This is a genomic window from Klebsiella sp. K5-306, assembly GCF_051835185.1.
Classification (GTDB): domain Bacteria; phylum Pseudomonadota; class Gammaproteobacteria; order Enterobacterales; family Enterobacteriaceae; genus Klebsiella; species Klebsiella oxytoca.
In genome coordinates, this window is the sequence record NZ_JAIFJY010000015.1 from 1 (window position 1) to 113176 (window position 113176).

Genomic DNA, 113176 nt, shown 5'->3' on the forward strand with positions numbered 1-113176 from the left:
GAAGTAATCCTCAGGGCCCCAGCCGGGGCCCTTTTTACTGGCGAAGTACCTTTCCTGGATATTGCCCGGTGGCGTAAACGCCTTACTGTGCCTACCAGCGGTGGTTATCCACGGTGTTGCAGGTCGGAGGCCGTTCATATGCGGATAAACCACCGCAATGGTCGCGGCGGCGGCGACCATGGCTTCGATGGCGCTTCCGCCTTCGCGCAGTACCGCCAGCGCGCTTTGGCTGGCCAGATGATGGGGGGCGACCGCCATCCCGTGGGCAGCAACATGACTTTGCATGAATTTTCCTCAATTAAGCGACTCGTCCGCTGAGGGTTGCAAAAGCTGTTCCATATCTGAACGTAAAGTTTCACCTGTTGCCGACAACGCGCTTTTTTTGGCGGGACTGGCATACATTATGAATGCGGATACGGTTATGATGCGGTGAAACGAAAGTTACAGAGGTCTTATGCAACAGCTTGATGAACGACTGAAAGAGCAGTACCCGTCATTATCGCCGCAGGAGCAGCGGGTGGCGGATTTTATTTTCGATCATTTTGATGACCTGATTAGCTACAACAGCGCAGAGCTGGCGCAGCTTAGCGGCGTGTCAAAAGCCACGGTCAGCCGGCTGTTCAAGCGCCTGGGCTATGAGAAGTATAAGGATATGCGCGATGAGCTGCGTACCCTGCGCCAGAGCGGTATGCCGCTGACCGACAATCGCGATGCGGTACAGGGCAATACTCTGCTGGCGCGCCACTATAAACAAGAGATGGCCAACCTGACACAATGGGTTAACGCGCTGGATGTTCAGCAGTTCGCCGAGGCGATTCAGGCGCTGGTCGCCGCCCGGCGTATTGTGATTGTCGGCATGCGTAATGCTTATCCTGCGGCGCTGCATCTGCGTCAGCAGCTACTGCAGGCGCGCGGGCAGGTACTGGTGCTGCCGCAGCCCGGACAAAGCCTGAGCGAGGAACTGGTGGATCTCAGCGCCGACGACCTGGTGGTGGTGATGGCATTCCGCCGCCGCCCGCGAATCATTCGCCCTCTGCTGCAGCAGCTACAGAGCTGCGATATTCCGGTGCTGCTGATGTGCGAGCCGCAGGCCCACGGTCTGTTTCCGCTGGCGCGCTGGCGGCTTTGCGCGCCGCTGGATAGCGTGTCGGCCTACGACAGCTACGCGTCGGTCAACAGCCTGATTAATCTGCTGTCGAACGCCTTTTTGCACGAAATTCTCGATAAAGGTCGCCCGCGCATTCACGATATTGCCACGCTCTACCAGCAGCTGGATGAGCTGGAACAGCGATGATGGGGCGCCAGCGTGGTGCTTTGCATGGTTTTGGTGCGATGAAATATGCAGAAATCAGCGCCGCTGGTTCCTCTTTACTCTTCTCTTTCTCTTGTTTTACTGGCCCTTAAGCGAAGCGTTGCCGATGGCGCAGTGCATAAATTTATCTGGCACATTAGTTGCAAAAGTGACTTTAAAGAATCTTTTGTTTCATGCTAACGTAACGGGTAAATATCATGAAGAAACTGTTGATCGCGCTGGCCGGGGCCGCTTGTCTGTTAACCCACCTCTCGGCGGCGAAAGCTGACCAGCTGCAGGATATCGAAAAACGCGGCGTGATCCGCATTGCGGTGCCGCAGGATTTCCCGCCGTTTGGCTCGGTGGGCACCGACCTTCAGCCGCAGGGCTACGACATCGATATGGCGCGCTATCTTGCCAAAGAGATGAAGCTCAAGCTGCAGCTGGTACCGGTGACCAGCGCCAATCGCGTGCCTTATCTGCAAACTGATAAGGTAGATCTGGTGATTTCCAGCCTGGGTAAAAACGCCGAGCGCGAGAAGGTGATCGATTTTAGCCGGGCCTACGCGCCGTTCTTTCTCGGCGTATTTGGCGCGAAAGGCGCTGAGCTGAAAGACCCGGCGGCGCTGAGCGGTAAAAGCGTTGGCGTAACCCGCGGCGCGGTGGAAGACATGGTGCTGACCAGCGTGGCGCCGAAAGAGGCGCAGATTAAGCGCTACGAAGACAACAACACCACGCTGTCGGCGTACCTTTCCGGTCAGGTGCAGTATGTGGCTACCGGTAACCTGGTGGTGGCGGCCATCGCCCGGCAGAACGCCGATAAAGCGCCGGTGCCGAGCTTTATGCTGAAAGATTCGCCGTGCTTTATTGGTCTGAAAAAGAACCAACCGGCCCTGAAGGCGAAAGTGGATGCGCTGATTGAGCAGGGGGTAAAAGACGGCACTCTCAACGGTCTTTCCGAGAAATGGCTGAAAGCGCCGCTGCCTGCCAGCCTCGGCGCATAAGGTCCGGGCATGACGGAGCAACTTCATTTCTCTGCGCTCTGGCCGCACTGGCCGGAGCTGCTGGCGGGGCTGTGGGTGACCATCCAGCTAACGGTACTGGCGACGCTCGGTGGCCTGACGATTGGCATCTTCGGCGCCGCCATCCGCAGCGGGCGGCCCACGTGGTTCAGCCGGGTTTGGGGCGGGTATGTCGAATTGATTCGCAACACGCCATTTGTGGTACAGCTGTTTTTTATCGTCTTCGGCTTACCGAACCTGGGGCTAAAGATGACGGCGGGCGAGGCCGCGCTGCTGGCGATGGTGGTCAATCTTGGGGCCTACAGTACCGAGATCGTGCGCGCCGGTATTCAGGTCACGCCGAAGGGGCAGTGGGAAGCAGGGCGCGTGCTGGGGCTGACCCGGACGCAGACCTTTATTCAGGTGATTCTGCCGCCCGCGCTGCAGCGCATTTATCCGGCGCTGGTGAGCCAGTGCATCATCGTCATGCTCGGTTCGTCGGTAGTGTCGCAGGTCTCTTATGAAGAGCTGACCTTTGCCGCTAACCTGATCCAGTCGCGCACCTTCCTCAGCTTTGAGGTCTACCTGGTGACGACAGGAATTTATTTGGTGCTGTCGATAACGATGCGCCAGCTGCTGATGGCGGCAGGACGAAAATGGCTGGGGGTGCAGGCATGATAACCACCTTTACCGATTGGGACATTGTTCGCAATCTGCTGCTGGCCGGGCGCTGGACGGTGCTGCTGTCGCTGGTGGCGTTTCTCGGCGGCGCGCTGGTCACGCTGCCGCTGCTGCTGCTGCGCATGACCGGCGGGCGCCAGATAAAGCGCCTGATCCGCGGCTATGTTGAGCTGTTTCAGGGAACGCCGCTGCTGATGCAGCTGTTTCTTGCCTTTTTCGGCGTGGCGCTGTTCGGCATCGACGTTTCGGCGTGGACCGCGGCATCGCTGGCGCTGACGCTGTATACCAGCGCGTTTTTGCTCGATATCTGGTTTGGCAGCATCCGCGCGCTGCCAAAAGGGCAGTGGGAAGCATCGCGCTGTCTGGGGCTGAGCTTTGGCCAGACGCTCTATCGGGTCGTTGCGCCGCAGGCGCTGCGGATCGCCATCGCCCCGACGGTGGGGTTTGCCGTGCAGGTGATTAAGGGCACGGCGCTGGCGTCGATTATCGGCTTCGTTGAGCTGACCAAAGCGGGCACCATGCTGACCAACGTGACGTATCAGCCGTTTAAAGTCTTCGCGCTGGTGGCGCTGGGCTATTTCATTCTGTGTTATCCGCTGTCCCGCTACAGCCGTTATCTGGAGAACAAATTCAATGCCTCTCATCACCATTAATCAGATGCAGAAGTATTACGGCGATAATCACGTGCTCAAGGGCGTCGATCTGGATATCGATATGGGCGAAGTGATCTCGATTATCGGCCGCAGCGGGTCCGGCAAAAGTACGCTGCTGCGCTGCATCAACGGCCTGGAAGGCTATCAGGATGGCAGCATTAAGCTCGGCGGGATGACTATTACCGACCGCGACTCGCAGGCGCGGGAGATCAGCCGCTCTATCGGCATGGTGTTCCAGAACTTTAACCTGTTCCCGCATATGACGGCGCTGGAAAACGTGATGCTGGCGCCGCGTCGGGTGCTGAAGAAGAGCGCCGCCGAGTGTCGGGAGCTGGCCCAGCGGATGCTGGAAAAGGTCGGGCTTGGCGACCGGCTGGATTACTACCCGTCCAGTCTTTCCGGCGGTCAGCAGCAGCGCGTGGCGATTGCCCGCGCGCTGGCGATGTCGCCAAAAGTTTTACTCTGTGACGAGATCACCTCGGCGCTGGATCCCGAGCTGGTTGGCGAAGTGCTTAAAGTGCTGGAGCAGCTGGCGGCGGAGGGCATGACGCTGATTCTCGTGACCCATGAAATGAATTTTGCCCGCGAAGTGGGCGACCGCGTGGTGTTTATGCATCAGGGGCGCGTCTGGGAGCAGGGGGACAGCAAAACGCTGTTCGCTAACCCCCAGACCAGCGAACTGAAGCAGTTTATTTCATCCGTGCGCGGCTTAAATCAATAAGGAATCAAAAATGGACATGACACAGTTTCCGCAACTCAATCCGCCGGCGCGTCTGCTGATGGGGCCAGGCCCGATTAACGCCGACCCGCGCGTGCTGCGCGCCATGTCGAGCCAGCTGATCGGCCAGTACGACCCGGCGATGACCCATTATATGAACGAAGTGATGGCGCTCTACCGCGGCGTATTTCGTACCGAAAACCGCTGGACGATGCTGGTGGACGGAACCTCAAGGGCCGGGATTGAGGCGATCCTGGTTTCGGCTATTCGGCCGGGGGACAAGGTGCTGGTGCCGGTATTTGGCCGCTTCGGCCATCTGCTGTGCGAAATCGCCCGCCGCTGTCGGGCGGAAGTGCACACCATTGAAGTGCCGTGGGGTGAGGTGTTTACTCCGGACCAGGTGGAGGATGCCATCAAACGTATTCGTCCGCGCCTGCTGCTGACGGTGCAGGGCGACACGTCGACCACTATGCTGCAGCCGCTGGCGGAGCTGGGGGAGATCTGCCGCCGCTACGACGTGCTGTTTTACACCGACGCCACCGCTTCGCTGGGCGGCAACCCGCTGGAAACCGATGCCTGGCAGCTGGACGCGGTCTCGGCGGGGATGCAAAAATGCCTCGGCGGCCCGTCCGGCACCTCGCCGATTACCCTCAGCGCGCGCATGGAGGAGGCGATTCGCCGCCGCAAATGCGTCGAAGAAGGGATTCGCACCGATGCCCACCGCGACGGCGACGAGGAGATGATCTACTCCAACTATTTCGATCTCGGCATGGTGATGGACTACTGGGGACCGGAGCGCCTTAACCACCATACCGAGGCCACTACCGCGCTGTTCGGCGCCCGCGAATGCGCGCGTCTGATCCTCCAGGAGGGGCTGGATAACGGCATTGCCCGCCATAAGCTGCACGGCGATGCGCTGCTAAAAGGCATTCAGGCGATGGGGCTGGAGACCTTCGGTGACCTGAAACACAAGATGAACAACGTGCTTGGCGTCGTCATCCCACAGGGGATAAACGGCGACCAGGCACGCAAGTTGATGCTGGAAGATTTCGGCATTGAAATCGGCACTTCGTTCGGCCCGCTGCACGGCAAAGTGTGGCGTATCGGCACCATGGGCTACAACGCGCGTAAGGATTGCGTGATGACCACGCTCAGCGCGCTGGAGTCGGTACTTAACTATCTCAAATTCCCGACCACTCAGGGCGCCGCGATGCAGGCCGCGTGGGATCACTATCGCAGCGAGAGCGCGCAATGAGTCAAGCACAACGCCAGCAGGCGGATATGCAGCAGGCCGCGGCCAGGGTGTTGGCCCGCGCCGATGAGCTGGCGGCGATCAGCGAAACGCCGGACGCCCTGACCCGGGTTTATCTCTCTCCACAGCATCTTGCGGCTAACCAGCGGGCGGCGCTGTGGATGACCCAGGCCGGGATGACCGTCTGGCAGGACAGCGTCGGCAATATTTGCGGTCGCTATGAGGGTGAGCAGGAGGGCGCGCCGGCCATCCTGCTGGGGTCGCATCTTGATACGGTGCGCAACGCCGGGCGCTATGACGGTATGCTCGGCGTCCTGGCGGCGATTGAGGTAGTGCATCGCCTGCATCAACAGGGGCGACGGCTGAAAAAAGCCATTGAGATTGTCGGCTTTTGCGATGAAGAGGGGACGCGTTTCGGCATTACGCTGCTTGGTAGCCGCGGGCTGACCGGTACCTGGCCTGAGAGCTGGCTGGCGCAGACCGATGCCGATGGCGTCAGCGTGGCGCAGGCGATGGTGCTGGCCGGGCTGGATCCGGCGCGCATTCACCTGGCCGCCCGCAGCCAGGAGGAGATCGCCGCGTATCTGGAACTGCATATCGAGCAGGGGCCGTGCCTGGAGCAGGAAGGACTGGCCTTAGGCGTAGTGGAAGCGATTAACGGCGCGCGTCGGCTGAACTGCCGCTTTACCGGCGAGGCGGGACACGCCGGGACCGTACCGATGAGCCATCGGAAAGATGCGCTGGCCGCCGCCGCCGAGTGGATGGTGCAGATAGAGTCTCTGACCCGCGAACAGGGCGGAAACCTGGTCGCCACGGTGGGCACGCTGCGCTGCGCGCCCGGCGCGGTTAACGTTATCCCCGGCGACGTTACGCTGACTCTGGATATTCGCGGGCCGCACGACCAGCCGCTCGAGGCGCTGCTCGAGACGCTGCTGACGGGGGCACAGGCTATTGCCGCCCAACGCCAGCTGCAGTTTAGCGCGGAAGAGTTTTACCGCATTGCCGCCACCGCCTGCGATAGCGGATTGCAGCAGGTACTGAGCGAGGCGGCGCAGGCGGTGCAGGGGCGTTCGCTGACCCTGCCGAGCGGCGCCGGACATGATGCTATCGCCATGGCTGAACGTTGGCCGTCCGCGATGCTTTTTGTCCGCTGTAAAGGCGGCATCAGTCATCATCCTGCCGAGTCGGTCACCGCCGACGATGTGGCGCTGGCGATTGAGGCCTATTATCGCGCGGTGACGGCGCTGGATGCCGGGAAGTAAGCGCCGGGCTGTCCCGTCGCGGTACGGTCCCCCACCGGTGGCGATGGGGGCCAGTTTTATTTTTTGCCGTTCGGTTTCAGCTGCTCACCGGGTCTGAGCCTGAACAGCTCGTCATCTCGGGTGGAGTAGCGCACGGTTCCGTCAGCCATCCGATAAGCGCCTTCCGTGAATCCAGCGCCGTTCAGGAACGGAGCGACCGCGTCCGGCGTGTTGCGGAAGGCGGCTTCCAGGGCGAGAAGCGCATAGGGGGCGATACTATCGATACTGGCATATTCGGCCTCAGGATCATCGACAAAAAAGCCGTTGAGGCGCTGCTTGTTGATGATGTTCGCGCCGATGCGATCCGCCAGCGTCAAATAATCCCGCTGCCCGGTGGCCTGCCACAGGTCGATAAGCGCGAAAATCGCATACGGCTGATGATTCTCCGTTTGGCTATTCAGCCTGCGGTTTGTGCCGCCGGGTTCACCGATATCGCCTAACCCCTGGCCTTTCGCGATGCCGCGGGCGACCTTCCAGATGGCATGATCCGGTTCAAGCGTCCAGGCGCGGGCATAGGAGAGAAGAAATTCATTTCCCGCCGGATAGGCTTTGAGCACCGTCCCTTTTTTTCCATAATAGCCATCGCGTTTTAACGCGTAGTCGGAGAGATCCGTGCCGTTGGCCAGCATCGGGCGGAAGGTATTATTCTGCTCATCGTAAGCGTAGGTCGCGAAGGCCTTGAGGCCATCAAGAGTCCATTTTTTGAGATCGTCACCGTCTTTGCCGAGCGATTTTGCCAGGGCAAGCTGCATCAGCGCATTTTCTGAATAGAGCGTACTGGTTCGGCCCTTAAGCAGCATATTGCCTTCCAGCGCGTCCGGGCCCAGTTCCGGGCCAAACTGACGCTGCGCGCGGTCGCCGTATTTCGAATGCGTGTCGCTGTCATCGCTGGTATCGGCGCGTTTTAACGGTTGGGTAAACTGGTATACGCCCAGCCCGGTCTTCTTATCTCGCGGCAAAACGTACTGTTCGGCCAGCCGTTTTGCCCACGTCAGTGCGCCAGCGTCACCATCGTATTGATACAGCAGCGATGCGGAGTAGATCAGGTCGTTGCCGGCATTGAGAAAGCTCAGACCTTTGGTGGCGAAAAAGGGCGGCTGTTGGACAAAATCACTTTGCCAGAGCGCGCCCATCGGTTTGCCGTACTCCCCGTGGCGGCTGGTTTCCAGCGTTTTCCAGTCGTAAACATGGGCATTCCAGAAAGCCTTGATAAAGCGCGCGGTCGCCTGGTCATCGACGGCAAACATCATGTCGTAATAGGGATAGGCATTCTTAAGTTCATGAACCCGCTCTTTTTCACTTGGGCCTTGAGGCTGCAGCGTTTTTAAATCAACAAAACGATGCCCTCCCCATAGCAGCAGCCCGCTTGCATCCTGATAGTGGTCAAAGTAGTAGCGTATATTCTCCGCGACCCGCTGTTTATATTTTGTTTCGCCAGTCAGGTTGCTTAACCCTACCAGCACCCGCATCAAGTTTTGCTGGGCAGAGAAGTTCGACAGCACGGTCACTTTACCGTCCGGAAATACCCATTCCATTTGTTTGCCGGTGCGTGGGTCCACGCCATTAGCCAGCAGGGGAGAGTGATGCCCGTACCGATCGCTTGCTTTGTCCAGCACGACGTCGGCGAACTGCTTTACGCTGCTCAGGCGCTCGTTCTCCTGGGCACCCGCATTCAGTGAGAAGAGACTCAGAACGCCCAATGCCAGGGTGATTTTTGCAATCTTCATTATTTTCCTCTTAATGAAAATAAGGGTTTAATTAAACCCTTATTTATTTTTTATCTGACTGACAGGACGTTATCAGAAGGAATATTTCACGCCAACGCGATAACGCGTTTGGCGTTCATCGGTGGATTTACTACCGGAAACGTTGCCGATGGCCATATAAGGAGACCAGTTTTTATCAAATTTATAGGTCAGCTTAAAATCATGGGTCCAGTCATAGCTTTCGTTATCCGCTAAAATAACCCCGGCGGAGTTGGCTTTTTTATAGTCCAGCTCATAATCCAGTTGATAATCTTTGAGGAATTTCCAGGAAATAACGCTGGTCAGATTATAGCCGTTCTCCGAGGTGTCTTTAGACGTGCCAATATTGCCTGAATTGCGCTTGTAGTAAGGGCGATAGCGCAATGAGGCGCTGAGATCGTCGGTCAGATTCGCTTTACCGCGCAGATAGGGCCGATAGTTATTTGAGGACGAACTGGTATCCAGAGAGAAGCCGGGCTCAATCTGGAAGGTCTTATTTATTTTATGCACGTAGCTCGCCACCACTTCGGTGCCGTTACTCACGGTTTCATCATAGGCTTTATTTTTATCTTGCGATCCTTTCCATTTTCCTTCCAGCGATAAGCCAAAGCCATTGGCAAAACGGTGAGACATCAACAGACGATCTTTATGATTGTTCCCGGCTTTGTCATTCGTTTCATGACGATAATCAAAGGTCACCGCGTGAGCAGCAATACTGATGAAAGGAATTGTGACTAATAATAATGAGCGAAACATAGGGTGCCTCTACTTTTTTTATTTTCCAAAGGTACAAGAAATGACCTGCCGTAAAGCAGGCAGAACGATACAAATGAAATTTTTAAATGGTTGTGTGGTGCCGGGTGCCTCCCGGTGAATCAGGCGCTGACTTCCTGATCCGTCTATAAAAACGAAACGTCGATGAGGGTATTCCTCTATTCAGCATGACCCCGCCGCTTAGGGGGATTCACCACACATTATTCTTTATTCCCCGGTGATGACGAGTTTGTACTGCTTGTGATTTTATTGAAAATAACTTTTACACAAAATGAAATGATGTTTTGAGATCAAGATCTGAATATTTAAAAGAGTGATTAAATAATTTTTATGACATTTATAAAGATAATCCTAAAGAAAATTAACATTTATAATCATGTGGTTGCGGTGTTTTTGGTGTTTTATTTCTGGTCTATGCACGGCTTTAATTGAATTAACGGTAATCTTATTCCTATATTTTTAAGGGTTTATTTTGTTAAAAATTAAAAAATATTCCGGCGGTATCAATGGTTAAATCGGGGCTAATGCTTGCGATGTGCTTTAGTTAAACAAAAGCTAAACGGATAGGCTCGCGGTATTGATCTGCCTGACTGACGACATAACACTCACAAAAACGCGTCCATGTGGAAGGATAATAAAAGACGGTGACCTCGGGGCTACAAGATGACCATTTATGGAAAGGATCGTGTATTTATTTATGGAGTAGAAAAGATACTGCAGGCGCTTAGCGATGAGGCGGGAACGGAGGCAGAGAGCGATGCGGCCTGCATGTACGTCACCCATGGGATGGATATTCAGGAGATCTATGCTCTTTTCTTCCGCCACCCGCCGGAGCACTACGCCATCTTCATCACCTCCGAACGCCATTTTGAGGCGATCAACCGCCTGTTTCCGGGCCTGTTAAAGCTCTGTTTAGCTGAGCGGTTGACGGTAGACGAGCTGCATCAGGCGTTAAGGGTGATGCGCCTGTTCTCGGCGCAGAACCAAAGCGTGGCCTATCTGCCCGCCAGGTTGAATTTTACCCATGCCGAGCGACAGATTATGCGGCTCAGTTTGCGCGGCCATTCTCTGGATGATATTGCCCGTATCCGTGGGGTTAGCCCCTCTACGGTCAGCGTCCAGCGTACCCGGCTGATGAAGCGTATGGGAACCAAAAGCCTGCAGGAGCTATGCTCCCTCTATGCGGCAATGCGCGCCAGCGATCGCTCACGCACTCCGGCTAAGCTGAATGAGGATCGCGGTTATTGATTAATGCAGCCCGTTGGGTAAGCGCGAAAGGCGAACGCGAGATAATATTGTTTGCCCGTCAGGCGCCAACGTACCGCCCGCAGGTTGTTGCGGGCATACCGTCAGTAAACAGGAGAAAGAATGGCCGTCGATCGCAATGGCGACATTGCCCTGCCAATAGTGAACGCAATGCAGCCCGAATTCGCCCGCCTAGTGGACGGGGTCGTGGCAACGCTAACCCGGTGCTTCCCTGAACTGATGCATAGCCTTTATGTTTACGGTAGCGTGGCGCAAGGACGAGCAACGCCCGACAAGTCCGATCTCGACATGAGCGTGATATTCCACGATCGCCCCGATCGGGCCACAGCGGCGCGGCTCGCTGAGATTAAGCGTGAACTGGAAAAGAGCTATCCGGTTGTCAGTAAAATCGATTTTGATTGCGGTGTGCTGCCGCAAGTCCTGCACCCGGATCATACGCTGAGCTGGGGATACTGGCTTAAACATCATTGCATCTGCGTGTACGGCGAAGATCTGAGCCGCCGGTTTGCTCCCTTTAAACCGGCAAAAGCTATCGCCGTTGCCGTAAATGGGGATTTCCTGCCGGTACTGGAAAAATTCATGGCACAAATACGCTCATCCGCGGATAAGAATGAAGGGTTACAGCTGCAGCGCGCTGCCGCACGCAAAATCATCCGCGCAACCAGTATCCTGCGTAGTGAGTACGACAAAGACTGGCCGGACACCCTTGCTGAGCACCATGGTAAGCTCATTGCCCGCTATCCTGAAAAAGCTGATGACATGGATTACCTGCTGGCAGTGAGTCATGAACCTCAGGGAGACCTGGCCGACTTTGAAAAAAGGATTCTGGCTTTTGCCCGCTGGCTTAACGTCGAGTTTCATCGTCGTCAAAGCTGAGCTGAAAAGCGCCCTGGCCTCATGCTCTGCTAACCATAGCCGTGATATAAAGTCCGCATCCCCAGGCCAGGTGCGTAAGCACGCTCAGCAAGCGAGCCAGCCACGGGCGAGGTGTTTGTGACGCCGCAATGCCGAAGCCCAATGCGGGTTGAAGAATCAAGAACGGCGCAAATAAAGTTAGCACGCCTGCCAGCAGGCCTGCCGTCAGCGTCGGCTCGTTTAACCAGACGGTTCCGTTCAATGCCAGCGGGACAAAAGCAAAAATGGCCCCGGTCAGGTAGTGAAACACCCAGCCGATAACGCTCTCTCCACGCAATGCCGGCGTGGAAGAGATGGTATTATGGCAAAGCTTTCCTCTGAAAAGCCATGCAACCCAGCGACCCACCAGCGCATAGTTTAGCGGCGGCAGCTTGAGCAGGTATTTTTGGCCGAATGACCAGAGATCCATTATCAGCGTCGCGCCAATACCCGTTATGACCGTTTTTACTACCATCATCGTCTCCAGGGTGTACTCCTTTTCCAATGCATGTCAGGCTGGTAGCCAGTGTGCAACTTGAAGCGAGGTTTAAGTCAACCATGAAAGCCCTCGATATCCGGGAAATTGCCGATCTTTCTGGCATAAATCCCTCCGCGCTGCGTTATTACGAAAAAAAAGGATTAATTCAGCCTGTTGGCCGTAACGGTTTACGACGGCAATATCACAAAAATGTGCTCAATAAACTGCAGCTCATTACGTTGGGGCAGGCGGCAGGGTTTACGCTGGATGAACTTGCCGCGATGTTTGGTTCGCAAGCCGGGGTCACGATTGACCGGGGGCTGCTCCTCCAGCGGGCGAAAGAGATTGATGCCACCGTGCGCAAGCTGCAGCAGTTAAGCCGCGGGCTGAAGCACGCAGCGCGCTGCACGCAGCCGGAGCCTGTTCATTGTGAAGAGTTCAAAAGAGTGGTGGCGAAAGGGTTGAGGCTGGTTGGCTGATTAATTACTTCAGACTGTGATGAGAGCATAATAATGGACAAAAATTTTACACCTGAGCAAATCGAAATCATTAATCGCGTGGTTTTTGCGCGCGTCGAACAAATGAAAGAGCAAGTGACTGACCTTATTGCGCAGACAGAGCGCGATGCGCACCAGCAGCTGGCGGATTGCGGGATTGATATGACCGATTTCTGTCCGGCTAATCAGCACTTTCTTATGATGACAATCGTCCAGGCGCTGATAGATCGGGTGCACGGCGGCGACAGGGCCCTTGCCCGGAAGATAATAACCATGGAGGCGAAGAGACTGAACGTCAGCGTTAACGTTGAAGCTGATAGTTCGAGATAGCCTTGAGGCTGAGTCTGCGGCGGACCAGAGCGTTATAAACTGCGTCAGCACTGCCTTGTTTGCATAGCAGAGTCAGCCCCTTCAGCATCGGCCATCGGGCTAAAAATGGAAGACCGCTCCCGGAGTCCAGAAAAGGCCTTTCCCCCAGCACCGATTGCCACATCCTCGTAGCGTTAACTCTTTATTATTCGCGCCACTGACTTCGTCGCCATGGATTGGTAGTAGGTTGGAACATTCCGCGGGGTCAGTCCACTCTCTTCTGCTCGCTGCTGCGCATCGTCAGGCTGCGCGCCTTTAAAGTTCGCTCAATCGCTCTGCGCTGTTATGCTAAAAGTCTGGCAAGCCGCGCTGTTAAGAGACCTGACCATGCCCGAACGCGAGAAAAACATCCATATTCAACCCTCATCTTCAATCTCCCGCACCCATATTCTACCGGCGCTGCTGGCGATCGTCGCCGTGACCGGACTGTGCGCGTATATCTCGTCGCCGCTGGGGCCGTGGCGCGAAATTTTGATTAATCCCGGAATGTATATCGATCTGCTGGCGCTGCTATTTCTGCTGTTTATGCTCTGGAGCTCCACCAAAGTGCGCATGAATCACGTGGCGGTTAACTGGGTACGCTACGGACTGCTGCTGTGGATTGCCGGCGGTACGTTCGATCTGATGGATGAAATCTTTCACCAGCCGCGCTGGATGGGGTACTACTGCGAAGATCTGCTGCGCCTGTCCGGCATGCTGCTGAGCGCAGTCGGGGTCTACAAAATTATTGAGCGCATCAATCTGCTGTACGTTGATGCGCGTTCCCAATCATTAAAGGATGAGCTGACCCAACTGCCTAACCGTCGCTTCTTTATCGACACCATCCGCGAGAAGGAGGGACGCAGGCTGGGGCTAATGATTGTCGATATCGATTACTTCAAGAAAATTAATGACACCTGGGGCCATCTGGTGGGGGACGAAGTCCTCTTTGCTCTCGGTAAGCAGCTGGCTAAGCTCACCAGCGATAAGGTGCTGCCTTCGAGGATTGGCGGCGAAGAGTTTGCCATTATTGTCGACGGAATGACGGCGCAGGAAGTGGATGAACTGGCGCAGGCTATTCTGCAAAACGCCCGGGCGATCCTGATCAACCACGACTATCCGCTGTCGATCAGTATCGGCGTTGGTCTGCGTAACAAAGGGGAACCGCAAAACCTGTTCATTAAAAAGGTCGATGACGCCCTCTATAAGGCCAAAAATAACGGTCGCGGGCGGGTCGAGTGGGCCGTCTGAGTCAGCCCTGCTGCGCGCTGCGGCAGTGGCGACGATATTCTGATGGCGAACGCTCGGTGTAGCGTTTAAACACCCGGCAAAAATAGTTGCTGTCGACGAACCCGCAGTTGTGGGCGATCTCTTTTACCTTGAGATCGTAGCCGCGCAGCAGCTTTTTGGCCTTTTCCAGGCGTACGCTGGTGAGAAACTCATTAAAACCGACGGAGCCGGATTTCTGAAAAATATGCGACAGGTAATTGGGCGTAATATGAAAGCGTTTCGCCACCGACTCGCGGGTCAGGGGCTGGCTGAGATGCTCTTCGAGATAGTCCTGCACCGCCAGAAACAGATCGCGACTGCGGCTGACGCGCATCTCCAGCCCCACCAGTTGCTCAAGGCAGTGGCTTAACAGGGCCGCGACCACCAGCCTGGCGGTCACCGGATCCGGCTGCAGGCAGATTTCATTAAGCGATAGCAGCAGATAGGAGCCGACGCGCGGCCCGAGGCGGGCAACGTTCTGCTTTTCCGTGCGCAGCTGCTTGCCGTCCCAGTACTGAACGCAGAATCCGAGCTTCTGGCGGCCAAAGAGGATGCTTAACGTCGATGCTGGCCCGGTCCACTCCGGCAGCGTCCACTTGCCCGCCTGAACGTAGAGCACCTGCGAGGCGGAGAGCATCGTCTCCGATAGCGGCAGCCCGCTCTCCTTAAGCTCACCCTCAAGCACAATTTCCAGCCGCGGAAAGGGCACTTTAAACGCCAGCGCAGGCTCGGAGATATCCGGGTCGGGGAATCTGACGTGCAGATTATCTTTCTGATTTACTAAACGATTTAAAATATCCGCCAGATCGTCAATCATTCCGTACGCCTTAGAAGAGAACAATTATCTTGTTGATTATAATCTATTTTATCAGTGGTGATTTGTTCTGTGTCAGGCTGGGTCGCGAATGTTTGCCCTACAGAAAGAGGAAAAAAGCTGGATTTTGATAGCCATCACACTTTTCTTCCTCGCGTACGCTTGTCCAGTTTTTCGTAGTTTTGGCCTCATGTATTCCCGGTCGGTGCAGATTAGAGTTTGTTTTGTGTTATCGATAAGTTAAGGAATAGAAATATGGAACAACAATCTGCGGTTTATCTGGATGCGCTGGGGGCGAATGTTGCGCTGAGCCCGACAATGAAACAGGAACTGGATACCCTGGGCTACACCGTCGTGCATAACGTGGTGGACGCGGAGTGGCTGGCGGCGATGCGCGAGCTTATCGACGCCATCGTCGAGAGAGAGGGCGACAGTCTGGCCATTGAACACCACCAGGAAGCGACCGCCACGCGCATTGCCAACCTGATTAATAAAGGGGTGATTTGGGAAAAGGTCTGGTCGCATCCGCTGATACTTTCCGCCTGCCGGTATATTTTTCAGGGCGATTTTAAAGTCTCCAGCCTGAACGCGCGGGAAGCGTTGTTTAACGGCGGCCATCAGCCGCTGCATGCGGACTGGAAAAAACCGCGTCCTGACTTTCCGAAAGTACATCTGGTGAATACGATATGGGCTATCGATGACCTGAGCGCTGAAAACGGCGCACCGCGCATTATCCCCGGCACCCATTTGCGTCCGGAGCTGCCGGAAGAGGTGCTGGACGACCCGGAGCTGGCGCATCCTGATGAAGTGGTGTTCGCCGCGCCGGCGGGCAGCGTGATGATTTATAACGCCCACGCCTGGCACGGCGGGACGCGCAACCGCGTCGGCAGCAGAAGGCGGGTGCTGCACGGCTTATATATCGACAGAGCGGATACCGCGCAGCAGGATCAGCAGCGCTGGCTGACGCCGGAAACCGCCAGCCGTTTGACCCCCGCGCAGAAATGGCTGCTGGGGGTGGCGTAAATTAAATTGCCGAAACACGGTGTTCCCGGAGGCGGTGCTGCGCACCTGTCCGGGCTACAAAATCGCTGAGCACCGGTAGCCCGGACAGGCGCATCGCGCCGCCTCCGGGATTTCCCGCTCTCAAGGGATCTCAATATAAACCACCGGCTTTTTCATAATGCATTTCACCGCGTCGACGATCTGCTGCGGCTGCAGCAGAAAAGTTTTGATGCTGGTCTTAATGGTGCGGATGCCGTTGAAGCGTCTGGCATCGTCAATTTCAATATCCGTCACCAGCAGTACGACATCGGCATGGGCAATATCGTCAGCGGTAATTTTGTTCTCAACCCCCAGCGCGCCCTGGGTTTCTATTTTGATATTCCATTTCTCATGGTGGCCGACCTTTTCCAGGCGTTCGGCCGCCATATAAGTGTGAGCGACGCCGCTGACGCATGCCGTGACGGCAACGATATTGAAATCCATAGCATCCTCCAGGCGTTATCCGCCAATGGTCACGCTAAAACCGGCCCGTTCGGCCAGCGTCCTGAATGGCTGAATCTCAGATTCTGCAGGGGCCTTAATCATCGACATCGACCATTTTTTTCCCAGTAAATGATATTTTGGTTCGCCGAACTGATGGAACGGCAGAAGATGAATTTCGCGCAGCTTAAAGGGGGCCAAAAACGCCAGGATCTGGCGGAAATTCTCTTCGTTAAGCGTAAATCCCGGAATCAGCGGCACCCGGGGAATTAGCGGGATTTGGGCTTCGACCAGACGGGTGAAGTTATCCAGCACCCGCGGCATATTCATCCGCAGCTGCTCCCGGGCCAGCGTTTCATCCATGATTTTCAGGTCGAACAGCACTTCGTCGCACGCCTGAGCCAGCGGAAAAAAGCGGCTGAACGCGGTATCGCCCGCTGTTTCAATCGCCGTTCTGATCCCCCATTCGCGCAAGCGGCGCAGAAAACGCGCGGCAAATTCGGCCTGCATCAGGACTTCGCCGCCCGACAGGGTCACGCCGCCGCCCGAGGCGCGGAAGAAGATCTCATCCTTCAGCACCTCTTTAAGCAGATGATCGAGGGTAACGTCGCGGCCAATCTGCTCCCACGCGCCGGAGGGGCACTCGACCACGTCCTGCTGGCAGCGCGAGCAGCGCAGGCACTTGCTCTCCCGGCGTACGGTCTGAATTTTCGGCGAGATCGACTCCGGATTAGCGCACCACGGACAGGTATGCGGGCAGCCCTTAAAAAACACCACGGTGCGGATCCCCTGACCGTCATTCAAAGAGTAGCGCTGGATGTTAAAAATGCGCGCCTTATCGGCGCGCGTTTCCATGACCTCACAGCTGATGCGCGGTGCGGCGGATAATGTCATCCTGAATCTCCTGCGACAGCTCAACGAAAAAGGCGCTGTAACCCGCAACGCGCACCACCAGACCGGCAAAATCCTGCGGCCGCTGCTGGGCTTCGCGCAGCGTATCGGCGTTGACCACGTTGAACTGAATATGCTGTAGCCTCAGCCTGGTGAATGCCTGCAGGAAGTCGGCCAGCTTATTCAGGCCGCTGTCGCCGGCAAGCGTTGCCGGGGTGAATTTGACGTTCAGCAGCGTACCGTTGGAGAGCAGAAAGTTATCCAGCTTGCTGACCGACTTGAGCACCGCGGTCGGTCCCTGAACGTCCTGGCCGAGCATCGGCGACAGCCCGCCGTCCGCCAGCTGTTCTCCCGCCAGGCGTCCGTCCGGGGTGGCGCCGACGACCGAACCGAGCGGCACGTGGGCAGAGACGGTATAGGAACCCGGCGTAAACTGACCGCCGCGCGGGTTCTGGTATTGTTCTACCTCTTTGCAGTAAAAGCGCAGTAGATCGGCGCTGATGTTGTCCACTTCGTCAATATCGTTGCCGTATTTCTCGAAGCGGTTGATCAGGCGAGCGCGAATTTTTTCCCCTTCCGGCGTCTGGAAATTGGCTTTCAGCACTGCGATAAGTTCAGCGAAGCTGAGCCGTTTTTGCTCAAAAACCATCCCTTTTAGCGCGTGCAGCGAGTCGCTGAGGTTAGCAATGCCGATGCCCTGGACCCCGGAGAAGTTATAGCGCGCGCCGCCTGCGGTAATATCCTGACCGTGCTGCACGCAATCCTCAATAAAAGAAGAGAGCAGGGGAACCGGCGCCCAGTCGCGGTGGCCGATATCGCAAATGTTGCTGCCTTCCACCATCAGCTTAATGTAATAGCGAATCTTGTCGCGGATCTGGTTAATCAGCCCATCCCAGGTGATATCAGGATTGCTTTCGTTTTCCAGCATCACGATTTCCATCACCTTCAGCAGGTTAAACATGGCGATATCGTGCAGGCCGTAGGTGCGTCCCGGGATCGACAGCTCAACGCAGCCAACCACCGAATAATCCCGCGCGTCCTCCAGCGATACGCCGCGGTTGAGAAATGCCGGGATCACCACTTCATCATTAAAGATTTGCGGAATGCCGGTACCGAGGCGAATGGTCTCGGCGGTTTTGCGCAGGAAAGGACGATCGATGAGCTCGTTGACGCGTACGCCAAGGTTCGGCTGCGGCAGTCGAACGTTCTGGTAGGCGTCGAGGGACAGAAACGACAAAATATTGACCGCGCTGCGTCCGGTCTCGGTCAGGCCGCCGAGCAGCGCGGTATAGCCGGTCGGGAAGCCTGCAAAGTAGCGCGCGCTGCTGGTGGAGCGCAGCAGAACGATATCGTTGCACTTCACCCACAGCGACTCCAGCAGCTCCTGAAGAAACTGCGGATCCTGGCCGCGATTCAGCGAAGCCTGATAGTACGGCAGCATGTACTGGTCAAAGCGTCCCAGCGAGATAGAGCTGGCGTTGGATTCATACTGCAAAATGATGTTCATATACCAGAAGAGCTGGCAGGCCTGCCAGAAATCTTCCGGGCGGTGTACCGCATTATGGCGGGAGATGTTGGCGATGGTCTCCAGCTCTTTGCGCCGCTGTTCATCAGCACAATCGGCGGCCATTTCATCGGCAAGGGCCGCATAGCGCAGAATATGGCGCTGGGAGGCTTCCAGCAGGATCAGCACCGCCTGATAAAAACTGTTCTGCGGGTGCTGCTGACGCACCGCCTTAATCTCCGTCACCAGCGCGGCGAGGCCGTTTTCCAGCAGGCGAGGGTAGTCGATAATGATATGTCCCTGGCCCTTATCGGTCTGGTTGACGCTAAAAATCTGCGTGCTGACGGCGTTTTTGACTTCATCGGTCATCTGGGCGTTGATGAAGTCCTTCATCGAGCGATTTTCCCAGTAGGGGAACAGCTCTTCGCGATAGATGCGCTTGTCTTCTTCGCTGATATTGAAACGGTCCTGCGGGCGGGTCGGGAACTGGTCCAGCTCCTTGAGCAGCCAGTAGGGGTCCATCTCCGGGGACATAATTCCGGCGCGCGGCTTGATAGTCCGGTTGCCGGCAATCAGTTCATCATCACGAATCGAAATCTGCACATGATCGAGGATCCATGCGGTCGCTTTCGCCCGGCGGATCATTACCGGCTCACCCTCCGTCTGTTTATGGCTGGCGGTGTAGAGCAGCGCCCGCTCGAGTGAGATTTCGCGCGGGTTGGCGAACAGACGATCTTTTAAGCGTTGAGTGCGATTGGTCATGACAAACTCCATGTTATTTTGCGGGGCGCAGGGCGCGCCCCGGGCATTCAGTCAGGCATTCTGTGAAAGGTGGCTGTCGATTTTGTTCATAATGGCTTCGGCGCGCTTCACGGCATCACTGATGTTGACGCGCACGATGGTTTTACCGGCAAAGCGTTCTTCAAACTTAATGCCGATATCTTTGGTCAGTATCACCATATCGGCGCTGGCGACGTCTTCTGCGGTCAGCTCGTTCTCAATGCCGATGGAGCCCTGAGTCTCGACTTTGACCTGCCAGCCTTTGGCTTTAGCGGCGCTCTCCAGCGATTCGGCGGCCATATAGGTATGGGCAACGCCAGAGGGGCAAGCGGTAACGGCGATAATTTTGGTCATACGATATTCCTTCCACTGTTTCAGTTAATTTCGAAATCAAGATCCATCTCGTCATCGGCTTTGGCGTCTGACGTTTTCTTTTTCGCCAGGGCTTTGAGCAGAATGACGCAGGCGGCGCTGACGATGGCGCCGACCGCCAGACCGGCAACAAACCCGCCTTTACCTTCGACGACCGGCAGAACGATGAGCCCGCCCCAGCCGGCGTAGCACTGGGCGCCGAGCAGCGCGGCGGTGACGCAGCCGGCGGCGGCGCCGATCATATTGGCCGGGATAACGCGCAGCGGGTCGGCGGCGGCGAAGGGGATCGCGCCTTCGGTCACGCCAACGCAGCCCATCACCAGCGCGGCTTTCCCGGTTTCGCGCTCTTCCGCGGAGAAATATTTACGCCCAATCAGCGTTGCCAGGCCCATGCCCAGCGGCGGCACGGCGATACCGACGGCGGCGATGGCCACTACGCTGTAAACGCCCTGAGAAACGCAAATCAGCATGAAGGCGTAGGCGACTTTATTCACCGGACCGCCCATGTCGAAGGCCAGCATCAGGCCCATAATGATGGCGAGAATAACGATGCTGCCTTCGCGCATGCCCTGCAGCCAGCCGGTCAGACTGGCGGTCAGCGCGCCAATCGGCTCGCCGAGACCCCACATCATGATCCCGGCGGTTATAAAGGTGCCGATAATCGGGATAACGAAGATGGGCATCACCGAGCGCAGCACCTTGTGCACCGGGATTTTCTTCAGGTAGTAAACCACCAGCCCGCCAATGATCCCGGCAATCAGCGCCCCGAAGAAACCGGCGCCGAAGCTGTTGCCGACCCAGGCGCCGATGGCGCAGGGGGCCAGCGCCGCGCGGTCGGAGATGGAGTAGCCGATATAGGCCGCCAGAAATGGCACCATTAGCGTCAGACCGGCGACGCCGATATCAAACAGTTTTTTCAGGTTAGGGTCGGTGGCGGCATCGGGCACCGCGCCCTTGCCGTACAACATGACGGAGACTGCCAGCAAGATCCCACCGGACACGACAAACGGGATCATATGTGAAACCCCGGTCATGAGGTGCTGGCGGGTATTTTTTAATATTTGCACCAGTTCGTTCATTATTTTTCTCCTGAGCGCTGCGTGGCCCGTGACTGAGTTGATGTCTCAACATTAGAAAAAGGGCGGCGCATAAAATAGTAGAGAAAAAGTGCATTTACTGGATATTTGTAAGGCGAGGAGAAAATTGCGATCCACCTCAAATCTTAGTTCTGGTGGGTTTTTGACGCCCTTCACGAGGCGATTTGTGACCACGAGCATAAAAAAGATTCAGCCATACAATTATCCAGTAATTACCACTTTTATCGTGTAGTGGCGGGCGGCTTCTTTCTTTACCTTTTGGCTAATACGCATTATTCAGGAGGAAGGCGATGGCTCTGGTAATTGAATTCATATGTGATTTGCCCAACGGCGTACATGCGCGTCCGGCAAGCCTGGTAGAAACGCTGTGCAATACTTTTTCATCTTCGGTCGAATGGGTAAACACCCGCACAGAAGGACGCGGAAACGCCAAAAGCGCGCTGGGGATTATTGGCACCAATACCTTAAAGGGCGACCGCTGCCAGCTTGTTGTCAGCGGTGAAGATGAACAGCAGGCGTTTAATACACTGACGGCGTTCATCACCGACGAGTTCCCGCACTGCGATGCGCCGCTGCCGGCGGCGGAGCAAATGGCCGTTCAGCCGGTTCCTGAATCCCTCTCGCGTCTTAATCCTACCCTGTTTCACGCGCTGCCGGTCTGCGCCGGCAGCGCGGGCGGCAGGCTCACCCATCTTAAGTCCCTCGACCTGCGCGATTCAGGCGCGCTGCCTGCAGCGGGCGCAATCGAACAGGAACAGGCGGCGCTGGACAGGGGCCTGACCCTGCTGGTGAAAAATATTGAGTTCCGCCTGCTGGATAACGACGGTACCGCCAGCGCGATCCTTGAGGCGCATCGCTCTCTGGCCACCGACGCCTCGCTGCGCCAGCATCTGCTGGACGGGCTGTTGAACGGTCTGAGCTGCGCTGAAGCGGTGGTCGCGACCGGCGAACATTTTTGCGCCCAGTTCAGCGCTTCCGGCAATAGCTATTTGCAGGAGCGGGTGCTGGACGTGCGCGATGTGTGCTTCCAGCTTCTGCAGCATATCTACGGTGAGGATCGTTTTCCGGCACCGGGTAAGCTGACCGAAGAGGCCATCTGCCTCGCCGATGAACTCACCCCCAGCCAGTTTCTTGAACTGGATAAAACGCTGCTTAAAGGCCTGCTGCTGCGCAGCGGCGGCACCACTTCACATACGGTGATCCTCGCGCGTTCGTTCAATATTCCTACCCTGGTGGGCGTCGATATGGAGGCGCTGCTGCCGTGGGTCGATCGCCGGGTACAGATTGACGGTAACGCCGGGCTGGTGGTGGTGAATCCCGATGAAGCGGTGGCGCGCTACTATCAGCAGGAAGCCTGGGTACAGGCGCAAATCCGCCGCCAGCAGCAGGCCTGGCTGGATAAAGAGGGCCGAACGGAAGACGGTATTCGTCTGGAGGTGGCGGCCAACATCGCCCATTCGGTAGAGGCGGCGGCGGCCTTCAACAACGGCGCGCAGTCGGTAGGACTGTTCCGCACCGAGATGCTCTATATGGACAGGCCCAGCGCGCCGTCGGAAAACGAGCTGTATAACATCTTTTGCCAGGCGCTGGAGCCGGCCAACGGGCGCAGCATTATCATCCGCACCATGGATATCGGCGGCGACAAGCCGGTGGCCTACCTCAACATCCCGGCGGAGAATAACCCGTTCCTCGGCTACCGGGCGGTGCGTATTTATGAGGAGTATCAGGCGCTGTTCCGCACTCAGCTGCGGGCAATTCTGCGCGCTTCCGCGCACGGCGCGCTGAAAATCATGATCCCGATGATCTCCTCGATGGAAGAGATATTATGGGTCAAAGAGCAGTTGGCGGATGCTAAACAGTCGCTGCGCAGCGAACATATCCCGTTTGATGAAAAGATCCCGCTGGGCATTATGCTTGAGGTGCCGTCGGTGATGTTTATCATCGATCAGTGCTGCGAAGAGATTGATTTCTTTAGTATCGGCAGCAACGACCTGACCCAGTACCTGCTGGCGGTGGATCGCGATAACGCCAGGGTGACGCGCCACTACAACAGCCTCAATCCGGCTTTTCTGCGCGCGCTGGATTACGCGGTTCAGGCGGTGCATCGTCAGGGGAAATGGATTGGCCTGTGCGGCGAGCTGGGGGCTAAAGGTTCGGTGCTGCCGCTGCTGGTGGGGCTGGGGCTGGATGAGCTGAGCATGAGCGCGCCGTCGATTCCGGCAACCAAGGCACGTCTGGCGCAGCTTGACAGCCGCGCCTGCCGTCAGCTGCTTAACCAGGCGATGCAGTGCCGTACTTCATTAGAGGTAGAACATCTGCTTGCCCAGTTCCGCATGACCCAGCAGGACGCGCCGCTGATTACTCCGCAGTGCATTACGCTGAACAGCGACTGGCGTAGCAAAGAGGAGGTCATTAAGGGCATGACTGATAATCTGCTGCTGGCCGGGCGCTGCCGTTATCCGCGTAAGCTGGAAGCCGATCTGTGGGCTCGCGAAGCGGTGTTCTCTACCGGTTTAGGCTTTAGCTTCGCCATTCCACACAGTAAATCTGAGCATATCGAGCAGTCGACCATCAGCGTCGCCCGTCTGGCGCAGCCGGTAGCGTGGGGCGACGACGAGGCGCAGTTTGTGATTATGCTGACGCTTAATAAGCATTCGGCGGGGGATCAGCATATGCGTATTTTCTCGCGGCTGGCGCGGCGCATTATGCATGAAGAGTTCCGGCAATCGCTGGTGACGGCGCAGAGCTGCGAGGCGATCGCGGCGCTGCTGCAGCGCGAGCTGGAGCTGTAATTCGGTCCGGAGAATCTCCCCGGTGGCGCTTGCGCTTACCGGGGCTACGGGTTTCCAGCGATCTGCGGGGCGGTAGCCCGGGTAAGGCGTTTACGCCGCGACCCGGGATATCCGGGCCCGGTGCCTCCGGGAATGTATACGTATTCCGTTCACCGCTATTCGGCAGAAAATGTATTTCCGTCGAACGTGAACGGGTAAAGGGGGAGAAAACCGTCTCCCCCTTTACAATCCCCGCGGTCCCGCAAAGAAATCGGTGCTGCGCACTGCGCTCACCTCCCGGCCCTCAGCCTGCGGTCGGCTCAACTCGACATCAATGTCTCGATTCGCCTCTGTCCGCCATCCCTGGCGGCCAGCCCTTGTCTTCGGTCCTCCGGTTCGCCGATTTCAGCGGGGGCCAGGGCATCGCTGCATAACACGATGTTTCAGAGACATATCCGTAGCTGCATGAAACTCTCCCGGAGGCGGCGCTACTTTTGTTCAACAATAGCCTGACAAATGGCCTCGCCCACCTGCTGGGTGGAGGCAGTGCCTTTCATATCCGGCGTCTTTGGTCCGCTGGCAATGGTCTGCTCAATCGCTGCGAGAATGCCGTCATGGGCGGCCTGGTAGCGAGCGTCACCGTTGCCGAGGAAGTCGAGCATCATCGCGCCAGCCCAGATGGTGGCAATCGGATTGGCGATATTTTTGCCGTAGATATCCGGCGCCGAACCGTGTACCGCCTCAAACAGCGACGGAAAGGTGCGATCCGGGTTGAGGTTTGCCGATGGGGCAATGCCGATGGTGCCCGTACAGGCCGGGCCGAGATCGGAAAGGATATCGCCGAACAGATTAGAGCCGACCACTACGTCAAAACGCTCCGGCTGCAGCACGAAACGGGCGCACAGAATATCAATATGCTGCTTATCCCATTTCACCTCCGGGTATTGCTGCGCCATCGCTTCGACGCGCTGGTCCCAGAAGGGCATGCTGATGGCGAGGCCGTTAGATTTGGTCGCCGAAGTCAGGGTTCTGCGCGGGCGGCTTTGCGCCAGCTCAAAAGCGTAGCGCAGGATGCGGTCAACGCCGCGGCGGGTAAACACCGACTCCTGAATCACCACTTCATGTTCGGTTCCCGGATTCACATGGCCGCCAAGAGCGGAATATTCGCCTTCGGTGTTTTCACGAACCACGTAGAAATCGATATCGCCGGGCTGTTTACCCGCCAGCGGGCAGGGGACGCCGGGGAACAGGCGCACCGGACGCAGGTTGACGTACTGGTCGAATTCGCGGCGGAACTTCAGCAACGAGCCCCAGAGGGAGATATGATCCGGGACGATATCCGGCCAGCCGACCGCACCGAAATAGATCGCATCAAAGGTTTTCAGCTGCGCGTGCCAGTCCTCGGGCATCATAGTGCCGTGTTGGGCGTAATAATCGCAGCTGGCCCACTCGAAGTGCTCGAAGCTTAACGCCAGCCCCCAGCGTTCGGCGGCGGCCTGCAGTACGCGCACCCCTTCCGGCAGCACTTCTTTACCGATGCCATCGCCGGGGATGGCGGCAATACGTAAGGTTTTATTCATCGTTATTCTCAGTTTGAGGTAAGGAAAATTGACTTCATCTCTATCCTATAATTGACTAATTCATAATTAATCCCTTCAACTGGTGAAACATAAAACACGAAACATGAATAATCTTCCGCTGCTGAACGACTTACGCGTCTTTATGCTGGTAGCCCGCCGCGCCGGTTTTGCCGCCGCTGCGGAAGAGCTCGGCGTCTCTCCGGCATTTGTCAGCAAACGCGTATCGCTGCTGGAGCAAACCCTTAACGTCCAGCTGCTGCACCGCACTACCCGGCGAGTGGCTATCACCGAAGAGGGCGAGCGCATCTACGAATGGGGGCAGCGCATTCTGCAGGATGTCGACCAGATGATGGATGAGCTCTCCGATGTGCGGCAGGTGCCGCAGGGAACGCTGCGGATCATCAGCAGCTTTGGCTTTGGTCGGCGGGTGGTCGCGCCGGCGCTCTCCGAGCTGGCCCGCCGCTACCCGCAGCTGGAGATCCGTTTCGACGTCGCCGACCGGCTGGTAGATTTGGCTAATGAAGGGGTCGATCTGGATATTCGCGTCGGCGACGATATTGCGCCCAACCTGATAGCCCGCCAGCTTGCCAGCAATCATCGTATCCTCTGCGCCTCGCCGGCGTTTGTCGCCCGCCATCCCTCGCCGAAACAGCTGAGCGACCTTGCCGCGCTGCCGTGTCTGGTGATCAAAGAGCGCGACCGGCCTTTTGGCGTCTGGCAGCTGCGCGATGATAAAGAAGGTGAGCACGCCATCAAAGTGACCGGGCCGCTGTCGTCAAACCACGGTGAAATCGTCCACCAGTGGTGCCTCGACGGGCAGGGGATTGCGCTGCGCTCATGGTGGGACGTAAAGGAGAATATCGCCAGCGGCAATCTGGTACAGCTGCTGCCGGAGTACTATCAGCCCGCCAATATCTGGGCGGTATACGTGTCTCGGCTGGCGACTTCGGCCAAAATTCGCACCACCGTGGAGTTTTTACGCCACTACTTTCAGCAGCGCTTTCCGCAGCAGTGCGGGGCGGCGATATTGCCGACGGCGGGCGCCGTCGGCCGGGGGGATTAAACGCCGAGCCGATCGCGCAGGCTATAGTAAGCCGCGCCCATGGCGGTAAACGGAATGCGCAGGCTGCGTCCGCCGGGGAACGGGTAGTGCGGCAGCTTCGCGAAGGCGTCAAAACGTTCGGCGTCCCCGCGCAGCAGCTCCGAAATTAGCCGTCCGGCGAGGTGGGTACAGGTGACCCCGTGGCCGCTGTAACCCTGCATATAATAGATATTGTTATCGAGGCGGCCAAACTGCGGCATCCGTGAGAGGGTCAGCAGGAAGTTGCCGGTCCAGCGGTAGTCGATTTTCACCCCCTTCAGCTGCGGGAAGGTTTTCAGCAGCTTCGGCATAATCAATCGCTCAACGTCGTCCGGATCTCGCGCGCCGTAGACCACGCCGCCGCCGTACAGTAGACGGTTATCGGCGGTCAGACGGTAGTAATCCAGCAGATAGTTACAATCCTCCACGCAGTAATTTTTCGGGATCAGCGAGCGCGCCAGTTCCTCGGACAGCGGTGCGGTGGTGACCACCTGGGTGCCGCACGGCATGCTGCGTTTCGCCAGCTCCGGCTCGATCTTATCGCCGAGATAGGCGTTACCGGCGACGATCACGTAGCGGGCGGTCACTTGTCCGCGCGCGGTGGTCACCACCGCCGGGCTGGTGTGCTGAATGCGGGTAACCGGTGATTGCTCGTACACCCGGCCGCCGTTTAGCCGAATGGCGTCAGCTTCGCCAATCGCCAGGTTGAGCGGATGGATATGGCCGCCGCTGCGATCCAGCAGGGCGCCGGTGTAGCGGTCGCTGTCGACTTCGCGGCGAATAGCGCTGGCATCCAGCAGCTCCAGCTGGGTATTGCCGTAGCGCTCCCAGTTGGCTTTCTGCTCTTCCAGAGTTTCCAGCTGTTTATGATTCATCGCGACAAACAGCCCGCCGGGGCGATAGTCGCAGGCAATCTGATAGCGCTGGATGCGCTCGCGAATAATATCGCCGCCTTCAAACATCATGCTGCCGAGCATTTTCGCCGCGTCCGGGCCGTAGGTTTTCTCGATGACGTCGATATCGCGGCTATAGGAGTTAACTAACTGGCCGCCGTTGCGTCCGCTGGCGCCGAAGCCGATGCGCGCGCCTTCCAGCAGCACCACATCGTAGCCCATTTCGGCCAGATGCAGCGCCGAAGAGAGGCCGGTATAGCCGCCGCCGACGACGCAGACGTCGCAGCCGATCGTTTCTTCCAGCGCCGGGAACGGTTCATAGCGGTTGGCGCTGGCGGCGTAATAGCTGGTGGTATGTTCGGTCATGATTAAGACTCCAGGGCAATCCAGATAGTTTTCAGTTCAGTGAATTTTTCCAGCGCATGCAGCGACTTATCGCGTCCGTTGCCGCTCTGCTTATAGCCGCCGAACGGCACGGTCATATCGCCATCGTTGTAGTTGTTTACAAAGACGGAGCCGGCTTTCAGACGGCGGCTGATGCGGTGCGCGCGGGAGAGATCGCGGGTCCAGACCGCCGCGCCGAGGCCATAGCGGCTGTCGTTGGCCAGCGCCAGCGCCTGCTCTTCGGTTTTAAAACGGGTGACCACCAGCACCGGGCCGAAGATCTCCTCCTGGCTGAGCGCGGAGGCGGGATCGACGTCAACGAAAATGGTCGGGCCAACCGCCGCGGGCCACGGATTTTTGCGTCCATCCAGCAGCAGCGTGCTATGCGCTTCGCCGGCGCGAATAAAGCTGTGGACGCTATCGGCGTGGCTGTTGTCGATCAGCATGCCCATGGCGGTATTCGGGTCGAGCGGATTGCCCGGCTGCCAGCCTTTGGCCTGCTCTTTAAGGAGATCGAGAAACCTGTCGGCAATGCTCTCCTCAAGCAGCAGGCGGGTTCCGGCGATACAGACCTGCCCCTGGTTGTAAAAAATACCGCCGGCGGTAGCGTTAACCGCTTTTTGCAGATCCGGACAGTCGGCAAAAACGATATTGGCGCTTTTACCGCCCGCCTCCAGCCAGACGCGTTTCATATTGCTGTCGCCTGCGTCCTTCAGCAGCTGTTTACCCGTGCGGGTAGAACCGGTAAAGGTAATCACTTCGACGTCAGGATGCCGCGCCAGCGCCTGACCGGCTTCATGGCCGAAACCGCTCACTACGTTGAACACGCCGTCCGGCAGTCCGGCCTCTTTCGCTAAGCCCGCGAGTCGCAGGGCGCTGAGTGGGGATTTTTCCGACGGTTTGAGCACTACGCTATTGCCTGACGCCAGCGCCGGGCCAAGTTTCCAGCAGGCCAGCAGCAGCGGAAAATTCCACGGCACCACCGCCGCAATCACGCCAATCGGTTCGCGGACGATCATAGCCAGTTCGTTGCCGCCGGTAGGGGCAACTTCGCCGTAGACTTTATCGATAGCTTCGGCATACCAGCGAATCGCGCGGGCGGCGCCGGGGATATCGTCGCGCAGGCTGTGACGGATCGGTTTGCCGGTGTCCAGGGTTTCCAGCAGCGCCAGCTCTTCGCAATGGGCCTCCATCAGGTCGGCAAACTTATTCAGGACCGCTTTACGCTGGGCAGGAGAGGCCTGCGACCAGTCGCCGCGCTCGAATGCGCTGCGGGCGGCCTGGACCGCGCGATCGACGTCGGCCTTTTTGCCGCGCGCGACTTCGGCGAGCGTTTGCTGGGCGGCAGGGTCGATGGTGGCAAACACGCTGTTATCGGCGGCGGCGCTGTATTCGCCATTAATAAATAACCGCGTTTCAATCGCGATGTTCTTTGCTTTTTCTTGCCAGTAAGCCAGGTTGTGAAAATCCATCATGACTCCTTAATGACATAATCGGAAAAAAAGTGGTGATTTCAGACCTTCAGGGCGCAGGGCGTCCCCGGGGTTGAGTACCGTTTAAATTGCCCATTAACAGGCGTGAATTATCCGGGGCCAGCGGAAAACGTTTTTCCGCATTGCGCAAGGTGAACTGCGTTATCTTCGCGCCGCCGGAATTCACCCCGGGCGGCGCAGGCCTGAAGAAAACCTGAGAAAGGCTCAGGCTAATAAATCAGAAGGTGGTGGGAGTATGGGCGCTGATAATTCGGCAGATACCTGCCGAAGTGTTGCTGAAGCTATGCGGTATGCCGGTGTTAATGGCATAACTTTGCCCAGCCACCAGGTGATACGCCTGACCGTTAATGGTCAATACGACTTCACCCTCCAGTATGGTGCCTATCTCTTCACCCTGATGCTTGATCCTCTCCCCGGTTGTGGTTCCAGGCTGGTACGTTTCAAATATCATCGCCAGCGTGCGGTTCGGATTGCCATTGTGAACCAGCTTCATCGATACCCCCTGGCTGCCGATTTCAATCAGATCGTCCTGATTGATAACCACCTGCGGTTCAGCCGGTTTTTCTGGTTCAGAGAAGAATTCCGAGAGCGACAGCCCATAGACTTTCAGCAGCTTTTGCAGCGTGCTGATGGCAGGACTGACTTTGTCCTGTTCTATGGTGCTGATGGCACTATGTGTTAACCCAGACAGTTCGGCGGCACGACGCTGTGAGAGACCCAGCTGTTGGCGGATCGCTGACAAACGTTTCCCTGGCGCCAGTCCGTCATCGCTCATATTTGCATTTCCTTAACGGTAGTGGTCAGAGTCGCTGTTTTTCAGCGATATAATTCTGACAGGCGGTGATAAAACCTTCAAACAACATTCGCGACAGGGCGTATTCGCTACTGTTCCATTCAGGATGCCACTGCACGCCGAGGGCGAAAGGATGGTCGTTAACGCTGACCGCTTCCGCTAGCCCGTCCGGAGAACGCGCTTCCACGCGCAGCCGTGGACCCGTCATTTTTGCTCCCTGCCCGTGTAACGAGTTTACCCAAAACGTGTTGCAGCCCGGTATTAACTGAGAAAGTAATCCTCCCTCCTGAACCTGAACTTCATGCGAGGGCGCGTATTGCTGCTCGACGGGAAGTTCGGGGTCTTCGCGGTGCTCAAGAAGCTCAGGCTGCTCGAACAGACGACGATACAGAGTCCCGCCGGTGGCGACAACCAGTTCCTGTAGTCCACGGCAGATGGCGAAAATGGGGATGCGCCTTTCGAGCGCGGCGTTAATCAGCGCCATGCTCAGAAGATCACGCCCGGGATCGGCGTCAGGCTCATCGCCGTTTTCACCATAAAGGTGCGGCTGTACGTTGCTCGGGCTACCGGGCAGATAAATGCCGTCCAGTTTCGGCAGTAGCGTAGCAAGCAGTTCCGGCTCGGCCAGCGCGTGCGGCAGGGCAATCGGTACGCCGCCGGCGTGAACAATCGCGTTCAGGTACTTCTCTTGCAGAGTCTGGGTCTGGTGACCCTTAAGCCTGTTTCGGCACATCACTACGCCAATAACTGGCTTGTACATTATATTTTCCATGATCGCCCTCACAAAGTGGACTAAATTATGACCGGGTTAGCGGGTAAAACGGCCATTTCGTTCAATATTTTCTCAATCTAGCAGTGGATATTGCCCTTTGCAAACTTAATTTAACATTTGACAAACAATTTGTTTGCATACACATTCGGAGGGTGGACATTATATTTAACAGTGCAATTCAGGGTCCGAAACTACAACAACGGCGGTGAATCATGGAAACCAATATCGTAGAAGTTGAGAATTTTGTTCAGCAGTCGGAAGAGAGACGGGTCAGCGCATTCACCTGGGAAGTGAAGCGCTACCTTGAGCGTTACCCCAATACGCAATACGTTGATGTGCTGTTAACCGATCTGAACGGCTGCTTCCGCGGTAAGCGGATCCCGGTCTCCAGCCTGAACAAGCTGGAGAAGGGCTGCTATTTCCCGGCTTCGGTATTTGCCATGGATATTCTCGGCAACGTGGTGGAAGAGGCGGGGCTCGGCCAGGAGATGGGCGAACCTGATCGCACCTGCGTGCCGGTGCTGGGAACCTTAACCCCGTCCGCGGCGGACCCGGAATACATTGGTCAGGTTCTGCTGACCATGGTTGATGAAGATGGCGCTCCCTTTGACGTTGAGCCGCGGAACGTTCTGAACCGCCTCTGGCAGCAGCTGCGCCAGCGCGGGCTGTTCCCCGTGGTAGCGGTAGAGCTGGAGTTCTATTTACTTGACCGCAAGCGCGACGCGGAAGGCTACCTGCAGCCGCCTTGCGCGCCGGGAACCGGCGATCGCAATACCCAAAGCCAGGTTTACTCCGTCGATAACCTCAACCATTTTGCCGACGTGCTTAACGATATTGATGAGATCGCTCAGCTCCAGCTGATCCCCGCCGACGGCGCGGTGGCGGAAGCGTCTCCCGGCCAGTTTGAAATCAACCTCCACCATACCGATAACGTGCTCGATGCCTGCGATGATGCGCTGGCGTTAAAACGTCTCGTGCGTTTAATGGCGGAGAAGCATAAGATGCACGCCACTTTTATGGCGAAACCCTATGAAGAGCACGCCGGTAGCGGGATGCATATCCACATCAGCATGCAGAACAACAAAGGCGAGAACGTGCTGGCTGACGCCGACGGTGAAGATTCCGCGATGTTAAAACGCGCGCTCGCCGGGATGATCGATCTGATGCCGGCATCGATGGCGCTGCTGGCGCCGAACGTGAACTCGTATCGCCGTTTCCAGCCGGGAATGTATGTGCCGACCCAGGCGTCGTGGGGGCATAACAACCGGACGGTGGCGCTGCGCATTCCATGCGGCGATCGGCACAACCATCGCGTCGAGTATCGGGTGGCCGGGGCTGATGCCAACCCGTACCTGGTGATGGCGGCGATTTTTGCCGGCATCCTCCACGGGCTGGATAACCCGCTGCCGTTACAGGAAGAAGTGGAAGGCAATGGCCTTGAGCAGGAGGGGCTGCCGTTCCCGATTCGCCAGAGCGATGCGCTGTGGGAGTTTATGCAAAACGACCACCTGCGCGAGCGGCTTGGCGAACGTTTCTGTCACGTTTATCACGCCTGTAAAAATGACGAATTACTGCAATTTGAGCGTCTGATCACAGAGACTGAAATTGAGTGGATGTTGAAAAACGCCTGATTTTCGCCCCGCAAGGGGCGCTTTAGCATTATCACGAGTAGCATCATACGGCCTGAGCGGAGCCTGGTCGGACGTTTTTGCTGGGAGCCCAGCCATTCCCGGATGCCGCGTTAAGGAGCGCAGGCGGCAACGGGGCTTCAGTTAACGACACAGTGTGTAACGAGGTAGGAAATGATGCAGATGTTTAAATATCCGCAGGGAGAAGGGGGCCGTCATGGCCGCATGGAATGCGCCGCTACCGCCGCTCGTCGGTTCTTTTTACCTTTTGATTTGCCATTAACCCCGTTGCGAAGCAGGTTGGTTTCCCGGTCTCTACGACCGCAAGCCCAGGCGTGCAGCGGGGGAAATGGCCATGGCTATTAATCCCTCTCTCGACAACGCCTCCGGGGCGGGGAAACCGCGCCTGCGCAAATCCCTCAAGCTGTGGCAGGTGGTGATGATGGGCCTCGCCTATCTGACGCCGATGACGGTTTTTGATACTTTCGGCATTGTATCCGGCATCAGCAACGGCCACGTTCCGGCATCCTATCTGCTGGCGCTGGCCGGCGTGCTGTTTACCGCCATCAGCTACGGCAAGCTGGTGCGCCAGTTTCCCCAGGCGGGCTCAGCCTACACCTATGCGCAGAAATCGATCAGCCCGCACGTCGGCTTTATGGTGGGCTGGTCGTCGCTGCTGGATTATCTGTTCCTGCCGATGATCAACGTGCTGCTGGCGAAGATTTATCTTTCCGCGCTGTTTCCGGACGTGCCGCCCTGGGTATGGGTGGTGACCTTTGTCGCGATTCTGACGGCGGCGAATCTGAAAAGCGTCAATCTGGTAGCGAACTTCAACACCCTGTTCGTGCTGGTGCAGATCTCGATTATGGTGGTCTTCATCGTGCTGGTGGTGCAGGGGCTGCATAAAGGGGAAGGGGTGGGCACCGTCTGGTCGCTGCAGCCTTTTATCAGCCAGAATGCGCACCTGATCCCGATTATTACCGGGGCGACGATCGTCTGCTTTTCATTCCTCGGCTTCGATGCGGTGACTACGCTTTCCGAAGAGACGCCGGACGCCGCGCGGGTGATCCCGAAGGCGATCTTTCTGACCGCGGTCTATGGCGGAGTGATTTTCATTGCCGCTTCGTTCTTTATGCAGCTCTTTTTCCCCGATATCAGCCGTTTTAAAGATCCGGATGCGGCGCTGCCGGAGATTGCTCTCTACGTCGGCGGCAAGCTGTTCCAGTCGATCTTCCTGTGCACGACGTTTGTGAATACGCTGGCCTCCGGCCTGGCGTCGCACGCCAGCGTTTCACGACTGCTGTACGTCATGGGCCGCGATAACGTTTTCCCGGAGCGTATTTTTGGCTACGTCCATCCGAAGTGGCGTACCCCAGCGCTCAACGTGATCATGGTGGGGATTGTCGCGCTGTCGGCGCTGTTCTTTGACCTGGTCACCGCCACGGCGCTGATTAATTTTGGTGCGCTGGTAGCATTCACCTTCGTTAATCTATCGGTGTTCAACCACTTCTGGCGGCGTAAAGGCTTTAACAAAACGTGGAAGGATCGCTTTCACTATCTGCTGCTCCCGATGGTCGGCGCGCTGACGGTGGGGGTGCTGTGGATTAATCTGGAAGCGACATCCCTGACGCTCGGTCTGATATGGGCGGGGCTGGGGTTACTCTATCTGACTTACCTGACCCGCCGTTTCCGTAAGCCGCCGCCGCAGTTTGACGGCGCTAAAGCGGAGCAGGCCTGGGAATCGTAACCATTTTTTACGCCGACACAAAGGCAGGCGAAAGCGCCTGCCTTCTTTTTTGTCATTCTCGTTTGAAATCAGGCGGTCGGTAAGAAATAGCAGGGGCAAAAGGTAAGAATAGTAAGGATGAATTATTTCTTTTTCTTATGAGTTGGCAGTTGCGCGGAGCGCCGATCTTTGACGTAGGAGACCAGGCTGTAGACCGCGACTCCCAGCAAAACCACCGCGACGATAAAGAGCAGGATACCTGACATAGATTAACCTAATGTTATGTTTAACATGGAGAAAAAATACCGTGATATCGGGATAATAGCATCGGGATATTTCTTAAAGATGACCCGATGAGTCGGACGAGAATAGACAGCCAGCCGAGCAATGAAATTATTATTTACATGAATAAATGTGAAGAGTAAAGCTCGACGGTGATGAAAAAATGAACGGAGTAACACTCGTTTAAGCGAATTTACAGACCACGGCCCGGCAGGCTGCTACCCTTGGCCCGCTTAAATAGGGGGCGAGAGTAATCAATGGTGAATAAGCATATCGTCGGGCTGGCTGGACTGCTGCTGATGGCGACGTCAGCAAGCAGCCTGGCCGATTCCGGCCATCAATCTATCCATGAACGCGTTGTCGAACGGATTTTAAAACCCTGCGAAGGAAAAAAAGCCGGAGATAAAGTGGTCATCGTTGACCATCACGGCGGCGAGCATGAGGCTATCTGCACTCTGGCGGCAGTACCGCTGCCGCAGTAATCCTGTTCCCTGATTTTGCGACCCTCGGTCATCGCGGAAAGCGTATTTCTTTCCGTACTTTGCGAGCCATTGCCCGGAAAAATGTCATAAATTTGTCACAATCATGGCGATGATAATCACTGACTGAGGATGAAGGGATGAGAAAAAGTCTACTCGCCGCCGCTGTGGCCGGCGCTGTTTTACTGTCCGCTGGCGTTCAGGCGCAGGAACCGGCCGCACCGGAAGGGTACCAGCTTCAGCAGGTGCTGATCATGAGCCGCCATAACCTGCGCGCGCCGCTGGCGAACAACGGCAGCGTGCTGGAGCAATCCACGCCAAAGTCCTGGCCAGAGTGGGATGTCCCCGGTGGACAGCTGACCACCAAGGGCGGAGTGCTGGAAGTCTACATGGGGCACTATATGCGCGAATGGCTGGCGCAGCAGGGAGTGGTGACCAGCGGCGAATGCCCGCCGGAGAACGAGGTCTACGCCTATGCCAATAGCCTGCAGCGTACCGTCGCCACCGCGCAGTTCTTTATCACCGGCGCGTTCCCCGGCTGCGGCGTGACCGTACATCATCAGGAAAAAATGGGCACCATGGACCCGACGTTTAATCCGGTGATCACCGATGATTCCGCCGCCTTCAGCGAAAAGGCCGTACAGGCGATGGAGAAAGAGCGGCAGGGGATGCAGCTGAGCGAAAGCTATAAGCTGCTGGAGGAGATGACCGACTACCGTAACTCCCCGTCCTGTAAAGAGAAGCAGCAGTGCTCGCTGAGCGACGCGAAAGATACCTTTAGCGCTAAATATCAGCAGGAGCCGGGCGTTTCCGGGCCGCTTAAAGTCGGCAACTCGCTGGTTGACGCCTTTACACTGCAATATTATGAAGGTTTCCCGAAAGACCAGGTGGCGTGGGGTGAAATTAACAGCGATAAGCAGTGGCAGGTGCTGTCGAAGCTGAAAAACGGCTATCAGGACAGTCTGTTTACTTCGCCGGAAGTGGCGCGCAATGTGGCCAAACCGCTGGTGAAATATATTGATAACGTTCTGGTAGGGGACGCGGCGAAGTCGGCGAAAGTGACGCTGCTGGTGGGGCACGACTCTAATATCGCCTCGCTGCTGACGGCGCTGGATTTTAAACCTTATCAGCTGCACAACCAGTACGAACGCACGCCCATCGGCGGCAAGCTGGTGTTCCAGCGCTGGCATGATAAGAGCGGCAATCGTGATTTGATGAAGATCGAGTATCTGTACCAAAGCACCGAGCAGTTGCGTAATGCCGATGCGCTGACCCTGCAATCGCCGCCGCAGCGGGTAACGCTGGCGCTGAACGGTTGTCCTGTGGATGACAACGGCTTCTGCCCAATGGATACCTTTAAAAAGGCGATGGCCGAGGCGACAAAGTAGCAGAGCATAAAAAACCCGGAGCAATCCGGGTCTTGCTGCCGATGTTTAGCCGGGTGTTGTCGCCTGGACTGGCGCAACGCGCCGCCTCCGGGAAGCTCATGCAATAAATCCAGGAGGCGGTACTGCGTACCTGTCCGGGCTACACGTTCTTGCGTTCGATGGTTTGTTCGCCCCAGAACAGCGAGTCTTTGTCGGTTTTGGCGAAGGCGCGGGGCAGGACTTCATCGCTGCCTTCTTCCCAAATTTTCTCCGCCAGCTTTTCATCATAATTGGCGAGTTCAAAAATTGCCTCGGCAATTTCAGGAGATGTATTGCGCAGACTTGCCCATTCACCCACGCGGTGGGCCTTTGCTTCTTGATTCGGCATGCTTTTCCTCCTGCTGAAGATTAACCGTGTAATTTAACTGCCAGACCTGCAACGTGTTGACCCTGATAGCGGGCAATGGCCAATTCTTCTTCACTTGGCTGACGCGATCCGTCTCCGCCGGCAATGGTGGTGGCGCCGTAAGGCGTGCCGCCGCGAACCTGCGAGACATCAAACAGCTCCTGAGCGCCGTAGCCAATCGGCACAATGATCATCCCGTGGTGGGCAAGGGTGGTCCAGGTGGAGGTGATGGTCTGTTCCTGACCGCCGCCGGTACCGGTTGAGCTGAATACGCTGGCCAGTTTGCCGTACAGCGCGCCGGATGCCCACAGACCGCCAGTTTGATCGAGGAAGGTGCGCATCTGCCCGGACATGTTGCCGAAGCGGGTAGGGGTACCAAAGATGATGGCATCGTACTCAGCCAGCTCCTGCGGTGTGGCAACGGGGGCGTTTTGTGTTTTCCCGCCTGCTTTGGCAAAAACCTCTGCCTGCATGGTTTCCGGCACGCGCTTCACGACCACTTCCACGCCATCGACTTTGTTAGCCCCTTCGGCGACGGCATGCGCCATGGTCTCGATGTGTCCGTACATTGAATAATAAAGCACCAGAATCTTAGCCATTTGCATCACTCCTCGGTTGCGTTATGCGCCAGCCAGACGACTGGCTACCTTTAAAGATAAGATCTCTGGCGAAGAGTGCAAATGTAACAATCATTTGTTTGATTTATAACAAAAATGCAAAAAATAGCGGCTGTTGCAAAAAGATACATCTTTGGCGGCGCTATTTTAGGCTGTCATAAGAGTTGCTTAGCGCAGAATGTGCGCCATAGCGGCGGTTGTTATCAGAAATCTATTTCAGGATATGACTATCTCCCTACAGCCGCTTCTGCATTCGCTAACCTTAACAGTACGCGATCGGAAAATGGGAGCGCGGAGGCTAAGGCCTTTTGTTTCACCTAATGCAGCATGATGTCTAACCTAAATGGAGGTCAGTAATGGCAAACCATCGTGGCGGTACCGGCAACTTTGCTGAAGACCGTGAAAGAGCATCAGAAGCAGGTCGTAAAGGTGGCCAGCATAGCGGGGGGAACTTTAAAAACGATCCTCAGCGCGCTTCCGAAGCTGGTAAAAAAGGGGGAAAAAACAGTCACGGCAGCCGCGATAGCTAGCGCCGTCCTGATTGTCTGCCGATAGGGGTTAATCTCCAGAGCAAACCCCATCGCCCTCGCCGCCGACGTGTAGTCGGCGGTTTTTTTTATCCCGATGCATGCAGATGCCGCTAAGCGGAAGTAGCCCCCGGCCTGCGGCTAATGCCTTAGCCGGGCTACGGGTTGGCGCTGTTTTGTCGCCCCGGTAAGCGTAGCGCGACCGGGGATTTCCCGGTACGGGTCTGCTGGCGTTGCACGCTTTCATACCGGGGTGACGTTGGTTTGCCCGGCCTCACGCGGACGGCGGTTAAGCAGAGCGTGGAGCAGAATCGCGCCGAAGGTGGCCGTGCCGATCCCGCCGAGGGTAAAGCCACCGAGCGAAAGCGCAAAATCGCCCGCCCCCAGCACCAGCGTCACTGCCACCATAATCAGATTCGCATTCTGGCTCAGATCCACCCGATTCTGTACCCAAATTCGCGCGCCCGCGACGGCAATCAGGCCAAACACCACGATCGATGCGCCGCCGATCACCGGCCCCGGAATGGTATGGATCAGCGCGCCGAATTTCGGTGAAAACCCAAGCAGCATCGCAATCAGCGCCGCCGCGACGAACACCAGCGTCGAGTACACTTTGGTGACCGCCATCACGCCGATATTCTCCGCATAGGTAGTCACGCCGCTGCCGCCAACCGAGCCGGAGAGCATCGTTGCCAGCCCGTCGCCGACGAACGCGCGGCCCATATACGGGTCCATATTGCGCCCGGTCATCCCGGCAACCGCCTTCAGGTGGCCGAGATTTTCCGCCACCAGAATTACCGCCACGGGAGCGATCAGTATCATTGCCTGGCCGTTAAAGGTCGGGGCGGTCAGCTGCGGCAAACCGAACCACGCCGCCTGCGCAAGCAGGCTAAAATCCAGCGGCTTGCCCAGCCCGAGGCCGTTGGCCAGCAGCGCGTAGAGGGCGCAGGCGATAATCAGCCCGACGAGGATCAGCAGCCGCTGCAGCATCCCGCGGGTAAACACTGCCACCAGGCCGATGCAGAGCACGGTCAGCACCGCCATCCAGCCGTCGAACGGCGTCGCTGATACGCTGCGAACCGCAATGGGGGCCAGATTAAGACCAATCGCCATCACCACCGCGCCGGTGACCACTGGCGGCATCAGCCGCTCAATCCAGCGGGTACCGAGTTTCATCACTACCAGACCAATCAGGGTATACACCAATCCGCAGAGGATAATTCCGCCCAACGCGACGCTAAGGTGCGGGTTAAGCCCCTGGCCGTTGAAGCCGGTGACGGCGATGACCACGCCGACAAAGGCGGCGCTGGAACCAAGGTAGCTCGGCACACGCCCGCCGGTGACCAAAAAGAACAGCAGGGTGCCGACGCCGGACATCAGGATCGACAGGTTAGGATCTAACCCCATCAGGATTGGCATCAGGACGGTTGCGCCAAACATCGCCACCGCGTGCTGAACGCCCATCACCACGGTTTGCCCGACCGACAGCCGTTCATCGGGGGCCACGACGCCGGACGCGGCGGAGGGGGAGGTTAACTGCCAGCGAGGAAAATCGAAGAGAGCCATGATGAGATCCTGGGTTTAGGGTTAACAGGCTGGACGCATCAGCGTGTGGTAGCCGCGATCGAACCACATCAGTCCACGCGGTTCCGGATGGCGAACAATCGCCGCCACTTCGCAAAACAGAATGTCGTGCGTCCCGACGCTGACGATCTGGCTGATGCGGCAGTCGAAGCTGACCAGCGCTGCCTCCAGACGCGGGCAGCCGGTCGCGCCGATTTGCCAGTCGGCGGCGGCGAAGCGCTCCGCCATCGGCGTTTTACCGCCGAAAAGGTTCGAGAGTCCTTCCTGACCGGCCGCCAGGGTATTAACGCACAGCGCCTGATGCTGGCTGAAGATCGGCCATACCGAGGCTGAACGATTCAGGCAGACCAGCAGCGTGGGCGGCGCGTCGGTGACGCTGCAAACCGCGCTGGCGGTAAATCCTGCGCGGCCTGCGGGACCATCGGTGGTGATAATGTTCACCGCCGCCCCGACGTGGGCCATGGCGTCGCGAAAGCTTTGTTTATCGGCAAGAGACATGCGGGCTCCTTATACCAGCTGGCAGGCATCATCAAAGGACAGACGCGGCAGGCGCGCGTACAGTTTACCGGGATCGCCGTAGCCGATATTAATCAGCAGGTTGCTTTTCCAGGCGCCGTCGGCAAAAAACGCCGCATCGACTTTTTCGCGGTCAAAACCCGACATCGGACCGGTATCCAGGCCCAGCGCGCGGCAGGCGAAAATCAGGTATGCCGCCTGCAATGAGCTGTTGCGAAAGGCGGTCTCCTCCGCCATTTGCGAACTGGAGGTAAACCAGTTGCGGGCGTCGCCGTGGGGGAACAGCTCCGGCAGCCGGTCATAGAACGCGCGGTCCCAGGCGACAATAGCGGTGACCGGCGCCTGCAGGGTCTTCGCGATGTTGCCGCTCGACAGGGCCGGGCGCAGCTTCTCTTTACCTTCCGGGGTGCGGACGAAAACGAAGCGCGCCGGGGAGCAGTTGGCGGAGGTCGGCCCCATTTTCAGCAAGTCGTAGAGTTCGCGCAGTTGCGCGTCGCTGACCGGCTTATCCAGCCAGCCGTTGTGGGTTCGGGCCTCGGTGAACAGCGCGGCGCAGGCGGCCGGACTAATGGCTTCGCTCATAGGTTCTCCTGGGGTACGGGCAGCATCGCGGCCAGCCCGTCGCATAAAATAGGGTTAAAGGTGGCGCTATCGGTGACGTTGCAGGCGTGGCCGCCCCAGGCCATTTCCACCAGTTGGCTGTCGGGGATTGCCGCCTGCAGCAGGCGGGAGCAGGAGGCCGGGACCAGCAGATCGTCAGCGGCGCTGATAACCAGCGTCGGGCAGACGATGGCTGCCGCCCGGCGCGAAAAGTCGGCCTGCTTGAGAGCATTCAGCCTTTTCAGCAGATTCTCTTTGCCCTGGAAATGGCTGATGGCGAGCGCGTCTTCGGCCTCCAGACGCGGCAGGCGAGAAGCCATCCACTCCGCCGGATAGAGGAACAGCGGCTGCGCTTCTACCCACGCCTGCGCGCCACCCGCGTGCAGCAGGCGCTCGCGCACCAGGAAGCAGCGGCGGGTATGCGGGGAGAGCGTCAGCCAGCCGTTCACCAGTACCAGGGCGCTTATCGCTTCGGGATGGTCCAGCGCGAGTTGCATGCCAATCAGCGCCCCCAGGGCGTGGCCAATCAGCGCAAAGCGCCCAATACCCGCCTCCAGCAGCGCCGCGTAGAGTTCCTGCGCCATCTGCGCCATGCTATAGCTGGCGGGCAACGGGCCGCCGTTTTCGCCGGTGCCGTTGTGGTCATAGCTCACCAGCTGGTAGTGCGCTTCCAGCGCCGAACGCTGCGGCAGCCAGTAGCCGCCCGCGCCGCCGAGCCCGGCGCTCAGAACCACCACCGGCGCGCCGGGATAAGGCGCCGGGGAGATATTCAGCTTCATCATGCCGGTTTCCCGATATGGGCGACGGTGGCGATCTCCACCAGCGCTTCGGGCTTCACCAGCCCGCACTGAATGCAGAAACGCGCCGGTTTGTCGCCGGGGAAGAACTCCGCGTAGACTTCGTTAATCGCGGCGTAGTTTTTCCAGTCGGTGATAAAGATGCTGTTGAAGGTCACATCCGCCATACTGCCCCCCGCCGTCTCGATAACGCTCCTGATGGTTTCCAGCACGTGGCGGGTTTGCGCCTTTGGGTCGCCGATGTAAACCACGTTATTTTGCTTATCGAACGGCAGGGTGCCGGAGACGTAAACCACGCCGTCGGCCAGCGTGCCGGGAACAAACGGTGCGATAGGCGCGGTGGTGCCTGGCGGAATAATCACCTGTTTAGGCATAACGTTTCTCCTCGTTAAATGCGTGCGGCGCGGCGGGCTCAAGGGCATTACAGAAGCTGGCGACATCGCTGACCCAGCCAAAGAAGGTTTCGATATTAAACAGCGCCGCCTGCTGGGCAAACGCCGGACCGGCCTGGTGCGTAGCGTCCTCCAGCACGATGCCGAAATATTCGAGGAAAAAGCCGTCGCGCAGGGTTGATTCCACGCAGACGTTGGTGGCGATGCCGGTAAACACCAGATGGCGGATGCCGCGGCTGCGCAGGATGCTGTCGAGCGCGGTATTAAAGAAGCCGCTGTAGCGCGGTTTCGGCAGCACGATATCGCCGGGCTGCGGCTTAAGCTGATCGACCAGCTGATAGTCCCAGCCGCCTTTCGCCAGCAGCTTGCCCTGCAGCTCCGGGTTCTGGCGCATGGTTTTCAGCGCGTTGGATTTATGAAAATTGGGCGAACCGGGGCCGCCGGCCTCCACGTACTGGTCATCCCAGCCGTTCTGAAACCAGATAACCAGCATCCCGGCGGCGCGCGCGGCGGCCACGGCGAGGTTGATATTGTCGATAACCGGTCGGGTGGTGGAAACATCAAAGCCGGCGAGGTCGAGATAGCCGCCCTGGCTGGCGTAGGCGTTCTGCATATCGACGACGATCAGCGCGCTTTGTAGCGGCGCGAAGGTCAGGGATTCCGGGCGAGCGGGCAGGGTAATCATCAGGCAACCTCTTGAGTCATGGTGGCAATATGGTCGCGGCAGCGCATCAGCGGCTGAATGCGCTGTCCAAAGGCTTCGATACCGATAAGGAAATCATCAAACGTCAGCAGCACGCCGTCGGTGCCGGGAACCGCCGCCACCTCGTCGAGCATACGGGCGACATTGGCGTAGGAGCCCACAAGAGTGCCCATGTTGATATTGACCGCCGAGGTGGGATCGGCCATCTGGCGCACGTTGGTGTCGCTGCCGGAACGGGTGTCTTTCTGGCTCTGTTCCGTCAGCCACGCCAGCGCCTCGTCATCCGCGCCGGCTTTGTAATGCTCCCATTTGGCCCGGGCTGCCTCGTCGGTTTCGTCGGCAATCACCATAAACAGGACGTAGGAGCCGACGTCGCGGCCGGTTTTTTCCGCCGCCTGCATCATCCGGGCTGCGGTGGGGGCAAAGGCGGCAGGGGTGTTCACGCCTTTACCGAAGCAGAAGTTATAGTCAGCGTGTTGGGCGGAGAACGCCATACCGGCATCGCTTTGCCCGGCGCAGATGACCTTCATCGGCTGCGACGGCTGCGGGCTGACCCGGCAGTCATTCATGGTGAAGTAGTCGCCTTTGAAGTCGCTGCGCCCGGTTCCCCACAGGTCGCGCAGGACCTGGACATATTCGGTGAGGTAGTCATAGCGGCTGGCAAAATAGTCATCGCCCGGCCAGATGCCCATCTGCTCGTACTCCGGCTTTTGCCAGCCGGTGACCAGATTGACGCCAAAGCGGCCGCCGGAGATAGAGTCAATGGTTGAGGCCATGCGGGCGACGATCGCCGGGGGCAAGGTCAGGGTGGCGGCGGTGGCGTAGATCTGGATGCGTGAAGTCACGGCGGCCAGTCCGGCCATCAGGGTGAAGGACTCCAGATTATGATCCCAGAATTCGGTTTTGCCGCCGAAGCCGCGCAGTTTAATCATCGATAGCGCGAAATCGAAGCCGTAGTGTTCGGCTTTTTGCACGATAGCCTTATTGAGCTCAAACGTCGGCATGTACTGGGGAGCATGGGTGGAAATCAGCCAGCCGTTATTACCAATCGGAACGAAGACACCAATTTTCATACCTACCTCTCTGCATGTCGTTGAACAAGAAGGCGCGGCGCTGCATCCTGCATCTCCCTCAATCACCTCGCCTGAAAGATAAAGCAAAGGCGATGCCAGTTTTACAAAGGCTAATGTTATTAATGTGTTGCGTTATGGTTGCTGAAAATGGCAGCAATAAAAGTGGACTGAATGGTCAAAATCGGTGCACGAAAAAGCCGCAGTCGTGCGCAATCGGGGTGCACAGAGTCGTGCCGGCGCTGGGCTTTTGCTATGCTGATGGCGGGAAATGAAGGAGATAATGCATGGCACAGGGCGGCGTGAAAAAGATCGGCAAACGTTCACAGGCGGTGAGCGCAAAAAAAGAGGCTATTCTGGCCGCCGCGCTGGACGCGTTCTCGCAGTATGGCATTCACGGCACGCGGCTTGAGCAGGTTGCCGAGCTGGCCGGGGTGTCGAAAACCAATTTGCTCTATTACTACCCCTCGAAAGAAGCGCTGTATATCGCGGTGCTGCAGCAGATCCTGGCTATCTGGCTGGCGCCGCTCAAGGCGTTTCGTGAAGACATCAGTCCGCTGGTGGCCATCGGCGAATATATTCGCCTTAAGCTGGAGGTTTCCCGCGATCACCCGCAGGCGTCAAAGCTGTTTTGTCTGGAGATGCTGCAAGGTGCGCCGCTGCTGATGGGCGAGCTGACCGGCGATCTGAAAGCGTTGGTAGATGAGAAGTCGGCGATTATTTCCGGCTGGGTTGAGAGCGGCAGGCTGGCGCCCGTCGACCCGCAGCATCTGATCTTTATGATCTGGGCGACTACGCAGCATTACGCCGATTTCGCCACTCAGGTTGAGGCGGTAACCGGCGCGACGCTGCGCGATGAGGCGTTTTTTCAGCAAACCGTCGATAACGTCCAGCGGATGATTATCGAAGGGATTCGGGTGCGTTAATTGGCGGGCGGCAGCGGGCAGCTCTGATCGCCATCCTCGCACTGCAGCAGCGAAGCGAGATACGACTCGCGCTCGACGGTTTTATCGGACATGCACTGGTTGATCAGCATTGGCTGTACGCTGCCGCCTTCTGCGCCGGAGGCGAGGAATTGACAGTCGGCGTCGCGCAGGGCAATCCACGTCAGCTGCGCTTTTTTCAGCAGTTCCTGCTGTTTTTCAGAGGCGCGCTTCAGCGCTTCCTGATACGTTTCATTTAATTTTTTGTCGTCAGCCTGGTACTGCTCGGCGGTGCACTGGTTCATTTCCGTTTGATTGCTGGCGTTGCTACATTCGTCCGCCAGCGCATGGGTGCTTGCCAGCAGCGCGGCAAAAGCGAGTAAAGTGCGTTTCATTGGTCAACTCCCATAAAAAAAGCTCCCGTCCGGGAGCCTTAATTAACCACAGCCTGCGTCTGGTGTCATTAGCTGACGTTGTGCCGTCTGCTTTCCCGGGGGCGGCGCGGAGCGCCTTGCCCGGGCGACCGGTCTACAGCCGTCTGCGATCCGGTAGGCCGGACAGAAACGCAGTATCGCCTCCGGGAAAAGGCTTAGCCAATCGTCATCAGGCTGGCGTTGCCGCCGGCTGCGGCGGTATTGACGCTGAGCGAACGTTCAATATAGAGCCGCTCCAGCAGCAGATTGCTCTCGCCGCGGGCGAAGCCCTGCACCGAAACAATCGCGCCATCGCGCGCCGCTACCTGTTCACACAGCTCACGCAGCTGATCGGAATCGCCGTGGTAGATAACCGCATCGAAAGGCTCGCTCGCCAGGGTTTCCGCTTTGGCAAAGTGGATCCGTTCGCTGACTTCGCGCGGCAGTTTTTTCGCCAGCTCGCGCTGCAGAGGCGCGTCAGGCCACAGCACTTCGCACCCGACGGCGATCACGCCCGCCAGCTGGGTGAGCGCGTCCTGTTCGTTATCGGCGACGCACAGCACGCGGTCGCGCGGCATAAAGGTCAGGGTGTTGCGCTCACCGGTTGGGCCCGGAAGCAGACGCTGGGTACCGGCCTGCGCCTGTTCGCTGAACTGTTGGCACAGGGCCTGCAGTTCCGGGCGGTCTTTAGCCCACTGCTGTAACGCGAGCAGCGGTTTCTCCAACAGCGTTTTCAACTGCGCGTCCAGCGGGTACTCCGCATCCTGGCGGGCGAGGGTGATCCCGACGGCGTTCTGCGGCCGGCTGGAGAGCAGTCGGTACAGATACAGCGGGCCGCCGGCTTTTGGACCCGTACCCGACAGGCCCTCGCCGCCGAACGGCTGCACGCCGACCACGGCGCCAACCATATTACGGTTGACGTACAGGTTGCCGACGTTGGCGTTGCCGGTGACCTGGGCGATGGTTTCGTCGATACGGGTATGCACGCCCAGGGTCAGGCCATAACCCGAGGCGTTGATCTGCTCAACCAGCCCGTCCAGCTCGTTGCGGTTATAGCGCACCACGTGGAGTACCGGGCCGAAGACCTCTTTTTTCAGCTCGTCGAAGCTGTCGAGTTCGATCAGCGTCGGTGGAACGAAAGTACCGCTGGTCCACTCGCGCGAATCTTCACTGGTTTCGCGCACCGCCTGGAAGACTTTGCGCCCTTTGGCGCGCAGCGTCTGAATATGGCGCTCAATGTTCTCTTTGGCTTCGGCGTCAATAACCGGCCCGATATCGGTGGTCAGGCGGCCCGGATTGCCCATCCGGCACTCGGCCATCGCGCCGCGCAGCATCGTCAGCGTATGGTCGGCGATATCATCCTGCAGGCAGAGCACGCGCAGCGCAGAGCAGCGCTGTCCCGCGCTGTCGAACGCCGAGGCGAGAACGTCGATCACCACCTGTTCGGTCAGGGCGGAAGAGTCAACGATCATCGCGTTCATGCCGCCGGTTTCGGCGATGAGCGGCGTCGGGCGACCCTGAGCATCCAGGCGGCTGGCGATATTGCGCTGCAGTAGCGTGGCGACTTCGGTTGAGCCGGTGAACATCACGCCGCGAACGCGCTCGTCGGAAGTCAGCGCCGCACCGACGGTTTCTCCGCGGCCCGGCAGCAGTTGAATAACCCCCGGCGGTACGCCCGCTTCCAGCAGGATAGCGACGCCCTGAGCGGCGATCAGCGGCGTCTGTTCCGCGGGTTTCGCCAGAACGGTGTTGCCGGCCGCCAGCGCGGCGGCAATTTGGCCGGTAAAGATTGCCAGCGGGAAGTTCCACGGGCTGATACACACTACCGGGCCGAGCGGACGATGGGTTTCGTTATCAAAATCCGCGCGCACCTGGCCTGCGTAATAGTGCAGGAAATCCACCGCTTCACGCACTTCGGCAATGGCATTGCTGAAGGTTTTTCCCGCCTCGCGCACCAGGATACCCATCAGCGTTGGCATCTGACCTTCCATCAGTACCGCAGCGCGTTCGAGGATCGCCGCGCGCTCCTGCGGCGGGGTGGCGAACCAGATCGGCGCGTTGTTGACCGCGCTGGTCAGCGCCAGCTGAACTTCAGCCTCGCTGGCTTCGCGCACGTGGCCGACGATATCTTTTGGCTCCGCCGGGTTGATGACTGGCTGCATTTCGCCTTCGGCAACCGGCTGTTCCAGCATCGGCAGCGCCTGCCATTTATGCAGCGCGCTGTTTAAGAGCGAGGAAGAGAGGGAGGCCAGGCGATGCTCGTTGGCCAGATCCAGACCGGCTGAGTTACTGCGCCCCTTGCCGTAGAGATCGCGCGGCAGCGGGATTTTCGGATGCGGCAGGCCAACCTGACCTTCCTGCTGGGCCAGTTTTTCCACGGCGGCGACCGGGTCAGCAACCAGCTCATCCAGCGGCAGGGTGCTGTCGGCGATGCGGTTCACGAACGAGGTGTTAGCGCCGTTTTCCAGCAGGCGACGCACAAGGTAGGCCAGCAGCGTTTCGTGGGTGCCCACCGGCGCATAAATACGGCAGGGACGGTTGAGTTTGCCATCGGCGACTTTGCCGGTCACCTGCTCATACAGCGGTTCGCCCATGCCGTGCAGGCACTGGAACTCATACTGACCGGGGTAGTAGTTTTGTCCGGCGAGCTGATAAATCGCCGCCAGGGTATGCGCGTTATGCGTTGCGAACTGCGGATAGATCAGGTTCGGCACCGCCAGCAGCTTTTTCGCGCAGGCCAGATAGGAGACATCGGTATAAACCTTGCGGGTATAGACCGGATAGCCTTCGAGCCCGTCCATCTGCGCGCGTTTGATTTCGCTATCCCAGTAGGCGCCTTTTACCAGACGAATCATCAGGCGGCGACGGCTGCGGGTAGCCAGGTCGATCAGGTAGTCAATGACGAACGGGCAGCGTTTCTGATAGGCCTGGATCACAAAGCCAATCCCGTTCCAGCCCGCCAGCTCCGGCTCAAAGCAGAGTTTTTCCAGCAGATCGAGCGAGATCTCCAGGCGATCGGCCTCTTCGGCGTCAATGTTGATACCGATATCGTACTGGCGAGCCAGCAGGGTTAGCGATTTCAGGCGCGGGTAAAGCTCATCCATCGCGCGATCGTACTGGGCGCGGCTATAGCGCGGATGCAGCGCGGAGAGTTTAATCGAAATGCCCGGCCCTTCATAAATCCCCCGGCCGTTCGAGGCTTTGCCTATGGCATGAATAGCCTGCTGATAGGAAACCATATAGGCCTGGGCATCGTCAGCGGTCAGCGCCGCTTCGCCCAGCATATCGTAGGAGTAGCGGAAGCCTTTGTCTTCCAGCTTGCGGGCATTGGCCAACGCTTCGGCGATGGTTTCGCCGGTGACGAACTGCTCGCCCATCAGGCGCATCGCCATATCGACGCCTTTACGAATCAGCGGTTCGCCGCTCTTGCCGATAATACGGTTCAGCGAACGCGACAGGCTGGTTTCGTTATGGGTCGAGACCAGCTTGCCGGTAAACAGTAGCCCCCAGGTGGCGGCATTGACGAACAGCGAGGGGCTGCGGCCGATATGCGATTGCCAGTTGCCGTTGCTGATTTTGTCGCGGATCAGGGCATCGCGGGTGGCTTTGTCGGGAATGCGCAGCAGCGCCTCCGCCAGGCACATCAGGGCCACGCCTTCCTGCGACGAGAGCGAGAACTCCTGCAGCAGGCTCTGCACCATTCCTGCGCGGCCGCTGGCGGTTTTCTGGTTGCGCAGCTTCTCCGCCAGCTGATATGCCAGCTTGTGGGCCTGCTCGCCGAGATTCTGCGGCAGGCGAGCCTGCTCCAGCAGCATCGGCACGGCGTCGGTTTCGGCCCAACGCCAGGCGGCGGTAATTGACGCGCGGGAGACGGACTGCGGCAGGATCTGCTCAGCGAATTCGAGGAACGGCTGCCAGGGCTCATCGCCCGGACTGCCCGTTTCATCGCTTTCGTTAGCCGCGCCGGAAAGTAACGCCGGTAGCTCAGGCAGCGTCTCGTCGTTTTCCAGCTTTTCCAGATAATTGAAAATGGCCTGCTTAATCAGCCAGTGCGGCGTACGGTCAATACGGCTCGCCGCGGATTTAATACGTTCGCGCGTCGCGTCGTCAAGTTTTACACCCATGGTGGTGGTGCCCATGTCAGGAACTCCTGTTATTGGTCATTCGCTTTATCCTTCAACCCGCCTCTTTATTGGCTGCATTACCACGCTCCGGCCACAAGGTTAACGATGTCGCCGGATGCTGATAAATTTGCCGCCCGGACGCCGAGTGATTGATTTGGCGAAGTTCGCTTCTGTGCAGTGATGAGGTTGCGTAGAAATATCTACCATGTTGCAACTTTGTGCAACCTTGTTAATTGAGAATTGTGCTGCAGGCCTGAAATTGCCGTAATTGTTAAATTGTATGGCGTTAATAGCAGCTATTCATTCCCTTTATATTTGGGGTTTTATCTGCGTGACTTAACACTTTTACGTGGTGCAACCGATAAAAACGTGAGAGAGTGCAACCTATTACAAAATGAAGTTTGGTCCCCGATGCATTTAGTGTAAATGCTGTGTTAAATCATTTGTGAAAAAACAAAGCTTCCGTCAGGATACGGTCGCCCAATACAACCAAAAGGCCATTGCCCCGTTCCGGTAGTGGATAAAACGACAAATCTGGACGCTGTCGACAAAAAATTCTGGAGATTTTTACATGGCTATTAGCACACCCATGTTGGTGACTTTTATTGTTTATATTTTTGGCATGGTACTCATCGGTTTTATTGCCTGGCGTTCGACGAAGAACTTTGATGATTATATTCTCGGCGGCCGCAGCCTTGGCCCATTCGTCACCGCGCTCTCCGCCGGCGCTTCAGATATGAGCGGTTGGCTGCTGATGGGGCTGCCCGGCGCAATATTTATCTCCGGGATTTCCGAAAGCTGGATTGCCATTGGCCTGACGCTAGGCGCATGGATTAACTGGAAGCTGGTGGCGGGGCGTTTGCGGGTACACACCGAGGTGAATAATAACGCGCTGACGCTGCCGGATTATTTCACCGGCCGTTTTGAAGATAAAAGCCGGGTGCTGCGAATTATCTCGGCGCTGGTGATTCTGTTATTTTTCACCATCTATTGCGCATCCGGTATTGTGGCCGGCGCGCGTCTGTTTGAAAGCACCTTTGGCATGAGCTATGAAACCGCGCTGTGGGCCGGCGCGGCGGCAACCATTATTTATACCTTCGTCGGCGGTTTCCTTGCGGTGAGCTGGACCGATACCGTCCAGGCCAGCCTGATGATATTTGCCCTGATCCTGACGCCGGTCATGGTGATTATTTCGGTCGGCGGCTTTGGCGAATCGCTGGAAGTTATCAAGCAAAAGAGCATTGAGAACGTTGATATGCTGAAAGGGCTGAACTTCGTGGCGATTATTTCGCTGATGGGCTGGGGGCTGGGCTATTTTGGCCAGCCGCATATCCTGGCGCGCTTTATGGCGGCGGACTCGCACCATAGCATCGTACACGCCCGTCGTATCAGCATGACCTGGATGATCCTCTGCCTGGCGGGGGCCGTAGCCGTTGGCTTCTTCGGCATCGCTTACTTCAACAACAACCCGGGCGTGGCGGGCGCAGTTAATCAGAACGCTGAACGCGTCTTTATCGAACTGGCGCAGATTCTGTTCAACCCGTGGATTGCCGGGATTCTGCTGTCGGCGATCCTGGCGGCGGTCATGTCGACCCTGAGCTGCCAGCTGCTGGTTTGCTCAAGCGCCATCACCGAAGATCTGTATAAAGCGTTTTTGCGTAAAAATGCCGGTCAGCAGGAGCTGGTATGGGTTGGCCGCTTTATGGTGCTGGCCGTGGCGCTGGTCTCCATTGCCCTTGCAGCGAACCCGGAGAACCGTGTGCTGGGGCTGGTGAGCTACGCCTGGGCCGGCTTCGGCGCTGCGTTTGGTCCGGTGGTGCTGTTCTCGGTGATGTGGTCGCGAATGACGCGTAACGGCGCGCTGGCCGGGATGATCATCGGCGCTGTCACGGTGATTGTCTGGAAACAGTTCGCCTGGCTGGGCCTGTATGAAATTATCCCGGGCTTTATTTTCGGTAGCATCGGAATTGTGGTCTTCAGCCTGCTGGGTAAAGCGCCTTCCGCAGAGATGCAAAAACGCTTTGCCGAAGCGGACGCCCATTACCACTCCGCGCCGCCGGTGCGCGCGACTGCCGAGTAATGCTCTGTCGCATCATCAAGCCCGCATCATGCGGGCTTTATTGTTTGTGCCTCTTGCTAATCGATTGAAAATACGCTGATATCTGAGCATAAATATCAATGAGGGTAGCAAGATGAGTGTCAAACAGGGTGCGATGGCGTTAGTACTGGCAGGGATTTTAAGCGGCTGCGTAGCGCCCGCCGCGAAGATGGCCCCGGCGGCGGATGCTGATGCCTGCCCGGCGGATAACGCCATGGTGCAAACCACGCTCTATTTTGGCTTAAGCCGTCCGGCCGGGAAGGACATTACTGCCCAGGAGTGGCAGCAGTTCGTTGATCGCGACGTGACGCCGCGCTTTCGCGATGGCCTGACGGTCTTTGACGCGCGCGGTCAGTGGCTCGGCAATGACGGAACCGTGGCGCGCGAGCAGAGCAAGGCGCTGATGCTGATCCATGGCAAAGATGCGAAGAGCGAAGAGGGGATTGAGGCGCTGCGCAATACCTATAAATCGCGCTTTGCACAGGAGTCGGTCATGCGCGTTGACCAGCCGGTCTGCGTGCACTTTTAATTGGCATCTGATGAAAGGCCCGGGTTGCGGATAACGCCTTACCCGGGCTACGCAACCTCAGCTCGTACGAGCTGCCTGCCCGGGCAAGGCGCTCTGCGCCGCCCCCGGGATCACAGGCAATAACTGCGGTTACAGTACCAGACCAGCAAAGCTGGCAGAGAGCAGGCTGACCAGCGTTGCGCTATACACCAGCCGCAGGCCAAAGCGGGAAACGATATTCCCCTGCTGCTCGTTCAGACCCTTAATCGCCCCGGCGATGATGCCGATAGAAGCGAAGTTGGCGAAGGAGACCAGGAACACTGATAAGATACCCAGCCCGCGCGGCGTCATGCTGGCAGCGATTTTTTGTAGCTCAATCATGGCGACAAATTCATTGGCCACCAGCTTAGTCGCCATAATACTGCCGGCGCTCAGCGCATCGCTTAGCGGGATACCAATCAGCCACGCCAGCGGATAGAAGACATAGCCGAGTATCTGCTGGAAGCTCAGGCCAAACAGGGTGGCGAAGAGCGCGTTAATGGCGCTAATTAAGGCGATAAAGCCAATCAGCATCGCCAGAATAATCATGGCGACTTTGAATCCGGCCAGAATATATTCACCGAGCATTTCAAAGAAGCTCTGCGATTCATGAAGCTTCTCAAGCTTGATCTCTTCCTCGCTGCCTGGTCGCGTCGGATTAATGATCGACAGCACAATAAAAGTGCTGAACATATTCAGGATCAGCGCGGCAACGACATATTTCGCGTCGAGCATACTCATATAAGCGCCGACAATGGACAGCGAAACCGTCGACATTGCAGTGGCCGACATGGTGAACAGGCGGCGCGAAGAGAGGTCGCCGAGCACGCCCTTATAGGCAATAAAGTTCTCTGATTGCCCGAGGATCAGCGAACTGACCGCGTTGAAAGATTCCAGCTTACCCATACCGTTAACTTTCGATAACAGGGTACCAATCAGGCGAATAAAAATCGGCAGAATACGCCAGTGCTGAAGAATACCGATGAGCGCGGAGATAAAGACAATAGGGCACAGCACGCCAAGGAAAATAAACGCCAGCCCTTTTTCACTCATGCCGCCAAATACAAAGTTGGTGCCTTCGGCAGCGAAGCCGAGCAGTGATTCAAAAAAGGATGCAATATTTTTCACTAGCCACAGGCCGCTTTCGGCGTGGAGAAAAAAGAAAGCCAGCGCAACTTCAATAATAATTAACTGGATAATATAGCGAATGCGGATTTTTTTACGGTCGTAACTGGCAAGCCAGGCGAGCGCGAGGATAACCGCCAGCGCCAGCAGGAAGTGCAGGAATTGAGTCATGTTGTTCATTTCGCAGTAAATAAGGCCGCCATTTAGCCACAGCTCTTCGGCCGGGTAAATATCCGGCGCAAAAAATCCCCTTATCCTGCAGGGATGGCTTAAGGCAGAGAAATAATTCCGTAGCTCATTATTTGTTAGCGATTAATTTACAAATCGTCATCATTCCCTACACATTTCACTTGTGTTTCTGATTATTGTAATGATAATCACTATCAGAAATATTTACCTAACTTTGCATCAATTGACTGCGGTTCACATTTAAGGGTTTTGGTATGTTTGTCCCATTTCTCATCATGTTACGTGAAGGCCTCGAGGCCGCGCTGATTGTCAGCCTGATTGCCAGCTATCTGAAACGCACCCAGCGCGGGAACTGGATTAGCGTTATGTGGATTGGCGTTTTCCTGGCGGCGGCGCTGTGCCTGGGACTGGGGATCTTTATCAACGAAACGACCGGCGAATTCCCGCAACGCGAGCAGGAATTATTCGAAGGCATCGTGGCGGTGGTGGCGGTGTGTATTCTGACCTGGATGGTCTTCTGGATGCGCAAAGTGTCGCGCAACGTCAAACAGCAGCTTGAACAGGCGGTTGATAATGCGCTTCAGCGCGGCAACCACCACGGCTGGGCGCTGGTGATGATGGTGTTTTTCGCCGTCGCTCGCGAAGGTCTGGAGTCCGTATTCTTCCTGCTGGCGGCGTTCCAGCAGGATGTGGGTATCTGGCCGCCCATCGGAGCGATGCTTGGGCTGGGAACGGCAATCGTTTTAGGATTCCTGATCTACTGGGGCGGTATCCGCATGAATCTCGGCGTCTTTTTCAAATGGACCAGCCTGTTTATTTTGCTGGTTGCCGCAGGTCTGGCGGCCGGGGCTATTCGCGCTTTCCATGAAGCCGGATTGTGGAACCATTTTCAGGACGTCGCCTTCGATCTCAGCAACGTGATTTCGACGCATACGCTCTTCGGGACGCTGCTGGAGGGGATTTTCGGCTATCAGGAAACGCCGACTATCAGCGAAGTGGCGGTCTACTTTATCTATTTGGTTCCGGCGCTGGTGCTGTTCGCGCTGCCGTCGGGCAATAACACCACCGCATCCCGAGCCGCGTAGTCGGGCATCGCGAATTCAAATAGTTACAACATACTTATCGAAAGGGATGGTCATCATGATGAATCATTTTCGTCGCACTGCGCTGCAGCTTAGCGTTGCCGCGCTATTCAGCTCTGCAATTTACGCCCAGGCGGCCGATATTCCGCAGGTAAAAGTTACCGTTACTGACAAACAGTGCGAGCCAATGAACGTCACCGTCAAAGCGGGTAAAACTCAGTTCATCATTCAGAACCACAGCCAGAAAGCGCTGGAATGGGAGATCCTGAAAGGCGTGATGGTGGTTGAAGAGCGCGAGAATATCGCCCCCGGCTTTACGCAAAAGCTGACGGCAAACCTGCAGCCGGGTGAATATGATATGACCTGCGGCCTGCTGACTAACCCGAAAGGCAAACTGACGGTGACCGGAGAGGCGATCCAGGGTGCCGCGAAAGCCGATGCGCTGCTTAGCCTCGGCGAAGCGATTACCGCCTACAAAGCCTGGGTTAGCGCCGAGACTGCGCAACTGGTGAGCAGCACCAAAGCCTTTACCGATGCGGTGAAAGCAGGCGATATCGAGAAAGCAAAAGCGCTGTATGCGCCAACGCGTCAGCACTATGAACGTATCGAGCCGATCGCTGAGCTGTTCTCTGACCTTGATGGCAGCATTGACGCCCGCGAGGATGACTACGAGAAAAAAGCCGAAGATCCAAAATTCACCGGTTTCCACCGGCTGGAAAAAGCGCTGTTTGGCGATAACAGCGTCAAAGGCATGGATAAATACGCCGATCAACTACACGCTGACGTTATTGAGCTGCAAAAACGCATCAGCGAGCTGGCGTTCCCGCCGTCAAAAGTGGTTGGCGGCGCAGCCGGTTTGATTGAAGAAGTGGCGGCCAGCAAAATCAGCGGTGAAGAAGATCGCTACAGCCATACCGACCTGTGGGACTTCCAGGCCAACATTGACGGCGCGCAGAAAATCGTCGACCTGCTGCGTCCTCAACTACAAAAAGAGAACAGCACGCTGCTGGCAAAAGTGGATGCCAACTTCAAGAAAGTTGACGCCATTCTCGGTAAATACCGCACCAAAGAGGGTTTTGAGACCTACGACAAGCTGACGGATGCCGATCGTAACGCGCTGAAAGGCCCGATCACCACCCTTGCGGAAGATCTGGCCCAGCTGCGCGGGATCCTCGGTCTGGATTAAGTCGATGGCAGAGCAAAAATACCCTATCAATGAACCGTCGCGTCGGCGGTTACTCAAAGGGATCGGCGCGCTTGGCGGCGCGCTGGCCTTGACCGGTGGCTGCCCGGTGGCGCATGCGGCAAAAGAGAAAAGCTCACCGGGTACGGTCTCCCCCGATGCGCGCATGGAAGCGCAGCCGTTTTATGGTTTGCACCAGGCCGGCGTGCTGACGCCGCAGCAGGCATCGATGATGATCGTCGCATTTGATGTCCTCGCCGGTGATAAAGCGGATCTGGAAAGACTGTTTCGTCTGCTGACCCAGCGGATCGCCTTTCTGACTAAGGGGGGGCCCGCGCCGGAGACGCCGAACCCGCGGCTGCCGCCGATGGACTCGGGCATTCTTGGGCCGTGGATCGCCCCGGATAACCTGACGATAACCGTTTCGGTGGGGCATTCGCTGTTTGACGAACGCTTCGGTCTGGCCAGCCATGCGCCGAAGAAGCTGCAAAAAATGACCCGTTTTCCTAACGACTCGCTGGATGCGGCGCTCTGTCACGGCGATCTGTTGCTGCAAATTTGCGCCAATACTCAGGATACGGTGATTCACGCGCTGCGGGATGTGATTAAACACACGCCGGATTTACTCAGCGTGCGCTGGAAGCGGGAGGGATTCATCTCCGATAGCGCCGCGCGCAGCAAGGGTAAAGAGACGCCGGTGAATCTGCTGGGCTTTAAAGACGGCACCGCGAATCCATTGAGTTCGGATACTGCGTTAATGGACAAGGTGGTGTGGGTAACCGCCGATCAGGGGGAACCGGCATGGGCGACGGGCGGTAGCTACCAGGCGGCGCGGATTATTCAGTTCCACGTTGAGTTTTGGGACCGCACGCCGCTGAAAGAGCAGCAGACCATTTTTGGCCGCGAAAAACTGACCGGAGCGCCGCTGGGGATGGAGCACGAGCACGATGTGCCCGATTACCGTAACGATCCTGACGGCGAAATCATTGCGCTCGACAGTCATATTCGGTTGGCCAACCCGCGCACTCCGGAAACGGCCTCCAGCCTGATGATGCGTCGGGGCTACAGTTATTCGCTGGGGGTCACGAATTCCGGCCAGCTGGATATGGGGCTGCTGTTTGTCTGCTATCAGCACGATCTGGAAAAAGGCTTCCTGACGGTGCAAAAGCGGCTGAACGGAGAAGCCCTGGAAGAGTACGTGAAGCCGATTGGCGGCGGATACTTTTTTGTTCTGCCGGGGGTCGTTGACCCTCAACATTATCTCGGTCAATCGTTAGTCGAAGCCTGACGTACCTGCCCTCCGGGGCAGGGCGTTTTCTGCTGTTTTTCCATTCATTTTTTGTATTTCCTGCCTTGTTTCATTTTTCTGTAATCTTATAGTCGGAAACTCTCCCGAGCCGCCATGAGAATTATTTGTTGTCTGTATGTGAAAAATAAGTTGCGCTTAGAATTATTTCTGATGTACTTATTACAGACGCGGTAGTTCTCGGCAGCAGTATCGTTTCATTATGGAGATCGCGAATGCCCGATTGCTGTAACGGAAAACGTCAAACCCGATACCGTACTCATCAGCACGGAAGCCCCACTTCCGGCCGCGATTTTCTCACCGCCAAATCATCCCCCTCTATCACAGAATATCTGAACCCAGGCAAGGTTATCGGTGCGCGTAGCCGTGACCCTCTGCCAATTCGTCAGGCAAGCAATGGCTTACAAGGAAGCCAAACCTCAATCGTTAGTGCGCATAATCGTGTCGAACGTGACGCGTGTGATGTAAACCAACAACGCAAGGTGCTATCCATGGGAAGACAAAAAGCAGTGACCAGAGCTCGTCGTGAGGCCAAACGTGTGCTGAGACAGGATTCGCGAAGCCATAAGCAGCGCGAAGAAGAATCGGTCACATCGCTTGTGCAAATGAGTGGCGTAGAAGCCATTGGCATGGCGCGGGATAGCCGCGATCTATCGCCAATTGAAGCGCGCAATGAGGCTCAGGCGCATTATTTGAACGCCATCGACAATAAACAGCTGATCTTTGCCACGGGCGAGGCCGGGTGCGGTAAGACCTGGATTAGCGCGGCGAAAGCTGCTGAAGCCCTGATTCATAAAGATGTGGACAGAATTATTGTTACCCGTCCCGTTCTGCAGGCCGACGAAGACCTCGGCTTCTTACCGGGAGATATCGCCGAGAAGTTTGCTCCCTATTTCCGCCCGGTTTATGACGTGCTGGTGAGGAGGCTGGGGGCTTCCTTTATGCAATACTGCCTGCGCCCGGAAATCGGCAAGGTGGAAATCGCGCCGTTCGCCTATATGCGCGGACGTACATTTGAAAATGCGGTGGTGATTCTGGACGAGGCCCAGAACGTGACCGCGGCGCAAATGAAGATGTTTTTGACCCGCCTCGGGGAGAACGTGACGGTTATCGTCAACGGCGACATCACCCAGTGCGATTTACCTTCAGGCGTGCGGTCGGGTCTGGCCGATGCGCTGGCGCGTTTTGAGGAAGATGAAATGGTGGGGATCGTGCGCTTTACGACGGACGATTGCGTGCGTTCAATGCTTTGCCAGCGCGCTTTGAAAGCCTACTACTGATAGTTTCTTAGTCTGCAAAGCCCGGGAAACCGGGCTTTGTTTTTGCTTAATTACAGCAAGGCCTGCAGTGAAGGGCTGGTCATCGTGGCTTCAAAGGGAATGATTTCGGCCTTCGCGACGCCAGATTGCTGAAATGGGTCCAGGCTTAACCGATTTTGCAGCGCAGTCATATCATCGCCTTTAGCCAGAATCACGCCCCCGGACCTGGGGATTTTACGCCCCGACGCGAGAAATATTCCCTCAGCATACCCTTGCTTAAGCCATTCCACGTGTGCGGCAAACTGGGCATCTACTTCTTCAAGCGGTTTAACGTAAGTCAGAACAACAACGGCAATAGTGCTCATATTCCTTCCTGGATAGTGAGTGGTAACGCTTCGGCAGTTTATCATTAGCGTGGATAGTGTTTCAGGCTCTTTTATCACCTTTAGCGGGAGTGCGCTATGAATGAAAATAACAGCGGTTTGCTGAACTATATTGAATTACTTAAGTCGCATGAAGCGGCTTTAAAAAACAAATTACTCGCCGGCGATAAAGGTAAATCTGACCGGTGGCTATTTATCGGGTTAGTGGGGATGGTTCTGGTTTCCTTTGGCGCAATGGGCGGGTATATGCTGATCAAGCCCTCAGGCCGCTGGCTTATTGATTTGTCGATCGTACTCATAGCACTTTCCTATGTAGTGCTGATTCTCATGCCAATCATTAAAATCTACCAGCAGCGAAACACGATAAAATACTTCTTCACCATGCCGCTTAGCGCCAGCGTAGAACAAAATATTAAAAAAGAGGCCTTAACCGACGAGCGTTTTCTTGCGGATTTTGTACGCTTAGGCAAGCCTACCCTGGAGTTGGGGCTGCTCGAGATAAAGCACGAACGTGAGTTTCTGAGTAAAAGAATCAATCTTATTGTCGGCCCCGTCGATAAACTTGGTATTCTGCCAGGGATAATCTCTATGGTTATTACGTTAGCAAAACCTGTAGCAGGTCATGATTGGGTTATGGGGCTGGCATATGGCTATATCGGTCTGGTCGTTCTCTCTTTGTCGTTTATAAATTTATTGGTGAAGTACGACCGCGTCATATCGTTAACCGAGGTTGCTCTTTCGCGCTGCGATGAAGTGAAGGGCGATGTGCAGGGGTGAGGGCGGTCATAAAATGGCCGCGCCGTGACTCTATTTCGGCCCGTCGGGGCTTCTCATCCCCCCGGTGGCGCGCAATAGGCGAAAAAAAAGCCCGTACTTGCGTACGAGCTCTTCTTAAAATATGGCGGTGAGGGGGGGATTCGAACCCCCGATACGTTGCCGTATACACACTTTCCAGGCGTGCTCCTTCAGCCACTCGGACACCTCACCATATTGTTTTGCTGCTCACCTTGGGTGGGCAACGGGGCGCTACTATAGGGAGTTGCGCTAAAACGGTCAAGCAGTATTTATTCTTTTGATATCGTTCGGTTAAGCATTGAACACTGCCCCGTCGTAGCGCGGCGGGGCAGGCGTTTTAACGCTGTGAATCAAGCTGTTCGTTATTCTTCACCACGTCCTGCGCTTTGGCATAGCTCTCGATCAGCAGCTGGTATGCCGGGAAGACTTTAGTATAAACCTCAGCCCATTCTGCGGCGTCCGGTCGATTCCATGTGCGCTGCAGTTCGGAAGCGACCGCGGCGGTATCCATCGGCACGACGCCCGCCTGAACGACCCGGGCGAGAGTGATCTCCTGCGCCATCTTGCTATAGGTGCCGGAGGCATCGATGACGGCAAAAACTCTATAGCCGTCGGCGACGGCGGCAATTGCCGGGAACGCCATGCAAACGCTGGTAATCGTCCCGGCAATAATCAATGTTTTACGGCCGGTGGCCTTTACCGCGGCCACAAATTCCGGATTATCCCAGGCGTTGATCTCCCCCTTACGCGCAATATAGTGCGCATGGGGCGCATTCTCATGGATCTCAGGGATTAGCGGCCCGTTCGGTCCCTGCGGCACCGATGCCGTGGTGATCACCGGAATACCGGCTAACGAGGCCATTTTTGCCAGCGCGGCGGCGCGCGCCCGTAGCTCCGGCATCGGCATATCGCCTACGGTCTGGAAGAGACCGCTCTGGTGGTCGATCAGCAGCATGGCGGTATCATTGACATCAATAACAGGACGAGAACCATTAAAGTTAGCTGGGGTAGACATATTCTTCACCTCATTCAGTATCAGATTTGGCCGAAGCGGCCGCTATTAAAATCACGAACCGCTTCTGCGATTTGCGCTTTGGTATTCATCACAAACGGGCCGTAGCCCACGATCGGCTCCTGCAGCGGCTCGCCGGCCATCAGCAGCACTTTGGCGTGACTATTGGCCGCGAGGTGGAGCGTTTCACCTTTTTGGCTGAGCACCACCAGCTGACCTTCGCGGGCGTTACCCTCGCCGTTCACCACGATTTCACCTTCCAGCACCACCAGCGCCGTGCTCCAGCCAGCGGGCTGATGCAGGGTTACCTCATGACTCTGGTTTAGCTGCAGGTCCCATACGTTAAGCGGCGAAAAGGTATGCGCCGGTCCGACAACATCCTGATAGCGCCCGGCAATCACCCGCATGCGGCCAGCGTTATCCGGCAGCTCGGCGTCAGGGATGGCATCCGCCGTGATGCTTTGATAGCCGGGATGCGTCATCTTGTCTTTAGCCGGAAGATTGACCCACAGCTGAATCATTTTCAGCTCGCCGCCGGAGCGGGTAAATTCCGCCGAGTGGAACTCTTCGTGCAGGATCCCGGCGCCTGCGGTCATCCACTGCACATCGCCCGGTCCAATGACGCCGCCTCTGCCTGTTGAGTCTCGATGTTCAACTTCGCCGGAGTACACCACGGTGACGGTTTCAAATCCGCGATGCGGATGTTCGCCGACGCCGCGTTTCTCGGACCCTGCCGGGAAGTGATGAGGGCCTGCATAGTCAAGTAGCAGGAAGGGGCTTAGCTGTTCGCCGTGCGTCTGATAAGAGAACATTGAGCGAACCGGGAAACCATCGCCTACCCAATGCTGCGCAGGCGCGGTGTAGATTCCGGTAATCTGTTTCATGGCTTTCTCCAGTGCATCTGTTTCTGATGTGAATAAGCTTATATTCACCACTAATACTCCGGTAGATAGCAAAAACGGCCTATACTGTTCCAAAAATGGAACGATGGAGGAAGAATGCAGGATCTCAACGATTTAGCCTGGTTTGTGCAGGTGGTGGATCACGGAGGATTCGCGGCAGCGGGCAGAGCGCTCGATCAGCCTAAATCCAAACTGAGCCGGCGAATCGCCCAGTTAGAAGAACGCCTCGGCGTACGTTTGATTCAACGGACAACTCGTCAGTTTGCGGTAACGGAGGTGGGGCACACCTTCTATCAGCACTGCAAGGCGATGCTGATAGAGGCGGAAGCGGCAGAGCAGGCGGTAGAGACCCTGCGTTCCGAGCCCCGAGGAAGCGTCAAGCTGACCTGTCCGGTGACGCTATTGCATGCGCACGTCGGGCCTATGCTGGCGCGGTTTATGGTGCGCTATCCGGGAGTTAATCTGCAGCTGGAAGCCACAAACCGACGAGTTGATGTCGTTGGAGAGGGCGTTGACATCGCGATCCGCGTACGCCCAAGGCCGATAAAGGATAGCGATCTGGTAATGCGCGTTCTCGCCGATCGTGGTCACCGCCTGGTCGCCAGTCCACAGTTAGTAGAGCAAAAGGGGCAGCCTGTGGCGCCGTCAGAATTAAGCGATTGGCCGGGATTGAGCCTGTGCGCAGGCAAACATCAGCATAAGTGGCAGTTGACCGGCCCGGAGGGCGCACGGGCGGAAGTCTACTTTACACCCCGGCTGGTCACCACGGATATGTTGGCGCTGCGCGAAGCGGCAATCGCTGGCGTTGGGGTGGTACAGCTTCCTTTATTAATGGTGCGCGATCAGCTGGCGGCCGGCGAGCTGGTGGTTGTCCTCGATGAGTGGCAGCCGCGCAGGGAGGTGATTCATGCGGTGTTTGCCTCACGCCGCGGGTTGCTCCCCTCGGTCAGGGCGCTGGTTGATTTCCTGAGCGAAGAGTATCAGCGGATGGAGGAGGATTAGCATTTGCCTGAATCCACAAGGCGCAGGCTGTCGAACAGAGTCTGAAGCCGCAGAAGGGGGCTGTTCCCGGAGGCGGCGCGATGCGCCTGTCCGGGCTACCGGGCGGTGGCGTGCAATAGACGAAAAAAAAGCCCGTACTTGCGTACGAGCTCTTCTTAAAATATGGCGGTGAGGGGGGGATTCGAACCCCCGATACGTTGCCGTATACACACTTTCCAGGCGTGCTCCTTCAGCCACTCGGACACCTCACCATATTGTCTTTCCCGTTATTGTCGGGAACGGGCGCTAATTTAGGGAAATACGTATCGCCCGTCAATCAACTTTTTAAAAAAATCGCGCGTTTAGCCAAACTTCAAGCAACTTGCTCCTTAAACGCGCGAGAATCGTTTTTTTTGTCACCATTCTCTTTTTCACACGCTCCCCGAACGAAATTTGCTATGCTGGCAAACCAATAGAAAACAACGAGTAAAACGCGGCGCTAACCTAACCTGCCTGTAGCGTCGGCTATCAGGAGCCTTTATGGATATCATTTTTTACCACCCGACCTTTGACACCCTTTTCTGGATTGCGGAACTGGAAAAACAGCTCCCCGGCGCGCGAGTTCGCGAGTGGAAATCCGGCGATGAACAACCCGCTGACTATGCGCTGGTCTGGCATCCGCCGGTAGAAATGCTGCAAGGCCGCGATTTAAAAGCCGTCTTTGCCCTTGGCGCCGGCGTCGATTCCATCCTGAGCAAACTGCGTGAGCATCCGGAAATGCTGCCGTTGTCGACGCCACTATTCCGTCTGGAAGACACCGGCATGGGATTACAAATGCAAGAGTATGCGGTGAGCCAGGTGCTACACTGGTTCCGTCGTTTTGATGACTATCAGGATTTAAAGCAAGAAGCGCGCTGGCAGCCGCTGGAGGAGTATCAGCGCGAAGACTTTCCCATCGGGATTATGGGGGCGGGCGTGCTTGGCGCAAAGGTCGCCGAAGCTCTGCAGTACTGGGGATTCCCGCTACGCATCTGGAGCCGCAGCCGCAAATCCTGGCCGCAGGTCACCAGCTTTGCCGGGGAAAAGGAGCTGAACACCTTCCTGAACGGAACACGAGTGCTGATTAACCTGTTGCCCAACACGGCGGAAACCGTGGGAATTATTAACAGCTCGCGCCTGGCGCAGCTGCCGGATAATAGCTATGTGCTGAATCTGGCCCGCGGAGTACATGTGGTTGAAGACGATCTGCTGGACGCGTTGAATAGCGGTAAGTTGAAAGGCGCGATGCTGGATGTTTTCAGCCGTGAACCGCTGCCCGAAGCGAGCCCGCTGTGGCGCCATCCGCGCGTGGCAATGACGCCCCACGTGGCGGCCGTTACCCGGCCTCTGGAAGCCATTGCTTTTATCGCCAAAACCATCGGTCAAATGGAACGGGGTGAAACGGTCAGCGGGCAGGTCGATCGCCAGCTGGGATACTAAGCGTCAGCCCCGCCTGCGCGGGGTTTTTGCTGCTCTCAGGCGCAGATTCCTGCTATTCTTGCCACAAACAGAGAAGGAGATTGTGATGTATCCTGTTGACCTGCACATGCATACCGTCGCCAGCACCCACGCTTACAGTACCCTGCACGACTACATTGCGGAAGCCAAGCGCAAGGGGATCAAACTCTTTGCCATTACCGATCACGGGCCAGATATGGCCGATGCGCCGCACCACTGGCATTTTATCAATATGCGTATCTGGCCGCGTCTGGTGGATGGCGTTGGTATTCTGCGCGGTATTGAAGCCAACATTAAAAATACCCAGGGCGAAATAGACTGTACCGGCCCGATGCTCAATTCGCTGGACCTGATTATTGCTGGCTTTCACGAGCCGGTGTTTCCTCCGCAGGATAAAGCCACGAATACTGAGGCCATGATCGCCACCATCGCGAGCGGTACGGTGCATATCATCAGTCATCCGGGGAACCCGAAATTTCCTGTTGATATTCCGGCTATTGCCGCCGCCGCGGCGAAGCACCATGTGGCGCTGGAAATCAATAACTCATCTTTTGTCTCGTCACGCATTGGCAGTGAAGATAATTGCCGTGCCGTCGCGGCGGCCGTACGGGATGCCGGCGGTTGGGTGGCGTTGGGCTCAGATTCTCATACGGCATTCACGCTCGGTGATTTTACCGAATGCCGTAAAATCCTTGATGCCGTAGATTTTCCGCAGGAGCGGATTCTAAACGTGACGCCCCGGCGTCTGCTTAATTTCCTGGAATCGCGTGGGATGCCAGCGATTGCGGAATTTGCTGAACTTTAATTTGAATAACTGGAATAACTGAATGAACGAGTTTTCAATCCTCTGCCGCGTGCTGGGCTCTCTCTATTACCGTCAGCCGCAGGATCCGCTGCTGGTTCCGCTATTTACCCTTATTCGCGAAGGGAAGCTGGCGGCAAGCTGGCCGCTGGAGCAGGATGAACTGCTGGAGCGCCTGCAAAAGAGCTGCGATATGCAGGCTCTGGCTGCTGACTACAACGCGTTGTTTGTCGGTGAAGAGTGCAGCGTAGCGCCATTTCGTCGCGCATGGGTAGAGGGCGCTACGGAAGCTGAAGTGCGAGCTTTCCTCAGCGCGCATGGAGTTCCCACGGGTGAGGGCGCGGCGGATCACTTAGGATCCTTACTGCTGGCCGCATCCTGGCTGGAAGATCACGCGGCAGAAGATGAAAGCGAAGTTCTGGAAACGCTGTTTGCTGAGTATATTCTCCCCTGGTGCGGCGCATTCCTTGGCAAGGTTGAAGCGCATGCGACTACGCCGTTCTGGCGCACGATGGCTCCGCTAACTCGTGAAGCGCTTTCAGCCATGTGGGATGAACTCCAGGAAGAAGGTGAACAATAAATTGTGACTTAAATCACAATTAAAATGCAACGAGTGATTTCTTAATTCATTTAGTGTGTTCCATATCTCATTTGGCCGGCGCGTTTCTGCTATGATACGCGCCATGAACATACTCTTCGCAATCGCATTAACGACGGGCTTACTCTCTGCAATTTGGGGATGGGTAGCGGTCGCACTGGGTCTGCTGAGCTGGGCGGGATTTCTCGGCTGTACGGCTTACTTTGCCTGTCCGCAAGGTGGGTTAAAAGGGCTGGTTATTTCCACCTGTACGGTATTGAGCGGCGTAGCGTGGGCGCTGGTGATTATTCACGGCAGCGCGCTGGCGCCTCAGCTGGAAATAGTGAGCTATATCATGACCGGTATCGTGGCGTTTATGATGTGCATTCAGGCGCGCCAGCTATTACTCTCTTTTGTGCCGGGCACCTTTATCGGCGCCTGTGCGACCTTTGCCGCTAACGGCGACTGGCGTTTGGTTTTACCTTCACTGGCGCTGGGGCTGGTCTTTGGCTATGCCATGAAAAATAGCGGCCTGTGGCTGGCGACGCGGGCGGAAAAGAATAAATCCCTGGCTAACGAAAGTCGTTAACCGCGCTTCGCTCATACTGCTTCTCAACCTTCCCTGTATTCATGTGTTAAAAGAGCCTACGGGCTCTTTTGCTGTTTTTGGCAGAATATCGTCTATAGCCTTCTCCTTCCTTAGTTTATTTTCCTCTATAAATCAGCACGATAAACTGTACTGATAGTCAGTGAATCGATTTTGTAATCATATTTATATAAATGCTGGTTATTTGTTTTTAAAATGTTAATACAATTGGGCTGAGGTAAAAAAATGTAACTCGATGCGCTCATGGATGGCTGTGCTTTATTTAATAGCTAGACCAACAAGCAGAGGGGTTTTACAATGAAAACAATTAGATACATATCACTTGCGGCCCTGTTTTTTTTACCCACGAGTTTCAGCCCGGCGATTGCCGAACAGACAGTCGCCGGTGTTATTCATTTCTATGGAAGAGTTGTGGAAGCGCCCTGTCAGCTCAATGCTATCAAGAATCAGGTGGTGATGGATTGTCCGAGGGCGGAAACGGTGCGGATCTCTGCCCGTCAGCTGGAGAAAGGGGATGTTCACAATGAAAATATCCGTTCCGCGCAGTTGAGATATATTAACCCACAACGGACTCTCGCTATTCTGGACGTTGATTATCGCTAACCTCCGGCGCCCCCATGCTTTCGTCCCGGGGGCGATCGTGCCATATTATCCTCGTTTATCTATTTCAAGACGCATGCCGACAGGAGGAGAAATGGCTGTTCAACCTGAGGTAATTCTCGGCGACATTACCACGCTGGCGGTCGACGTTATCGTCAATGCAGCAAACCCTTCGCTGCTGGGCGGAGGAGGCGTAGATGGCGCAATTCACCGCGCAGCAGGCCCGGATCTGCTGGCTGCCTGCAAAGTTGTGCGCCAGCAGCAGGGGGAGTGTCCGCCGGGCCATGCGGTGATAACGACGGCAGGAAACCTGCCCGCCAGCGCGGTCATTCATGCCGTCGGGCCGATCTGGCACGGTGGTGACAGGCAGGAGGCGGAATTACTGGCGGACGCCTATAAAAATAGCCTGCAGCTGGCCTCGGCAAACAATTACCGCTCTATTGCTTTCCCCGCTATCAGCACCGGCGTTTACGGCTACCCTAAACACGCTGCCGCCGAGATAGCCATTAATACGGTGAATGCATTTCTTACTCGCTACCATCCTCTGGAACGCGTTTGTTTCGTCTGCTTTGATGCCGAAACCGCCAGTATCTATAACCGATTACTGGAGGAGAGTCGGGCACAACTCGGTCGCCATAATAAGTTATGATAGCTTCCTCCGATCGCGGGGATCCATCATGACAGGAGATTTATCGGTGGCTGAAGGGAAGGTTCTACAAAAACAACGGCTTCGCCGGACGGAGATTGTGGTCGCGGCGCAAAAATGCTTTGCTGAAAAGGGCCTGCACGGCGCCTCAGTGGCGGATATCGCGCGGCGGGCTGGTCTGAGCGTCGGCCAGCTTTATCGTGTTTTTGCCAGTAAAGAAGAGATTATCGAAGTCATCGTCAGCGAGATCGTGAATGCCAGAGTTGGCGAGATGGTTGCCGGGAATCATGATTTGGCCCGCATGGCGTCGGTTTTAGCCGGCGCGATCCCGGCGAGCGAGAATACGAAAAATGATAATTATCTGCTAATGGAGATTAACGCCGAAGCCTCCCGAAATCCGCGCCTGCGAGAAATCATGAACCAGGCCGATCGACGCCTGAAAGAAGAGGGGGGAAAACTTACCCGGCACTACCACCCCGAAATGACCGCTGAACAGATTAGCGTCGCCTGCGAATTTATCGCGATATTAACCGAAGGGGCGGCGTATCGCTGCGACCTGGCGACTGCCCCGACGGTGGATAAAGCGGCGATGGAAACGCTTTATCGCGATGTCTTTAACCTGGTGTTCACGCGAAAATAGCGCTGCTGTGCTCAGATAGCGCAGCAGCGTAATTTTTAACCGGCAGAAGTCTGCGGCTTCGCCGTTTTTTGCTGGAATTTTCCGGAAAAAAGAAAGCGCAACAGCGGTATTCGCAGGTGGATTTCATACAGGACCAGCGCAATACCCACCACAAATACCAGCCCGGTAATAAATCCCAGCGTATTGGACTTAATTATCGGCGTGATCCACGCCCCGTAGAGCAGAGTCAATGGATGGTGCACTAAATAGATAAACAGCGATGCGTTGACGAAATAGGTTACCCGCGCGGACTGGAAATTTAGCAGACGGTGGCCAAGCGAAAAGACCACGTTGACCATCCATAGCCCCAGCACCATGGTAATCACGGATTCCGTTTCATACATCCAGCCATCGCCGGAGCCGTACTGCTGATTCAGACGATAGGCGATAAAACCCAGTAGCGCTGCGGTATAGCACCAGGGGGAGGGCGTAGTGAACATGAGCTTCAGGCGTGAATTGATAAACGTCTGCGCGCCGAGAATAAAGAAAGGCAGATAAAACAGCGTCTGCATAACGACGAAATTGAACAGGCCGTTGCTGAGAATGGGCGGGTAAAGAATAAAAAGGGTGCGGCGAATGACCGCATACAGCACGCCCAGGGCAAGAAAAATCATCGATAGCTGACCTAATGTGACGGTGTCACCGAAGGTTGGCGCAGCGGCAGAACGCTGGCGCGTCAGCCATTTAAACATCACCACGCCCAACGAGGTCAGGACCACCAGGACGAGCAGAAACCACAGGTGGGAAATCAGCTCCCAGGCAAGGGTATTGAATTTGTCATAGCCTGAAAGCGTGTGCCAGTTTTCCGCTTTTCCGTTAACGTACTGCAGCATAATAAACTGTGGCAACGTCAAAAGAGGGATGGCAGTTAACATGGGAATGCCTACCCGCTCAACGCGAACTTTCCACCATTTCTTCAGCGGATAGCGTAGAAAAAGCATGTAGGAAAAATAGCCGGAAATAACAAAGAAGACCTGCATGCGAAAGGCATGGATGAAGTCGTTGAACAACGTCAACCACCACGACGGCTCTGCGCTGTTGACGTGCCAGCTGTGGCTGGAGTAAATAAGCGAGATGTGAAAAGGGATCCCCAACAGCATCAGCCAGGCGCGGATGCTATCGAAAAAATATTCACGCTGTACCGGAGTATTATTCATACAATATCACTACATTCTCAGACAAATCGTCTTATCACTCAACGTGATAACGTTTAAATTCTCTGCAACCCTACATGAACTCTGGTTATCTGTCTCCAGGATAAGCACGCAAAGTGCAATCGGGGCAGTGAACTGCGTATTCCCTGTGCCGCCAGGCCGAACAATGCAGGGATTATGTTGTCGGAATGCCTGAGTTTCCATTAAAATAGATCGGATCGATTTAAGCACACAAAGGGGGAAGTGCTTACTTATATGAAACATAAACCACAGATGATGAAAATGCGTTGGTTAAGCGCAGCCGTAATGTTGTCCCTGTGTACTTCATCTGCATGGGCATTCAGCATTGATGACGTCGCAAAAGAGGCACAAACGTTAGCCGGCAAAGGCTTTGAAGCGCCTAAAAGTAACCTGCCCTCTGCCTTCCGCGATATGAAGTATGCGGACTATCAGCAAATTCAGTTTAATCACGACAAAGCTTATTGGAATAATCTGAAAAGCCCATTCAAGCTCGAGTTTTATCACCAGGGGATGTATTTCGATACGCCGGTCACCATTAATGAAGTGACGGCAACCAGCGTACGTAAAATTAAATATAGCCCGGACTATTTTAATTTTGGCAACGTCCAGCACGACAAAGACACGGTTAAAGACCTCGGCTTTGCGGGCTTCAAAGTCCTGTATCCGATCAACAGCAAAGACAAGAATGATGAAATCGTCAGCATGCTCGGAGCCAGCTATTTCCGCGTGCTTGGCCAGGGTCAGGTATACGGTCTTTCCGCTCGTGGGCTGGCGATTGATACCGCGCTGCCTTCCGGCGAAGAGTTCCCGCGTTTTCGTGAGTTCTGGATTGAGCGTCCAAAAGCGACCGATAAACGCCTGACGATTTACGCCCTGCTTGATTCCCCGCGCGCAACTGGCGCCTATCGTTTCGTGATTATGCCCGGCCGCGACACCGTAGTGGACGTGCAGTCTAAGGTCTATCTGCGCGACAAAGTCGGCAAGCTCGGCGTGGCGCCGTTGACCAGTATGTTCCTGTTTGGGCCACATCAGCCGTCGCCGACCACGAACTATCGTCCGGCGCTGCATGACTCCAACGGCCTGTCCATCCTGGCCGGCAACGGCGAGTGGATCTGGCGTCCGCTGAATAATCCAAAACATCTTGCCGTCAGCAGCTATGCGATGGAAAACCCGCAGGGCTTTGGCCTGCTGCAGCGTGGTCGCCAGTTCTCGCGTTTTGAAGATCTTGATGACCGCTACGATCTGCGCCCCAGCGCATGGATTACGCCGAAAGGTGATTGGGGTAAGGGCAAAATCGAACTGGTCGAAATCCCGACCAATGATGAAACTAACGATAACATCGTTACCTACTGGACGCCCGATCAGCTGCCCGAACCCGGCAAAGAGATGAATTTCAAATACACCATCACTTTCAGCCGCGATGAAGACAAGCTGCACGCGCCGGATAACGCATACGTCATGCAGACCCGCCGTTCTACCGGCGACGTCAAGCAATCGAACCTGATTCGCCAGCCTGATGGCACCATTGCCTTTATTGTCGATTTCACCGGCGCCGAGATGAAAAAGCTGCCCGCAGATACGCCAGTGACTGCCCAGGCCAGCATCGGCGATAACGCTGAAATCGTTGAAAACACCGTGCGTTATAACCCAGTGACTAAAGGCTGGCGTATGATCCTGCGCGTCAAAGTGAAAGATCCTAAGAAAACCACGGATATGCGCGCTGCGCTGGTCAATACCGACCAGACGCTGAGCGAAACCTGGAGCTATCAGCTGCCTGCCAATGAATAAGATAACGAAGTACATCGATGCATTGCCGCTGTCGGATGCAGAAAAGCGCGCGTTACCTGACGCGAGTCTGCAGGCCGTACATCAAGCACTGGACGCTGAACATCACGTTTATAAACGGGAAGATGACTCCCCGCTGGGGTCGGTGAAAGCCCGACTGGAGCATAGCTGGCCAGATTCACTGGCCGGTAATCAGCTGGTGAAGGATGATGAAGGGCGCACGCAGCTGAACGCCATGCCGAAAGCAAAACGTTCCTCTATGTTCCCGGACCCATGGCGTACTAACCCGGTCGGGCGCTTCTGGGATCGTCTGCGCGGACGCGATGTGACTCCGCGCTATCTCTCTCGCCTCAGTCAGGAGGAACAGGCGAGCGAGCAGAAATGGCGTACCGTCGGCTCTATTCGTCGCTATATTCTTCTGCTGCTCACCCTGGCGCAGACCGTCGTGGCAACCTGGTACATGAAAACCATTTTGCCTTACCAGGGCTGGGCGCTGATTAACCCGGCGGACATGGTGGGACAGAACCTGTGGATCTCCTTTATGCAGCTGCTGCCGTATGTGCTGCAGTCCGGGATCCTGATTCTTTTCGCCGTGCTTTTTTGTTGGGTTTCTGCGGGTTTCTGGACTGCGCTGATGGGCTTCCTGCAGCTACTTATCGGCCGCGATAAGTACAGTATCTCCGCGTCAACGGTCGGGAATGAGCCGTTGAATCCGGAGCATCGCACCGCGCTTATCATGCCTATCTGTAACGAAGACGTTGACCGCGTATTCGCGGGCCTGCGCGCGACCTGGGAGTCGGTAAAAGCCAGCGGTAATGCCGAGCACTTTGATGTCTATATCCTGAGCGATAGCTACAACCCGGACATCTGTGTGGCGGAGCAAAAAGCGTGGATGGAGCTGATTGCCGAAGTGCAGGGCGAAGGGCAGATCTTCTACCGTCGCCGCCGCCGCCGCGTGAAGCGTAAAAGCGGTAACATTGATGACTTCTGCCGTCGGTGGGGGAGCCAGTACAGCTATATGGTGGTGCTGGATGCCGACTCCGTAATGAGCGGTGAATGTCTGAGCGGCCTGGTGCGCCTGATGGAAGCGAACCCGAATGCCGGGATCATTCAGTCTTCACCCCGCGCGTCGGGTATGGATACGCTTTATGCGCGCTGCCAGCAGTTTGCTACCCGCGTCTACGGCCCGCTGTTTACCGCCGGTTTGCACTTCTGGCAGTTGGGGGAATCCCACTACTGGGGTCACAACGCGATTATCCGGGTGAAACCGTTTATTGAGCACTGCGCGCTGGCGCCGCTGCCGGGCGAGGGCAACTTCGCCGGGTCAATTCTGTCGCACGACTTCGTGGAAGCGGCGCTGATGCGTCGCGCCGGGTGGGGCGTATGGATTGCTTACGATCTTCCCGGCTCTTATGAAGAGCTGCCGCCAAACCTGCTGGACGAGCTGAAGCGCGATCGCCGCTGGTGTCAGGGTAACCTGATGAACTTCCGCCTGTTCCTGGTTAAAGGGATGCATCCGGTTCACCGTGCGGTGTTCCTGACCGGCGTGATGTCATACCTGTCGGCACCGCTGTGGTTTATGTTCCTTGCGCTCTCTACCGCTCTGCAGGTAGTGCATGCCTTGACCGAACCGCAGTACTTCCTGCAGCCGCGGCAGCTGTTCCCGGTCTGGCCGCAGTGGCGCCCGGAGCTGGCTATAGCCCTGTTTGCTTCGACCATGGTGCTGCTGTTCCTGCCGAAGCTGCTGAGCATTATTCTGGTTTGGTGTAAAGGGCCTAAAGAGTACGGTGGCTTTATCCGCGTCACGCTCTCTCTGCTGCTGGAGGTGCTGTTTTCGGTGCTGCTGGCGCCGGTACGTATGCTGTTCCATACCGTCTTTGTGGTCAGCGCGTTTCTCGGCTGGGAAGTGGTGTGGAACTCGCCGCAGCGTGACGATGACTCTACCCCATGGGGTGAAGCGTTTATGCGTCACGGATCGCAGATGCTGTTGGGTCTGGTCTGGGCGGTGGGCATGGCATGGCTGGATCTGCGTTTCCTGTTCTGGCTGGCGCCGATCGTGGTCTCGCTGATTCTGTCGCCGTTCGTGTCGGCTATTTCCAGCCGCGCCACCATTGGCCTGCGCACTAAGCGCTGGAAGCTGTTCCTGATCCCGGAAGAGTACTCTCCGCCGCAGGTGCTAAAAGATACTGACGCTTACCTGACGCTGAACCGCCAGCGTTCTCTGGACGATGGCTTTATGCATGCGGTATTCAATCCGTCGTTTAACGCGCTGGCAACAGCGATGGCTACCGCGCGCCACCGTCACGGGCATATTCTGGATATCGCTCGCGAACGTCACGTTGAACAGGCGCTGAACGAGACGCCGGATAAACTTAACCGCGATCGTCGTCTGGTCTTGCTGAGCGACCCGGTGACCATGTCGCATATGCATTATCGCGTGTGGGCCGCTCCGGAGAAATACTCTTCGTGGGTGGCAGCTTATCAGCAGCTGACGCTGAATCCGCTGGCGTTAAAAACCAAGTAAGCCGTACCTTAAGGAAAATACCGGCAATAGTGCCGGTATTTTTTTGACCTGAGAATAGAGGTTGTTGATGAGAGTTTTGCTGGTTATCGTAATGACGCTGCTGCTGAGCGGCTGCGGGAGTATTATCAGTCGCACGGTGCCAGGGCAGGGCTATGGAAATCAGTACTATCCCGGCGTGCAATGGGATGTTCGTGATTCCTCATGGCGCTATATCACGATCCTCGATCTGCCCTTTTCGCTGGTGTTCGATACGCTTCTGCTGCCGCTTGATGCCAGCCATGGCCCCTACAACTAATTAGCGTTCATCCCATTCATCGGCCGCAGCCTGGCCCTCTTCGGTATCGAGCGAGGGTTCAAGCTGAAATTCACCTTCATCCCATTCATGCAGCGTGTTCTCTTCCAGCCACTCCTGGCGCAGCTCAATCTCATCATAATCACCGTCAAAGACGCTTTGCGCAGCCTGGCCGCTGAGTACGGGCAGGCATTCTCCCTGCTGATCTTCGTCGGCAAAAAATTCTGCCTGCCAGGCAATATCACCGTCCTGAAGCACGTACTTCTGGATATTTAACTGCTCAATGCTGGCGCTTTCTTCGTCGCTGTCCGGATTATTAGCCAGAAACTCCTCGCGGGCTGCATCGATTGCTTCTTCGAGCGTGGCATAGAACATCGAATCCTTTGGCATGGCTAACCTCCTAAGAAGAATAGAAATGAATACGATTCAATCTATAGAAGGCGGTTGGCAATGCGTCAAGGAGGGAGCATTAATTTACCGAATGATTGCCGGAACCCGGATTGTCCGTAGCCCGCTGACGACGAACGCGGCCAAGGGTCAGAGTTGAGTAAACCGCGTTAAACAGCACCACAAATGCGGTCACCAGAAAGACCGCCCGAAAACCGTAGTTGGCGGAAACCGACGCGCCGATCAGCGGTCCAGTGACGTTACCGATATCGCGAAACGACTGGTTATAGCTGAATATTCTGCCCGAGATTTGGCTGGTCGAGTTATACACCAGCAGCGTCTGTACCGCCGGCAGCAGCGCGCCGTCAGCGGCGCCTAGCAGGAAGCGCAGGATCCCCAATTGCAGCGGCGTCTGGACGAACGACATAGGAATCAGGAGCAGGACTGAAATCACCAGCGCGACGATCAGGATCTTCTCCGGACCAATACGATCGCCGAGCTTCCCGAGGCGAGGGGCGCTAAGCAGGGCGGCAATGCCGGGGACTGAAGCTATCATACCGCTGATAAACGCAATATTACTTACGTTGCCGGCAAGATCGCGCACGTAAAGCGTCAGAATCGGAGCGATGGAACCGGTAGCGACCTGGATAATCAGTGATGTTACAAACAGGCTCAGCACCAGCTTTGGACTTTTAAGCGACGAAAAGACGTCTTTCGCGCTGAGCATCTCTTTTTTGCTGACCGCAACAAAATTCTCGCGGATGAGAAACAGGGTAAATAAGAAACAAATAAACAGTACGCTTGCTGTCATAAAGAAGACGGTGCGTAACCCCCAGTGGTCGGCCAGGAAGCCGCCAGCCAGCGGCCCCAGCAGCGCGCCGCTAACGGCCCCCGTAGAGAGGGTCCCCAGCGCCCAGCCGCTCTTATGGCGGGGGATTTGCGTTGCGATCAGCGCATTGGCGTTGGGAATAAATCCGCCGAGCAGGCCTAACAGCGCGCGCAGGATCAGAAATTGCCAGATATTCTGCGCCAGCCCCATGAGCAGCATGACGATAGCCATACCGAGGGCTGAGCGCAGCAGCATTATTTTGCGCCCTTTGCGGTCCGCGAGTCCGCCCCAGAAGGGAGAAGCTACGGCTGAAAATAAAAAGGTAATGCTGAAAACCAGCCCTGACCACATATTCAGGGCACTGTGGCCGGTGACGCCGAGCTGTTCAACGTACAAAGGGAGAAATGGCATCACCAGGCTAAAGGCCGCCCCGGTTAAAAAGCAGCCGAGCCAGGTGACGGTGAGATTACGTTTCCAGTTAATAGGGGTATCAGCAGACGACATAGGATTCCACTGGCCTGCAGCGCAGGTCAAATAATTGAAAATATGAGCATGCTAATTATGCGCCTGAGAAATGACTGCCGCAATGCAGGAGAGCTTTTAAAGCTAAAGGAGGGGACTAAACAAGGCGACATATCCCGCATCCGTGTTCAGATGCGGGATAACCAGGCGGAAAATGGAAAAGATTTAATAACGAGAAGGAACGCCTTCCGGACGCGTTTTAAAGCGGCGGTGCATCCACATATACTGCTCCGGCGCCATTAATATGCATTTCTCAACAACTTTATTCATCCACAGAGCGGTCGTCTCCGCATCGTCCAGCGGCGGATCGCACTCTGGCGGCAGGATGATCAGCTCATAACCTTTACCGTCGGGTTTACGGCGCGGAACGAAGGGGACGATGCAGGCTTTTGACATCTTTGCCAGCATCCAGGTGCCGGAGGTCGTCGCGGCCTGGTCAACGGCGAAAAACGGCACAAACACGCTGGCGGCGGGGCCATAGTCGTGGTCCGGCGCGTACCAGATCACTTCTCCCTTTTTCAATGCGCGGATCATACCCTTGAGATCTTTACGATCGATCATGTCTTTGTTGGAGCGCAGCCGCCCCCAGGTCTGTAGCCAGTCGATAACCGGGTTATCATTAGGGCGATAAACCCCGATACCCGGCTCATTGATGCCGAACATGCGGGCGCCCATTTCCAGGGTCAGAAAATGAATGCCAATAAGCAAAATGCCGCGCTTTTGCGCCTGTACATCGCGGATATGCTCTACGCCGATGGAGTCCGTCCAGCGCGCAATACGCTTCGTCGGCCAGAACCAGGCCATACCGGTTTCCATCAGCCCCATACCGACGGATTCAAAGTTTGCCACGACCATCCGGTGACGCTCTTGCTCGCTTTTATCAGGAAAACAGAGCTCCAGATTGCGATGGGCTATTTTGGCCCGGCGCTTCATTAGCCGCATGGCGATACGGCCAAGACCAGTACCGAGGCGATAAATCAGCGGATAAGGCAGCTGAACTACCAACCACAGCAGGCCGATTCCTAACCAAAGCAACCAGTAACGCGGGTGCAGCAACGCTGCGGAAAATTTAGGTAAATGGGTCATCTCATACCTGTTTAATTAAGCAACGTGTTCTATTATCGCATTTTTTTATGCCTCAGCCAAAATACCGGCCTCAGATGGCATTTAATGTTAATGCAAGCAAATATGGGTGAGAAAAATGTAGCGCAAAATGTAGGGATGTAAATTAAGCGTGTTTGCTATATGATGCCCGCCGTTTATTTTACTCATTGACTATGCCGAGCAGGTACACCATGCCAGTGTTACATAACCGCATTTCAAATGAGACGTTAAAAGCGCAAATGTTGGCTGAAACCGAGCCGCGCACGACGATCTCGTTTTATAAATATTTCTCTATTATTGACCCAAAAGCCACGCGCGATGCGCTGTGGATTGCGCTGACTAAGCTTAATGTCTTTGGCCGAATTTACCTGGCTCATGAAGGGATTAACGCGCAAATCAGCGTCCCGCAAAGCCGGGTCGATGCGCTGCGCGAATTCTTATACGGTTTTGACCCCGCCCTCAATGGGCTCCGCCTGAATATCGCTCTGGACGATGACGGTAAATCATTTTGGGTTCTGCGCCTCAAGGTTCGCGATCGGATCGTGGCGGATGGAATTGACGATCCGACATTTGATGCCACGGACGTGGGGGATTATCTGAAAGCCGCAGAGGTTAACGCGATGCTGGACGATCCCAATGCGGTCTTTATTGATATGCGCAATCACTACGAGTATGAGGTTGGCCATTTCGAGAACGCACTGGAGATCCCGGCGGATACTTTTCGCGACCAGCTACCAAAAGCCGTGGAGATGATGCAGGAACATAAAGATAAGAATATCGTGATGTACTGCACCGGCGGTATCCGTTGTGAAAAAGCCAGCGCCTGGATGAAGCACAACGGATTTACTAAAGTCTCGCATATTGAGGGCGGGATTATCGAGTATGCGAGACGCGCCCGCGAGCAGGGGCTGCCGGTACGCTTTGTCGGTAAAAACTTTGTCTTCGATGAGCGGATGGGGGAGCGTATCTCAGATGACGTTATCGCCCATTGCCATCAGTGCGGCGCTCCGTGCGATAGCCACACCAATTGCCTGAATGATGGTTGCCATCTGCTGTTTATCCAGTGTCCTTCCTGCGCGGAGAAATTCGCCGGCTGCTGTAGCGAAGCCTGCATGGAAGAACATAAGCTGCCGGAAGAGGAGCAGAGAAAACTGCGTGCCGGACGGGAAAATGGCAATAAGATCTTTAATAAATCCCGCGGTCGTCTGAATACTAAGCTGGGGATCCCCGATCCTGAGCCGTCAGAAAAACCATAACCAGATAAGATCGATAAACGCCAGCAGCAGCCACAGCGCCAGGTAGATCATAAAATGTTCGCGGACGTTGTTAACCAGTAATTCAAACAGGCGACGCATCATCTCTCTCAGTTATTAACGGCCTCAAACGAGGCCGTTTCTTTAGCGTAGTTGTGACGTTGGGCAGTTATTTATTAAACCGCGCCAGTGAAAACGCAGATAGATCAAATCCAAAGGGTTCTTCAAGCGCGAACCGTGTGGCCAGTTCGCCTAAAACCGGAGCAAATTTAAAGCCGTGACCGCTCAGGCCGGTGATCAGCAGCGTATCCGGCTGGCCGGGTAGCATATCAATAATAAAGTCTTCGTCAGCAGTATTGTCATAGGTGCAGGATGCGCCGTGCAGGCAGCCGCCGATACCGGGCAACACGTTACGCAAGAAGCTAAAAGATTCTGAACCGTCGGTTGCAACAGAGCCAAACGGCTTGCGCTCCTCCGGAGTGGAAATAAGCTGCCCGCCGTTATGCTTACCGATTTTTAATTCGTTATCTTCTGCCGGGAAACCGTAAAACTGATCGCCATTGGCTAACTCGCCGGTAAACGCCGGGAAGTTATTTTTGCTGCTGTAGCGACCATCGGCCTGAAACCAGGCGAAAATTTTACGTACCGGTTGGACAGGGAGTTCTGGCAACAGACGCGTAACCCAGGTACCGGCGCTGACAAGGAGTTTTTTGCCGCTGTACTCGCCGTCCAGCGTCTCAACGGTTACGCCGTTCGGTTGGTGGTGAATAGCAGAAACCGGGCAGTTGAACAATTGCGCGGCTCCCGCTTCGCGTGCCAGACGGATCCAGGTTTCAACGGCCAGTTCGCTGCGCAGTATCCCGGATGCGGGTTCAAATATCGCCCGGTAATCGTCAGGAATACGAATTTCCGGCCAGCGAGTCATCACTGTCTGCGCATCCATTTCTTCAATATTGAGCTGGAACTCGCGCGCGCTACTGGCCACGTTGCGCAGAAAGTCGGAGTCGGCAGGCCCGAGGTTAATCACCCCTGTACGCTCAAAAACGGCTTCCCCACTGGCGGCGGCAAACTCATCCCATAGCTTCTGCGCGCGTAGTACCAGAGGGACGTATCTTTCGCCTTCGCCGTAAGCATGACGTATCAGACGGGTGCTGCCGTGATGGCTACCTTCCTGATGCGGAGGCTGATAGGCATCAATCATCAGTACGTTAAGTCCTGCCTGGCGAGCATAATAGCCTGCGGCAGCGCCGACGGAGCCGCTACCGATAATGATAAGATCGTATTGCATGGTGAGTTCCGGGTTATTGCTTTATTAGCAGGGTAATTAACAACCTGCTGATATACAAGCCCGAAAATAGTTCAGGCACCCGAAGGTGCCTGTGAGGTGAATATTAAGACATTTTTGCTAAATCTTAATGCCTTCGATACTCATTTTCCTGGTATTCGCCTGATTCAATCTTCGCAATACCTGCTTCCAGAATAGAAATAAACTGACGTGCGACGTCCGTCGTTAGCCATAGCGTCTGGCCAATCTCTGCGTCTCTACTGCTTTCTTGAGCGGGGTTTTGGTAGTGCAGGCGCAACATCAGCGCATCGTAACTATCTACGGTGCTGATGTCCCATCCAACGAGGGGATGGGTCTGGATGACTTCATTATTCTTTTCCATCATAACCCCTTATTCATATGTTAAAAGACAACAGTTCTCGAGGTTTAATGCGTGTTTTTTGAAGCAAGTTAATTATATCAGCAGTCAAGAATAAACTCGAGAAATTAAATGAAAAAGAGATACATACGTTGCTGATTGCTGTTTTTTTACGCAAACACAATTCAGTTATACGTTATTTTTGAAGGCGCTAAGCAAAAGCAATAGGGGGAAGTCTGAGTATCAAAAAAATAAAAAAGCCGGGGCGACCCGGCAAAAAGTTGCACAATGAGGGAGCAAATTTAATTGATTAGTCGCGGACAAACCAGTCGTCAGCGCTTTCCCAGGTTTCTTGCAGGATTTCGCTAATCCGGTCTTTGTCTTCTTTCAGGCCGCCGATAACCGACAGATTGTTATTAGCCGCGTAGCGAACCGTCACCTGGCTTGACGTCGAGGGGAACTGCTGTTCGATACGGCGGGAGAGTTCATTGTTCAGCGCATCTAAAGCGCCGTTGGGTAAGGCTGTCGATTTGGCGATAGAGACTTCAATACGCATAATTGCCCCCTGTGTAATGTACTGTTTATTTATACAGTATGGTTGTCGCATTTACAACAGGGGGAGAGGTATTTATTTCTTCATGCTCCAGCGCACGGTTTCTCCTGCCAGGAACGGCACCAGCGCGTCGCCAGGCAGAGCGATACTCTCTACCACCAGGCTCTCTTCGCGCACCAGCTCAACGTAGCCTTCATTGACCGGCAGACCATAGAAGCGAGGGCCGTTAAGCGAACAAAAGGCTTCAAAGTGCTGCAGGGCGTTCATCTCCTCGAACACCGTTGCGTAGCTGCCCAGGGCGGTCGGGGCGTTAAAACAGCCTGCACATCCGCAGCTGGCTTCCTTACGATGGCGGGCATGCGGAGCGGAATCAGTACCGAGGAAGGCGCGGTCAAAACCGCTGGCCACCAGTTCGCGCAGCGCCTGCTGGTGAATATTGCGTTTAAGGATCGGCAGGCAATATAGATGGGGACGCACGCCGCCAACCAGCATATGATTGCGGTTAAACATCAGGTGCTGCGGGGTGATGGTCGCCGCCAGCAGCTCATTGCCGTCGCGTACGTATTCAGCGGCATCTTTGGTGGTGATGTGTTCGAACACCACTTTCAGACCCGGCAGGCGCCGACGCAGCGGCTCCATGACGGTTTCAATGAACCGCGCTTCTCTGTCAAAAATATCGATGTCCGCGTGAGTGACCTCACCGTGCACCAGCAGGGGCATTCCCAGCTTTTCCATGCGCTCCAGTACCGGCATGATTGCATCAGTGCTGGTGACGCCGTGGCTGGAGTTGGTGGTGGCATTGGCCGGATAAAGTTTGGCGGCGGTGAAAACGCCCTCGTTGAATCCGCGTTCCAGCTCAGCAGGGTCGAGCGTATCCGTCAGATAGCAGGTCATCAGCGGCGTAAAATCGTGGCCCGCCGGAATTGCCGCTATGATGCGCTGGCGATAGGCAAGGGCGGCTTCGACGGTGGTGACAGGGGGTACCAGATTCGGCATCACGATCGCCCGGCCATAAAACTCACTGGTGTAAGGCACGACGGTTTTTAACATATCGTCATCGCGCAGATGGATATGCCAGTCGTCAGGGCGGCGGATTTTCAATACCTGGGATTGTGCTGTCATGGAAGGCTCCGGCTAAATAGGGTCAGTCATCAGGGCTGTTTTTGCCGGGCACTAAGGATAAGCGTAAACGTTTTCCTTTGCATCAACTTCCGTAAAAAAACGGGCGCTTCTGCGCCCGAACCGTTAGTTAGTGAACGGGATAATAATCTCACCCGGCTTAACCTCAATCCCTTTAGCATACTTTTTCGCCAACGCTTCGCCCGCGCTGGCGTCTTCGCGCAGGACGTAGGCAGGCTGCTGATTGAAGTAGCTACGCAGCGACTGATTCAGGTAAGGAATGAGCGTCTGTACCACGGATTGCAGTTTTTCAGGTTGAACCTTTGCGTCCACCACCTCCATCTCCTGCAGGAAAATGGCGCCTTTCTCTTTGTTGAAGGTCGGCAGCGCTTTTAGCTTCAGGTCAATGGTCGCTTTCTGGTTCCCGAATAGTGAATTCAGATCTAAATTAGCTACGCCGCTTAGCGTCACTTTATTGGGTTCTTCACGACCAATCGCGCTGGTCAGGTTTTGTAGTTCAATATGAGCATCCGCAACGCCGGGCAGGCCAATATCCTTGGCGAAGTGGTTACGTTTCTGCAGCGCCTGGTTGATCTCCTGCTCACTCACGGAATATTGCGTAAGCTGATTACAGCCGCTCAGCAGGCCGCTGACGATAAGCGCGGCCGCGATAAACATCTTTTTCATTGGATTCCTTAATGTCATGCCATGGGTTCATCCTGACACAAAGCAGCATGACCCGCCAGCGCAGGAGGTGCTAGCGGAAAAGACTTAAAAAGCGGGGGGAGGCAGCGAAGGACACTACCTTCCGCTGCCCTGAGCTTAAATAGCCATTGAGGAAAGCAGATTGATTTGCGTCTGTTTAGCCATATTGTCGCGATAGGCGGCCACGCGGCTCGGCCAGTTCACCCCGGCAACCAGCGTCAGATTCCGCAGGAGTGGGAAGAGATGAATATCATCTTCAGACAGCTCTCCGTTGACGGCGTTTGGCTGGACGATAAGTTTATCCAACGCGCGCAGATCGTCGCTGATGTTCTTAACCAGACCGGTAGAATGGGCGAGGTGATCGGCAAAGCTACCAATAGCCGCTTCCTTCTTATTCACAAAATAAGCGCGCGCCTCTGGGGTTGAGAATTCATCAAATGCGGATTTGGCGAAACGCGGGATCAACAGACGATTCGCGTAGACGTTGACCTTGCGCAGCCAGGTTTCAATAGCCGGGTTACGCGCTCCGGTCAGTAGCGGTTTTCCATCAAGTTTATCGACATAGTGCACGATATCCATGCTTTCTGGCATATAGCGACTATCGTCTTTTTGCAGGATGGGCGCCATTTTCTGGCCGATCATGCGGGTTGGGGTTGATTCATCATCGTTCAGGAGCGTGATCAGTTCGACAGGGATATTTTTCAGGCCGAAAATCATGCGGGCTTTCAGGCAGAACGGGCAGTGATCGTAGATATATAACTTCACGTTTCTCCTCCATTGTTGCTGAACTTCCTCAATTCAGTATGGAGGAGAAACGACGGTCCGGCAAATCAGGTGCGCGGCTCGAGCATACCGGACGTTGAACGTTTTGGACTGAACTGCCACCACAGAGCAACAAACGTCGCAAGACCGATCGCGCCCAGCATCAGCCACGGCAGCTCCGGCTGACCCGTGGCCTTACCGGCATCGAACAGCCAGCCGCCGCCTGCGTAGCCGAAAGCGCCGCCGAAGGCTAATCCCAGACGGCTAAAGCCCATATAGCTGCCGCGCGCTCTGGCATCCGCCAGCGAAGCGCCAAGCGTCTCGCGCGCAGGCTCGGCGATGATGGACCCGATATAAAACACGCAGATCAGCGTAAACAGCTGCTGCAGATTGCTGCTCAGGCCAATCGGCATCATTGCCAGCGTCATAATCAGCAGTCCGGCCATCAGCCGATGCTCAAGGCGAAACCGTTTTTCACTCCAGCGGGCAATCGGATAAAGCAGCGTCAGTGAAATGGTGGCTTCGATGGCATACATCCATTTTACCGCCGCCGGAGAACCCGCAATATCGTTAACCATAATCGGCAGCATTAACATGACCTGTACTGCCAGCATGTAATATCCGGTTAGCGTCAAGACGTAGGTGACAAATCGTTTGTCACGCAGCACGCGGCCCAGCCCTTCACGAACCGGCGTTTTAACCGTTGACAGCTTCCAGGCCGGGAGATACCAGGCATTGAACGCCGCGCAGGCGATAAACAGGGCCGCTCCAGCGCTGCACACCAGACGAAAATCATACTGCAGCAGCCAGCTACCCAGCAGCGCGCCGATCACCGCCCCGGCGCTGTCCTGCATCATCAGAATGGAGAAGAAACGCCCGCGCTGGTGTGGGCGAACCAGCTTAACCACCAACGCCGCCCGCGGGGGATCGAACAGCGTGCCGCCGAGACCGGAGAGTATGCAGGATAACCACAGGACCCATGGTTCATGGGCGACGGCCATCGCGGCGAAACCGGCAGCTCGCATCAGCATGCCGGTGACGATCATCGGTTTGGCGCCAAAACGGTCGGCAATCGCACCGCCGAATATCCCTAAACCTTGCTGCACCAGTTGACGCAGCCCGAGCGCAATGCCGACCATTAGCGCGGCCCACCCCATCTGATCGACAAAGCGAATAGAGATGAGCGGGAACACGACGAAAAAGCCGAGTACGACCAGCATGTTATCAACTAACAGGAAATATTTACCCAGGCTCCTTGCCTGCGATACGCGGGACATTTCCCCTCCCGGGAAAAATAAGAATAAGCTCTGATATTTTGCGGGGTTAATGGCTATTTTCCCAGCTAACTCGCGACAATATTTTTTTATCAAAATGCAAGAACGATAGAGGCTATTCATCGAAAAGCAGAGATGGTGCAGAAAATGGTATGTTGCTGTTTTCACACATCCCTGCAGGACAGGTATAGTAAAGTCAGCAAGTATTGCGTCAGGGGAACAGGAGAGGGGAATGTTTGGCTATCGCAGTAACGTACCGAAGGTGCGTTTGACGACGGATCGGCTGGTGGTGCGGCTGGTACACGATCGTGACGCCTGGCGTCTGGCCGATTACTACGCGGAAAATAAAGGGTTCTTAAAACCCTGGGAACCAGTGCGCGACGACAGCCACTGTTATCCTTCCGGCTGGCAGGCGCGTTTATCGATGATTTCGGAGTTTCACAAGCAGGGTTCGGCATTCTATTTTGCGCTGCTGGACCCCGAAGAAAAAGAGATTATCGGCGTGGCGAATTTTTCGAACGTGGTGCGCGGATCGTTTCATGCCTGCTATCTCGGTTACTCTATCGGAGAGAAATGGCAAGGGCAGGGGCTAATGTTTGAAGCGCTGACGTCGGCAATTCGCTATATGCAGCGCACGCAACATATCCATCGCATAATGGCAAACTATATGCCGCATAATCAGCGTAGCGGCGATTTGCTGGCGCGTCTGGGTTTTGAAAAAGAGGGTTACGCCAAAGATTACCTGCTCATTGATGGGCAGTGGCGCGATCACGTACTGACGGCGTTGACGACACCGGACTGGACCCCGGGTCGCTAAGGAGACATCATGAAATATCAGTTAACCGCGCATGAGGCGCGAGTCATTGGCTGTCTGCTGGAAAAGCAGGTCACCACGCCGGAGCAGTACCCCCTGTCGGTCAACGCGGTGGTGACCGCCTGTAATCAGAAAACGAACCGTGAACCGGTGATGTCGCTCAGCGAAAATGACGTGCAGGAGCTCCTCGATACGTTAGTTAAGCGTCATTTTTTGCGTACGGTAAGCGGTTTCGGCAATCGGGTGACCAAATATGAACAGCGCTTCTGCAACTCTGAATTTGGCGACCTGAAATTAACTCCAGCGGAAGTGGCAATTATTACCACATTGCTGCTGCGCGGGGCGCAGACGCCCGGAGAACTGCGCGGGCGGGCGCAGAGAATGCATGAATTCAGCGATATGGCAGAGGTGGAAAGCGTCCTCGAAAATTTGGCTACGCGAGACGACGGCCCCTATGTTGCGCGTCTGCCGCGGGAACCCGGGAAGCGTGAAAGCCGCTATATGCACCTGTTCTGCGATGATATGGATTCGCTGATTACCGCCGTTGAAGCCGTTTCGCCGGCGGGTGACGATCTCCAGGCCCGCGTTGAGGCGCTGGAAGCGGACGTCGCTGAACTTAAAGCGCGTCTGGATTCACTGCTGCCTCATTCAGGAGATTAAGCATGTCGGCGAAACTACGCATCGGCGTCGTTGGTTTAGGTAGCATTGCGCAAAAGGCCTGGCTGCCGGTGCTGGGAGCAGCGGATGGCTGGACGCTACAGGCGGCGTGGTCGCCGGGAAAAGAGAAAGCGCTGCGCATCTGTGAAACGTGGCGTATCCCCTATGCGGATACTCTGGAACAGCTGGCGGCGCAGTGTGATGCTGTATTCGTCCATACTTCAACGGTTTCACATTATGAAGTGGTTAGTCGGTTACTCAATGCCGGAGTTCATGTCTGCGTTGATAAACCGCTGGCCGACAAGCTTAGCGATGCGGAGACGTTGGTTGAGCTGGCGGCCCGCCGCCATCTTACTCTTATGGTCGGATTTAATCGCCGCTTCTCCCCTCTCTATCGCGAACTTAAAACTCAGCTCGGTAACGCGGCTTCGCTGCGGATGGATAAACACCGTAGCGACAGCGTGGGCCACGATCTGCGCTTTACGCTGCTGGATGACTATCTGCATGTCGTCGACACCGCGCTATGGCTGGCGGGCGATAAAGCCCGTTTAAACGGCGGTACGCTGCTCACGACGGCCCAGGGTGAAATGCTTTATGCTGAACATCATTTCAGCTGCGGGATGATCCAAATGACCACCAGTATGCACCGCCGCGCTGGAAGCCAGCGGGAGTGGGTGCAGGCGGTAACCGACGGTGGATTATATGAAGTCCGTGATATGCGGGAGTGGCAGGAGGAGCGGGGGCGCGGCGTGATCCAGCGTCCGGTCCCCGGCTGGCAGACCACCCTTGAGCAACGAGGATTCACCGGCTGCGCCCGGCATTTTATCGAATGCGTGCAAAATCAGACGGTTCCTGAAACCTCCGGCGAACAGGCGCTGCTTGCTCAGCGTATCGTGGAGAAACTCTGGCGCGAAGCAATGAGCGAATAACCCGTTGTAACAACTGGCAGTAGTAATTCATTATGAACCCGGTAGACTATCGCCACTTTCCAGCGCCCGCCTGAGCGGGCGTTTTACTCCAGGGTTGTGGAATAACACGTTAATGAATCTTTTAAAATCACTGGCGGCCGTCAGTTCGATGACCATGTTTTCGCGCGTGCTGGGCTTTGCGCGCGATGCGATTGTGGCGCGTATTTTTGGCGCAGGGATGGCCACCGACGCCTTCTTCGTTGCTTTCAAACTTCCGAATCTATTACGGCGTATTTTTGCTGAGGGCGCGTTCTCACAGGCTTTTGTGCCGATTCTGGCGGAATATAAAAGCAAGCAGGGTGAAGATGCGACCCGGGTTTTCGTCGCCTATGTTTCGGGCTTGCTGACGCTGGTGCTGGCGCTGGTGACCATCGCTGGTATGCTGGCGGCACCGTGGGTGATCACCATCACCGCGCCGGGATTTGCCAATACGCCCGAAAAGTTCGCCCTGACCACTCAGCTCTTGCGCATCACTTTTCCCTATATTCTGTTGATCTCCCTGGCTTCACTCGTGGGCGCCATCCTGAATACCTGGAACCGCTTTTCGGTGCCTGCTTTTGCTCCGACTTTCCTGAACGTCAGCATGATTGGTTTTGCGCTGTTTGCCGCGCCCTACTTTAATCCGCCGATGCTGGCCATGGCGTGGGCGGTGACGGTTGGCGGTATTTTGCAGCTTGCCTGGCAGCTGCCGCATTTGAAGAAAATCGGCATGCTGGTGCTGCCGCGAATCAACCTCAAAGATGCCGGCGCGGTGCGGGTGGTGAAACAGATGGGGCCGGCGATCCTCGGCGTCTCGGTTAGCCAGATTTCCCTGATTATCAATACCATTTTTGCCTCGTTCCTCGTCTCCGGCTCGGTGTCATGGATGTACTATGCCGATCGCCTGATGGAGTTTCCGTCCGGCGTGCTGGGCGTGGCGCTGGGGACCATTCTGCTGCCTTCTCTGTCCAAAAGCTTTGCCAGCGGCAATCACGACGAATACTGCCGTTTGATGGACTGGGGATTGCGCCTGTGCTTTCTGCTTGCGCTACCGAGCGCCGTGGCGTTAGGGATACTGGCCAAGCCGCTGACGGTCGCGTTATTCCAGTACGGAAAATTTACCGCCTTTGATGCCGCGATGACTCAGCGCGCGCTGGTCGCTTATTCCGTTGGCCTGATGGGACTCATTGTGGTGAAGGTACTGGCTCCCGGCTTCTATTCGCGTCAGGACATTAAAACGCCGGTGAAAATTGCCATCGTCACGCTGATCATGACGCAGGTTATGAACCTCGCCTTTATTGGTCCGCTAAAGCATGCAGGTCTGTCGTTGTCGATTGGCCTGGCGGCCTGCCTTAACGCCGGGCTGCTCTACTGGCAGCTGAGAAAACAGAAAATTTTCACCCCTCAGCCCGGCTGGTTCCTGTTCCTGCTGCGCCTGGTGATTGCCGTCATCGTGATGTCTGCGGCGCTGCTGGGCGTGATGTACCTGATGCCGGAGTGGTCGCAGGGGACGATGCCGTTCCGCCTGCTGCGTTTGATGGTAGTCGTGGTAGCGGGTGTCGTCGCCTATTTCGCGACGCTGTTGCTGCTGGGCTTCCGCGTCAAAGAGTTTGCTCGCCGCACGGTCTGAGTTCTCTTCCTGACACAAAAGCCGCCCTGTATTGCCAGCAGGGCGGCTTTTTTTTACCTGACGGTTCGTTGCGCCGAAACGACCCTCGCGCTTTCTATCAGGCGGATGCCGAGGGCGATAGCGCCGGTAATGACGGCGAGAGTCACTACACCGCTCCAGCCTGCTATCACATACAGTTTGCTTCCCAGCACTGAGCCGAGCGACATTCCGATAAACACGCCGGTAAACAACAGCGCACTGAGACGACCGCGCGCCTGAGGCTCCAGACCATACACCAGGTTCTGGTGCGCCACGAGGCTGGATTGCAGTCCAAGGTCAAAACCGACGGCCGAGATGGCAATCAGGATCAGCTGGCCATGCGGCGGTAGCGCAGGCAGCAGAAACATCAGGGCAAAAGAAACGGTAACCAGCGCCGCGCCCATTTGCGTGACTTTTTCGGCTCCGAATTTATCGGCCAGGCCGCCAGCCAGCGGGGCGGCGAGCGCCCCGGCAGCGCCTGCAATACCAAAGCCGCCGGCTACCGCGCTGCCCATTTGATAGTGCGCCAGTAACATGACCGCCAGGGTGGACCAGAATGCGCTGAAGGCGATAGAGAGGAACCCCTGGGCGAATGCGGCGCGACGCAGTGCCGGATAGCGTTTCCACAGGTGGGCCATCGATTTCATCAGCTGCGGATAAGTCAGGTTTGAGTGAATTTCAAAGCGCGGCAGCACGCGCCACATCAGCAGACCAATCAGTGCAATACTGACCGCAGCGGCCTGATACATCACCCGCCAGCCGAATAGCGCACCCACCAGCCCGCTCACCGTCCGTGACAGCAGGATCCCCAGCAGCAGGCCAGTCATGACCGTACCCACCATTTTCCCTTGTTTACCCGCAGGAGCCAGAATCGCGGCAGCTGGTACGATATCCTGCGCCATTGTCGCAGCCATCCCGATCAGCAAACTAACCATCAACAGAGAGGTGAGCTGACCGGTAAGGCTGCAGAGCAGCAACAGGACCGCCAGCGCGGCGCTTTTCATCAGGATCAGCTTTCTGCGATCGTGACGGTCGCCAAGCGGTAGAAGGAAAAGTATACCCAGCGCATAGCCCGCCTGAGTCAGGGTCGGAACCAGACCCATACCCTCAACGCTCAAATGCAGGTTTGCTCCCATTAGCGGCAGCAGCGGCTGCGCGTAATAGATAGCGGCAACGCTGAAGCCTGCGCCGAGCGCAAGGATAAATATTACCCAGCCGGCTGCGCGGGAGGTGAGTGGTGTCGGTGTCATGATTGATTCCTCTTAGAAGCGATGGCGCTATTTTTCCCGTAATGAGGCTGGCGCGGTAGATAGCCCGGTGGTAAAACGGTTATACGCTAAACGTATAGGCAGAATAAAAATGAAGAAGCAGGAGCGTATAGATCGTATCGAATTGATGCGTACGTTCATTCGGATTGTCGAAGCCGGGTCTCTCTCCGCTGCGGCGGTCCAGATGAACACGACCCAGGCGACGGTAAGTCGACGACTCCAGTCGCTGGAAGGGCTGCTCGGCGCAAAGCTGATCCTGCGTACCACCCATGCGATGAAGCTGACCGATGACGGCGAGCGCTGTTACCAGCATGCCCGACAGATCGTCGATGCGTGGCTGGCGCTGGAAGACGACCTGCGCATCACCGATGACCGTCCGGTGGGGATATTAAGGGTACGGGCGCCGCATGCGTTTGGTCAGCAGCAACTGCTGGGGCCGCTGGTGGACTTTCTGCAGCGCTATCCCCAGCTATCGGTCGAATGGATGCTGAATGATAAAACCGTGGATTTCCTGAGCGATGGCATCGACTGCGCGATTCGCGTGGGGGCTGAGGTGGATCCGGCTACGGTGTCGGTCCTGCTGGCCGAGGTGCCGCGCAGCGTAGTGGCATCGCCGTCGCTGCTGGCGAACTATCCGCCGTTAACCGAGCCGCAGGAGATGTCGCTGCTGCCCTGGATAGCCATCAGCACATTCTATCAGCATGAGGTGATGCTGCAATCAGAGGTGGATGAGCAGCTTACAACCTTTAGCATTGCTCCGTGCCTGAGTACCGACAGCGTACATGTCGCCCGCAATACCGCGCTGGCGGGGCTGGGCGCGGCGATTGTTTCGAGCTGGGCGGTAGCGGAGGATATTGCCGCCGGGCGGCTGGTGGAGCTATTCCCACAGTGGCGTGCCTCACCGCTGCCGGTACATCTTGTCTATCCCTGGGCACGCTATTATCCGACGCGGTTGCGTAAGTTTCTCGATTTGATGCGCGAGGTTATGCCGCAGATTGCGGGGATGCAGCGACCGGAAGGGGAATAAAAAAAGACCGGCCGCTGGGGCCGGTCTGGTAGGCGTTACTCTACGGGCTGCGGACGGGTAGGCCCGGCAGCGGCTTTATGGGTCGCGCTATGGCCACCAGCAGCGCCCTTACCGTCAAAATCAAAGCTCGGGCGAACCCAGTCGCTTTGACGAGGCGCTTCAGGGACGTAGTCTGGCGCAGGCGCGCGGGTCATCGGCGCGGTGGCGTGACGATTGGCGACCTTAACGACCGGCACAGTCGTGACAACAGGTTGAGTCTTCACTACCGGCTCTGCCGCCGGTGCCGGCTCAATCACCGGTTCGGAGACGACAGGCGCTTCTTCAACAACGGCCGCGGCTTCTTCAACCGCAGCAGGTTCAGCGACCGCTGCTTCCGGCTCGACAGCCTCTTTCGCCACGACGTCGACGGCTTCTGCGACAACCTCTTCGGCGACGGTTTCATCAGCCTCGGCAATCAGCTGCGGCTGTTCATCAACCGGTGCGGCGATAGCTTCCGGGTGCGTGGTTTCGACAACCGGAGCTTCAGGTTCGTTCATCATCGCCACAGGCTCAGAGATGACGACCGGCTCAACAACGCGCTCTTCAACTACCTCCGGGGCAACCACTTCAGAGACAGCCGGTTCAACGGCGGCCGCAGGGGTGATAACGGGGTCAACCGCGGTGGTAGCGAACTCCTGTACCTGCGCTTCTTCTTGCTGCTGGTCCTGCGGGCGAACGACAGGGTAACGGATCCACACTTTACCAGATGCCATTTCCGGCGATGCGCAGGCTACGGTCAGCGGCATCGGGGATTGCGTCGGGTAACGCTCATCACGGTAGCGACGACGGCGTTGGCCGCTTACGCGCAGGTGACGAGGGGAACGGCGCGAACGACGCGGCATACCGTTAGCTTCGCGTGCTTCGCCGGTATCGTCATGTTCCGCAGCGGTTTCAACAACTGCCGGCAGGTCGACTTTCGCCAGTTCCGTGCGCGGAGCTGCGGCTTCGGGTTGGACGGCTGGCGCTTCGATGACCTGAGGCGCGGCTACCGGCTCGACAACCTGCTCAGCGGCAGCAGATTCAATACGTACCTTCTGCGACAGCTGGCGCGGCTTGCGACGCGGCATGGTCTGCACGCGTTCTTCCTGCTCGCTATCCTGTACGACCGGTTCTTCACGAGTTTGCGCTTTAGCTTCCTGCTGAACCTGACGCTTCTCGTCGTTACGACGGCGATTGCGTTCACGGCGCGGCGGTTGATCGTCGCGAGCTTTGCCTTTATCGCTATCTTCTGCCGTTGTCTGGCGGATGTCGCGAGGTTCGACGTTCTGCTGCTTCTCGCGGCGGTTACGACGGTTTTCTTCGCGAGATTCACGAACTTCGCTATTCTCGGCACGATTGTCGCGGTTGTCACGATTATCGCGGTTATCGCGGTTATCGCGGCGGTCGTTGCGATCGCGGCGGTTGTTGGCGCGCGGTTTGCGACGTTCCTGCTGGCGCTCGGATTTCTCCTCCGCTTTTTTCTCAACCTGGACTTCAGCCGGCTTAGTTTCTTCTGCGCCGGAGAAGATATTTTTCAGGGCGCTGAAGAAGCGTGCAACCAGACCCGGCTGCGCTGGCGCTGCCGACTTAGGTGCGGAAGCGGCTGGTGTTCCGACGGCAACCGTAGCTTTAGCAGGCTCTTGCTGAGCCGGCGCTGGTGGGGCATCAGGCATGACAAAAGCGGCCAGCGCCGGTTGCTCCGGAAGTTTACGCTCGGCCGGCTCTTCATCAGAAGGCATAGCCATCTCTTCTTCGTGCAGTTTCGGCAGCAGATAGCTCAGCGTGGAGGTCTCTTCACCCTTACGTACGCGCAGAACGGAGTAGTGCGGCGTTTCCATCTGATCGTTTGGCACGATGATGACGCGTACATCGGCCTGGCGGGTTTCAATGGCGCTTACCGCAGCACGTTTTTCGTTCAGGAGGTACGAAGCAATCGGCACCGGAACGATAGCGTGAACTTCTTTAGTGTTCTCTTTCAGCGCTTCTTCTTCGATCAAGCGCAGAATGGAAAGCGACAGCGATTCGTTATCGCGTACGGTACCCGTTCCGCTACAGCGCGGGCAGACGTGATGGCTGGACTCGCCAAGCGACGGGCTCAGACGCTGACGCGACATCTCCAGCAGGCCAAAGCGTGAAATGTGGCTGATCTGGATGCGCGCTCTGTCCTGGCGTACGGCTTCGCGCAGGCGGTTTTCTACCGCACGCTGGTGACGTACCGGGGTCATATCGATGAAGTCGATAACGATCAGACCGCCGAGGTCGCGCAGGCGCAGCTGGCGAGCAATTTCATCGGCCGCTTCCAGGTTGGTGTTAAACGCCGTTTCTTCGATGTCGCCGCCGCGGGTAGCACGGGCGGAGTTGATATCGATAGCGGTGAGCGCTTCGGTGCTGTCGATTACGATAGAACCGCCGGAAGGCAGGCGCACTTCACGCTGGAAAGCGGATTCAATCTGCGACTCGATTTGGTAGTGGCTGAACAGCGGAATTTCACCGGTGTACAGCTTGATTTTGCTGCTGAAATCCGGACGCCCAAGAGCCGCGATATGCTGGCGCGCCAGCTCAAGCACTTTCGGGTTGTCGATAAGAATTTCGCCGATATCCTGACGCAGATAGTCGCGGAAAGCGCGCACAATCACGTTACTTTCCTGATGGATCAGGAACGGAGCAGGGCGGCTTTCAGCGGCTTTCTGGATGGCTTCCCAGTGCTTCAGGCGGAAGCTTAAGTCCCACTGCAGCGCTTCGGCGGATTTGCCGACGCCAGCGGTGCGAACGATAAGTCCCATGCCATCCGGCAGCTCAAGGCTGGCCAGCGCTTCTTTCAGCTCGGTACGATCGTCACCCTCGATACGGCGTGAAATACCGCCAGCGCGTGGGTTATTCGGCATCAGTACCAGGTAGCTGCCCGCCAGGCTGATAAAGGTGGTCAGCGCGGCGCCTTTATTGCCGCGCTCTTCTTTATCAATCTGCACAATCACTTCCTGACCTTCACGCAGCACGTCCTTGATGTTAGGGCGGCCGTGAGAACTGTAGTTGGCAGGGAAGTATTCGCGGGCAATTTCTTTAAGAGGGAGGAAACCATGACGCTCGGCGCCATAATCAACAAACGCGGCTTCGAGACTAGGTTCAATACGAGTGATTTTGCCTTTGTAGATGTTCGCTTTTTTCTGTTCGTGCCCGGGGCTTTCGATATCCAGGTCGTACAGGCGCTGCCCATCAACAAGGGCGACGCGCAACTCTTCCTGCTGAGTTGCGTTGATTAACATTCTTTTCATCGTAACTTACTCATTATTCTTACATTGACGACTAAGCTACGGGCAGAGTAACGCCTTACCGGGGGAAACCGATGGCCTCGTGTCTGTTTCACGTCGCCAACCTCACGGTTGTCGCGCGCTTAAGAGGCGCAGAGTGTCGGTCGCCTGTATTTCAAACGGAAACACAGCGCAATTATCAGGGGAACTGCCTGGGATGTATCACCAGAGAAGATTCCATTTATACCCATCGTTTTTCAAGCAGCAGGCGTGGCGGCTTAACCTGCTCATTCTAATCATTTGATCGAAATGAGCGCCGGGATATCCCAGTGTGAACGCCTTCCTGCGACGTGAAATCCATAGAGCCTGTACCGGTAAGGACTGCAACCCGCAGCCCGCTAACTGTCTGAAAGATCAATACGTCTTACGCCATTGCTGCGTTGATGATCGGTCAGACAAAATTGGTCATTCCGCTAATTTCTTGTTCTAACAAGTTTCAGCACGGAAAACGGCATCATTATTCCATTGCTAAGCTCGTTATAGCAAGTTGACTTTCACCTTTTATCACCCGGTTACCCACAGTTTTTTCACCCGCGTATACGGATTGTTCTAATAACAAACAAAACGATGATGAAGCATGCGGCGAAAACCGGATGATAATAAATATAAGCATATAAAAATGAGTGGCGCTAATGCGTCGGGCTATTTAGAATCGCGCACCATGAAAACTGAGATCCCAAGCGTAAAAATGGTTGCCATTGCTGATGATGAAGCAGGGCAACGTATCGACAACTTTTTGCGTACGCAGCTGAAGGGCGTACCAAAGAGCATGATTTATCGCATCTTGCGAAAAGGCGAGGTGCGGGTCAATAAAAAGCGCGTCAAGCCTGAGTATAAGCTGGAAGCCGGCGACGAAGTGCGCATTCCGCCGGTCCGCGTCGCGGAGAAAGAAGAAGAGGCGATCTCTCCCCACCTGCAGAAAGTTGCTGCGCTGGCCGATGTGATTTTATATGAAGACGATCATATTCTGGTGCTTAATAAACCTTCCGGGACAGCGGTACACGGCGGCAGCGGGTTGAGCTTCGGCGTGATTGAAGGTCTGCGCGCGCTGCGCCCGGAAGCGCGCTTCCTTGAGCTGGTGCATCGCCTCGATCGCGATACCTCTGGCGTTCTGTTGGTCGCCAAAAAGCGTTCCGCGCTGCGTTCCCTGCACGAGCAGCTGCGCGACAAAGGAATGCAAAAAGACTACCTGGCGCTGGTGCGCGGGCAGTGGCAGTCCCACACTAAAGTGGTGCAGGCTCCGCTGCTGAAGAATATTCTGCAGAGCGGTGAACGCATCGTGCGGGTTAACCAGGAGGGGAAACCGTCGGAAACGCGTTTTAAAGTCGAAGAGCGTTATCCCCATGCGACCCTGGTGCGCTGCAGCCCGGTAACCGGCCGTACCCATCAAATCCGCGTGCATACCCAATATGCCGGTCACCCTATCGCTTTTGACGATCGCTACGGCGACCGGGAATTCGATAAGCAGCTGTCAGGCACCGGCCTTAACCGGCTGTTTCTGCACGCGGCGGCGCTGAAGTTTACGCATCCGGGTACAGGGGAAGTGATGCGTGTTGAAGCGCCTTTAGATAACCAGCTTAAGCGTTGCCTGCAGGTTTTACGTAACGCGAAGTGATACGGACTTGCTCAGGGCTTGAGCCACTTATCAAGCCAGGGGAACACTTCATCCTGCTGTTCTTGATAAAAGACGTGGCCCAGTTCCGGCCACGTTCTGGTCTCCAGCTTATCCTGCGCGTTCTGTGACGCCCATACGTTATGCACCTTAGCGAAGGCGTCATTAACGGCTGCAGCGGGAAACAGCTTATCCTGCCCGCCGCTATAAATCAGCATCGGCCTGGGCGCTGCAATGCTGGCGATGTCGGGAATATCAAGATGTCCGGCCAGGCCCGGATGAAGCATATAAAACGCCGATTGACCGCGCAGAACGTTGTTGCCTGGCTGCATCAGGCCGTTCCAGGTACCAAACCAGGAGATCGCGGCAGTGGCGGCGACTTTGTCAGACAGGGCGGCCAGTTGCCAGGCGCGAAAACCACCCATTGAAAAACCCAGTACCCCAATGCGTTTATTATCAACCTCTTTTAACGTACTGACGAAATTCACGGTTCGCAGATCTTCATAGGCGACTTCCCCTGCCAGCGAGCGCCCAAGGTTAAAATAGTTACTGGCCAGCGCCTGCTGCTGCTCGTAGGTCATGGGGCCGCGATCCCCCCAGCCCGGGCTATCAATGGCGATGACAACATACCCGCGCTGCGCCAGCTCATCGCCGATGAACCGACCGCTGAAAAATTTATCTGCCCATGCCTCGGCGCTGGCCAGGCGTGTGGCATCCCGCAAAGGACGAATCAGTTTCTCCTTGCCTATGTCAAATTTTGAGCCATGGTCGTGCAGCAGGACAATGGCCGGGTGAGGGCCTGCTGATTTGGGCGTTAACATCAGAGCGGCAATCCGGTTTTCATCTGTGACGTTAAATGCCAGTTTCTCGGCGCGATAGGTGCCCCGATCTTCGCTCATCAGCGTTTGTGGGGTGAACGGGCTTGCTGATGTCGGCGTTAGCAGGGATTGCCGAAGCAGCGTGCGGGCGTGCTCTCGCCATTGATCGAAATGACGATAGTTTCCAGAGAGCCACGAGTCCGGATACGTCATCTGCGCTTTCAACTGCTGCCAGGAGGCGGGTAAATTGCCTTCTACGACGCCCTGGCGCTGCCAGTCGTTCGCGTTGACGCTGGCGGCGGCCAGCAGGGTGAGGGTCAAAAGCGTAGCGCGAAAAGGCATAGTGGCTCCATTTTTAAAATAAAACGTTGTTTTATTATTTTAATGGTGCGGCAAAAATAAACTGTGACAGGTAAGGCATTACTGTTGTGGGGGAGTACGCGTTGAACTGCTGCGTGGCGTTAAACAAACTCGACGCGGATGGTTCTGTGACTTAAGTTCTTGATAAACGGCGTTATGGCATCGGGAAAAACACACTCTCTCCGATGCCATGCGTCATTATGTTCAGGTGAGCAGGGGATTGAATCCTTCCCGGCGCAGCATTTGACATAACGCGATGAGCGGTAAACCGACCAGCGCGTTAGGATCGCGGCCCTCGAGTCTCTCGAACAGCGTGATGCCTAATCCTTCGCTTTTGAAACTGCCGGCGCACTGCAGCGGATTTTCTTTGCGGATATAGCTTTCAATTTCCCGATCGCTTAAATGGCGGAAGTGGACGTCAAAGGGTTCACATTCAGTTTGTAGATGACCCCTGGCAGAGTTATATAGCGCGAGGCCGGTGTAGAACGTGACGATGGTGCCGCTGGCCTTTCTCAACTGGCGATGGGCGTTCTCTTCGGTATGCGGTTTGCCGGTAATTTCACCGTCCAGGACACAAACCTGATCGGAGCCTATAATGAGGTGCTGCGGATAGCGTGCGGCGAGGGCCTGCGCTTTTGCCTGCGCCAGACGCATCACCAGCTGGCGGGCGGGCTCGCCGGGCAGCGGGGTTTCATCTACGTCCGGCGCCGCGCATTCAAAAGGCACCGACAGCTTTTCCAGCAGCATTCGCCGCCAGGGCGAGGTTGACGCGAGGATCAGTTCAGACATATTTTTTCATCCACATATAGCGCTTCGCAGAGCATCATTTTAAACTATGCGCCGCAATGTGTGCGAATAAATGGCAAAAGGCAACCTGAGGCTGCCTTTTTCTTTGACTCTATGACGTTACAAAGTTAATATGCGCGCCCTATGCAAAAGGTAAAATTACCCCTGACTCTCGATCCGGTTCGCACGGCTCAAAAGCGCTTAGATTACCAAGGTATCTATACCCGTGATCAGGCTGTGCGCGTCGCTGATTCTGTTGTCAGCGTGGACAGCGATGTGGAATGCAGCATGTCGTTCGCTATTGATAACCAGCGTCTTGCCGTTTTAAGCGGCGATGCGACGGTGTCGGTAACCCTCGAATGTCAGCGTTGCGGGAAACCGTTCCCCCATCATGTTCACACAACGTATTGTTTCAGCCCCGTCAGAAATGACGAACAGGCCGAGGCACTGCCGGAAGCGTATGAGCCGATTGAGGTTAACGAATTCGGTGAAATCGATCTGCTGGCGCTGGTTGAAGATGAAATTATCCTCTCCTTGCCTGTAGTTCCGGTGCATGATTCTGAACACTGTGAAGTGTCCGACGCGGACATGGTCTTTGGTGAACTGCCTGAAGAGGCACAAAAACCAAATCCATTTGCCGTATTAGCCAGCTTAAAGCATAAGTAATTGAGGAGTAAGGTCCATGGCCGTACAACAGAATAAACCAACCCGTTCCAAACGTGGCATGCGTCGTTCCCATGACGCTCTGACCGCAGTCACCAGCCTGTCTGTAGACAAAGCTTCTGGTGAAAAACACCTGCGTCACCACATCACTGCCGACGGTTTCTACCGCGGTCGCAAGGTCATCGCTAAGTAATCACGCATTACTCCATGGATTTCGCGTTGCAAGAAGACGCAAGCGAGAGAAGCGCCGGGAGCATAGCTCACTATGTGACTGGTGTGAACGAGCGCAGTCAACGCACTTGCAGCGCGAAAGACGAAGAGTAAAAGCGTGATGAAGCTTAGTGAGGATCTCCCCGGGTAACTGGGGAATAACCGAACCGAGCAGCGACGATACCTTGACACGTCTAACCCTGGCGTTAGATGTCATGGGCGGGGATTTTGGCCCTTCCGTGACAGTGCCTGCAGCATTGCAGGCACTGAACTCTAATTCACAACTCACACTTCTTTTAGTCGGCGATCCCGACACTATCGCGCCATTACTTGCCAAAGCTGATTTTGAACAACGTTCACGTCTGCAGGTTATCCCTGCGCAGTCAGTTATTGCCAGTGATGCCCGGCCCGCGCAAGCGATTCGCGCCAGTCGCGGTAGCTCAATGCGCATTGCGCTGGAGTTAGTAAAAGAAGGACGGGCGCAGGCCTGCGTCAGCGCGGGTAATACCGGAGCGCTAATGGGGCTGGCGAAGCTGTTGCTCAAACCCATTGAGGGGATTGAGCGCCCTGCGCTGGTTACCATGCTGCCGCACCAGCTGAAGGGCAAAACGGTGGTGCTGGATTTAGGCGCCAACGTGGATTGCGATAGCACTATGCTGGTGCAGTTTGCCGTCATGGGGGCGGTCCTTGCGGAAGAAGTTATTGGTATTAAGGATCCCCGCGTTGCGCTACTGAATATCGGCGAAGAAGAGATGAAAGGTCTCAGCAGCATTCGCGACGCGGCGGCCGTTTTGAAAACTTTGCCAACCCTCAACTATATTGGGTATCTGGAAGCCAACGAGTTGTTGACGGGTAAAACGGATGTGTTGGTTTGTGATGGATTCACGGGCAACGTCACATTAAAAACGATGGAAGGTGTTGTCAGAATGTTCCTTTCACTGTTGAAATCACAGGGAGAGGGGAAGAAAAGGTCGTGGTGGCTGCTTTTATTAAAGCGTTGGTTACAAAAAAGCCTGTCTAGGCGATTCAGTCACCTCAACCCCGACCAGTATAATGGTGCCTGTCTGTTAGGATTACGCGGTTCCGTGATCAAAAGTCATGGGGCTGCCAATCAGCGCGCTTTTTGCGTGGCGATAGAGCAGGCAGTGCAGGCTGTGCAGCGGCAGATTCCTCAGCGAATTGCCGCTCGCCTGGAATCTTTATACCCTGCAGGTTTCGAATTGCCTGAGGACGGCAGAAGCGGGAACGCCAGGCCTCAAAGCCCGGTGACCGGAAACGACTGACGCCTCGCAGTTTGAGTTAACCAGGTATATTACCCAAGAGTGACTGAGCGTACATGTATACGAAGATTATTGGTACCGGCAGCTATCTGCCTGAGCACGTGCGTACGAACGCTGAACTGGAAAATATGGTCGATACGTCAGACGAGTGGATTGTCACTCGTACCGGTATCCGTGAGCGTCGTATTGCCGCGCCGAACGAAACAGTTGCTACCATGGGCCTTGAAGCCGCTAAGCATGCGCTGGATATGGCGGGCGTAAAGCCGGAGCAAATTGGTCTGATTATTGTTGCGACCACCTCCGGTACCCATGCGTTTCCCAGCTCGGCTTGCCAGATTCAATCAATGCTGGGTATTAAAGGTTGCCCGGCCTTCGACGTCGCTGCGGCCTGCGCGGGTTTCACCTACGCGCTCAGCGTTGCCGATCAATACGTGAAAAACGGCGCGGTCGATTACGCGCTGGTGATCGGCGCTGATGTGCTGGCGCGTACCTGCGATCCTGCCGATCGCGGAACCATTATCATTTTCGGCGACGGCGCAGGTGCCGTGGTGCTGGGGGCTTCCGAAGAGCCGGGTATTATCTCTACGCATCTGCATGCGGATGGGAGCTACGGCGAACTGCTGACGCTGCCGAACGCCGATCGCGTCGATCCGGAAAACCCGATCTTCCTGACCATGGCGGGCAACGAAGTCTTTAAAGTGGCCGTGACCGAGCTGGCTCATATCGTCGATGAAACTTTAGCTGCGAATAATCTCGAGCGTTCGTCGCTGGACTGGCTGGTACCACATCAGGCTAACCTGCGTATTATCAGCGCCACGGCGAAGAAGCTGGGCATGTCGATGGACAACGTCGTCGTCACGCTCGACAGGCACGGTAATACTTCAGCCGCTTCTGTGCCTTGTGCGCTGGATGAAGCCGTGCGCGATGGCCGCATTCAACGTGGTCAGCTTATTCTGCTGGAAGCCTTTGGTGGCGGTTTCACCTGGGGTTCCGCGCTGGTTCGTTTTTAGGATAAGGATTTAAACATGACGCAATTTGCTTTTGTTTTCCCGGGACAGGGCTCTCAGAGTGTCGGGATGCTGTCAGATATGGCGGCCGCTTACCCGGTAATCGAAGAGACGTTCCGTGAAGCCTCTGCGGCGTTGGGTTACGATCTGTGGGCGCTTGCACAGCAGGGCCCGGCGGAAGAATTAAATAAAACCTGGCAGACCCAACCGGCGCTGCTGACCGCTTCCGTTGCGCTCTATCGCGTCTGGCAGCAGCAGGGCGGAAAAGCGCCGATGATGCTGGCTGGCCATAGCCTTGGCGAATATTCAGCGCTGGTATGCGCGGGCGTTATCAATTTTTCCGACGCCGTTCGCCTTGTTGAATTGCGCGGTAAGTTCATGCAGGAAGCGGTTCCGGAAGGTACCGGGGCGATGTCTGCGATCATCGGTCTTGACGATGCTGCGATTGCGAAAGCCTGCGAAGAGTCTGCCGAAGGGCAGGTGGTTTCTCCGGTGAACTTTAACTCGCCGGGTCAGGTCGTTATTGCCGGTAATAAAGAGGCCGTAGAACGCGCAGGGGCGGCCTGTAAGGCTGCAGGCGCTAAACGTGCTCTGCCGCTGCCGGTCAGCGTCCCATCCCACTGCGCGCTGATGAAGCCCGCAGCGGAGAAACTGGCCGTTGAGCTGCAAAAAATAACCTTCAACGCGCCAGCTATTCCAGTCGTGAATAACGTTGACGTGAAAAGTGAAACGACGCCTGAAGCTATTCGCGATGCCCTTGTCCGTCAGCTGTATAGCCCGGTTCAGTGGACCAAAACCGTTGAATTTATGGCATCACAGGGCGTAGAGCATCTGTATGAAGTTGGCCCGGGTAAAGTCCTCACCGGTCTGACTAAACGTATTGTTGACACCCTGACCGCTTCCGCGCTTAACGAGCCGGCAGCTATGTCTGCGGCGCTTGAGCAATAAAAGAGGAAAACCATGAGTTTTGAAGGAAAAATCGCGCTGGTTACCGGTGCAAGTCGCGGGATTGGCCGCGCAATCGCTGAGACGCTCGTTGCCCGTGGGGCAAAAGTTATCGGTACTGCGACCAGCGAAAGCGGCGCGCAGGCGATTAGCGATTATTTAGGTGCTAACGGGAAAGGCATGCTGCTGAATGTGACCGATCCTGCATCTATCGAATCTGTTCTGGGAAATATTCGCGCAGAATTTGGTGAAGTTGATATCCTGGTGAACAATGCCGGGATTACTCGTGATAACCTGTTAATGCGCATGAAAGATGACGAGTGGAACGATATTATCGAAACCAACCTGTCATCTGTTTTCCGTCTGTCAAAAGCGGTAATGCGCGCTATGATGAAAAAGCGTCATGGACGTATTATCACTATCGGTTCTGTGGTTGGTACCATGGGAAATGCGGGTCAGGCCAACTACGCTGCGGCGAAAGCGGGTCTGATTGGCTTCAGTAAATCACTGGCTCGCGAAGTTGCGTCCCGCGGTATTACTGTAAACGTTGTTGCTCCGGGCTTTATTGAAACGGACATGACGCGTGCGCTGACCGATGAGCAGCGTGCGGGTACGCTGGCGGCAGTTCCTGCGGGGCGCCTTGGCTCTCCAAATGAAATCGCCAGCGCGGTGGCATTTTTAGCCTCTGACGAGGCGAGTTACATCACTGGTGAAACTCTGCACGTCAACGGCGGAATGTACATGGTCTGACCGAGATTTGCGCAAAACGTTCAGGAACCGCGCAGTCCGTGCGGTTCTCTGTAATGTTTTGTACAAAATCATTTGCGTTATGAGGGCAAACAGCCGCAAAATAGCGTAAAATCGTGGTAAGACCTGCCGGGATTTAGTTGCAAATTTTTCAACATTTTATACACTACGAAAACCATCGCGAAAGCGAGTTTTGATAGGAAATTTAAGAGTATGAGCACTATCGAAGAACGCGTTAAGAAAATTATCGGCGAACAGCTGGGCGTTAAGCAGGAAGAAGTTACCAACAATGCTTCCTTCGTTGAAGACCTGGGCGCTGATTCTCTTGACACCGTTGAGCTGGTAATGGCTCTGGAAGAAGAGTTTGATACTGAGATTCCGGACGAAGAAGCTGAGAAAATCACTACTGTTCAGGCTGCCATTGATTACATCAACGGCCACCAGGCGTAAGTGAACATCTCCAGGCGGTCACTCGACCGCCTGAGTTTTATCCATATTTTGTCCCACAAGAATCTATTTTCCCTCCCTGGAGGACAACCGTGTCTAAGCGTCGTGTAGTTGTGACCGGACTGGGCATGTTGTCTCCTGTCGGCAATACCGTAGAGTCTACCTGGAAAGCTCTCCTTGCCGGTCAGAGTGGCATCAGCCTGATCGACCATTTCGATACTAGCGCCTATGCAACGAAATTTGCTGGCTTAGTAAAGGATTTTAACTGTGATGACTTCATCTCGCGTAAAGAACAGCGCAAGATGGACGCCTTCATTCAATATGGAATTGTCGCTGGCATTCAGGCCATGCAGGATTCTGGCCTTGAAGTGACGGAAGAGAATGCTACCCGCATCGGTGCCGCTATTGGTTCCGGTATTGGCGGACTTGGCCTGATCGAAGAAAACCACAGTTCGCTGGTAAAAGGCGGACCGCGTAAGATCAGCCCGTTCTTTGTTCCTTCCACAATCGTTAACATGGTGGCCGGGCATCTGACCATCATGTTTGGTCTGCGTGGACCAAGCATTTCCATCGCGACCGCTTGCACCTCTGGCGTTCACAATATTGGTCACGCAGCGCGCGTTATCGCTTATGGCGATGCTGACGCAATGGTTGCCGGTGGCGCAGAAAAAGCCAGTACCCCTCTGGGCGTAGGCGGCTTTGGTGCAGCACGAGCGCTCTCCACGCGCAATGACAACCCACAGGCGGCAAGCCGTCCATGGGATAAAGAGCGTGATGGTTTCGTACTGGGCGACGGCGCAGGCATGGTCGTGCTGGAAGAGTACGAACACGCGAAAAAACGCGGCGCGAAAATCTATGCGGAAATCGTCGGTTTTGGTATGAGCAGCGATGCCTACCATATGACTTCACCGCCGGAAGATGGCGCTGGCGCAGCGCTGGCGATGGTTAACGCTATTCGCGACGCGGGCATTGAAGCAAGCCAGATTGGCTACGTCAACGCTCACGGGACTTCTACGCCGGCAGGCGATAAAGCAGAAGCGCAGGCGGTGAAATCCGTCTTTGGCGACGCTGCCAGCCGCGTAATGGTCAGCTCGACTAAATCCATGACCGGCCACCTGCTGGGCGCGGCGGGCGCAGTAGAGTCTATCTACTCCATCCTCGCGCTGCGCGATCAGGCCGTTCCGCCAACCATTAACCTGGATAACCCGGATGAAGGTTGCGACCTGGACTTCGTTCCGCACGAAGCGCGCCAGGTTAGCGGAATGGAGTATACCCTGTGTAACTCCTTTGGCTTCGGTGGTACCAACGGCTCGCTGATTTTCAAGCGCGTCTAGCGGTCGATGCAGTCAATAAAAAACGGCACGTTTATACGTGCCGTTTTTTTATGTCTGACGTTAGAGGGCAGAGGCATTCGCTATCAAGGCGTCAGCATAATGTTATTTGTAGGTCACAGTAAGTAACAGGGTTGAATGAAAACTCCCTCCGGTGACACGATCGGAGGTGGCAATCATTCGAGAGGACAACTCTATGGTCCTTCCTGTTTCATAAGCAGTTCCAGTCATTCCACCAAAGCAATTTTGCAAATAACCACCATCTTTGCCAAAGGCCGATTGCAGTGCAATACCTGTGGCACTTCCGTCATTTTTTGCCAGACATTTATTGGATGGATCTGGCGTACCGGAGAAGTTAACAATTATGTCCGTTGTTGACGGTGGGCAAGAGGTGAATACGATGGTGTAATTCTGCCACTCGCTGGCATCCCCTGCCCTGGTAAAATCAGATGTCTTTGAATCCGGGAATGTAATGGTCTGATTGAGCGAATGTGCAGTATCTACCGTGCAGGCAGAGGCGACCACCGTCCCCGTCAGATTAATGTCTGTCGCAAATGCCGGAACGGCGGTCATCATTATCCCGAGCGCAGCCGTAAGGCATGAAATAACCTCTATTATTCGCAGTCTCATTATTTATATCCGGTCTCTTAAGTTATCCTACGGATAGGTGATGGTGGCCTGGACTTGAGCTGAAATGGTGCCCGGCAGAGGATTCCATTTAGAGACGGCACGGGCGCGCAAGTTGATTATGTAGACTCCTCCTACTTCGAGATTTTCCAGCGTGGTCCCATTTTTGTAAGCGGTTTCTGACAGGGTATTGGTTAATTCAACCATGACGCGTTGAGCGGTACCGGTATTTTTGTAATAAGCCGGATCGTCATCATCGCTAGTACCCGTGAAGGTCACATTAAAGAACCTGGCCGAAGGGGGGCAAACAAGCTCAAGATCTGCGCTTTTCCATTCACTGCCGCTGCCTGGTTCAAAAATATCTCCGGCCCGAATAGAATCTCCCAGATCAATGGAGAGGGTTTCATTACCGCCATTGACCTCGCAAGGAGAGGCGATAACTTTTCCCGTGATATCGATATTGACCGCGTGGCTTAAAGGCGTGAATAATCCGCAGCTGGCGGTAACTAAGGTTGCCAAAAGTCCTTGTTTAATTTTCATTTCCTTTCCTTGTTTAGTTATAGGTTAATTTGAGTTCGATAGCGGATTTCACTTCGCCAACCGTCACGCTTGCAGTATTCTCAATATAATAAGCAACTTTAAATTCAGGGATTTCATATTCACCTGAACCTGCGTAATCACTGAGTGCTATTGAGCTATTAACCGTATGGGGTGTTCCGTCGGCATTCTGGACCTGAATGTAAACGTTTTGCGCGTAGCCATCGCCATTAACGGCGTTGAGTATTCCATTTGAGGCATCGTGCGCGCCGTAAACGGCACTAAAGTTATAAGAAATACCGTCAATCGCGCCGGGACAGTTGATTAATTTGATGGTCGGAGCTTCAGTAATAGTTTGCGCACCATTTTTCAGCTTATTACCGTAAAGCGCAGGAAGCTTTATTTCCGTCGGTGCGTTTACCGTGCAGGAAGTTGTTTTAGGTTGCGACGCAATCGTTGAGCTATAAATACCGTGAGTGAATACAGCGGTACCCCTTCCATCTGGGTTGTAAAAAGTGGCAGTTACCTGCGGTGCGCTGGTAATTTTACCGGCAGGGATCTTATTTGTCAGCCTGACAAGTCGGTATTTTACGTGGACATAAGTGCTTATATCTGCAGCGACCTGCTGCCCTAAATTGAAGCGACTATTCGGAGTCGATTCTGTGCCTCCACCCGCATCAGTCAGTGTATCCACGCTCGTTTTATATTGAATGCCAATACCCGGATTGCTGGTCGCGAAGATATTGTCACCGACCAGGGGTCCGTTAATTGAAAGGGCAATATAAGAGCCGGTTGTATCACTCCTCGATACCGTTGTCGGCAGCGATCCCGCTTCCTCCCAATAGGTCGTTTCTCCAGGGTTAGCTGGCAGCGTGAAATCACCAAATTTATAGTTCATTACGCTTCCCCTGACCGCATCAAAATAGTCTGCATGCGCGGGGAAGAGGGCAAAGAAAGTGATTGCCGCGATGGGTAAATAGAGTTTTGCTTTCATCTCGTGGCGCCTTTTCCTTTCTATTGGCAGGAGGATGTTAGTTCAGCGACCCCGCTTGCGGGGTCGACGTCAGGTAGCTGCCAGAGAAACTCGCACTGTTCTGACGCTGTTTGCCCCCATTTTGCCGTGGCGGTACCGTTAGTCGGCATGCCGGTAAGATAAACTTGCCCGCCGTCGCCGACGATAGAACCGGACGGCTTGTCGACGCCGTTGATTGAGACCATTGCGCCAAAGGGGACAACGTCACCGCTGCGGCGAATGAGCGTCATTAACACTCGTTTGCCGACGTGAGCCGCAAAGTGGGTGCGGACGATGGCTCCACGAGTGGGCGTAACGGTTTGTGAGGTCAGCTCTACGTCGGCATTATCCGGTAGCGTCGCCGTATCCAGGGAAATCACGCTTTCACGATAGGGGGAGACATACGGAACAATGGTATAGCCGCGATAATCGGTTTTTACCCCTGTTTGATTCATTACCGTCACGCCATCTGCACCGGGCGCTTCGACCAGGGCTGCAGTTTCGCCTAACTCCTGACTGAGCGTCAGGCCGTGAGCGTGGGCGACGATTCCGCCGTCGATACCATAGTTGACGCGGCGCTGATCCCGGTCATAGCTGTACGCCGAATTGACCCGGGCATAGGTGCCCTGATAGTCAAGACTGGCATAACCACCATTGCCTTCACCGTGATTTGTCTGGCTTTGCTGGATGTTCCAGTTCAGATTGTTGTCTGCCAGCGTAGAGCCATTCATCCCCAGATTATGGCTGGTGCTACCGTGCTTACTGGTGTTCAGACTGTAGGTAGCGTAGTTATTACCTGACCAGAGATCGAAAGGAACGTTGATGTTAAATGAGAAGATCTGATCTTTGTCATAAACTTTTTTATGGTCGGTATCGGTGGTGTTTTCGTTATAGCTATAGTTGAGGTTGTAAGTTACTCCTGCCCAGTTGTTACTATATCCCACGCTGATGGAGCGCATTTTACGCTCGCTATTCCAGTAATCCTCACTCATCATGTTGAGGGTGAGCGAACCCAGGTTTTGGCTGATATTCTGGTTAAGCTGAAGCTCGGCGCGATTGCGGCGGCGATCGTTTTGACTTTTCCAGTCGTTATCGCGCCACGTGTCCAGTACCTCTGACAGGCTATAGTAGCCCGAGGTTGAGTATCGATAGCCCGCAATTGAGAAATTGGTTCCCGTTTCAATAATGTTCTTACTGTAGCGTATGCGCCATGATTGACCGCTTTCTTTGCTTTCGTCCTGTTTTCTTGACCATGCCTGCGCGCTGTCTATCGATAGCGCTCCCAGCATTCCTAAATTTTTACCTGCACCCAGAAGGACGGACTGGTAATGTTGAGAGAACTGACCGCCGCTATAAACGGTAAAGCCTGCCGGTAGACCGTAAATGAAGGTCCCTTGCGTAAACGTGTCTTTATTAATATCGCTGTCATAAGGGCGGTACTGGCCGCTGGTCAGACTATATTTCAACCGGCCTTCACGCTGCAGTACGGGAAGGGAGGCAAAGGCGATTTTCTGATGTTGTTCGCTGCCGTCAGCTTCTTTAATCGTGACGTCAAAATCGCCGCTGCTGCCGGTGGGGTACATGTCAGCGATCTCAAACGCTCCCGGAGATACATAGCTCTGATAGATGGTATAGCCGTTCTGTTTAACGATCACCTGAGCGTTAGTGCGTGCAATACCGCGAATTACTGGCGCATAGCCGCGGAGGCTATCGGGAAGCATATCGTCATCGGAGGCGAGCTGCGCACCGCGGAAGGGGACGCTGTCAAAGATGTCCGAAGGCGCGGTGCTGTCGCCAATTGTGAGCTGGCTTTTCAGGGCGATGATATTGCGCTGTGCATAGGTATAGAGTGAATCCCAGCTCTCCTGTGCTTGCCCACCGCTGCTGTTACGGTTCCAGGTCGTGTAGTTGCGGATTCGCCAGGGGCCGATATTAAAACCGGGTCTTAAGTTCAGATAATAGCTGTTCGAGTCTTCTGCGCCGCGTTGACGAGCTTCGGTATTGGCGCCGCTAAAGTTGTAGTTCAGCAGTAGCGCATTAATTCCTTCGTCTAGCCGCTCCGGAGCCACATAGCCGCGGGCATGGTTGTTTAATGCAGCTTGTGGAATAGAGAGGCGTAGCTGCTGGCGATCGAAGACAAATTCCGCATTGGCCTGTGGAATAACCTGTAAGTTGGCGCAATCTTTACCGTCAGCAAGCAGGGGAAATGACTGTGTACGGATACCAAATTTTTGTAATGCCTCAAGGCTAAGACAGGGCTGGAGCGTAGCGTTGCCCTGGCTATCTTTTTGCATTACAAAGTCAATATCATATAGACCGACTGATGTTTTATTGACGATAACGTCAACATGATAGTTTCCCGGTATCTGGCCGATGCCTTCTTCAAAAGCAGAGAGGTCGGTCAGATCCTTTCCCGGCCCATCGATCCCGAGAAAGGCCGGATTAAAATACTCGCGAGCTAATGCGGTATTATGAATAGATAAAGCACACTGCAAGGCAATAAAGCAGGCGATACGACTGAGCGTTATTTTCTTTTTGTAGGCGTCTACATTCATCCCGATATCCTTTCGGTGCTAACACTGGTTAGCGTTATAAACGTGCTCGATGCTCTTTTCCGACGGAGCCATAATCAGTAATCAGCGTCCATACCACATCGCCGCTCGCGCCGGCAGGAATGGCAAAGCTAACCGAGCTCTTCGGTGCAACCCAGGCGGCATTTTTTACCGAAGTATTGCCCATTTTGATGGTACTGAAGTTCATGTAGTACGCTGTAGGATTGCTAACGATCAGAGTATTACCGTTACGCTGCCAGGTTAATTTTTCGGCAATATCTTCCGGCATTTTGATAAGCGCCTGGGGGCGATATATTAACTTGATGCGCGTTTTTATGGCTATTTGCAGGCTATTTACATTATCCTGCTTCTCCGTCGAAGGAATAGATTTAATATTCATCCAGTACAGAGACTCCCGGTCCTGAGGTAAGTTACCGCCGGTGCGAATTATTCTTAGCGTGTTCTCTTGTCCAGGCCCGAGACGAAAGAGCGGTGGAGTAACCATAAAGGGTGATTTATCGTTGTTTTTTTCGCCGCTATCGCTCCAGGATTGTATCAGATATGATGATTTGTCAGGATTTTTTACGCTAATTGAAGTCTCCTTTTTATCACCGTTATAAATAACGCGCGTTCCACCGATAATAACGCCGGCTTGAGCTGATACTGTCATCATTAATAGCGTTGTGGCAATTAATACTAAGCTTTTTTTCATTGGCAATATCCCGAAAAATAAAGCCGGGTTTCCGGCCTTATTTTTATATGGTTGTGATAAATAAAGAAAGGGGCGATCAGTTGTAGGTCAGCGTGAAGTTTACGGTACCATTAGCATCACCGGCTTTCACTGTATCTGTGGTTGCGATATAGCGAGCGAAGAAGTTAAGAGTGGTTTCTTCAGCTGCATTGTTGCTAATAGTTACCGGTCTGGAAGACGTGCCCAGCGGCAGCGCCGAGGTATCGTCGTTGAGTAACTGAATCGCCACGCCTTCAGCAACATTTTCACTACCCGCACCGGTCAACTGTAAATAATCGGTATTGATGCTATCCGGAGTACCGTCATATTTAACGCTAATCGGCTTACCCAACAGGTCTTCCGGGCATTCCGTCAATACCAGCGAGAAGCGAGTGGTCGCCGCCGTGTCGCCAGCAGCCGGCAGTGCGGTTTTAGAGACTTCACCGAGCTTCACATCCTGCGCGCTGGTGACTCCGCCATTAATTTTACAACCGGTTTCTGTTATTTTACCGGTAAAATTAATCTGGCCATCCTGTGCTGATGCAGAAGAGGCAATCCCCATGGTGGCAACAAAAGCGATAGTAGCTAATTTTAATTTCATTGATGAGTCCTTGATAAAGATAAGTGACGATGATTTTTCCATTTCATCGATAGGGAAATAATAATCGTACAGAATTTAATATTAATTTCGGGCAATTTGATTATAGGTATTCTTAGTGATGTGGGTAGCTATGTTTTCTAAAACTGGATTGTAGATTTTTTTAAAAATCAATATTTATTATGTGATTTTTCATGTGAATAGTATTACTTGATGTGTATCCTTATTATTTCTCTGAATGCTTTGATGGAAGGTAAAATCAGTTTTTGTGGATTATGAATTCACTAATTATGGCAACTAAACAAGTAGGCATAGAAGGGTTTATTGATTTGTACAGATGGTTGCATAATGCGTCCTCTGAAGGCACTCTTATCGTTATTAATAATGAGGGGGGTGAATGTATCTACTGAATGGCGCATGGGCGAATGTGTTACCGGTGAACGATCGCGGCGTGCAGTTTGGCGATGGCTGTTTTACCACCGCGCGAATTGTGGCGGGACAGGTTCAGTTCCTCAACGCACACCTGACTCGGCTACAAACGACCTGCAAAAAGCTCTTTATCCCCTTTAACGACTGGGAATTGTTGGCAGGGGAGATGGCACGCCTTGCGCAGCCCCATTCTGATGGCGTGCTGAAAGCGATCATCACGCGCGGAGTGGGCGGTCGAGGCTATAGCGCCGCAGGCTGCGTAAATCCCAGCCGCATCCTCAGCGTATCGCCTTACCCGGCTCACTACCACCGCTGGCGTAAAGAAGGGATCTCCGTCTCGCTGAGCCCGGTTCAGCTGGGATGCAACCCTTTACTTGCCGGACTCAAACACCTTAATCGCCTTGAGCAGGTGCTGATTCGCTCTCATCTTGAGCAGACGGATGCCGATGAGGCGCTGGTCCTTGACAGCGAAGGGTGGCTTACGGAATGCTGTGCCGCGAACATATTCTGGCGTACAGGCTTTGACGTCTTTACCCCGCGCCTCGATCGGGCGGGAGTCAACGGCATTATGCGTCAACACATTCTCGCTAAGCTGGCACCATCGCCGTTTCGCGTTGTCGAAGTCACCATGCGCCCCGATGCGTTACGCGAAGCCGACGAGGTCGTTGTCTGTAACGCATTGATGCCGCTGGTGCCGGTTCGCCGCTGGGACGATAAATGCTGGTCCGCGCGCGAGCTTTACCATTTTTTAGCCCCCTTGTGTGAGCTGTCTGATTAGTCATGAAGAAAATGTTACGTTTCATCCTGCTATTGGTGGTGGTGCTGGGCATCGCCGCCGGCGTCGGTATGTGGAAAGTTCGCCAGCTGGCGGACAGCAAATTACTGATTAAAGAAGAAACCATCTTTACCCTCGAGACCGGCACAGGTCGCCTGGCGCTTGGGCAGCAGCTCTACAGCGATAAAGTGATCAACCGACCTCGGGTGTTTCAGTGGCTGCTGCGCATTGAGCCTGAGCTATCCCACTTTAAAGCCGGAACCTATCGCTTCACGCCTGAGATGACGGTACGTCAAATGCTGCAGCTGTTAGCCAGCGGCAAAGAGGCCCAGTTTCCGCTACGCTTCGTGGAAGGGATGCGGGTGAGCGACTACCTGCGCCAGCTGCGCGATGCGCCCTACGTAAAGCATACGCTGGCGGACGATCGCTATGAAACCGTCGCAAAGGCTCTCGATCTGGAGCATCCCGATTGGGTCGAAGGATGGTTCTGGCCGGATACCTGGATGTATACCGCCAACACCAGCGATGTGGCGATCCTTAAGCGCGCGCATCAGAAGATGGTTGCCGCGGTCGATAAAGCCTGGGAAGGGCGGATGGATAATCTGCCGTACAAAGATAAAAATCAGCTGCTGACCATGGCCTCGATCATTGAGAAAGAGACCGCAGTGGCCGAAGAGCGTGACCGCGTAGCCTCGGTGTTTATCAACCGCTTACGTATCGGCATGCGTCTGCAAACCGATCCAACCGTGATTTACGGCATGGGTGAGGGTTATAATGGTAAGTTGACGCGTAAAGACCTGGAAACCCCAACCGCTTACAACACCTATGTCATTAACGGCATGCCGCCCGGCCCGATAGCCGCGCCGGGGGAAGCCTCGCTCAACGCCGCCGCGCATCCGGCAAAAACGCCGTACCTCTATTTTGTCGCGGACGGGAAGGGCGGACATACGTTTAATACCAACCTGATCGGCCATAACCGCTCGGTTCAGGACTATCTGAAAGTACTTAAGGAAAAAAATGCGCAGTAACTATATCGTCATCGAGGGCCTGGAGGGCGCAGGGAAAACCACCGCACGTAATCTTGTGGTAGAGACGCTAAAACAGCTGGGCATTAGCGACATGGTGTTTACCCGCGAGCCGGGTGGCACTATCCTGGCCGAGAAGCTGCGCAGCCTGGTGCTGGATATACAGTCCACCGGCGATGAAGTTATCAATGATAAAGCCGAAGTACTGATGTTTTACGCGGCGCGCGTGCAGCTGGTTGAGACGGTCATTAAACCCGCGCTGGCCCGCGGCCAGTGGGTCATTGGCGATCGTCACGATCTCTCGACCCAGGCCTATCAGGGCGGCGGCCGCGGTATCGACCAAACGATGCTGGCAACCCTGCGCGATGCGGTACTGGGCGATTTTCGTCCCAATCTGACGCTCTACCTGGATGTGACTCCCGAGGTAGGGCTGAAGCGCGCCCGCGCTCGCGGCGAACTCGACCGTATCGAACAGGAGTCGCTCGATTTCTTTAACCGCACGCGCGCGCGCTACCTTGAGCTGGCAGCGCAGGACGACACCATACGCACCGTTGACGCCACCCAGCCGCTTGAGGCCGTTGAGCGCGATATCCGCGCGGTGGTGAATCAGTGGGTCGCGGAGCAGCGCGCATGAAATGGTATCCGTGGTTACGTCCCTCTTTTGAACAGCTAGTTTCCGGCTATCAGGCGGGACGGGGTCACCATGCGCTACTGGTTCAGGCGCTGCCGGGTATGGGAAGCGACGCGTTGATTTACGCGCTGTGTCGTTTTCTGATGTGCCGGCAGCCGGAGGGGCATAAAAGCTGCGGTCGATGCCATAGCTGTCAGCTGATGCAAGCCGGGACGCATCCGGATTATTATGCGTTGATCCCGGAAAAGGGGAAGAGCTCGCTCGGGATTGACGCCGTGCGTGAAGTGAGCGAAAAACTCTATGAACGAGCCCGTCTGGGCGGCGCGAAGGTCGTCTGGATAGACGATGCCGCTCTGCTGACCGACGCGGCGGCCAACGCCCTGCTGAAAACGCTGGAGGAGCCGCCGGAAAACACATGGTTCTTCCTTGCCTGTCAGGAGCCCGCACGCCTGCTGGCCACGTTGCGCAGCCGCTGCCGGTTACATCATCTTGCTCCGCCTTCTGAACAGTATGCGCTGGCGTGGTTAGAGCGAGAAGTGACAATGTCACAAGATGCATTGCTCGCGGCGCTGCGGCTTAGCGCCAATGCCCCGGCGGCGGCGCTGGATCTGCTGCAGGACGCTCACTGGAGCGTGCGGCTGCAGCTTTGCCAGTCCCTGGGCGCTGTTTTAACCCACGGCGACTGGCTGTCTCTGCTGCCGGTATTGAATCATGAGCAGGCCGCGATTCGTCTGCATTGGCTGGCATCACTGCTGGTCGATGCACAAAAAAGGCAGCAGGGAATAACGCTTATCAGCAATCCCGATACCTGGCCTCTGGTGAATCAACTGGCCGCTGCGCTGCCGGCCGCGCGTTTACAGGCGATCGCGCGCGACGTTAGCGCCTGCCGCGAGCAGTTGCTGAGCGTTGTCGGTATCAATCGCGAACTGCTGCTTACCGAGCGCCTTCTGCGCTGGGAACATTACCTGCAACCTGGGGCGGTCCTTCCCGTATCCCACCTCTGAGAGAGACATTATGTTTTTAGTCGACTCCCATTGCCATCTCGATGGCCTGGATTATCAAACGCTGCATAAAAACGTGGACGATGTGCTGGCTAAAGCCGCCGCACGCGATGTGAAATTTTGCCTGGCGGTGGCCACAA

General features: G+C 55.7%; 112 protein-coding genes and 2 tRNA genes (1 of these 114 cut by a window edge). 59 read left to right on the forward strand and 55 right to left on the reverse strand.

The window, feature by feature from the left end:
* On the reverse strand, nt 1–285 hold a 285-nt coding region (locus tag K2184_RS20950), incomplete at its 3' end, for a gamma-glutamyltransferase (RefSeq protein ID WP_439237774.1).
* Between the two features lie 169 nt (nt 286–454).
* Between K2184_RS20950 and hpxU the strand changes: the two genes are divergently transcribed.
* From hpxU to hpxK, 7 genes are all read left to right on the forward strand, one after another.
* A complete protein-coding gene (hpxU, locus tag K2184_RS20955) occupies nt 455–1294 on the forward strand; it encodes a MurR/RpiR family transcriptional regulator HpxU (protein ID WP_047719998.1) in 840 nt (279 codons plus the stop codon).
* A gap of 215 nt (nt 1295–1509) precedes the next feature.
* Nucleotides 1510–2295: a transporter substrate-binding domain-containing protein gene (locus K2184_RS20960; protein ID WP_004100904.1), complete on the forward strand. Its 786-nt coding sequence runs from the start codon at nt 1510–1512 to the stop codon at nt 2293–2295.
* Nucleotides 2296–2304: 9 nt separating this feature from the next.
* Nucleotides 2305–2970, forward strand: a complete 666-nt coding sequence (locus tag K2184_RS20965; protein WP_049095551.1) for an amino acid ABC transporter permease — start codon at nt 2305–2307, stop codon at nt 2968–2970.
* Nucleotides 2970–3626: an amino acid ABC transporter permease gene (locus tag K2184_RS20970; RefSeq protein ID WP_032704835.1), complete on the forward strand. Its 657-nt coding sequence runs from the start codon at nt 2970–2972 to the stop codon at nt 3624–3626. The genes K2184_RS20965 and K2184_RS20970 overlap by 1 nt, the downstream gene beginning before the upstream one ends.
* Nucleotides 3607–4347, forward strand: a complete 741-nt coding sequence (locus tag K2184_RS20975; protein WP_004100907.1) for an amino acid ABC transporter ATP-binding protein — start codon at nt 3607–3609, stop codon at nt 4345–4347. The genes K2184_RS20970 and K2184_RS20975 overlap by 20 nt, the downstream gene beginning before the upstream one ends.
* 10 nt (nt 4348–4357) lie before the next feature.
* Nucleotides 4358–5599, forward strand: coding sequence for a pyridoxal-phosphate-dependent aminotransferase family protein (locus tag K2184_RS20980; protein WP_004100908.1), 1242 nt, complete (start codon nt 4358–4360; stop codon nt 5597–5599).
* Complete coding sequence (gene hpxK, locus K2184_RS20985; protein ID WP_064351917.1) at nt 5596–6858, forward strand: allantoate amidohydrolase; 1263 nt, start codon at nt 5596–5598, stop codon at nt 6856–6858. The genes K2184_RS20980 and hpxK overlap by 4 nt, the downstream gene beginning before the upstream one ends.
* A 56-nt stretch (nt 6859–6914) precedes the next feature.
* Here hpxK and K2184_RS20990 read toward each other — a convergent pair whose 3' ends face one another.
* Together K2184_RS20990 and K2184_RS20995 are read right to left on the reverse strand one after the other, a co-directional pair.
* Nucleotides 6915–8624: a pectate lyase gene (locus K2184_RS20990; protein WP_049128222.1), complete on the reverse strand. Its 1710-nt coding sequence runs from the start codon at nt 8622–8624 to the stop codon at nt 6915–6917.
* Nucleotides 8625–8696: 72 nt separating this feature from the next.
* Complete coding sequence (locus K2184_RS20995; RefSeq protein WP_004100915.1) at nt 8697–9398, reverse strand: oligogalacturonate-specific porin KdgM family protein; 702 nt, start codon at nt 9396–9398, stop codon at nt 8697–8699.
* 681 nt (nt 9399–10079) lie between these two features.
* On the opposite strand from K2184_RS20995, the gene K2184_RS21000 reads away from it, so the two are divergent.
* Complete coding sequence (locus K2184_RS21000) at nt 10080–10664, forward strand: helix-turn-helix transcriptional regulator (protein ID WP_024274008.1); 585 nt, start codon at nt 10080–10082, stop codon at nt 10662–10664.
* A 120-nt stretch (nt 10665–10784) separates the two neighbouring features.
* Nucleotides 10785–11558 carry a nucleotidyltransferase domain-containing protein gene (locus K2184_RS21005; RefSeq protein ID WP_023320688.1) on the forward strand — a complete coding sequence of 258 codons (774 nt, stop codon included), beginning with the start codon at nt 10785–10787 and terminating at the stop codon, nt 11556–11558.
* Between the two features lie 19 nt (nt 11559–11577).
* Here K2184_RS21005 and K2184_RS21010 read toward each other — a convergent pair whose 3' ends face one another.
* Complete coding sequence (locus K2184_RS21010) at nt 11578–12051, reverse strand: DUF2938 domain-containing protein (protein WP_163525782.1); 474 nt, start codon at nt 12049–12051, stop codon at nt 11578–11580.
* Nucleotides 12052–12134: 83 nt separating this feature from the next.
* Here K2184_RS21010 and K2184_RS21015 point away from each other — a divergent pair, with 83 nt between their 5' ends.
* The 3 genes from K2184_RS21015 to K2184_RS21025 all read left to right on the forward strand — a co-directional run bounded on the left by K2184_RS21015 (nt 12135) and on the right by K2184_RS21025 (nt 14150).
* On the forward strand, nt 12135–12533 hold the full coding sequence (locus K2184_RS21015) for a MerR family DNA-binding transcriptional regulator (RefSeq protein WP_024274010.1): 399 nt from the start codon (nt 12135–12137) through the stop codon (nt 12531–12533).
* A 33-nt stretch (nt 12534–12566) separates the two neighbouring features.
* On the forward strand, nt 12567–12881 hold the full coding sequence (locus K2184_RS21020) for a hypothetical protein (protein ID WP_004100922.1): 315 nt from the start codon (nt 12567–12569) through the stop codon (nt 12879–12881).
* A 366-nt stretch (nt 12882–13247) separates the two neighbouring features.
* The gene (locus tag K2184_RS21025) at nt 13248–14150 is read left to right on the forward strand and encodes a GGDEF domain-containing protein (protein ID WP_016807385.1); all 903 of its coding nucleotides are present in this window, start codon (nt 13248–13250) and stop codon (nt 14148–14150) included.
* 1 nt (nt 14151) lies between these two features.
* Here the strand turns inward: K2184_RS21025 and K2184_RS21030 are convergent, their stop codons facing one another.
* Nucleotides 14152–14985, reverse strand: coding sequence for a helix-turn-helix transcriptional regulator (locus K2184_RS21030; protein WP_004112046.1), 834 nt, complete (start codon nt 14983–14985; stop codon nt 14152–14154).
* Nucleotides 14986–15237: 252 nt separating this feature from the next.
* Between K2184_RS21030 and K2184_RS21035 the strand changes: the two genes are divergently transcribed.
* Nucleotides 15238–16005 carry a phytanoyl-CoA dioxygenase family protein gene (locus K2184_RS21035; protein ID WP_004100928.1) on the forward strand — a complete coding sequence of 256 codons (768 nt, stop codon included), beginning with the start codon at nt 15238–15240 and terminating at the stop codon, nt 16003–16005.
* 120 nt (nt 16006–16125) lie between these two features.
* On the opposite strand, the gene K2184_RS21040 is transcribed toward K2184_RS21035, so the two are convergent.
* The 5 genes from K2184_RS21040 to K2184_RS21060 are packed head-to-tail and all read right to left on the reverse strand — an operon-like array spanning nt 16126 to nt 21090.
* Complete coding sequence (locus K2184_RS21040) at nt 16126–16467, reverse strand: PTS fructose-like transporter subunit IIB (protein ID WP_049593331.1); 342 nt, start codon at nt 16465–16467, stop codon at nt 16126–16128.
* A 15-nt stretch (nt 16468–16482) separates the two neighbouring features.
* Nucleotides 16483–17358: a [formate-C-acetyltransferase]-activating enzyme gene (locus K2184_RS21045; RefSeq protein ID WP_016807386.1), complete on the reverse strand. Its 876-nt coding sequence runs from the start codon at nt 17356–17358 to the stop codon at nt 16483–16485.
* Complete coding sequence (locus tag K2184_RS21050) at nt 17324–19621, reverse strand: formate C-acetyltransferase (RefSeq protein ID WP_004112053.1); 2298 nt, start codon at nt 19619–19621, stop codon at nt 17324–17326. Before K2184_RS21050 ends, K2184_RS21045 begins: the two co-directional genes overlap by 35 nt.
* 51 nt (nt 19622–19672) lie before the next feature.
* Nucleotides 19673–19993: a PTS fructose-like transporter subunit IIB gene (locus tag K2184_RS21055; RefSeq protein WP_004100938.1), complete on the reverse strand. Its 321-nt coding sequence runs from the start codon at nt 19991–19993 to the stop codon at nt 19673–19675.
* Between the two features lie 20 nt (nt 19994–20013).
* Nucleotides 20014–21090, reverse strand: coding sequence for a PTS fructose transporter subunit EIIC (locus tag K2184_RS21060; RefSeq protein ID WP_004100940.1), 1077 nt, complete (start codon nt 21088–21090; stop codon nt 20014–20016).
* Between the two features lie 308 nt (nt 21091–21398).
* Between K2184_RS21060 and ptsP the strand changes: the two genes are divergently transcribed.
* Nucleotides 21399–23900 carry a phosphoenolpyruvate--protein phosphotransferase gene (gene ptsP / locus K2184_RS21065; protein ID WP_049593328.1) on the forward strand — a complete coding sequence of 834 codons (2502 nt, stop codon included), beginning with the start codon at nt 21399–21401 and terminating at the stop codon, nt 23898–23900.
* 467 nt (nt 23901–24367) lie between these two features.
* On the opposite strand, the gene K2184_RS21070 is transcribed toward ptsP, so the two are convergent.
* Complete coding sequence (locus tag K2184_RS21070) at nt 24368–25459, reverse strand: tartrate dehydrogenase (RefSeq protein WP_163525339.1); 1092 nt, start codon at nt 25457–25459, stop codon at nt 24368–24370.
* Between the two features lie 82 nt (nt 25460–25541).
* Between K2184_RS21070 and K2184_RS21075 the strand changes: the two genes are divergently transcribed.
* On the forward strand, nt 25542–26522 hold the full coding sequence (locus K2184_RS21075) for a LysR substrate-binding domain-containing protein (protein WP_163525341.1): 981 nt from the start codon (nt 25542–25544) through the stop codon (nt 26520–26522).
* On the opposite strand, the gene K2184_RS21080 is transcribed toward K2184_RS21075, so the two are convergent.
* From K2184_RS21080 to puuD, 4 genes are all read right to left on the reverse strand, one after another.
* Nucleotides 26519–27799, reverse strand: coding sequence for an NAD(P)/FAD-dependent oxidoreductase (locus K2184_RS21080; protein ID WP_004112063.1), 1281 nt, complete (start codon nt 27797–27799; stop codon nt 26519–26521). The genes K2184_RS21075 and K2184_RS21080 overlap by 4 nt on opposite strands.
* Before the next feature lie 2 nt (nt 27800–27801).
* Entirely contained in the window at nt 27802–29289 is a 1488-nt protein-coding gene (gene puuC, locus K2184_RS21085) for an aldehyde dehydrogenase PuuC (protein ID WP_016807390.1), read from the reverse strand.
* Between the two features lie 238 nt (nt 29290–29527).
* Entirely contained in the window at nt 29528–30085 is a 558-nt protein-coding gene (puuR, locus tag K2184_RS21090) for an HTH-type transcriptional regulator PuuR (RefSeq protein WP_004100955.1), read from the reverse strand.
* Nucleotides 30086–30110: 25 nt separating this feature from the next.
* A complete protein-coding gene (gene puuD, locus K2184_RS21095; RefSeq protein ID WP_162680343.1) occupies nt 30111–30863 on the reverse strand; it encodes a gamma-glutamyl-gamma-aminobutyrate hydrolase in 753 nt (250 codons plus the stop codon).
* A gap of 224 nt (nt 30864–31087) precedes the next feature.
* On the opposite strand from puuD, the gene puuA reads away from it, so the two are divergent.
* A complete protein-coding gene (gene puuA, locus K2184_RS21100; protein WP_004112067.1) occupies nt 31088–32506 on the forward strand; it encodes a glutamate-putrescine ligase in 1419 nt (472 codons plus the stop codon).
* Nucleotides 32507–32858: 352 nt separating this feature from the next.
* Nucleotides 32859–34250 (forward strand): APC family permease, encoded by a 1392-nt coding sequence (locus K2184_RS21105; RefSeq protein WP_004100961.1) that lies wholly within the window; start codon nt 32859–32861, stop codon nt 34248–34250.
* Between the two features lie 122 nt (nt 34251–34372).
* On the opposite strand, the gene K2184_RS21110 is transcribed toward K2184_RS21105, so the two are convergent.
* On the reverse strand, nt 34373–34495 hold the full coding sequence (locus K2184_RS21110; protein WP_004100963.1) for a small membrane protein: 123 nt from the start codon (nt 34493–34495) through the stop codon (nt 34373–34375).
* Nucleotides 34496–34768: 273 nt separating this feature from the next.
* Here K2184_RS21110 and K2184_RS21115 point away from each other — a divergent pair, with 273 nt between their 5' ends.
* Together K2184_RS21115 and agp are read left to right on the forward strand one after the other, a co-directional pair.
* Nucleotides 34769–34993 carry a hypothetical protein gene (locus K2184_RS21115; protein ID WP_004112069.1) on the forward strand — a complete coding sequence of 75 codons (225 nt, stop codon included), beginning with the start codon at nt 34769–34771 and terminating at the stop codon, nt 34991–34993.
* Nucleotides 34994–35130: 137 nt separating this feature from the next.
* A complete protein-coding gene (gene agp / locus K2184_RS21120; RefSeq protein WP_196552855.1) occupies nt 35131–36378 on the forward strand; it encodes a bifunctional glucose-1-phosphatase/inositol phosphatase in 1248 nt (415 codons plus the stop codon).
* Nucleotides 36379–36517: 139 nt separating this feature from the next.
* Here agp and K2184_RS21125 read toward each other — a convergent pair whose 3' ends face one another.
* Complete coding sequence (locus K2184_RS21125; RefSeq protein ID WP_004100967.1) at nt 36518–36745, reverse strand: YccJ family protein; 228 nt, start codon at nt 36743–36745, stop codon at nt 36518–36520.
* 20 nt (nt 36746–36765) lie between these two features.
* Nucleotides 36766–37362, reverse strand: a complete 597-nt coding sequence (wrbA, locus tag K2184_RS21130) for an NAD(P)H:quinone oxidoreductase (RefSeq protein WP_004100968.1) — start codon at nt 37360–37362, stop codon at nt 36766–36768.
* A 374-nt stretch (nt 37363–37736) separates the two neighbouring features.
* On the opposite strand from wrbA, the gene K2184_RS21135 reads away from it, so the two are divergent.
* Nucleotides 37737–37910, forward strand: a complete 174-nt coding sequence (locus K2184_RS21135; protein WP_004100969.1) for a general stress protein — start codon at nt 37737–37739, stop codon at nt 37908–37910.
* Between the two features lie 240 nt (nt 37911–38150).
* On the opposite strand, the gene rutG is transcribed toward K2184_RS21135, so the two are convergent.
* From rutG to rutA, 7 genes are read right to left on the reverse strand one after another with little or no spacing between them, the layout of a single operon-like run.
* Nucleotides 38151–39473 carry a pyrimidine utilization transport protein G gene (rutG, locus tag K2184_RS21140; RefSeq protein ID WP_004112072.1) on the reverse strand — a complete coding sequence of 441 codons (1323 nt, stop codon included), beginning with the start codon at nt 39471–39473 and terminating at the stop codon, nt 38151–38153.
* A 21-nt stretch (nt 39474–39494) separates the two neighbouring features.
* Nucleotides 39495–39989 (reverse strand): NADH-dependent FMN reductase RutF, encoded by a 495-nt coding sequence (rutF, locus tag K2184_RS21145; protein ID WP_064370914.1) that lies wholly within the window; start codon nt 39987–39989, stop codon nt 39495–39497.
* 9 nt (nt 39990–39998) lie between these two features.
* Nucleotides 39999–40589, reverse strand: coding sequence for a malonic semialdehyde reductase (locus tag K2184_RS21150; protein WP_064370915.1), 591 nt, complete (start codon nt 40587–40589; stop codon nt 39999–40001).
* Nucleotides 40586–41389, reverse strand: coding sequence for a pyrimidine utilization protein D (gene rutD, locus K2184_RS21155; protein WP_064370916.1), 804 nt, complete (start codon nt 41387–41389; stop codon nt 40586–40588). The genes K2184_RS21150 and rutD overlap by 4 nt, the downstream gene beginning before the upstream one ends.
* Entirely contained in the window at nt 41386–41778 is a 393-nt protein-coding gene (gene rutC / locus K2184_RS21160) for a pyrimidine utilization protein C (RefSeq protein ID WP_004100974.1), read from the reverse strand. Before rutC ends, rutD begins: the two co-directional genes overlap by 4 nt.
* Nucleotides 41771–42481, reverse strand: a complete 711-nt coding sequence (gene rutB / locus K2184_RS21165) for a pyrimidine utilization protein B (protein ID WP_032728053.1) — start codon at nt 42479–42481, stop codon at nt 41771–41773. The genes rutC and rutB overlap by 8 nt, the downstream gene beginning before the upstream one ends.
* Nucleotides 42481–43572 carry a pyrimidine utilization protein A gene (rutA, locus tag K2184_RS21170; RefSeq protein ID WP_004100980.1) on the reverse strand — a complete coding sequence of 364 codons (1092 nt, stop codon included), beginning with the start codon at nt 43570–43572 and terminating at the stop codon, nt 42481–42483. The genes rutB and rutA overlap by 1 nt, the downstream gene beginning before the upstream one ends.
* A 284-nt stretch (nt 43573–43856) precedes the next feature.
* Between rutA and rutR the strand changes: the two genes are divergently transcribed.
* Nucleotides 43857–44495, forward strand: a complete 639-nt coding sequence (gene rutR, locus K2184_RS21175; RefSeq protein WP_004100981.1) for an HTH-type transcriptional regulator RutR — start codon at nt 43857–43859, stop codon at nt 44493–44495.
* Here the strand turns inward: rutR and K2184_RS21180 are convergent.
* Together K2184_RS21180 and putA are read right to left on the reverse strand one after the other, a co-directional pair.
* Entirely contained in the window at nt 44492–44887 is a 396-nt protein-coding gene (locus K2184_RS21180) for a lysozyme inhibitor LprI family protein (RefSeq protein ID WP_004100983.1), read from the reverse strand. The genes rutR and K2184_RS21180 overlap by 4 nt on opposite strands.
* A gap of 194 nt (nt 44888–45081) precedes the next feature.
* Nucleotides 45082–49044: a trifunctional transcriptional regulator/proline dehydrogenase/L-glutamate gamma-semialdehyde dehydrogenase gene (putA, locus tag K2184_RS21185; protein ID WP_163525344.1), complete on the reverse strand. Its 3963-nt coding sequence runs from the start codon at nt 49042–49044 to the stop codon at nt 45082–45084.
* Between the two features lie 556 nt (nt 49045–49600).
* On the opposite strand from putA, the gene putP reads away from it, so the two are divergent.
* Together putP and K2184_RS21195 are read left to right on the forward strand one after the other, a co-directional pair.
* The gene (putP, locus tag K2184_RS21190) at nt 49601–51109 is read left to right on the forward strand and encodes a sodium/proline symporter PutP (protein WP_004100988.1); all 1509 of its coding nucleotides are present in this window, start codon (nt 49601–49603) and stop codon (nt 51107–51109) included.
* A gap of 112 nt (nt 51110–51221) precedes the next feature.
* The gene (locus K2184_RS21195; protein ID WP_016807396.1) at nt 51222–51656 is read left to right on the forward strand and encodes a DUF3574 domain-containing protein; all 435 of its coding nucleotides are present in this window, start codon (nt 51222–51224) and stop codon (nt 51654–51656) included.
* A 129-nt stretch (nt 51657–51785) separates the two neighbouring features.
* Here the strand turns inward: K2184_RS21195 and K2184_RS21200 are convergent, their stop codons facing one another.
* A complete protein-coding gene (locus tag K2184_RS21200; protein ID WP_163525346.1) occupies nt 51786–52970 on the reverse strand; it encodes a NupC/NupG family nucleoside CNT transporter in 1185 nt (394 codons plus the stop codon).
* Between the two features lie 272 nt (nt 52971–53242).
* Between K2184_RS21200 and efeU the strand changes: the two genes are divergently transcribed.
* From efeU to phoH, 4 genes are all read left to right on the forward strand, one after another.
* Nucleotides 53243–54073, forward strand: coding sequence for an iron uptake transporter permease EfeU (gene efeU / locus K2184_RS21205; RefSeq protein WP_004100994.1), 831 nt, complete (start codon nt 53243–53245; stop codon nt 54071–54073).
* 55 nt (nt 54074–54128) lie between these two features.
* Complete coding sequence (gene efeO, locus K2184_RS21210; RefSeq protein WP_163525348.1) at nt 54129–55256, forward strand: iron uptake system protein EfeO; 1128 nt, start codon at nt 54129–54131, stop codon at nt 55254–55256.
* Nucleotides 55257–55260: 4 nt separating this feature from the next.
* Nucleotides 55261–56541, forward strand: a complete 1281-nt coding sequence (gene efeB, locus K2184_RS21215; protein ID WP_004112110.1) for an iron uptake transporter deferrochelatase/peroxidase subunit — start codon at nt 55261–55263, stop codon at nt 56539–56541.
* Nucleotides 56542–57050: 509 nt separating this feature from the next.
* Nucleotides 57051–57839, forward strand: a complete 789-nt coding sequence (phoH, locus tag K2184_RS21220; protein WP_017146145.1) for a phosphate starvation-inducible protein PhoH — start codon at nt 57051–57053, stop codon at nt 57837–57839.
* A gap of 50 nt (nt 57840–57889) precedes the next feature.
* Here phoH and K2184_RS21225 read toward each other — a convergent pair whose 3' ends face one another.
* Entirely contained in the window at nt 57890–58183 is a 294-nt protein-coding gene (locus K2184_RS21225) for a YciI family protein (protein ID WP_032728056.1), read from the reverse strand.
* A 96-nt stretch (nt 58184–58279) separates the two neighbouring features.
* Between K2184_RS21225 and K2184_RS21230 the strand changes: the two genes are divergently transcribed.
* A complete protein-coding gene (locus K2184_RS21230) occupies nt 58280–58978 on the forward strand; it encodes a hypothetical protein (protein WP_160887662.1) in 699 nt (232 codons plus the stop codon).
* 122 nt (nt 58979–59100) lie between these two features.
* Here K2184_RS21230 and K2184_RS21235 read toward each other — a convergent pair.
* The 3 genes from K2184_RS21235 to K2184_RS21245 all read right to left on the reverse strand — a co-directional run bounded on the left by K2184_RS21235 (nt 59101) and on the right by K2184_RS21245 (nt 60892).
* Nucleotides 59101–59188, reverse strand: a tRNA-Ser gene (locus tag K2184_RS21235).
* A 145-nt stretch (nt 59189–59333) separates the two neighbouring features.
* Nucleotides 59334–60011, reverse strand: coding sequence for an isochorismatase family protein (locus K2184_RS21240; protein ID WP_004101006.1), 678 nt, complete (start codon nt 60009–60011; stop codon nt 59334–59336).
* A gap of 20 nt (nt 60012–60031) precedes the next feature.
* Entirely contained in the window at nt 60032–60892 is an 861-nt protein-coding gene (locus tag K2184_RS21245; protein WP_064345210.1) for a pirin family protein, read from the reverse strand.
* A 114-nt stretch (nt 60893–61006) separates the two neighbouring features.
* On the opposite strand from K2184_RS21245, the gene K2184_RS21250 reads away from it, so the two are divergent.
* Complete coding sequence (locus K2184_RS21250; protein ID WP_163525350.1) at nt 61007–61912, forward strand: LysR family transcriptional regulator; 906 nt, start codon at nt 61007–61009, stop codon at nt 61910–61912.
* 163 nt (nt 61913–62075) lie between these two features.
* On the opposite strand, the gene K2184_RS21255 is transcribed toward K2184_RS21250, so the two are convergent.
* A tRNA-Ser gene (locus K2184_RS21255) sits at nt 62076–62163 on the reverse strand.
* 268 nt (nt 62164–62431) lie between these two features.
* Here K2184_RS21255 and ghrA point away from each other — a divergent pair.
* The 7 genes from ghrA (at nt 62432) to K2184_RS21290 (ending at nt 67260) form a co-directional block, all read left to right on the forward strand.
* A complete protein-coding gene (gene ghrA, locus K2184_RS21260) occupies nt 62432–63370 on the forward strand; it encodes a glyoxylate/hydroxypyruvate reductase GhrA (RefSeq protein ID WP_163525352.1) in 939 nt (312 codons plus the stop codon).
* Nucleotides 63371–63455: 85 nt separating this feature from the next.
* Nucleotides 63456–64193, forward strand: a complete 738-nt coding sequence (locus K2184_RS21265) for a phosphatase (RefSeq protein WP_004101016.1) — start codon at nt 63456–63458, stop codon at nt 64191–64193.
* A gap of 22 nt (nt 64194–64215) precedes the next feature.
* Nucleotides 64216–64770: a TorD/DmsD family molecular chaperone gene (locus K2184_RS21270; RefSeq protein ID WP_004101018.1), complete on the forward strand. Its 555-nt coding sequence runs from the start codon at nt 64216–64218 to the stop codon at nt 64768–64770.
* Between the two features lie 103 nt (nt 64771–64873).
* Nucleotides 64874–65356: a DUF1097 domain-containing protein gene (locus tag K2184_RS21275; protein WP_032726141.1), complete on the forward strand. Its 483-nt coding sequence runs from the start codon at nt 64874–64876 to the stop codon at nt 65354–65356.
* A gap of 315 nt (nt 65357–65671) precedes the next feature.
* Nucleotides 65672–65977 carry a type 1 fimbrial protein gene (locus K2184_RS21280; protein WP_004101022.1) on the forward strand — a complete coding sequence of 102 codons (306 nt, stop codon included), beginning with the start codon at nt 65672–65674 and terminating at the stop codon, nt 65975–65977.
* 91 nt (nt 65978–66068) lie between these two features.
* Nucleotides 66069–66623, forward strand: a complete 555-nt coding sequence (gene ymdB / locus K2184_RS21285) for an O-acetyl-ADP-ribose deacetylase (protein ID WP_004112127.1) — start codon at nt 66069–66071, stop codon at nt 66621–66623.
* Nucleotides 66624–66669: 46 nt separating this feature from the next.
* Complete coding sequence (locus K2184_RS21290) at nt 66670–67260, forward strand: TetR/AcrR family transcriptional regulator (RefSeq protein ID WP_017146137.1); 591 nt, start codon at nt 66670–66672, stop codon at nt 67258–67260.
* A gap of 35 nt (nt 67261–67295) precedes the next feature.
* Here the strand turns inward: K2184_RS21290 and mdoC are convergent, their stop codons facing one another.
* On the reverse strand, nt 67296–68456 hold the full coding sequence (gene mdoC, locus K2184_RS21295; RefSeq protein WP_024274024.1) for a glucans biosynthesis protein MdoC: 1161 nt from the start codon (nt 68454–68456) through the stop codon (nt 67296–67298).
* Nucleotides 68457–68708: 252 nt separating this feature from the next.
* On the opposite strand from mdoC, the gene mdoG reads away from it, so the two are divergent.
* From mdoG to K2184_RS21310, 3 genes are all read left to right on the forward strand, one after another.
* The gene (mdoG, locus tag K2184_RS21300) at nt 68709–70262 is read left to right on the forward strand and encodes a glucans biosynthesis protein MdoG (protein ID WP_004101027.1); all 1554 of its coding nucleotides are present in this window, start codon (nt 68709–68711) and stop codon (nt 70260–70262) included.
* The gene (gene mdoH / locus K2184_RS21305) at nt 70255–72783 is read left to right on the forward strand and encodes a glucans biosynthesis glucosyltransferase MdoH (protein WP_163525354.1); all 2529 of its coding nucleotides are present in this window, start codon (nt 70255–70257) and stop codon (nt 72781–72783) included. Before mdoG ends, mdoH begins: the two co-directional genes overlap by 8 nt.
* A gap of 67 nt (nt 72784–72850) precedes the next feature.
* Nucleotides 72851–73078, forward strand: coding sequence for a YceK/YidQ family lipoprotein (locus K2184_RS21310; RefSeq protein ID WP_163525356.1), 228 nt, complete (start codon nt 72851–72853; stop codon nt 73076–73078).
* Here the strand turns inward: K2184_RS21310 and K2184_RS21315 are convergent, their stop codons facing one another.
* The 3 genes from K2184_RS21315 to K2184_RS21325 form a co-directional block, all read right to left on the reverse strand.
* A complete protein-coding gene (locus K2184_RS21315; protein WP_004101030.1) occupies nt 73079–73465 on the reverse strand; it encodes a MysB family protein in 387 nt (128 codons plus the stop codon). It abuts the gene before it with no gap.
* Nucleotides 73466–73544: 79 nt separating this feature from the next.
* Nucleotides 73545–74795 carry a multidrug efflux MFS transporter MdtG gene (gene mdtG / locus K2184_RS21320; RefSeq protein WP_004101031.1) on the reverse strand — a complete coding sequence of 417 codons (1251 nt, stop codon included), beginning with the start codon at nt 74793–74795 and terminating at the stop codon, nt 73545–73547.
* A gap of 183 nt (nt 74796–74978) precedes the next feature.
* Nucleotides 74979–75899, reverse strand: a complete 921-nt coding sequence (locus K2184_RS21325; RefSeq protein WP_004101033.1) for a Kdo(2)-lipid IV(A) acyltransferase — start codon at nt 75897–75899, stop codon at nt 74979–74981.
* 209 nt (nt 75900–76108) lie between these two features.
* Between K2184_RS21325 and trhO the strand changes: the two genes are divergently transcribed.
* Entirely contained in the window at nt 76109–77173 is a 1065-nt protein-coding gene (trhO, locus tag K2184_RS21330) for an oxygen-dependent tRNA uridine(34) hydroxylase TrhO (protein WP_004101035.1), read from the forward strand.
* On the opposite strand, the gene K2184_RS21335 is transcribed toward trhO, so the two are convergent.
* The 8 genes from K2184_RS21335 to mdtH all read right to left on the reverse strand — a co-directional run bounded on the left by K2184_RS21335 (nt 77159) and on the right by mdtH (nt 83229).
* Nucleotides 77159–77272 (reverse strand): YceO family protein, encoded by a 114-nt coding sequence (locus K2184_RS21335; RefSeq protein ID WP_004101037.1) that lies wholly within the window; start codon nt 77270–77272, stop codon nt 77159–77161. The two genes, trhO and K2184_RS21335, sit on opposite strands and share 15 nt — an antisense overlap.
* A gap of 67 nt (nt 77273–77339) precedes the next feature.
* Nucleotides 77340–78458 carry an N-methyl-L-tryptophan oxidase gene (solA, locus tag K2184_RS21340; protein WP_108703963.1) on the reverse strand — a complete coding sequence of 373 codons (1119 nt, stop codon included), beginning with the start codon at nt 78456–78458 and terminating at the stop codon, nt 77340–77342.
* Nucleotides 78459–78582: 124 nt separating this feature from the next.
* Entirely contained in the window at nt 78583–78837 is a 255-nt protein-coding gene (bssS, locus tag K2184_RS21345; protein WP_004101039.1) for a biofilm formation regulator BssS, read from the reverse strand.
* 286 nt (nt 78838–79123) lie between these two features.
* The gene (gene dinI, locus K2184_RS21350; protein WP_004101040.1) at nt 79124–79369 is read right to left on the reverse strand and encodes a DNA damage-inducible protein I; all 246 of its coding nucleotides are present in this window, start codon (nt 79367–79369) and stop codon (nt 79124–79126) included.
* Between the two features lie 72 nt (nt 79370–79441).
* Nucleotides 79442–80488: a dihydroorotase gene (gene pyrC, locus K2184_RS21355; protein WP_023329493.1), complete on the reverse strand. Its 1047-nt coding sequence runs from the start codon at nt 80486–80488 to the stop codon at nt 79442–79444.
* Between the two features lie 123 nt (nt 80489–80611).
* Nucleotides 80612–81172, reverse strand: coding sequence for a lipoprotein (locus K2184_RS21360; RefSeq protein ID WP_004101044.1), 561 nt, complete (start codon nt 81170–81172; stop codon nt 80612–80614).
* A gap of 135 nt (nt 81173–81307) precedes the next feature.
* Nucleotides 81308–81955, reverse strand: a complete 648-nt coding sequence (gene grxB / locus K2184_RS21365) for a glutaredoxin 2 (protein ID WP_004101046.1) — start codon at nt 81953–81955, stop codon at nt 81308–81310.
* 65 nt (nt 81956–82020) lie between these two features.
* On the reverse strand, nt 82021–83229 hold the full coding sequence (gene mdtH / locus K2184_RS21370) for a multidrug efflux MFS transporter MdtH (RefSeq protein ID WP_004112151.1): 1209 nt from the start codon (nt 83227–83229) through the stop codon (nt 82021–82023).
* Nucleotides 83230–83458: 229 nt separating this feature from the next.
* Here mdtH and rimJ point away from each other — a divergent pair, with 229 nt between their 5' ends.
* The 4 genes from rimJ to murJ all read left to right on the forward strand — a co-directional run bounded on the left by rimJ (nt 83459) and on the right by murJ (nt 87274).
* Nucleotides 83459–84043, forward strand: a complete 585-nt coding sequence (gene rimJ / locus K2184_RS21375) for a ribosomal protein S5-alanine N-acetyltransferase (RefSeq protein WP_004101049.1) — start codon at nt 83459–83461, stop codon at nt 84041–84043.
* Nucleotides 84044–84052: 9 nt separating this feature from the next.
* Entirely contained in the window at nt 84053–84700 is a 648-nt protein-coding gene (locus tag K2184_RS21380; protein ID WP_004101051.1) for a YceH family protein, read from the forward strand.
* Nucleotides 84701–84702: 2 nt separating this feature from the next.
* Nucleotides 84703–85626 carry a Gfo/Idh/MocA family protein gene (locus K2184_RS21385; protein ID WP_163525358.1) on the forward strand — a complete coding sequence of 308 codons (924 nt, stop codon included), beginning with the start codon at nt 84703–84705 and terminating at the stop codon, nt 85624–85626.
* Between the two features lie 112 nt (nt 85627–85738).
* Complete coding sequence (gene murJ / locus K2184_RS21390; RefSeq protein ID WP_004101058.1) at nt 85739–87274, forward strand: murein biosynthesis integral membrane protein MurJ; 1536 nt, start codon at nt 85739–85741, stop codon at nt 87272–87274.
* A 53-nt stretch (nt 87275–87327) separates the two neighbouring features.
* Here murJ and K2184_RS21395 read toward each other — a convergent pair whose 3' ends face one another.
* A complete protein-coding gene (locus K2184_RS21395; RefSeq protein ID WP_163525360.1) occupies nt 87328–88542 on the reverse strand; it encodes an MFS transporter in 1215 nt (404 codons plus the stop codon).
* A 109-nt stretch (nt 88543–88651) separates the two neighbouring features.
* Between K2184_RS21395 and K2184_RS21400 the strand changes: the two genes are divergently transcribed.
* Complete coding sequence (locus K2184_RS21400; RefSeq protein ID WP_023320711.1) at nt 88652–89587, forward strand: LysR family transcriptional regulator; 936 nt, start codon at nt 88652–88654, stop codon at nt 89585–89587.
* A gap of 35 nt (nt 89588–89622) precedes the next feature.
* On the opposite strand, the gene rne is transcribed toward K2184_RS21400, so the two are convergent.
* Nucleotides 89623–92877 (reverse strand): ribonuclease E, encoded by a 3255-nt coding sequence (gene rne, locus K2184_RS21405; RefSeq protein WP_163525362.1) that lies wholly within the window; start codon nt 92875–92877, stop codon nt 89623–89625.
* 697 nt (nt 92878–93574) lie between these two features.
* Here rne and rluC point away from each other — a divergent pair.
* A complete protein-coding gene (gene rluC, locus K2184_RS21410) occupies nt 93575–94528 on the forward strand; it encodes a 23S rRNA pseudouridine(955/2504/2580) synthase RluC (protein WP_196552856.1) in 954 nt (317 codons plus the stop codon).
* An 11-nt stretch (nt 94529–94539) separates the two neighbouring features.
* Here rluC and K2184_RS21415 read toward each other — a convergent pair whose 3' ends face one another.
* Together K2184_RS21415 and K2184_RS21420 are read right to left on the reverse strand one after the other, a co-directional pair.
* Nucleotides 94540–95685, reverse strand: a complete 1146-nt coding sequence (locus tag K2184_RS21415) for a dienelactone hydrolase family protein (RefSeq protein ID WP_163525366.1) — start codon at nt 95683–95685, stop codon at nt 94540–94542.
* A 222-nt stretch (nt 95686–95907) separates the two neighbouring features.
* Nucleotides 95908–96492 (reverse strand): Maf family protein, encoded by a 585-nt coding sequence (locus tag K2184_RS21420; protein ID WP_004101073.1) that lies wholly within the window; start codon nt 96490–96492, stop codon nt 95908–95910.
* A 141-nt stretch (nt 96493–96633) separates the two neighbouring features.
* Between K2184_RS21420 and yceD the strand changes: the two genes are divergently transcribed.
* The 8 genes from yceD (at nt 96634) to fabF (ending at nt 103122) form a co-directional block, all read left to right on the forward strand.
* Nucleotides 96634–97155, forward strand: coding sequence for a 23S rRNA accumulation protein YceD (gene yceD, locus K2184_RS21425; protein ID WP_004101075.1), 522 nt, complete (start codon nt 96634–96636; stop codon nt 97153–97155).
* A 16-nt stretch (nt 97156–97171) separates the two neighbouring features.
* Nucleotides 97172–97345, forward strand: a complete 174-nt coding sequence (gene rpmF, locus K2184_RS21430; protein WP_004101077.1) for a 50S ribosomal protein L32 — start codon at nt 97172–97174, stop codon at nt 97343–97345.
* Between the two features lie 202 nt (nt 97346–97547).
* On the forward strand, nt 97548–98645 hold the full coding sequence (plsX, locus tag K2184_RS21435) for a phosphate acyltransferase PlsX (RefSeq protein ID WP_024274027.1): 1098 nt from the start codon (nt 97548–97550) through the stop codon (nt 98643–98645).
* A 53-nt stretch (nt 98646–98698) separates the two neighbouring features.
* On the forward strand, nt 98699–99652 hold the full coding sequence (locus K2184_RS21440) for a beta-ketoacyl-ACP synthase III (protein ID WP_004101080.1): 954 nt from the start codon (nt 98699–98701) through the stop codon (nt 99650–99652).
* Nucleotides 99653–99667: 15 nt separating this feature from the next.
* Nucleotides 99668–100597, forward strand: coding sequence for an ACP S-malonyltransferase (gene fabD, locus K2184_RS21445; protein ID WP_004112164.1), 930 nt, complete (start codon nt 99668–99670; stop codon nt 100595–100597).
* 12 nt (nt 100598–100609) lie between these two features.
* Entirely contained in the window at nt 100610–101344 is a 735-nt protein-coding gene (fabG, locus tag K2184_RS21450) for a 3-oxoacyl-ACP reductase FabG (protein ID WP_004101082.1), read from the forward strand.
* 210 nt (nt 101345–101554) lie between these two features.
* Nucleotides 101555–101791: an acyl carrier protein gene (gene acpP, locus K2184_RS21455; protein WP_000103754.1), complete on the forward strand. Its 237-nt coding sequence runs from the start codon at nt 101555–101557 to the stop codon at nt 101789–101791.
* Between the two features lie 89 nt (nt 101792–101880).
* Nucleotides 101881–103122 carry a beta-ketoacyl-ACP synthase II gene (gene fabF, locus K2184_RS21460; protein ID WP_004101085.1) on the forward strand — a complete coding sequence of 414 codons (1242 nt, stop codon included), beginning with the start codon at nt 101881–101883 and terminating at the stop codon, nt 103120–103122.
* A 102-nt stretch (nt 103123–103224) separates the two neighbouring features.
* Here fabF and K2184_RS21465 read toward each other — a convergent pair whose 3' ends face one another.
* The 6 genes from K2184_RS21465 to K2184_RS21490 all read right to left on the reverse strand — a co-directional run bounded on the left by K2184_RS21465 (nt 103225) and on the right by K2184_RS21490 (nt 109178).
* Complete coding sequence (locus K2184_RS21465) at nt 103225–103695, reverse strand: fimbrial protein (protein WP_224226998.1); 471 nt, start codon at nt 103693–103695, stop codon at nt 103225–103227.
* A gap of 81 nt (nt 103696–103776) precedes the next feature.
* Nucleotides 103777–104286: a fimbrial protein gene (locus K2184_RS21470; protein ID WP_004101088.1), complete on the reverse strand. Its 510-nt coding sequence runs from the start codon at nt 104284–104286 to the stop codon at nt 103777–103779.
* Nucleotides 104287–104299: 13 nt separating this feature from the next.
* Nucleotides 104300–105277, reverse strand: coding sequence for a fimbrial protein (locus K2184_RS21475; protein WP_163525367.1), 978 nt, complete (start codon nt 105275–105277; stop codon nt 104300–104302).
* A gap of 20 nt (nt 105278–105297) precedes the next feature.
* Nucleotides 105298–107850, reverse strand: coding sequence for a fimbria/pilus outer membrane usher protein (locus K2184_RS21480; RefSeq protein ID WP_163525368.1), 2553 nt, complete (start codon nt 107848–107850; stop codon nt 105298–105300).
* A 34-nt stretch (nt 107851–107884) separates the two neighbouring features.
* Nucleotides 107885–108559 carry a fimbrial biogenesis chaperone gene (locus K2184_RS21485; RefSeq protein ID WP_163525370.1) on the reverse strand — a complete coding sequence of 225 codons (675 nt, stop codon included), beginning with the start codon at nt 108557–108559 and terminating at the stop codon, nt 107885–107887.
* Nucleotides 108560–108635: 76 nt separating this feature from the next.
* Nucleotides 108636–109178, reverse strand: coding sequence for a fimbrial protein (locus tag K2184_RS21490; RefSeq protein WP_004112172.1), 543 nt, complete (start codon nt 109176–109178; stop codon nt 108636–108638).
* A 394-nt stretch (nt 109179–109572) separates the two neighbouring features.
* On the opposite strand from K2184_RS21490, the gene pabC reads away from it, so the two are divergent.
* The 5 genes in view from pabC to K2184_RS21515 are tightly spaced (at most 10 nt apart) and all read left to right on the forward strand, a layout consistent with a single transcriptional unit that may run on beyond the window.
* On the forward strand, nt 109573–110382 hold the full coding sequence (gene pabC, locus K2184_RS21495) for an aminodeoxychorismate lyase (protein WP_004112174.1): 810 nt from the start codon (nt 109573–109575) through the stop codon (nt 110380–110382).
* A 2-nt stretch (nt 110383–110384) separates the two neighbouring features.
* Nucleotides 110385–111407, forward strand: a complete 1023-nt coding sequence (yceG, locus tag K2184_RS21500) for a cell division protein YceG (RefSeq protein ID WP_023329502.1) — start codon at nt 110385–110387, stop codon at nt 111405–111407.
* On the forward strand, nt 111397–112038 hold the full coding sequence (gene tmk / locus K2184_RS21505; protein ID WP_004101099.1) for a dTMP kinase: 642 nt from the start codon (nt 111397–111399) through the stop codon (nt 112036–112038). The genes yceG and tmk overlap by 11 nt, the downstream gene beginning before the upstream one ends.
* Entirely contained in the window at nt 112035–113039 is a 1005-nt protein-coding gene (gene holB, locus K2184_RS21510; protein WP_016807624.1) for a DNA polymerase III subunit delta', read from the forward strand. The genes tmk and holB overlap by 4 nt, the downstream gene beginning before the upstream one ends.
* A 10-nt stretch (nt 113040–113049) precedes the next feature.
* Nucleotides 113050–113176: the start of a metal-dependent hydrolase gene (locus tag K2184_RS21515; protein WP_004112178.1), read on the forward strand. It continues 668 nt past the right edge of the window; 127 of the gene's 795 nt are visible here — the first part of the coding sequence; it begins with the start codon at nt 113050–113052; its stop codon lies beyond the right edge, outside the window.

Coding starts and splice junctions, on each gene's coding strand:
- mdtH (WP_004112151.1), bottom strand. CDS start 83,229: ATGTCCCGCGTATCGCAGGCAAGGAGCCTGGGTAAATATTTCCTGTTA.
- rutR (WP_004100981.1), top strand. CDS start 43,857: ATGGCACAGGGCGGCGTGAAAAAGATCGGCAAACGTTCACAGGCGGTG.
- rimJ (WP_004101049.1), top strand. CDS start 83,459: ATGTTTGGCTATCGCAGTAACGTACCGAAGGTGCGTTTGACGACGGAT.
- K2184_RS21475 (WP_163525367.1), bottom strand. CDS start 105,277: ATGAAAGCAAAACTCTATTTACCCATCGCGGCAATCACTTTCTTTGCC.
- K2184_RS21275 (WP_032726141.1), top strand. CDS start 64,874: ATGAACATACTCTTCGCAATCGCATTAACGACGGGCTTACTCTCTGCA.
- K2184_RS20960 (WP_004100904.1), top strand. CDS start 1,510: ATGAAGAAACTGTTGATCGCGCTGGCCGGGGCCGCTTGTCTGTTAACC.
- K2184_RS21020 (WP_004100922.1), top strand. CDS start 12,567: ATGGACAAAAATTTTACACCTGAGCAAATCGAAATCATTAATCGCGTG.
- mdoC (WP_024274024.1), bottom strand. CDS start 68,456: ATGAATAATACTCCGGTACAGCGTGAATATTTTTTCGATAGCATCCGC.
- K2184_RS21240 (WP_004101006.1), bottom strand. CDS start 60,011: ATGTCTACCCCAGCTAACTTTAATGGTTCTCGTCCTGTTATTGATGTC.
- K2184_RS21030 (WP_004112046.1), bottom strand. CDS start 14,985: ATGATTGACGATCTGGCGGATATTTTAAATCGTTTAGTAAATCAGAAA.
- rutG (WP_004112072.1), bottom strand. CDS start 39,473: ATGGCTCTCTTCGATTTTCCTCGCTGGCAGTTAACCTCCCCCTCCGCC.
- rutB (WP_032728053.1), bottom strand. CDS start 42,481: ATGATTACCCTGCCCGCTCGCCCGGAATCCCTGACCTTCGCGCCGCTA.
- K2184_RS21400 (WP_023320711.1), top strand. CDS start 88,652: ATGAAGAAGCAGGAGCGTATAGATCGTATCGAATTGATGCGTACGTTC.
- K2184_RS21265 (WP_004101016.1), top strand. CDS start 63,456: ATGTATCCTGTTGACCTGCACATGCATACCGTCGCCAGCACCCACGCT.
- K2184_RS21040 (WP_049593331.1), bottom strand. CDS start 16,467: ATGGATTTCAATATCGTTGCCGTCACGGCATGCGTCAGCGGCGTCGCT.
- K2184_RS21420 (WP_004101073.1), bottom strand. CDS start 96,492: ATGTCTGAACTGATCCTCGCGTCAACCTCGCCCTGGCGGCGAATGCTG.
- fabG (WP_004101082.1), top strand. CDS start 100,610: ATGAGTTTTGAAGGAAAAATCGCGCTGGTTACCGGTGCAAGTCGCGGG.
- efeO (WP_163525348.1), top strand. CDS start 54,129: ATGATGAATCATTTTCGTCGCACTGCGCTGCAGCTTAGCGTTGCCGCG.
- yceD (WP_004101075.1), top strand. CDS start 96,634: ATGCAAAAGGTAAAATTACCCCTGACTCTCGATCCGGTTCGCACGGCT.
- puuC (WP_016807390.1), bottom strand. CDS start 29,289: ATGGATTTTCACAACCTGGCTTACTGGCAAGAAAAAGCAAAGAACATC.
- K2184_RS21415 (WP_163525366.1), bottom strand. CDS start 95,685: ATGCCTTTTCGCGCTACGCTTTTGACCCTCACCCTGCTGGCCGCCGCC.
- puuD (WP_162680343.1), bottom strand. CDS start 30,863: ATGTACAAGCCAGTTATTGGCGTAGTGATGTGCCGAAACAGGCTTAAG.
- trhO (WP_004101035.1), top strand. CDS start 76,109: ATGCCAGTGTTACATAACCGCATTTCAAATGAGACGTTAAAAGCGCAA.
- putP (WP_004100988.1), top strand. CDS start 49,601: ATGGCTATTAGCACACCCATGTTGGTGACTTTTATTGTTTATATTTTT.
- K2184_RS21080 (WP_004112063.1), bottom strand. CDS start 27,799: ATGACCGAACATACCACCAGCTATTACGCCGCCAGCGCCAACCGCTAT.
- ptsP (WP_049593328.1), top strand. CDS start 21,399: ATGGCTCTGGTAATTGAATTCATATGTGATTTGCCCAACGGCGTACAT.
- K2184_RS21025 (WP_016807385.1), top strand. CDS start 13,248: ATGCCCGAACGCGAGAAAAACATCCATATTCAACCCTCATCTTCAATC.
- K2184_RS21125 (WP_004100967.1), bottom strand. CDS start 36,745: ATGCCGAATCAAGAAGCAAAGGCCCACCGCGTGGGTGAATGGGCAAGT.
- K2184_RS21385 (WP_163525358.1), top strand. CDS start 84,703: ATGTCGGCGAAACTACGCATCGGCGTCGTTGGTTTAGGTAGCATTGCG.
- K2184_RS21055 (WP_004100938.1), bottom strand. CDS start 19,993: ATGACCAAAATTATCGCCGTTACCGCTTGCCCCTCTGGCGTTGCCCAT.
- rutF (WP_064370914.1), bottom strand. CDS start 39,989: ATGTCTCTTGCCGATAAACAAAGCTTTCGCGACGCCATGGCCCACGTC.
- dinI (WP_004101040.1), bottom strand. CDS start 79,369: ATGCGTATTGAAGTCTCTATCGCCAAATCGACAGCCTTACCCAACGGC.
- puuR (WP_004100955.1), bottom strand. CDS start 30,085: ATGAGCGATGACGGACTGGCGCCAGGGAAACGTTTGTCAGCGATCCGC.
- K2184_RS21070 (WP_163525339.1), bottom strand. CDS start 25,459: ATGAATAAAACCTTACGTATTGCCGCCATCCCCGGCGATGGCATCGGT.
- K2184_RS21335 (WP_004101037.1), bottom strand. CDS start 77,272: ATGCGTCGCCTGTTTGAATTACTGGTTAACAACGTCCGCGAACATTTT.
- K2184_RS21105 (WP_004100961.1), top strand. CDS start 32,859: ATGGCTATTAATCCCTCTCTCGACAACGCCTCCGGGGCGGGGAAACCG.
- K2184_RS21035 (WP_004100928.1), top strand. CDS start 15,238: ATGGAACAACAATCTGCGGTTTATCTGGATGCGCTGGGGGCGAATGTT.
- K2184_RS20965 (WP_049095551.1), top strand. CDS start 2,305: ATGACGGAGCAACTTCATTTCTCTGCGCTCTGGCCGCACTGGCCGGAG.
- K2184_RS21000 (WP_024274008.1), top strand. CDS start 10,080: ATGACCATTTATGGAAAGGATCGTGTATTTATTTATGGAGTAGAAAAG.
- bssS (WP_004101039.1), bottom strand. CDS start 78,837: ATGGAAAAGAATAATGAAGTCATCCAGACCCATCCCCTCGTTGGATGG.
- K2184_RS21470 (WP_004101088.1), bottom strand. CDS start 104,286: ATGAAAATTAAACAAGGACTTTTGGCAACCTTAGTTACCGCCAGCTGC.
- K2184_RS20990 (WP_049128222.1), bottom strand. CDS start 8,624: ATGAAGATTGCAAAAATCACCCTGGCATTGGGCGTTCTGAGTCTCTTC.
- rutC (WP_004100974.1), bottom strand. CDS start 41,778: ATGCCTAAACAGGTGATTATTCCGCCAGGCACCACCGCGCCTATCGCA.
- agp (WP_196552855.1), top strand. CDS start 35,131: ATGAGAAAAAGTCTACTCGCCGCCGCTGTGGCCGGCGCTGTTTTACTG.
- K2184_RS21115 (WP_004112069.1), top strand. CDS start 34,769: ATGGTGAATAAGCATATCGTCGGGCTGGCTGGACTGCTGCTGATGGCG.
- yceG (WP_023329502.1), top strand. CDS start 110,385: ATGAAGAAAATGTTACGTTTCATCCTGCTATTGGTGGTGGTGCTGGGC.
- K2184_RS20980 (WP_004100908.1), top strand. CDS start 4,358: ATGGACATGACACAGTTTCCGCAACTCAATCCGCCGGCGCGTCTGCTG.
- fabD (WP_004112164.1), top strand. CDS start 99,668: ATGACGCAATTTGCTTTTGTTTTCCCGGGACAGGGCTCTCAGAGTGTC.
- K2184_RS21195 (WP_016807396.1), top strand. CDS start 51,222: ATGAGTGTCAAACAGGGTGCGATGGCGTTAGTACTGGCAGGGATTTTA.
- efeU (WP_004100994.1), top strand. CDS start 53,243: ATGTTTGTCCCATTTCTCATCATGTTACGTGAAGGCCTCGAGGCCGCG.
- wrbA (WP_004100968.1), bottom strand. CDS start 37,362: ATGGCTAAGATTCTGGTGCTTTATTATTCAATGTACGGACACATCGAG.
- K2184_RS21325 (WP_004101033.1), bottom strand. CDS start 75,899: ATGACCCATTTACCTAAATTTTCCGCAGCGTTGCTGCACCCGCGTTAC.
- K2184_RS21395 (WP_163525360.1), bottom strand. CDS start 88,542: ATGACACCGACACCACTCACCTCCCGCGCAGCCGGCTGGGTAATATTT.
- hpxU (WP_047719998.1), top strand. CDS start 455: ATGCAACAGCTTGATGAACGACTGAAAGAGCAGTACCCGTCATTATCG.
- murJ (WP_004101058.1), top strand. CDS start 85,739: ATGAATCTTTTAAAATCACTGGCGGCCGTCAGTTCGATGACCATGTTT.
- putA (WP_163525344.1), bottom strand. CDS start 49,044: ATGGGCACCACCACCATGGGTGTAAAACTTGACGACGCGACGCGCGAA.
- K2184_RS21230 (WP_160887662.1), top strand. CDS start 58,280: ATGAATGAAAATAACAGCGGTTTGCTGAACTATATTGAATTACTTAAG.
- K2184_RS21135 (WP_004100969.1), top strand. CDS start 37,737: ATGGCAAACCATCGTGGCGGTACCGGCAACTTTGCTGAAGACCGTGAA.
- K2184_RS21225 (WP_032728056.1), bottom strand. CDS start 58,183: ATGAGCACTATTGCCGTTGTTGTTCTGACTTACGTTAAACCGCTTGAA.
- K2184_RS21490 (WP_004112172.1), bottom strand. CDS start 109,178: ATGAAATTAAAATTAGCTACTATCGCTTTTGTTGCCACCATGGGGATT.
- K2184_RS21310 (WP_163525356.1), top strand. CDS start 72,851: ATGAGAGTTTTGCTGGTTATCGTAATGACGCTGCTGCTGAGCGGCTGC.
- K2184_RS21015 (WP_024274010.1), top strand. CDS start 12,135: ATGAAAGCCCTCGATATCCGGGAAATTGCCGATCTTTCTGGCATAAAT.
- K2184_RS21250 (WP_163525350.1), top strand. CDS start 61,007: ATGCAGGATCTCAACGATTTAGCCTGGTTTGTGCAGGTGGTGGATCAC.
- mdoH (WP_163525354.1), top strand. CDS start 70,255: ATGAATAAGATAACGAAGTACATCGATGCATTGCCGCTGTCGGATGCA.
- ghrA (WP_163525352.1), top strand. CDS start 62,432: ATGGATATCATTTTTTACCACCCGACCTTTGACACCCTTTTCTGGATT.
- pyrC (WP_023329493.1), bottom strand. CDS start 80,488: ATGACAGCACAATCCCAGGTATTGAAAATCCGCCGCCCTGACGACTGG.
- pabC (WP_004112174.1), top strand. CDS start 109,573: ATGTATCTACTGAATGGCGCATGGGCGAATGTGTTACCGGTGAACGAT.
- rutD (WP_064370916.1), bottom strand. CDS start 41,389: ATGATGAAGCTGAATATCTCCCCGGCGCCTTATCCCGGCGCGCCGGTG.
- K2184_RS21465 (WP_224226998.1), bottom strand. CDS start 103,695: ATGATGACCGCCGTTCCGGCATTTGCGACAGACATTAATCTGACGGGG.
- phoH (WP_017146145.1), top strand. CDS start 57,051: ATGGGAAGACAAAAAGCAGTGACCAGAGCTCGTCGTGAGGCCAAACGT.
- K2184_RS21060 (WP_004100940.1), bottom strand. CDS start 21,090: ATGAACGAACTGGTGCAAATATTAAAAAATACCCGCCAGCACCTCATG.
- rutA (WP_004100980.1), bottom strand. CDS start 43,572: ATGAAAATTGGTGTCTTCGTTCCGATTGGTAATAACGGCTGGCTGATT.
- rpmF (WP_004101077.1), top strand. CDS start 97,172: ATGGCCGTACAACAGAATAAACCAACCCGTTCCAAACGTGGCATGCGT.
- hpxK (WP_064351917.1), top strand. CDS start 5,596: ATGAGTCAAGCACAACGCCAGCAGGCGGATATGCAGCAGGCCGCGGCC.
- K2184_RS21150 (WP_064370915.1), bottom strand. CDS start 40,589: ATGAGCGAAGCCATTAGTCCGGCCGCCTGCGCCGCGCTGTTCACCGAG.
- K2184_RS21005 (WP_023320688.1), top strand. CDS start 10,785: ATGGCCGTCGATCGCAATGGCGACATTGCCCTGCCAATAGTGAACGCA.
- K2184_RS21245 (WP_064345210.1), bottom strand. CDS start 60,892: ATGAAACAGATTACCGGAATCTACACCGCGCCTGCGCAGCATTGGGTA.
- K2184_RS21280 (WP_004101022.1), top strand. CDS start 65,672: ATGAAAACAATTAGATACATATCACTTGCGGCCCTGTTTTTTTTACCC.
- efeB (WP_004112110.1), top strand. CDS start 55,261: ATGGCAGAGCAAAAATACCCTATCAATGAACCGTCGCGTCGGCGGTTA.
- mdtG (WP_004101031.1), bottom strand. CDS start 74,795: ATGTCGTCTGCTGATACCCCTATTAACTGGAAACGTAATCTCACCGTC.
- rne (WP_163525362.1), bottom strand. CDS start 92,877: ATGAAAAGAATGTTAATCAACGCAACTCAGCAGGAAGAGTTGCGCGTC.
- K2184_RS21110 (WP_004100963.1), bottom strand. CDS start 34,495: ATGTCAGGTATCCTGCTCTTTATCGTCGCGGTGGTTTTGCTGGGAGTC.
- K2184_RS21315 (WP_004101030.1), bottom strand. CDS start 73,465: ATGCCAAAGGATTCGATGTTCTATGCCACGCTCGAAGAAGCAATCGAT.
- K2184_RS21050 (WP_004112053.1), bottom strand. CDS start 19,621: ATGACCAATCGCACTCAACGCTTAAAAGATCGTCTGTTCGCCAACCCG.
- puuA (WP_004112067.1), top strand. CDS start 31,088: ATGGAAACCAATATCGTAGAAGTTGAGAATTTTGTTCAGCAGTCGGAA.
- K2184_RS21485 (WP_163525370.1), bottom strand. CDS start 108,559: ATGAAAAAAAGCTTAGTATTAATTGCCACAACGCTATTAATGATGACA.
- K2184_RS21360 (WP_004101044.1), bottom strand. CDS start 81,172: ATGAAAAAGATGTTTATCGCGGCCGCGCTTATCGTCAGCGGCCTGCTG.
- holB (WP_016807624.1), top strand. CDS start 112,035: ATGAAATGGTATCCGTGGTTACGTCCCTCTTTTGAACAGCTAGTTTCC.
- acpP (WP_000103754.1), top strand. CDS start 101,555: ATGAGCACTATCGAAGAACGCGTTAAGAAAATTATCGGCGAACAGCTG.
- K2184_RS21045 (WP_016807386.1), bottom strand. CDS start 17,358: ATGACATTATCCGCCGCACCGCGCATCAGCTGTGAGGTCATGGAAACG.
- K2184_RS21480 (WP_163525368.1), bottom strand. CDS start 107,850: ATGAATGTAGACGCCTACAAAAAGAAAATAACGCTCAGTCGTATCGCC.
- ymdB (WP_004112127.1), top strand. CDS start 66,069: ATGGCTGTTCAACCTGAGGTAATTCTCGGCGACATTACCACGCTGGCG.
- tmk (WP_004101099.1), top strand. CDS start 111,397: ATGCGCAGTAACTATATCGTCATCGAGGGCCTGGAGGGCGCAGGGAAA.
- K2184_RS21440 (WP_004101080.1), top strand. CDS start 98,699: ATGTATACGAAGATTATTGGTACCGGCAGCTATCTGCCTGAGCACGTG.
- rluC (WP_196552856.1), top strand. CDS start 93,575: ATGAAAACTGAGATCCCAAGCGTAAAAATGGTTGCCATTGCTGATGAT.
- K2184_RS21010 (WP_163525782.1), bottom strand. CDS start 12,051: ATGGTAGTAAAAACGGTCATAACGGGTATTGGCGCGACGCTGATAATG.
- K2184_RS20975 (WP_004100907.1), top strand. CDS start 3,607: ATGCCTCTCATCACCATTAATCAGATGCAGAAGTATTACGGCGATAAT.
- K2184_RS21200 (WP_163525346.1), bottom strand. CDS start 52,970: ATGACTCAATTCCTGCACTTCCTGCTGGCGCTGGCGGTTATCCTCGCG.
- K2184_RS21270 (WP_004101018.1), top strand. CDS start 64,216: ATGAACGAGTTTTCAATCCTCTGCCGCGTGCTGGGCTCTCTCTATTAC.
- K2184_RS21380 (WP_004101051.1), top strand. CDS start 84,053: ATGAAATATCAGTTAACCGCGCATGAGGCGCGAGTCATTGGCTGTCTG.
- solA (WP_108703963.1), bottom strand. CDS start 78,458: ATGCAATACGATCTTATCATTATCGGTAGCGGCTCCGTCGGCGCTGCC.
- K2184_RS20995 (WP_004100915.1), bottom strand. CDS start 9,398: ATGTTTCGCTCATTATTATTAGTCACAATTCCTTTCATCAGTATTGCT.
- K2184_RS21180 (WP_004100983.1), bottom strand. CDS start 44,887: ATGAAACGCACTTTACTCGCTTTTGCCGCGCTGCTGGCAAGCACCCAT.
- mdoG (WP_004101027.1), top strand. CDS start 68,709: ATGAAACATAAACCACAGATGATGAAAATGCGTTGGTTAAGCGCAGCC.